The 113,611-nt window shown below is 59.5% G+C and carries 109 protein-coding genes, 4 tRNA genes and 1 pseudogene (1 of these 114 cut by a window edge); 47 read left to right on the top strand and 67 right to left on the bottom strand.

Going from position 1 to position 113,611, the window contains the following annotated elements; translation table 11 throughout:
* The 3 genes in view from AAE484_RS04080 to AAE484_RS04070 are tightly spaced (each overlapping or abutting the next) and all read right to left on the bottom strand, a layout consistent with a single transcriptional unit that may run on beyond the window.
* Positions 1-43, bottom strand: partial view of a lipoprotein-releasing ABC transporter permease subunit gene (locus AAE484_RS04080; RefSeq protein ID WP_341937059.1) — the 5' portion only. 1,193 nt of this gene lie to the left of the window's left edge; the window shows 43 of its 1,236 coding nt (coding positions 1-43); the start codon lies at positions 41-43; its stop codon lies off the left edge, out of view.
* Complete coding sequence (lolD, locus tag AAE484_RS04075) at positions 30-719, bottom strand: lipoprotein-releasing ABC transporter ATP-binding protein LolD (RefSeq protein WP_341937058.1); 690 nt, start codon at positions 717-719, stop codon at positions 30-32. The genes AAE484_RS04080 and lolD overlap by 14 nt, the downstream gene beginning before the upstream one ends.
* Positions 712-1,950, bottom strand: a complete 1,239-nt coding sequence (locus tag AAE484_RS04070) for a lipoprotein-releasing ABC transporter permease subunit (RefSeq protein WP_341937057.1) — start codon at positions 1,948-1,950, stop codon at positions 712-714. The genes lolD and AAE484_RS04070 overlap by 8 nt, the downstream gene beginning before the upstream one ends.
* A 119-nt stretch (positions 1,951-2,069) precedes the next feature.
* On the opposite strand from AAE484_RS04070, the gene AAE484_RS04065 reads away from it, so the two are divergent.
* On the top strand, positions 2,070-2,681 hold the full coding sequence (locus tag AAE484_RS04065; protein WP_341937056.1) for a PilZ domain-containing protein: 612 nt from the start codon (positions 2,070-2,072) through the stop codon (positions 2,679-2,681).
* Positions 2,678-3,028, top strand: a complete 351-nt coding sequence (locus AAE484_RS04060) for a hypothetical protein (RefSeq protein WP_341937055.1) — start codon at positions 2,678-2,680, stop codon at positions 3,026-3,028. Before AAE484_RS04065 ends, AAE484_RS04060 begins: the two co-directional genes overlap by 4 nt.
* On the opposite strand, the gene sthA is transcribed toward AAE484_RS04060, so the two are convergent.
* The 9 genes from sthA to AAE484_RS04015 form a co-directional block, all read right to left on the bottom strand.
* Positions 3,015-4,412 (bottom strand): Si-specific NAD(P)(+) transhydrogenase, encoded by a 1,398-nt coding sequence (gene sthA, locus AAE484_RS04055; protein ID WP_341937054.1) that lies wholly within the window; start codon positions 4,410-4,412, stop codon positions 3,015-3,017. The two genes, AAE484_RS04060 and sthA, sit on opposite strands and share 14 nt — an antisense overlap.
* Positions 4,412-4,714 carry a (Na+)-NQR maturation NqrM gene (gene nqrM / locus AAE484_RS04050; RefSeq protein ID WP_341937053.1) on the bottom strand — a complete coding sequence of 101 codons (303 nt, stop codon included), beginning with the start codon at positions 4,712-4,714 and terminating at the stop codon, positions 4,412-4,414. The genes sthA and nqrM overlap by 1 nt, the downstream gene beginning before the upstream one ends.
* A 67-nt stretch (positions 4,715-4,781) precedes the next feature.
* Positions 4,782-5,786: an FAD:protein FMN transferase gene (locus AAE484_RS04045; protein ID WP_341937052.1), complete on the bottom strand. Its 1,005-nt coding sequence runs from the start codon at positions 5,784-5,786 to the stop codon at positions 4,782-4,784.
* A gap of 56 nt (positions 5,787-5,842) precedes the next feature.
* Positions 5,843-7,066 carry an NADH:ubiquinone reductase (Na(+)-transporting) subunit F gene (gene nqrF / locus AAE484_RS04040; RefSeq protein WP_341937051.1) on the bottom strand — a complete coding sequence of 408 codons (1,224 nt, stop codon included), beginning with the start codon at positions 7,064-7,066 and terminating at the stop codon, positions 5,843-5,845.
* 17 nt (positions 7,067-7,083) lie between these two features.
* A complete protein-coding gene (gene nqrE, locus AAE484_RS04035; protein ID WP_341937050.1) occupies positions 7,084-7,692 on the bottom strand; it encodes an NADH:ubiquinone reductase (Na(+)-transporting) subunit E in 609 nt (202 codons plus the stop codon).
* Between the two features lie 2 nt (positions 7,693-7,694).
* Complete coding sequence (locus AAE484_RS04030; protein WP_341937049.1) at positions 7,695-8,354, bottom strand: NADH:ubiquinone reductase (Na(+)-transporting) subunit D; 660 nt, start codon at positions 8,352-8,354, stop codon at positions 7,695-7,697.
* 3 nt (positions 8,355-8,357) lie between these two features.
* Positions 8,358-9,137 (bottom strand): Na(+)-translocating NADH-quinone reductase subunit C, encoded by a 780-nt coding sequence (locus AAE484_RS04025; RefSeq protein ID WP_341937048.1) that lies wholly within the window; start codon positions 9,135-9,137, stop codon positions 8,358-8,360.
* Entirely contained in the window at positions 9,130-10,332 is a 1,203-nt protein-coding gene (locus AAE484_RS04020) for an NADH:ubiquinone reductase (Na(+)-transporting) subunit B (protein WP_341937047.1), read from the bottom strand. The genes AAE484_RS04025 and AAE484_RS04020 overlap by 8 nt, the downstream gene beginning before the upstream one ends.
* A gap of 3 nt (positions 10,333-10,335) precedes the next feature.
* Positions 10,336-11,679: a Na(+)-translocating NADH-quinone reductase subunit A gene (locus tag AAE484_RS04015; RefSeq protein ID WP_341937046.1), complete on the bottom strand. Its 1,344-nt coding sequence runs from the start codon at positions 11,677-11,679 to the stop codon at positions 10,336-10,338.
* Positions 11,680-12,134: 455 nt separating this feature from the next.
* Here AAE484_RS04015 and mfd point away from each other — a divergent pair, with 455 nt between their 5' ends.
* Together mfd and AAE484_RS04005 are read left to right on the top strand one after the other, a co-directional pair.
* On the top strand, positions 12,135-15,602 hold the full coding sequence (gene mfd, locus AAE484_RS04010; protein WP_341937045.1) for a transcription-repair coupling factor: 3,468 nt from the start codon (positions 12,135-12,137) through the stop codon (positions 15,600-15,602).
* Positions 15,599-16,540: a CsiV family protein gene (locus AAE484_RS04005; RefSeq protein ID WP_341937044.1), complete on the top strand. Its 942-nt coding sequence runs from the start codon at positions 15,599-15,601 to the stop codon at positions 16,538-16,540. Before mfd ends, AAE484_RS04005 begins: the two co-directional genes overlap by 4 nt.
* A gap of 67 nt (positions 16,541-16,607) precedes the next feature.
* On the opposite strand, the gene AAE484_RS04000 is transcribed toward AAE484_RS04005, so the two are convergent.
* The 3 genes from AAE484_RS04000 to AAE484_RS03990 form a co-directional block, all read right to left on the bottom strand.
* A complete protein-coding gene (locus AAE484_RS04000; RefSeq protein ID WP_341937043.1) occupies positions 16,608-16,823 on the bottom strand; it encodes a cold-shock protein in 216 nt (71 codons plus the stop codon).
* Between the two features lie 230 nt (positions 16,824-17,053).
* Positions 17,054-17,605, bottom strand: a complete 552-nt coding sequence (locus AAE484_RS03995; protein WP_341937042.1) for a hypoxanthine-guanine phosphoribosyltransferase — start codon at positions 17,603-17,605, stop codon at positions 17,054-17,056.
* Positions 17,595-18,845, bottom strand: coding sequence for a mechanosensitive ion channel family protein (locus tag AAE484_RS03990; RefSeq protein ID WP_341937041.1), 1,251 nt, complete (start codon positions 18,843-18,845; stop codon positions 17,595-17,597). Before AAE484_RS03990 ends, AAE484_RS03995 begins: the two co-directional genes overlap by 11 nt.
* A gap of 297 nt (positions 18,846-19,142) precedes the next feature.
* Here AAE484_RS03990 and AAE484_RS03985 point away from each other — a divergent pair, with 297 nt between their 5' ends.
* From AAE484_RS03985 to AAE484_RS03975, 3 genes are all read left to right on the top strand, one after another.
* The gene (locus AAE484_RS03985) at positions 19,143-19,457 is read left to right on the top strand and encodes a DUF6763 family protein (RefSeq protein WP_341937040.1); all 315 of its coding nucleotides are present in this window, start codon (positions 19,143-19,145) and stop codon (positions 19,455-19,457) included.
* A gap of 253 nt (positions 19,458-19,710) precedes the next feature.
* Positions 19,711-20,313: a transcriptional repressor LexA gene (gene lexA / locus AAE484_RS03980; RefSeq protein ID WP_341937039.1), complete on the top strand. Its 603-nt coding sequence runs from the start codon at positions 19,711-19,713 to the stop codon at positions 20,311-20,313.
* A complete protein-coding gene (locus tag AAE484_RS03975; protein ID WP_341937038.1) occupies positions 20,306-20,725 on the top strand; it encodes a cell division inhibitor SulA in 420 nt (139 codons plus the stop codon). The genes lexA and AAE484_RS03975 overlap by 8 nt, the downstream gene beginning before the upstream one ends.
* A 42-nt stretch (positions 20,726-20,767) precedes the next feature.
* On the opposite strand, the gene AAE484_RS03970 is transcribed toward AAE484_RS03975, so the two are convergent.
* The 3 genes from AAE484_RS03970 to topA form a co-directional block, all read right to left on the bottom strand.
* The gene (locus AAE484_RS03970) at positions 20,768-21,025 is read right to left on the bottom strand and encodes a hypothetical protein (RefSeq protein WP_341937037.1); all 258 of its coding nucleotides are present in this window, start codon (positions 21,023-21,025) and stop codon (positions 20,768-20,770) included.
* 100 nt (positions 21,026-21,125) lie between these two features.
* Entirely contained in the window at positions 21,126-21,638 is a 513-nt protein-coding gene (locus tag AAE484_RS03965) for a DUF6586 family protein (RefSeq protein WP_341937036.1), read from the bottom strand.
* A gap of 30 nt (positions 21,639-21,668) precedes the next feature.
* Positions 21,669-24,290, bottom strand: a complete 2,622-nt coding sequence (gene topA / locus AAE484_RS03960; protein ID WP_341937035.1) for a type I DNA topoisomerase — start codon at positions 24,288-24,290, stop codon at positions 21,669-21,671.
* Positions 24,291-24,628: 338 nt separating this feature from the next.
* Here topA and AAE484_RS03955 point away from each other — a divergent pair, with 338 nt between their 5' ends.
* Positions 24,629-25,333, top strand: coding sequence for a hypothetical protein (locus AAE484_RS03955; protein WP_341937034.1), 705 nt, complete (start codon positions 24,629-24,631; stop codon positions 25,331-25,333).
* Here AAE484_RS03955 and AAE484_RS03950 read toward each other — a convergent pair.
* Positions 25,293-25,805: a hypothetical protein gene (locus AAE484_RS03950; protein WP_341937033.1), complete on the bottom strand. Its 513-nt coding sequence runs from the start codon at positions 25,803-25,805 to the stop codon at positions 25,293-25,295. The two genes, AAE484_RS03955 and AAE484_RS03950, sit on opposite strands and share 41 nt — an antisense overlap.
* A gap of 150 nt (positions 25,806-25,955) precedes the next feature.
* Here AAE484_RS03950 and AAE484_RS03945 point away from each other — a divergent pair, with 150 nt between their 5' ends.
* A complete protein-coding gene (locus AAE484_RS03945) occupies positions 25,956-26,408 on the top strand; it encodes a universal stress protein (protein ID WP_341937032.1) in 453 nt (150 codons plus the stop codon).
* Positions 26,409-26,442: 34 nt separating this feature from the next.
* Here AAE484_RS03945 and AAE484_RS03940 read toward each other — a convergent pair whose 3' ends face one another.
* On the bottom strand, positions 26,443-28,368 hold the full coding sequence (locus tag AAE484_RS03940; protein WP_341937031.1) for an ATP-binding cassette domain-containing protein: 1,926 nt from the start codon (positions 28,366-28,368) through the stop codon (positions 26,443-26,445).
* Between the two features lie 274 nt (positions 28,369-28,642).
* Here AAE484_RS03940 and AAE484_RS03935 point away from each other — a divergent pair, with 274 nt between their 5' ends.
* Entirely contained in the window at positions 28,643-30,688 is a 2,046-nt protein-coding gene (locus AAE484_RS03935) for a transglycosylase SLT domain-containing protein (protein ID WP_341937030.1), read from the top strand.
* Positions 30,689-30,789: 101 nt separating this feature from the next.
* The gene (locus tag AAE484_RS03930; protein WP_341937029.1) at positions 30,790-32,022 is read left to right on the top strand and encodes an EAL and HDOD domain-containing protein; all 1,233 of its coding nucleotides are present in this window, start codon (positions 30,790-30,792) and stop codon (positions 32,020-32,022) included.
* A 90-nt stretch (positions 32,023-32,112) separates the two neighbouring features.
* Here the strand turns inward: AAE484_RS03930 and AAE484_RS03925 are convergent, their stop codons facing one another.
* From AAE484_RS03925 to AAE484_RS03905, 5 genes are all read right to left on the bottom strand, one after another.
* A complete protein-coding gene (locus tag AAE484_RS03925; protein ID WP_341937028.1) occupies positions 32,113-32,373 on the bottom strand; it encodes a glutaredoxin family protein in 261 nt (86 codons plus the stop codon).
* 4 nt (positions 32,374-32,377) lie between these two features.
* Entirely contained in the window at positions 32,378-33,604 is a 1,227-nt protein-coding gene (locus AAE484_RS03920; RefSeq protein WP_341937027.1) for a DUF5610 domain-containing protein, read from the bottom strand.
* Between the two features lie 102 nt (positions 33,605-33,706).
* Positions 33,707-34,546, bottom strand: coding sequence for an FHA domain-containing protein (locus AAE484_RS03915; protein ID WP_341937026.1), 840 nt, complete (start codon positions 34,544-34,546; stop codon positions 33,707-33,709).
* Positions 34,547-34,619: 73 nt separating this feature from the next.
* Complete coding sequence (locus AAE484_RS03910; protein WP_341937025.1) at positions 34,620-35,312, bottom strand: sensor histidine kinase; 693 nt, start codon at positions 35,310-35,312, stop codon at positions 34,620-34,622.
* Between the two features lie 42 nt (positions 35,313-35,354).
* Positions 35,355-36,992 (bottom strand): response regulator, encoded by a 1,638-nt coding sequence (locus AAE484_RS03905; RefSeq protein WP_341937024.1) that lies wholly within the window; start codon positions 36,990-36,992, stop codon positions 35,355-35,357.
* Positions 36,993-37,168: 176 nt separating this feature from the next.
* Between AAE484_RS03905 and cmoA the strand changes: the two genes are divergently transcribed.
* The gene (gene cmoA / locus AAE484_RS03900) at positions 37,169-37,903 is read left to right on the top strand and encodes a carboxy-S-adenosyl-L-methionine synthase CmoA (RefSeq protein WP_341937023.1); all 735 of its coding nucleotides are present in this window, start codon (positions 37,169-37,171) and stop codon (positions 37,901-37,903) included.
* Positions 37,900-38,877, top strand: a complete 978-nt coding sequence (gene cmoB / locus AAE484_RS03895) for a tRNA 5-methoxyuridine(34)/uridine 5-oxyacetic acid(34) synthase CmoB (RefSeq protein ID WP_341937022.1) — start codon at positions 37,900-37,902, stop codon at positions 38,875-38,877. Before cmoA ends, cmoB begins: the two co-directional genes overlap by 4 nt.
* 8 nt (positions 38,878-38,885) lie before the next feature.
* On the opposite strand, the gene AAE484_RS03890 is transcribed toward cmoB, so the two are convergent.
* Complete coding sequence (locus tag AAE484_RS03890; RefSeq protein WP_341937021.1) at positions 38,886-39,425, bottom strand: flavodoxin; 540 nt, start codon at positions 39,423-39,425, stop codon at positions 38,886-38,888.
* Positions 39,426-39,621: 196 nt separating this feature from the next.
* Between AAE484_RS03890 and AAE484_RS03885 the strand changes: the two genes are divergently transcribed.
* From AAE484_RS03885 to AAE484_RS03875, 3 genes are all read left to right on the top strand, one after another.
* Positions 39,622-40,341 carry a response regulator gene (locus tag AAE484_RS03885; protein WP_341937020.1) on the top strand — a complete coding sequence of 240 codons (720 nt, stop codon included), beginning with the start codon at positions 39,622-39,624 and terminating at the stop codon, positions 40,339-40,341.
* Positions 40,338-41,738, top strand: coding sequence for an ATP-binding protein (locus tag AAE484_RS03880; protein WP_341937019.1), 1,401 nt, complete (start codon positions 40,338-40,340; stop codon positions 41,736-41,738). The genes AAE484_RS03885 and AAE484_RS03880 overlap by 4 nt, the downstream gene beginning before the upstream one ends.
* Before the next feature lie 243 nt (positions 41,739-41,981).
* Positions 41,982-42,926 carry a GGDEF domain-containing protein gene (locus AAE484_RS03875; protein ID WP_341937018.1) on the top strand — a complete coding sequence of 315 codons (945 nt, stop codon included), beginning with the start codon at positions 41,982-41,984 and terminating at the stop codon, positions 42,924-42,926.
* A 13-nt stretch (positions 42,927-42,939) separates the two neighbouring features.
* On the opposite strand, the gene rluB is transcribed toward AAE484_RS03875, so the two are convergent.
* The 5 genes from rluB to AAE484_RS03850 all read right to left on the bottom strand — a co-directional run bounded on the left by rluB (position 42,940) and on the right by AAE484_RS03850 (position 47,405).
* Positions 42,940-43,893: a 23S rRNA pseudouridine(2605) synthase RluB gene (rluB, locus tag AAE484_RS03870; protein WP_341937017.1), complete on the bottom strand. Its 954-nt coding sequence runs from the start codon at positions 43,891-43,893 to the stop codon at positions 42,940-42,942.
* Positions 43,890-44,786: an SMC-Scp complex subunit ScpB gene (gene scpB, locus AAE484_RS03865; protein ID WP_341937016.1), complete on the bottom strand. Its 897-nt coding sequence runs from the start codon at positions 44,784-44,786 to the stop codon at positions 43,890-43,892. Before scpB ends, rluB begins: the two co-directional genes overlap by 4 nt.
* A 38-nt stretch (positions 44,787-44,824) precedes the next feature.
* Positions 44,825-45,694, bottom strand: coding sequence for a segregation and condensation protein A (locus AAE484_RS03860; protein ID WP_341937015.1), 870 nt, complete (start codon positions 45,692-45,694; stop codon positions 44,825-44,827).
* Between the two features lie 196 nt (positions 45,695-45,890).
* Complete coding sequence (locus tag AAE484_RS03855) at positions 45,891-46,517, bottom strand: L-threonylcarbamoyladenylate synthase (RefSeq protein ID WP_341937014.1); 627 nt, start codon at positions 46,515-46,517, stop codon at positions 45,891-45,893.
* Between the two features lie 57 nt (positions 46,518-46,574).
* Positions 46,575-47,405: a PHP domain-containing protein gene (locus AAE484_RS03850; RefSeq protein ID WP_445928829.1), complete on the bottom strand. Its 831-nt coding sequence runs from the start codon at positions 47,403-47,405 to the stop codon at positions 46,575-46,577.
* Between the two features lie 94 nt (positions 47,406-47,499).
* Here AAE484_RS03850 and AAE484_RS03845 point away from each other — a divergent pair, with 94 nt between their 5' ends.
* From AAE484_RS03845 to AAE484_RS03820, 6 genes are all read left to right on the top strand, one after another.
* Complete coding sequence (locus AAE484_RS03845) at positions 47,500-48,255, top strand: VC0807 family protein (protein WP_341937013.1); 756 nt, start codon at positions 47,500-47,502, stop codon at positions 48,253-48,255.
* Positions 48,256-48,341: 86 nt separating this feature from the next.
* Positions 48,342-48,641, top strand: a complete 300-nt coding sequence (locus AAE484_RS03840) for a YciI family protein (RefSeq protein WP_341937012.1) — start codon at positions 48,342-48,344, stop codon at positions 48,639-48,641.
* Between the two features lie 96 nt (positions 48,642-48,737).
* A complete protein-coding gene (locus tag AAE484_RS03835; RefSeq protein ID WP_341937011.1) occupies positions 48,738-49,427 on the top strand; it encodes a TIGR04211 family SH3 domain-containing protein in 690 nt (229 codons plus the stop codon).
* Positions 49,428-49,460: 33 nt separating this feature from the next.
* Entirely contained in the window at positions 49,461-50,075 is a 615-nt protein-coding gene (locus AAE484_RS03830) for a peptidylprolyl isomerase (protein ID WP_445928827.1), read from the top strand.
* Positions 50,072-50,851 (top strand): pyridoxine 5'-phosphate synthase, encoded by a 780-nt coding sequence (locus tag AAE484_RS03825; protein ID WP_341937009.1) that lies wholly within the window; start codon positions 50,072-50,074, stop codon positions 50,849-50,851. The genes AAE484_RS03830 and AAE484_RS03825 overlap by 4 nt, the downstream gene beginning before the upstream one ends.
* A gap of 113 nt (positions 50,852-50,964) precedes the next feature.
* Positions 50,965-51,378 (top strand): CBS domain-containing protein, encoded by a 414-nt coding sequence (locus tag AAE484_RS03820; RefSeq protein ID WP_341937008.1) that lies wholly within the window; start codon positions 50,965-50,967, stop codon positions 51,376-51,378.
* A 23-nt stretch (positions 51,379-51,401) separates the two neighbouring features.
* Here the strand turns inward: AAE484_RS03820 and AAE484_RS03815 are convergent, their stop codons facing one another.
* Positions 51,402-51,764: a TraR/DksA family transcriptional regulator gene (locus AAE484_RS03815; protein ID WP_341937007.1), complete on the bottom strand. Its 363-nt coding sequence runs from the start codon at positions 51,762-51,764 to the stop codon at positions 51,402-51,404.
* Between the two features lie 121 nt (positions 51,765-51,885).
* Between AAE484_RS03815 and AAE484_RS03810 the strand changes: the two genes are divergently transcribed.
* Positions 51,886-52,695, top strand: coding sequence for a TrmH family RNA methyltransferase (locus tag AAE484_RS03810; RefSeq protein ID WP_341937006.1), 810 nt, complete (start codon positions 51,886-51,888; stop codon positions 52,693-52,695).
* A gap of 370 nt (positions 52,696-53,065) precedes the next feature.
* Here the strand turns inward: AAE484_RS03810 and AAE484_RS03805 are convergent, their stop codons facing one another.
* From AAE484_RS03805 to leuC, 18 genes are all read right to left on the bottom strand, one after another.
* Positions 53,066-55,078 (bottom strand): transglutaminase TgpA family protein, encoded by a 2,013-nt coding sequence (locus tag AAE484_RS03805; protein WP_341937005.1) that lies wholly within the window; start codon positions 55,076-55,078, stop codon positions 53,066-53,068.
* Positions 55,071-56,066, bottom strand: coding sequence for a DUF58 domain-containing protein (locus AAE484_RS03800; protein ID WP_341937004.1), 996 nt, complete (start codon positions 56,064-56,066; stop codon positions 55,071-55,073). Before AAE484_RS03800 ends, AAE484_RS03805 begins: the two co-directional genes overlap by 8 nt.
* Positions 56,044-56,964: an AAA family ATPase gene (locus tag AAE484_RS03795; protein WP_341937003.1), complete on the bottom strand. Its 921-nt coding sequence runs from the start codon at positions 56,962-56,964 to the stop codon at positions 56,044-56,046. Before AAE484_RS03795 ends, AAE484_RS03800 begins: the two co-directional genes overlap by 23 nt.
* 54 nt (positions 56,965-57,018) lie before the next feature.
* Positions 57,019-58,212 carry an O-succinylhomoserine sulfhydrylase gene (locus AAE484_RS03790; RefSeq protein ID WP_341937002.1) on the bottom strand — a complete coding sequence of 398 codons (1,194 nt, stop codon included), beginning with the start codon at positions 58,210-58,212 and terminating at the stop codon, positions 57,019-57,021.
* Positions 58,213-58,320: 108 nt separating this feature from the next.
* Positions 58,321-59,853 carry an amidophosphoribosyltransferase gene (purF, locus tag AAE484_RS03785; protein ID WP_341937001.1) on the bottom strand — a complete coding sequence of 511 codons (1,533 nt, stop codon included), beginning with the start codon at positions 59,851-59,853 and terminating at the stop codon, positions 58,321-58,323.
* A gap of 53 nt (positions 59,854-59,906) precedes the next feature.
* Entirely contained in the window at positions 59,907-60,404 is a 498-nt protein-coding gene (locus AAE484_RS03780; RefSeq protein ID WP_341937000.1) for a CvpA family protein, read from the bottom strand.
* Positions 60,405-60,513: 109 nt separating this feature from the next.
* Positions 60,514-61,146 carry an SPOR domain-containing protein gene (locus AAE484_RS03775; protein ID WP_341936999.1) on the bottom strand — a complete coding sequence of 211 codons (633 nt, stop codon included), beginning with the start codon at positions 61,144-61,146 and terminating at the stop codon, positions 60,514-60,516.
* Positions 61,139-62,440 (bottom strand): bifunctional tetrahydrofolate synthase/dihydrofolate synthase, encoded by a 1,302-nt coding sequence (folC, locus tag AAE484_RS03770; protein ID WP_341936998.1) that lies wholly within the window; start codon positions 62,438-62,440, stop codon positions 61,139-61,141. Before folC ends, AAE484_RS03775 begins: the two co-directional genes overlap by 8 nt.
* A gap of 12 nt (positions 62,441-62,452) precedes the next feature.
* On the bottom strand, positions 62,453-63,325 hold the full coding sequence (gene accD / locus AAE484_RS03765) for an acetyl-CoA carboxylase, carboxyltransferase subunit beta (RefSeq protein ID WP_341936997.1): 873 nt from the start codon (positions 63,323-63,325) through the stop codon (positions 62,453-62,455).
* Between the two features lie 95 nt (positions 63,326-63,420).
* Positions 63,421-64,227 carry a tryptophan synthase subunit alpha gene (trpA, locus tag AAE484_RS03760; RefSeq protein WP_341936996.1) on the bottom strand — a complete coding sequence of 269 codons (807 nt, stop codon included), beginning with the start codon at positions 64,225-64,227 and terminating at the stop codon, positions 63,421-63,423.
* A gap of 24 nt (positions 64,228-64,251) precedes the next feature.
* Positions 64,252-65,496, bottom strand: coding sequence for a tryptophan synthase subunit beta (gene trpB, locus AAE484_RS03755; protein WP_341936995.1), 1,245 nt, complete (start codon positions 65,494-65,496; stop codon positions 64,252-64,254).
* The gene (locus AAE484_RS03750) at positions 65,486-66,124 is read right to left on the bottom strand and encodes a phosphoribosylanthranilate isomerase (RefSeq protein ID WP_341936994.1); all 639 of its coding nucleotides are present in this window, start codon (positions 66,122-66,124) and stop codon (positions 65,486-65,488) included. The genes trpB and AAE484_RS03750 overlap by 11 nt, the downstream gene beginning before the upstream one ends.
* Positions 66,125-66,248: 124 nt before the next feature.
* Entirely contained in the window at positions 66,249-67,142 is an 894-nt protein-coding gene (gene truA, locus AAE484_RS03745; RefSeq protein WP_445928826.1) for a tRNA pseudouridine(38-40) synthase TruA, read from the bottom strand.
* 141 nt (positions 67,143-67,283) lie between these two features.
* Positions 67,284-70,712, bottom strand: coding sequence for a FimV/HubP family polar landmark protein (locus AAE484_RS03740; protein ID WP_341936993.1), 3,429 nt, complete (start codon positions 70,710-70,712; stop codon positions 67,284-67,286).
* Between the two features lie 312 nt (positions 70,713-71,024).
* A complete protein-coding gene (gene asd, locus AAE484_RS03735) occupies positions 71,025-72,134 on the bottom strand; it encodes an aspartate-semialdehyde dehydrogenase (RefSeq protein ID WP_341936992.1) in 1,110 nt (369 codons plus the stop codon).
* A 69-nt stretch (positions 72,135-72,203) separates the two neighbouring features.
* Positions 72,204-73,286, bottom strand: coding sequence for a 3-isopropylmalate dehydrogenase (gene leuB / locus AAE484_RS03730; RefSeq protein ID WP_341936991.1), 1,083 nt, complete (start codon positions 73,284-73,286; stop codon positions 72,204-72,206).
* A 101-nt stretch (positions 73,287-73,387) separates the two neighbouring features.
* Positions 73,388-74,035, bottom strand: a complete 648-nt coding sequence (gene leuD / locus AAE484_RS03725; RefSeq protein ID WP_341936990.1) for a 3-isopropylmalate dehydratase small subunit — start codon at positions 74,033-74,035, stop codon at positions 73,388-73,390.
* Positions 74,032-75,483 carry a 3-isopropylmalate dehydratase large subunit gene (leuC, locus tag AAE484_RS03720; protein ID WP_341936989.1) on the bottom strand — a complete coding sequence of 484 codons (1,452 nt, stop codon included), beginning with the start codon at positions 75,481-75,483 and terminating at the stop codon, positions 74,032-74,034. The genes leuD and leuC overlap by 4 nt, the downstream gene beginning before the upstream one ends.
* A gap of 120 nt (positions 75,484-75,603) precedes the next feature.
* Here leuC and AAE484_RS03715 point away from each other — a divergent pair, with 120 nt between their 5' ends.
* Together AAE484_RS03715 and AAE484_RS03710 are read left to right on the top strand one after the other, a co-directional pair.
* Positions 75,604-76,470: a LysR family transcriptional regulator gene (locus AAE484_RS03715; protein ID WP_341936988.1), complete on the top strand. Its 867-nt coding sequence runs from the start codon at positions 75,604-75,606 to the stop codon at positions 76,468-76,470.
* Between the two features lie 85 nt (positions 76,471-76,555).
* The gene (locus AAE484_RS03710; protein ID WP_341936987.1) at positions 76,556-77,296 is read left to right on the top strand and encodes a TIGR04219 family outer membrane beta-barrel protein; all 741 of its coding nucleotides are present in this window, start codon (positions 76,556-76,558) and stop codon (positions 77,294-77,296) included.
* Here AAE484_RS03710 and AAE484_RS03705 read toward each other — a convergent pair.
* The 3 genes from AAE484_RS03705 to prmB all read right to left on the bottom strand — a co-directional run bounded on the left by AAE484_RS03705 (position 77,285) and on the right by prmB (position 80,297).
* Positions 77,285-78,076, bottom strand: a complete 792-nt coding sequence (locus tag AAE484_RS03705; protein WP_341936986.1) for an amidohydrolase — start codon at positions 78,074-78,076, stop codon at positions 77,285-77,287. The genes AAE484_RS03710 and AAE484_RS03705 overlap by 12 nt on opposite strands.
* A gap of 130 nt (positions 78,077-78,206) precedes the next feature.
* Positions 78,207-79,307 carry a chorismate synthase gene (gene aroC, locus AAE484_RS03700; RefSeq protein WP_341936985.1) on the bottom strand — a complete coding sequence of 367 codons (1,101 nt, stop codon included), beginning with the start codon at positions 79,305-79,307 and terminating at the stop codon, positions 78,207-78,209.
* Between the two features lie 54 nt (positions 79,308-79,361).
* Complete coding sequence (prmB, locus tag AAE484_RS03695; RefSeq protein ID WP_341936984.1) at positions 79,362-80,297, bottom strand: 50S ribosomal protein L3 N(5)-glutamine methyltransferase; 936 nt, start codon at positions 80,295-80,297, stop codon at positions 79,362-79,364.
* A 205-nt stretch (positions 80,298-80,502) separates the two neighbouring features.
* On the opposite strand from prmB, the gene folE reads away from it, so the two are divergent.
* Entirely contained in the window at positions 80,503-81,042 is a 540-nt protein-coding gene (gene folE, locus AAE484_RS03690) for a GTP cyclohydrolase I FolE (RefSeq protein WP_341936983.1), read from the top strand.
* Positions 81,043-81,072: 30 nt separating this feature from the next.
* Here the strand turns inward: folE and AAE484_RS03685 are convergent, their stop codons facing one another.
* From AAE484_RS03685 to AAE484_RS03655, 7 genes are all read right to left on the bottom strand, one after another.
* On the bottom strand, positions 81,073-81,978 hold the full coding sequence (locus AAE484_RS03685; RefSeq protein ID WP_341936982.1) for a DUF4892 domain-containing protein: 906 nt from the start codon (positions 81,976-81,978) through the stop codon (positions 81,073-81,075).
* 103 nt (positions 81,979-82,081) lie between these two features.
* Positions 82,082-82,960 carry an alpha/beta fold hydrolase gene (locus tag AAE484_RS03680; RefSeq protein WP_341936981.1) on the bottom strand — a complete coding sequence of 293 codons (879 nt, stop codon included), beginning with the start codon at positions 82,958-82,960 and terminating at the stop codon, positions 82,082-82,084.
* The gene (locus AAE484_RS03675) at positions 82,960-83,907 is read right to left on the bottom strand and encodes a diguanylate cyclase (RefSeq protein ID WP_341936980.1); all 948 of its coding nucleotides are present in this window, start codon (positions 83,905-83,907) and stop codon (positions 82,960-82,962) included. Before AAE484_RS03675 ends, AAE484_RS03680 begins: the two co-directional genes overlap by 1 nt.
* A 35-nt stretch (positions 83,908-83,942) precedes the next feature.
* Positions 83,943-84,407 (bottom strand): phosphohistidine phosphatase SixA, encoded by a 465-nt coding sequence (sixA, locus tag AAE484_RS03670; RefSeq protein ID WP_341936979.1) that lies wholly within the window; start codon positions 84,405-84,407, stop codon positions 83,943-83,945.
* A gap of 28 nt (positions 84,408-84,435) precedes the next feature.
* Entirely contained in the window at positions 84,436-84,900 is a 465-nt protein-coding gene (locus tag AAE484_RS03665; RefSeq protein WP_341936978.1) for a DUF4389 domain-containing protein, read from the bottom strand.
* Positions 84,900-85,919 carry an NAD(P)H-dependent glycerol-3-phosphate dehydrogenase gene (locus AAE484_RS03660; protein ID WP_341936977.1) on the bottom strand — a complete coding sequence of 340 codons (1,020 nt, stop codon included), beginning with the start codon at positions 85,917-85,919 and terminating at the stop codon, positions 84,900-84,902. Before AAE484_RS03660 ends, AAE484_RS03665 begins: the two co-directional genes overlap by 1 nt.
* Positions 85,920-86,440: 521 nt before the next feature.
* Entirely contained in the window at positions 86,441-86,959 is a 519-nt protein-coding gene (locus AAE484_RS03655; protein ID WP_341936976.1) for a flavin reductase family protein, read from the bottom strand.
* Between the two features lie 169 nt (positions 86,960-87,128).
* On the opposite strand from AAE484_RS03655, the gene AAE484_RS03650 reads away from it, so the two are divergent.
* The 4 genes from AAE484_RS03650 (at position 87,129) to AAE484_RS17445 (ending at position 88,046) form a co-directional block, all read left to right on the top strand.
* Positions 87,129-87,205 (top strand) — tRNA-Pro (locus tag AAE484_RS03650).
* A 29-nt stretch (positions 87,206-87,234) separates the two neighbouring features.
* Positions 87,235-87,311 (top strand) — tRNA-Arg (locus AAE484_RS03645).
* A gap of 76 nt (positions 87,312-87,387) precedes the next feature.
* Positions 87,388-87,463 (top strand) — tRNA-His (locus tag AAE484_RS03640).
* Between the two features lie 298 nt (positions 87,464-87,761).
* Positions 87,762-88,046, top strand: coding sequence for a substrate-binding domain-containing protein (locus tag AAE484_RS17445; protein ID WP_445928825.1), 285 nt, complete (start codon positions 87,762-87,764; stop codon positions 88,044-88,046).
* A 302-nt stretch (positions 88,047-88,348) separates the two neighbouring features.
* On the opposite strand, the gene AAE484_RS03635 is transcribed toward AAE484_RS17445, so the two are convergent.
* Entirely contained in the window at positions 88,349-90,028 is a 1,680-nt protein-coding gene (locus tag AAE484_RS03635; protein WP_341936975.1) for a glycerol-3-phosphate dehydrogenase/oxidase, read from the bottom strand.
* 93 nt (positions 90,029-90,121) lie between these two features.
* Positions 90,122-91,627, bottom strand: coding sequence for a glycerol kinase GlpK (gene glpK, locus AAE484_RS03630; RefSeq protein WP_341936974.1), 1,506 nt, complete (start codon positions 91,625-91,627; stop codon positions 90,122-90,124).
* A 405-nt stretch (positions 91,628-92,032) separates the two neighbouring features.
* Here glpK and AAE484_RS03625 point away from each other — a divergent pair, with 405 nt between their 5' ends.
* The 5 genes from AAE484_RS03625 (at position 92,033) to AAE484_RS03605 (ending at position 96,785) form a co-directional block, all read left to right on the top strand.
* Positions 92,033-92,746, top strand: coding sequence for a DeoR family transcriptional regulator (locus AAE484_RS03625; RefSeq protein WP_445928824.1), 714 nt, complete (start codon positions 92,033-92,035; stop codon positions 92,744-92,746).
* A 334-nt stretch (positions 92,747-93,080) separates the two neighbouring features.
* Positions 93,081-93,854, top strand: a complete 774-nt coding sequence (tpiA, locus tag AAE484_RS03620; protein WP_341936973.1) for a triose-phosphate isomerase — start codon at positions 93,081-93,083, stop codon at positions 93,852-93,854.
* A gap of 317 nt (positions 93,855-94,171) precedes the next feature.
* Positions 94,172-95,020, top strand: coding sequence for a bifunctional methylenetetrahydrofolate dehydrogenase/methenyltetrahydrofolate cyclohydrolase FolD (folD, locus tag AAE484_RS03615; protein WP_341936972.1), 849 nt, complete (start codon positions 94,172-94,174; stop codon positions 95,018-95,020).
* A gap of 36 nt (positions 95,021-95,056) precedes the next feature.
* Positions 95,057-95,746 carry a 16S rRNA pseudouridine(516) synthase RsuA gene (gene rsuA, locus AAE484_RS03610; protein ID WP_341936971.1) on the top strand — a complete coding sequence of 230 codons (690 nt, stop codon included), beginning with the start codon at positions 95,057-95,059 and terminating at the stop codon, positions 95,744-95,746.
* Positions 95,739-96,785, top strand: a complete 1,047-nt coding sequence (locus AAE484_RS03605; RefSeq protein WP_341936970.1) for a methyltransferase — start codon at positions 95,739-95,741, stop codon at positions 96,783-96,785. The genes rsuA and AAE484_RS03605 overlap by 8 nt, the downstream gene beginning before the upstream one ends.
* A 31-nt stretch (positions 96,786-96,816) precedes the next feature.
* Here the strand turns inward: AAE484_RS03605 and AAE484_RS03600 are convergent, their stop codons facing one another.
* Positions 96,817-97,563: a spermidine synthase gene (locus AAE484_RS03600; RefSeq protein ID WP_341936969.1), complete on the bottom strand. Its 747-nt coding sequence runs from the start codon at positions 97,561-97,563 to the stop codon at positions 96,817-96,819.
* The gene (locus tag AAE484_RS03595; RefSeq protein WP_341936968.1) at positions 97,563-98,177 is read right to left on the bottom strand and encodes a DNA-J related domain-containing protein; all 615 of its coding nucleotides are present in this window, start codon (positions 98,175-98,177) and stop codon (positions 97,563-97,565) included. Before AAE484_RS03595 ends, AAE484_RS03600 begins: the two co-directional genes overlap by 1 nt.
* Before the next feature lie 186 nt (positions 98,178-98,363).
* Here AAE484_RS03595 and AAE484_RS03590 point away from each other — a divergent pair.
* Positions 98,364-98,439 (top strand) — tRNA-Asn (locus tag AAE484_RS03590).
* Between the two features lie 139 nt (positions 98,440-98,578).
* Entirely contained in the window at positions 98,579-99,163 is a 585-nt protein-coding gene (locus tag AAE484_RS03585) for a hypothetical protein (protein WP_341936967.1), read from the top strand.
* On the opposite strand, the pseudogene AAE484_RS03580 reads toward AAE484_RS03585, so the two are convergent.
* Together AAE484_RS03580 and AAE484_RS03575 are read right to left on the bottom strand one after the other, a co-directional pair.
* Positions 99,143-99,771 (bottom strand): annotated as a pseudogene (locus AAE484_RS03580) (ATP-binding protein). The gene AAE484_RS03585 and the pseudogene AAE484_RS03580 sit on opposite strands and share 21 nt — an antisense overlap.
* A 15-nt stretch (positions 99,772-99,786) precedes the next feature.
* Positions 99,787-101,538 carry a sigma-54-dependent Fis family transcriptional regulator gene (locus tag AAE484_RS03575; protein ID WP_341936966.1) on the bottom strand — a complete coding sequence of 584 codons (1,752 nt, stop codon included), beginning with the start codon at positions 101,536-101,538 and terminating at the stop codon, positions 99,787-99,789.
* A 672-nt stretch (positions 101,539-102,210) separates the two neighbouring features.
* Between AAE484_RS03575 and AAE484_RS03570 the strand changes: the two genes are divergently transcribed.
* From AAE484_RS03570 to AAE484_RS03525, 10 genes are all read left to right on the top strand, one after another.
* On the top strand, positions 102,211-103,299 hold the full coding sequence (locus AAE484_RS03570; RefSeq protein ID WP_341936965.1) for an ABC transporter ATP-binding protein: 1,089 nt from the start codon (positions 102,211-102,213) through the stop codon (positions 103,297-103,299).
* Positions 103,300-103,301: 2 nt separating this feature from the next.
* Positions 103,302-104,399: an ABC transporter ATP-binding protein gene (locus AAE484_RS03565; protein ID WP_341936964.1), complete on the top strand. Its 1,098-nt coding sequence runs from the start codon at positions 103,302-103,304 to the stop codon at positions 104,397-104,399.
* The gene (locus AAE484_RS03560) at positions 104,396-105,262 is read left to right on the top strand and encodes a carbohydrate ABC transporter permease (RefSeq protein WP_341936963.1); all 867 of its coding nucleotides are present in this window, start codon (positions 104,396-104,398) and stop codon (positions 105,260-105,262) included. Before AAE484_RS03565 ends, AAE484_RS03560 begins: the two co-directional genes overlap by 4 nt.
* Positions 105,263-105,275: 13 nt before the next feature.
* Entirely contained in the window at positions 105,276-106,184 is a 909-nt protein-coding gene (locus tag AAE484_RS03555; RefSeq protein ID WP_445928823.1) for a carbohydrate ABC transporter permease, read from the top strand.
* Between the two features lie 11 nt (positions 106,185-106,195).
* A complete protein-coding gene (locus AAE484_RS03550; protein WP_341936962.1) occupies positions 106,196-106,468 on the top strand; it encodes a DUF2160 domain-containing protein in 273 nt (90 codons plus the stop codon).
* 72 nt (positions 106,469-106,540) lie between these two features.
* Positions 106,541-108,262: an ABC transporter substrate-binding protein gene (locus AAE484_RS03545; protein ID WP_341936961.1), complete on the top strand. Its 1,722-nt coding sequence runs from the start codon at positions 106,541-106,543 to the stop codon at positions 108,260-108,262.
* 181 nt (positions 108,263-108,443) lie between these two features.
* The gene (locus tag AAE484_RS03540) at positions 108,444-109,709 is read left to right on the top strand and encodes a hypothetical protein (protein ID WP_341936960.1); all 1,266 of its coding nucleotides are present in this window, start codon (positions 108,444-108,446) and stop codon (positions 109,707-109,709) included.
* 92 nt (positions 109,710-109,801) lie between these two features.
* Positions 109,802-110,728 carry a hypothetical protein gene (locus AAE484_RS03535; RefSeq protein ID WP_341936959.1) on the top strand — a complete coding sequence of 309 codons (927 nt, stop codon included), beginning with the start codon at positions 109,802-109,804 and terminating at the stop codon, positions 110,726-110,728.
* Positions 110,729-110,761: 33 nt separating this feature from the next.
* Entirely contained in the window at positions 110,762-112,045 is a 1,284-nt protein-coding gene (locus tag AAE484_RS03530) for a 6-phosphofructokinase (RefSeq protein ID WP_341936958.1), read from the top strand.
* 67 nt (positions 112,046-112,112) lie between these two features.
* The gene (locus AAE484_RS03525) at positions 112,113-113,165 is read left to right on the top strand and encodes a class I fructose-bisphosphate aldolase (RefSeq protein ID WP_341936957.1); all 1,053 of its coding nucleotides are present in this window, start codon (positions 112,113-112,115) and stop codon (positions 113,163-113,165) included.
* Positions 113,166-113,222: 57 nt separating this feature from the next.
* Here AAE484_RS03525 and AAE484_RS03520 read toward each other — a convergent pair whose 3' ends face one another.
* Entirely contained in the window at positions 113,223-113,507 is a 285-nt protein-coding gene (locus AAE484_RS03520) for a hypothetical protein (protein WP_341936956.1), read from the bottom strand.
* Positions 113,508-113,611: the final 104 nt, after the last annotated feature.

Genomic DNA, 113,611 nt, shown 5'->3' with positions numbered 1-113,611 from the left:
CATAGCGCCGACCGATCAGTAGCGTCAGGCTATTGAGTTTCATGCAGCTGACCTTCGTGCAGAGTCAGGACCCGGTCCATGCGTCGCGCCAGTGCCAGATCGTGGGTGACCACCACAAAGCTGGTCCCGATCTCCCGGTTGAGCGACAGCATCAGTGCCTGAATGGCCTCACCCGCCTGGCCGTCCAGATTGCCCGTGGGCTCGTCCATCAAGACACAAGCGGGGTCGGCCACCAGCGCCCGGGCAATCGCCACCCGCTGGCGCTCACCGCCGGACAGCTCCGAGGGCTTGTGGTGCAGGCGCTCGCCCAGACCCACCCGCTCCAGCATGTTCGAAGCCCGGCGGTGTGCCTCGCCCCCCTGAATCTTTCCGATCAGCAGGGGCATGGCCACGTTTTCCAGTGCCGTAAATTCGGGCAGTAAGTGATGAAACTGGTAAACAAAGCCCAGTGTGCGGTTGCGCAGGCGACCGCGTTGATCGGCGCTCAGAGCCGAGAGCGCCTCCCCGGCGACGGCCACCTCGCCCGAATCGGGCAGATCCAGGCCACCCAGGATATTCAGCAGGGTGGACTTGCCCGAGCCGGAGGCGCCAACGATGGCGAGCCGCTCGCCCGCCTCCACCGTCAGATCGATGGCGTCGAGCACTTTGATGGTCTGTGGCCCCTGATCGTAGGTCTTCTGGACCTGGCGACAACGCAATACCGCCGTCGATTCATTCATAGCGCAAGGCCTCCGCTGGTTCGATTTTGGCGGCGCGCCAGGCCGGATACAGCGTCGCCAGGAAGCTGAGCAGCAGCGCCACGCCGCAGATGGACGCGACGTCCTGCCACATCAACTCAGAGGGAAGATGACTGATGAAATACACGGCCGGATCAAAAATACGCAGCCCCAGCAATGACTCTATGGAAGCGACCAGGGCACCGATATTGAGCGCCAGCAGGCAGCCGAGCACCGCTCCGATGGCCGTACCGGCAATGCCCACGGCGCTGCCCTGCACGACGAAGACCGCCATGATCTGACGGGCACTCATGCCCAATGTGCGCAATACCGCAATGTCGCTGCGTTTGTCCGCCACCATCAACACCAGACTGGAGACAATGTTGAACGCAGCCACCGCGATGATGATGCCGAGCAACACGGCAATCACCAGTTTTTCCATCTTCACCGCCTGAAACAGACTGCCCTGGGTCTGGCTCCAGTCCCGGACCCGATAATCGGGCCCCAGCTGCGAGGCCAGTTCGCTCAACACCGGCGCCGCCCGATAGATATCCGATACCTGCAGCTGCAAGCCCTGCACGCCCTCGACCCGGAACAGGCGCCGGGCATCATCCAGATGGATCATGGCCAGGCTCTGGTCCATCTGGGCCCCGACTTCAAAAACCCCCACCAGGGTAAACCGCCGGACCCGGGGGAAAATACCCGCCGGGGTTACCCGGATATCCGGCAGGGTGACCCGGACCTTGTCGCCCAGCGCCAATCCGAGCTGGCGGGCGAGCAGCCGCCCCATGACGATGCGGAATTCACCCGCCACCAGTTCGTCAGTGGAGCCAAGGGTCATGCGCTCTTCGACCACCGAGACCCGTGCCTGGGCCTCGGGTTCCACACCCAGTATCTGCACCCCTTCCACACCGCGGGCATGGGTCACCAGGCCGAAGCCTTCGATATAGGGCGCCGAGGCCATCACCTCCGGGTGTTGATCCACTTGCGCCGCCAGTGCCTGCCAATCATCCAGCTCCGGTTCACGATCGATAAAGCCATGGGGGACCACACTCAGAATGCGCGCCTTCATTTCCCGGTCAAACCCGTTCATGACCGACAGTACGGCGATCAGCGCCATCACGCCCAGCGCCATGCCGACCAGGGAGAAGGCGCTGACAAAGGATATAAACTGGTTGCGGCGCTTGGCGCGGGTATAGCGCAGGCCGATATAGAGTGGGACGATTCTTGGCATGAGCGCATTTAACCCTATTGGCCTGTCGGTCACAAGCCCGGCAACGGGTTTTTGCCCGGCACGCAAAACAGGGTATGCTATAGGACAACACTACTGATACAGAACGAGACCGGTTGACCATGTCTGAACGCCGTCACTATTTTCGCATCGATGACTACATCGACCTGCAGTACCGGCCGGTCGAGCCACAGACGGCCCGGGATACCCCGGCCGAAAACCTGTTTCCGGACGCGGCGGGACTGAGGGTCTATTCAGAGCTGAAAAAAATTGACAGCGAGAGCGCGCAACTGCTCTATCAGATCAAGGACCGGGACCGGCAACTGGCCGATTACCTGCACCTGCTCAATCGCAAGATCGACCTGCTGAGCCAACAGTTGATCGCCGAGCCGCGACAGCGCCAACTGCCGGGCAAGCGGCGCGAGGTCAACCTCAGCGAGGGCGGGCTGTCTTTCACCACGGACGAAGCATTGGAAGAGGGGCAACGATTGGCCCTGAACCTGACCTTTCTGCCCACCTTTGTGGGCGTCGCTGTCTATGCCCAAGTGGCACGGTGTGAACCCTGTCGCACCCAACAGTGGGAAATTGCGGCAGAATTCACCGATGTGACCGACGCACAACAACAACTGATCAGCCAACAGATCATGCGCGCCCAGATGGCGGAGAAACGCCGTCATCAGGAAACGTATCAGGCCCGAGAGGGTGACCGCCGACCAACAGGAGCCTCATCATGAGCCGCAACGCTACATCCATTATCCATGCCCTGGGCTGGGCACTGCTGCTGGGCGCGAGTCTGCCCGCCCTGGCCGACCAGGTCAAAGTACCCGTGGGCCAGCAGGCCGGTTCCGGGGAGGCTGGCGATGTGCCACGCAACGGCATGAACAAAGAACGGGTGGAAGAGCGTTTTGGCGCGCCCCGGGCACGACGGGCCGCCGTGGGCGATCCACCGATTTCAAGCTGGGAGTACGAGCACTACGTGGTCTACTTCGAGGGAGATACCGTGCTGCGCAGCGTGGTGAAACACCGCCCCCGGGCGGGGGCGGCAACAGACGGGGCCCGGCCCACTACTAACGACGGTTGATACGGCTCATGCCATCCAGCGCGGCCAGACGGTAGGCTTCGGCCATGGTGGGATAGTTGAAAGTGGTATCCAGGAAAAACTGAATACTGTTTGCCGCCCCACTCTGGCTCATGATGGCCTGCCCGATATGGACAATCTCGGCCGCCTCCGCACCGAAACAATGGACACCCAGGATTTCCAGGCTATCGACGTGGAACAGGAGCTTGAGCATTCCCACATCCTCGCCACTGATCTGTCCTCGCGCGGTGTGTTTGAACAGCGCGCGGCCCACTTCGTAAGGGACTCTGGCCGCCGTCAACTCCGTTTCCGTTTTGCCAATGGAGCTGATTTCCGGGATGGTGTAAATGCCGGTCGGCACATTGGTCAATGGCTTGCAGGGCTCGCCGGTAATCACCGCCGCCACCGCGCGGCCCTGATCGAATGACGCACTGGCCAGACTGGGCCAACCAATCACGTCACCCACCGCAAAGATATTGTCCACCGAAGTCCGATAGTCCTGACTGACCTGCAGGTTCCCCCGATAGTCGACTTCCAGACCGGTGGCGTCAATGTTGAGTTTGTCGGTGTTGCCACTGCGACCGTTACACCAGAGAATGGCGTCGGCCTTGAGGCGTTTGCCCGACTTGAGATGCAGCGTCACGCTGTGCTCGCTGGGCTCGATCGACTCGTACTCCTCACTGTGCCGGACCGTCACCCCGCCATCGCGCAAATGGTAGCTGAGGGCGTCGGATATCTCATCGTCCAGAAACGACAGGAGCCGGTCCCGGTTATTGATCAGATCGACCGTCACCCCGAGACCGGCGAAAATTGACGCATACTCACAACCAATCACACCGGCACCATAAATGATCATATGCCGCGGGGTGTGCTGCATTTCCAGAATGGTATCGCTGTCGTAGACCCGGGGGTGCTCAAAGTCCACATCCACCGGTCGATAGGGACGGGAGCCGGTCGCGATGATGATCGACTTGGCGGTAATGGTTTCCTGGGCGCCGTCGCCCTGATCCACACTCACAGTGTTGGCATCGATAAAGGAGGCCAGCCCGGTGTGCAAGTTGACCCGGTTGCGAATGTAAAATTCCGTGTGCAGCTCCACCTGCTTGGGGATCACCTTGGAGGCCGCCGAGAGCACCCTCGGGTAAGACAACCAGCGGGTGTCCCCCATTTCACGGAACAGGCTGACGCTGTTGTAGCGAATCAGCTGTTTGACCGCATGACGCAGGGATTTGGAGGGGATGGTGCCCTTGTGGGCGCAGTTGCCGCCCACGTGCGAGCGACTCTCGATGACAGCAACCCGGAGCCCGGATTTTGCCGCCGACATGGCGGCACTTTCACCCGCTGGTCCGGAACCGATAACCAGCACATCGTAGGTGTGATCAGCCACTAGAAAGGGCCTCCTTTTTCGTTTGTCGGATGGGTGTTTCTCTCTCCTCCCTCCCCACTGCTTTGACGAGTGGCATCGTAGGCCAGGTCTTCAAAAGCCTCTCCGGCCTCCTGGCGCTCGTTGATTTCTTTACACTTGCTCTCATCGTTGCCGCAAAGGTCGCAGACGTAATCCTTCTGGCCCAAGGCCGCGCCCACACCACCGCAAGAGCCGCTCAATGGCTTGCGGCCAAACAGCACGCCTACAGACATGCCGACAACCACCAGCAACATGACCGTCAGGGTCACAAACAGCATAGCCATAACATCCACCTCTCAAGCGCCCGAGCCCGTGGCTCGCGCGCATTTGTATTTCGCTCGGTAAGAGAGCCTACCAGTAGGGTTCAAACGCCTCGGAATGGCGGTCCACCAGCCCCTCACCTTCTTTGACAATCATATACACCGCAAGTTTTTCCCGCTCAGCAATGCGCATACCCTCTTGGGCGCCCAGCACGTTGAGCGCCGTTGCCCAGGCATCGGCTTCGGCGGAGGTCTCCGCCAGCACCGTGACCGACACCAGCTTGTGTTGAATCGGCCGCCCAGTGCGAGGGTCAATCGTATGGGAGTAACGCTGGCCATCGCGCTCATAGTAATTGCGGTAGTCACCCGAGGTCGCCATGGCAATGTCCGTCAGCGCAACGGCCTTTCGGGCTCCCTCGCGCAATGCGGCGGGTTGCTCTATGCCGATGCGCCAGCGATCACCTCGGGGGCTCTCACCCGACAAGCGGACTTCGCCGCCGATCTCCACCAGGTAGTGCTGATAGCCCCGGCTTTCGAGAAACTCTGCCAACTGATCGACGCCAAAGCCTTTGGCGATACCCGACAGATCCAGGTGAATGGCCCGCATCCGGCGCGCCCGATCGCCTTCGATCTGCAGATGCTCATAGCCAACATCGACCATCGCGCGCCTGAGCTGGTCATCACCCGGCGTCTGTTCCGGCTCTCCCTCTGGACCAAAACCCCAGAGATTCACCAGCGGGGCCACGGTTATGTCAAAGGCGCCTTCGCTGCGCTTGCTGATGTTGTGACTCAACGACAGCACCTCGGCCAGTGGCGCGGATAGACGCTGCCATTGGCCGATTTCCGAGCGGTTGAAGCGCATCAACTCCGAATCATCGATATAGGTCGACATTTGCTGGTTCACTTCCGCCAGCCGTTCGTCCAGATTCCGCTGCATCGCGTCGCGATCGATATCCAGGGTCCGTCCCTCTTCCGCCACCAGAGTGACATTGTAGGACGTACCCATGGTTTCGCCGCGAAACAGCTGATGCTCCCGCTCACTCGAGCGCTCGCAGCCGCTTATTGCCAGCACAAAAAACAAAAACGAGGCCAGCACTGCCGACCTCGTTTTTATTCTTGTGAGGAAATTATCCAACGTAAACTGAGGCTGCATTAACCACCAAAGTCATCGAGCATAATATTTTCATCTTCCACACCCAGATCCTTCAGCAGCTTGATCGCCGAGGCGTTCATCATGGGTGGGCCACACATGTAGTATTCACAATCTTCGGGTGCCGGGTGATCCTTCAGGTACATGTCGTACAGCACATTGTGAATAAAGCCGGTGGGGCCCTCCCAGTTGTCTTCAGGCTGGGGGTCGGAGAGTGCCACGTGCCACTCAAAGTTCTCGTTCTCTTCCTGAAGCTGATCGTACTCGTCCTGATAGAAAAGTTCGCGCAGCGAGCGCGCCCCGTACCAGAAGGTAATCTTCCGGTCGGTTTTGATACGGCGCAACTGATCGAAGATATGCGAGCGCATCGGGGCCATACCCGCGCCGCCGCCGATGAAGACCATCTCGGCATCGGTGTCCTTGGCAAAAAACTCGCCGAAGGGCCCGTACACAGTAATGGTATCGCCCGGCTTCAGGCTGAAAGTATAGGATGACATGATGCCCGGAGGAATATCTTTGGCGCCCGGGGGAGGCGTGGCGATGCGGATATTGAATTTCACAATGCCCCGCTCTTCCGGGTAGTTCGCCATGGAGTATGCGCGAATGACCGGCTCGTCCACTTTCGATTCCAGGTCAAAGAAACCGAAGCGTTCCCAGTCCCCGCGGAATTCCTCTTCGATGTCAAAGTCCTTGAACTTGACGTGGTGCGGCGGACACTCGAGCTGGACGTAACCACCGGCGCGGAAGTCGACATTCTCGCCCTCGGGCAATTTCAGCGTCAGCTCCTTGATGAAAGTCGCCAGATTCGGGTTGGCCTCAACAGTGCATTCCCACTGCTTCACGCCGAACACGTCTTCCGGGACCTGGATCTTCATGTCTTCCTTTACCGGCGTCTGGCAGGACAGACGCCAGCCCTCGCGGGCCTCGCGCTTGGTGAAGTGGCCTTCCTCGGTGGGCAACATGGCACCACCGCCCTCTTTGACGATGCACTTGCACTGCGCACAGGTTCCACCGCCACCGCAGGCCGAGGGCAAAAACAGGCCGGAATTGTTCAGGCTCTGCAACAGCTTGCCACCGGCAGGCACTTTCAGCTGTTTTTCGCCATTGATATCAATTTCCACATCGCCACTGGTAACCAGTTTGGCGCGGGCACTCAAGATCACCATCACCAGTGCGAACACGATGACGGTGAACATGACAACACCCAATATAATTTCCAAATTCATCTAGCCTACCTCGCTGGTTACAGGTCAATGCCGCCGAAAGACATAAAGCCCAGGGACATCAAGCCCACAGTGATGAAGGTAATTCCCAGACCGCGCAACCCGGCCGGGACATCGCTGTATTTCATCTTCTCCCGAATACCGGCCAGAGCGGTAATGGCCAGCGCCCAACCAACGCCGGAACCGGCGCCAAAGGCGACACTTTCGGCGAAGTTGTAATCCCGCTCCACCATGAACAGAGAACTGCCCAGAATGGCGCAGTTGACGGTAATCAGCGGAAGAAACACGCCCAGAGCGTTGTAGAGTTTGGGAACAAACTTGTCCAGAAACATCTCCATGATCTGTACCAGAGCCGCAATCACGCCAATGTACGTGATCAGTCCCAGAAAGCTCAGGTCCACATCCGGCAGCCCGGCCCAGGCCAGGGCACCGTCAGCCAGCACGTAGGTATAGAGCAGGTTGTTCACGGGTACGGTCACAACCTGGACCACGATCACCGCAATACCCAGACCGAAGGCGGCGCTGATCTTTTTGGAAATCGCCAGAAATGTACACATCCCCAGGAAGAAGGCCAGCGCCATATTCTCGATGAAAATCGTACGAATAAAAATGCTCAGCAAGTTTTCCACGATCAGGCCTCCTGCGGTTTGGTGTTAGGTGACATTGGATACTCTTCCTCTTCCACTTGCTCCGGCTTCCAGGCGCGAATGGCCCAGATGAAGAAACCGATCAGGAAGAACGCACTGGGCGGCAGCAACAACAGGCCATTGGGCACATACCAACCACCTTCGGTCACCGGGGTGAGCAGGGTCACACCAAACAGGCTACCAGAGCCGAACAGCTCGCGAATGAAGGCCAGACCAATCAGGATCGCGCTGTAACCCAGGCCATTACCCACACCATCGACAAAACTCGGGATGGGAGGGTTTTTCATGGCAAAGGCTTCCGCCCGGCCCATGACGATACAGTTGGTGATGATCAGACCCACAAATACCGACAGCTGCTTGCTGATGTCATAGGCAACGGCCTTGAGAATCTGATCCACCAGGATCACCAATGAGGCAATGATCGTCATCTGCACAATGATCCGGATACTGCCCGGAATGTGGTTGCGAACCGCAGAGACAAAAAAGTTGGAAAACGCCGTGACCGAGGTAAGCGCGATGCACATGACCAGGGTTACACTCAGGCTGTTGGTAACCGCCAACGCCGAACAGATACCCAGGATCTGCAACGTGATCGGGTTGTTGTCGAAAATGGGTTCAATCAGAAGTTTTTTCAGCTTCTTCATGGCTTAAGCCTCCCCTTCACGCAAATTGTTCAAAAACGGCTTGAAGCCCATATCACCCAGCCAGAACTTCACCAGGTTATCGACACCCTTGCTGGTCAGTGTGGCGCCCGAAAGGCCATCAACCTTGTGCTCAGCATTGGGGTCGGAGGAGTCAACACCACCCTTGATGACAGATAGCTGGACATTGCCCTCCTCGCCATAGACTTTCTTGCCTTCCCACTGGGCCTTCCAGTTCGGGTTGTCCACTTCGCCCCCGAGACCCGGCGTTTCGGCGTGGTCATAAAAGCCCAGGCCGACGACGGTGTTGGCATCCGCTTCCAGGGCCATGAAGCCGTATAGCGTCGACCAGAGACCATAGCCGCGAACCGGCAAAATGACGGTCTGCAGATCACCCTGATCGTTCTGTACCAGAAACACCTCGGCATATTGTTCACGCCGGGAGATGCCCGCGATATCTTCATCGCCAGTCAGGTTCATTGAGCGACTCGGGTCCTTCGCCGCTTTCCATTGATCGTATCTTTCCGGATCAATCTCGTCAGTGAACTCTCCGGTTTTCAGGTCGACCACTTTCGTGGTGACTCGCTCGGCAAAGATTTCCTCAACACCTCGATCAGCGTCCAGGAGATTCGCAGCCGACAGAATGTTGCTTTTGAAATCCAGCGCCTGGTTTGCCTCCTGAGCGGGGCGCAACAGCACCGCCGCTGTGGACACCACTACCGAGCAGACAATACACAGCATCAGGGTGACAGTGATTGTCTTCTTGATCGAATCGTTACTAGCCACGTGCCAACCTCCGCTTGATATTCGCTTGAACTACAACATGGTCAATCAGGGGTGCAAACAGGTTGGCAAACAGAATTGCCAACATCATCCCTTCCGGGAAAGCGGGGTTCACCACGCGAATAATCACCACCATAAAGCCGATCAACGCTCCGAACCAGAGCTTGCCGGTATTGGTCATGGAGGCCGATACCGGGTCGGTCGCCATGAACATCATGCCAAACGCAAAACCGCCCACGACCATATGCCAATACCAGGGCATGGCGAACATCGGATTGGTGTCCGAGCCCACACCGTTGAGCAGCAGGGTTGTGGCGATCATGCCCGCCATCACACCGGCGACGATGCGCCAGGAAGCAATGCCCATGATCAACAGAATGCCGCCACCGATGAAAATCGCCAGGGTAGATACCTCGCCAATCGAGCCCTGGATTCGGCCAATAAACGCATCCATCCAGCTGATCTGCTGAGTAAGCCCCTGAACCCCTTCCTGATAGGCAATGGACAGGGCAGTGGCACCGCTGTAGCCATCCACGGCGGTCCAGACAGCGTCGCCCGACATTTCGGCCGGGTAGGCAAAGAACATGAAAGCCCGCCCGGTCAGTGCCGGGTTGAGGAAGTTTTTGCCGGTACCACCGAACACTTCCTTACCCACAACCACACCGAAGCTGATACCCAGAGCCGCCTGCCACAGAGGCACATCGGGCGGACAGATCAGGGCAAACAGCACGGAGGTGACAAAGAAGCCTTCGTTCACTTCGTGACCGCGAACGGTGGCGAACAGCACTTCCCAGAAGCCACCCACCACAAAGACCACAAAGTAAATGGGAATGAAGTAGGCCGCGCCATGCCAGAACGAATCCCAGATGCTGCTCGGGTCATAGCCTCCCATCAGTTCGATGAAACCGCCACGCAGCCCCTCTACCGAGCTCATGCCCATATCGGCCATGATGGTATTGGCCTGGAAGCCGACGTTGTACATGCCGTAGAACATGGCGGGGAAGGTACAGAGCCACACCGTGATCATGATCCGCTTCAGGTCGATGCCGTCGCGTACATGAGCGGTGGTTTTGGTCACGTTCGGGGGACGATAGAAAATGGTGTCGACAGCCTCGTAGAGGGAATACCACTTTTCGTACTTGCCACCCTTGTGAAAATGGGGTTCAACTTTGTCGAGAACATTTCGCAGAGCTCGCATACCTTAGCCCTCCTTCTCAATACGGGTGAGATTGTCACGCAGAATCGGCCCGTACTCGTATTTGCCGGGGCAAACAAAGGTACAGAGCGCCAGATCCTCTTCATCGAGCTCCAGGCATCCGAGCAGCTGTGCCGTTTCGCCATCGCCGACAATCAGGGCACGCAACAATTGTGTGGGGAGAATGTCGAGGGGCATGACCTTCTCGTAAGCACCGACCGGCACCATGGCGCGCTCGCTGCCGCCAGTAGTGGTGGTGAAATCAAACTGTTTGTTTTTGAACAGCTTGGAGATATAGATTCCCATGACCGAAAAGCCATTAAAGCCGGCCCGCAGGTAATGCAGCATGGGGCGGTCGTTGCCCTCGGCCAGCACTGACACCTGCTGGTGATAACGACCCAGATAGGACAGGGGCCCGCGCGCCGCACGGCCGCCAAACACCGAGCCGGAAATAAGGCGATTTTCTGCAGGTTTGAGCTCACCGGCGGTCAACTCTTCGAGGTTCGCCCCCAGACGTGTGCGTACCAGACGCGGCTTTTCCACTTGTGGGCCACCGAGCGCTACCACCCGGTCTGTGTGCAGCTCACCGGTGGTGAACAGCTTGCCGATGGCAATCACATCCTGATAATTCACGGTCCAGACCATTTTCGAACCGACAATCGGGTCCAGATAGTGGATGTGGGTGCCGGCATTACCGGCCGGATGCACACCGCCGAACTCTTCGGTCACAACGCCTTCGGCCGATCCGGTGGGAATATCGGCTCCGGCCGCCTTGCAGACAAAGACCTTGCCTTCGGTCATGCGCGTCAGCACGGTCAGCCCCTGGGCAAAGGCCTCAGCCTGCTCCCCGATGATGATTTCGGGGTTGGCGGCCAGCGGATTGGTGTCCATGGCGGTGACAAAAATGGAGTGGGGTTTGCTGTCGAGCGCCGGCACTTTGCTGTAGGGCCGGGTACGCAGGGCCGTCCAGAGCCCCGACTCGTTGAGCAGCTCACGCGCCTGCTCATCAGACACCTGGGCCGGGTCGGTGCCTTTATAGGCTTCGAAGCTCTCGGCTTCGTCGCCTTCGACATCGATCACCACCGACTGCAGTACCCGCCGCTCACCGCGATTGATCGCCGCGATGGTGCCCGCAGCGGGCGCGGTGTAGCGTATGCCTTCGGTTTTCTTATCGGTAAACAGTAACTGCCCGAGCTTGACCTTGTCCCCCACCTGGACCGCCATGGTTGGTTTCATACCGTGGTAATCGAAACCAATGACGGCCACAGAGCGGATTTTGGGTCCCTCACTGATGGCCTGCTCAGGCGCACCGGTTATAGGTAAATCCAATCCCCGACGGATCTTTATCATACGTCTCTGCCTAATCACTCGTTGGATAAACTGGCAGCTCGAGCTGGTACTCGAACGGCCCGTGTCGTCGACCGGGCTCCCGATCACACCTTAACTTCACGCCCACCACTCCGGCTGCCCGGCCAGCACCAAAGTGGCCTTACATGTTCTGTGCGGAAAGTTTTTAGAGTTGTGGATCAGGATGCCCCACGCGGGCGGTGCGCAATCCTCGCGAACGCGCAAAAACCATGAGATTTCTCCGCCACCAGACCTCGGACGGAGCCGGTTCAGTCCCGAAACCCGGGCCGAACCCACTGCAAATTTCGCCGCAATTATAAAGACCAGAGCGCCGAAAGGCCAGCGTAAACCCGGGTTTTTTGCAACTTCCGCGACTTTCTGCCCTATTCTCGGGCAAGCCGACACAACCGCATCAGGTCGGGTACAATGGCGGCTTTTTATCCCAGCTGCCTATACCCATGAAGAGCTACCACGCATTCGATCCACCCGTTTCCAACCGTCCCGGCAATCGCCAGCGCTGGGGCCAATTGCATGGCGCCTCCCAGGCCCTGGCACTGGTCAATGCGGCCCGCGCCTACCGGGGGCTGAGCCTGGTGATCACGCCGGATACCGCCAGCGCCCAGCGCCTGGAATCCGAGCTGCGCTTCTTCGCCGGCAGCTCCGGAGATTTGCCCGTTCTGCATCTGGCCGACTGGGAAACCCTGCCCTACGACAGCATTTCTCCGCATCAGGACATCATCTCCGAGCGACTGAGCACGCTTTACCGTCTGCCCCAGACCCGTCAGGGCATACTGGTGGTGCCCGTGACCAGCGTCCTCCAGCGGCTGATGCCGCAGAGCTATCTGCTCGGCAACAGCCTGATGCTCGAACCGGGGGAACAGCTGAACCTGGAAGCCATGCGCCAGAACCTGGAAAAAGCTGGCTACCACTGCGTGGACACCGTGTACGAGCACGGGGAGTTTGCCGTGCGCGGTGCTCTGGTCGACATTTTCCCCATGGGCAGCGACCGCCCCTATCGTATCGATCTGTTTGACGACGAAGTGGAAACCCTCCGCAGCTTCGACCCGGAAACCCAGATGACGGTGGACCAGGTTGACCAGATCCGCCTGCTCCCCGCCCGGGAATTCCCGCTCGACAAAACCGGAATCAGCCGTTTCCGGGACCAGTGGCACGAGTCATTCGACGTCGACCACCGGGCCTGCCCGGTCTATCAGGACGTGTGCAGCGGAATCGCCCCCCCCGGCATAGAGTACTATCTACCGCTGTTTTTCGATCAGTGTAGCCACCTGTTCGACTACCTCCCCGAGCAGACCCAGGTCTACATTGTCGGGGAGCTCGAAGCCTCCGCCCGGCGCTTCTGGAGCGAGCTGGAGAGCCGCTATGAAAACCGGCGCGTCGACCCGCAGCGTCCCATCCTCCCGCCCCAGGATATTTACCTGGGCGTTGACGAGCTTTTCGGCTTGATCAAGCCCCAGTGCCGGACATTCGTGCAGAGCGCACCACTGGAAGCGGGCGCGGGCCAGCTCAACTTCGCCACCGAACCGCCCCCTCAGTTGCCGATTCAACACCAGTCCGACAATCCTCTGGCGGCCGTTGAAAGCTTCCTGATGGACTTTGAGGGCCGGGTGCTGTTCTGCGCGGACTCCGCCGGCCGCCGGGAAACGCTGCTGGAGCTGCTGGGGCGCATCCGCGTCACCCCGAAAATTTTTGAGCACTGGGACGACTTTGCCGCGAGCAATGCCAGCCCCGCGCTCATGGTTGGCGCCCTCGACCAGGGGCTTCTGCTGGATGACCCGAAACTGGCGGTAATCGCCGAATCCCAGCTCTTTGGCGAACGGGTCCAGCAACAGCGCCGGCGTCGCCAGGCCCAGGACGCCAGCGACCTGGTGGTCAAAAACCTGACCGAGCTCAAACCCGGCGCCCCGGTGGTCCACATCGACCACGGCGTGGGCCGCTACCGGGGCCTGGAGTCGATTGAGGTGGACGATCAGGCCACCGAGTTTCTGACCCTCGAATACGCCGATGGCGCCAAGCTCTATGTGCCGGTGACCAACCTGCACCTGATCAGTCGCTTCAGCGGCGCCGACGAGGAGCTCGCCCCCCTGCACCGTCTCGGCAGCGAGCAGTGGCAGAAAGCCAAACGCAAAGCCGCCGAACAGGTACGCGACGCTGCCGCCGAGCTGCTGGACATCTACGCCCGACGGGCGGCCCGCAAAGGCTTCGCCTTCGAGGACCCCAAATCGGCCTACGAGAGCTTCTCCGCCGCCTTCCCGTTTGAAGAGACGCCGGACCAGCAGCGCGCCATCGAATCGGTGGTACAGGACATGCTCTCGGCCCAGCCCATGGACCGGCTGATTTGCGGCGATGTCGGTTTCGGCAAAACCGAGGTCGCCATGCGCGCCGCCTTCATCGCCAGCTACAGTGGCAAGCAGGTGGCGGTACTGGCGCCCACCACCCTGCTGGCGCAGCAGCACTTTGAGTCGCTCAAGGACCGCTTCGCCGACTGGCCCATCACCATCGAGGTGCTCTCACGCTTTCGCACCACCAAAGAAGTCACCGAGGTCCAGAAACGCCTCGAGGCGGGCCAGATCGATATCGTGATCGGCACCCACAAGCTTCTGTCGGGCGACATTCGCTATAAAAATCTCGGCCTGCTGGTCATCGACGAGGAGCACCGCTTTGGCGTGCGTCAAAAGGAAAAGCTCAAGGCCCTGCGCTCGGAAATCGACATCCTGACCCTGACCGCGACGCCCATCCCCCGGACGCTCAACCTGTCCATGTCGGGCATTCGCGACCTGTCGATCATCGCCACCCCGCCCGCCCGACGCCTGTCGGTCAAAACCTTTGTGCGTCAGCACGACGATGCCGTCATCAAGGAGGCGATTCTGCGGGAAATCCTGCGCGGCGGACAGGTCTACTACCTGTATAACGAGGTCAAGAACATCGACCGGATCGCCCGGGAGCTGGGCGAGATGATCCCGGAGGCACGCATCGGCATCGGCCACGGCCAGATGCGCGAGCGCGATCTGGAGCGGGTCATGTCGGATTTCTATCACAAGCGTTTCAATGTCATGGTATGCACCACCATTATTGAAACCGGCATCGACATCCCCAGCGCCAACACCATCATCATCCACCGGGCCGACAAATTCGGGCTGGCGCAGATGCATCAGTTGCGCGGCCGGGTCGGACGCTCGCACCACCAGGCCTACGCCTACCTCCTGACCCCCGAGCGGCGCGCCATGACCGGCGATGCCCAGAAGCGCCTGGAGGCGATTGCCGCCGCCGATGACCTGGGGGCCGGTTTCACGCTGGCCACCCACGACATGGAAATCCGCGGCGCGGGCGAGCTGTTGGGCGAGGAGCAGAGCGGTCAGATCCAGACGGTGGGCTTCTCCCTCTACATGGACATGCTCGACCGGGCGATCAAGGCCATCCGCTCGGGCAAGGCCATTGATGTGGAAAAACCGCTGGACTCCGGCATTGACGTCAATCTGCGCATATCAGCGCTCATTCCGGCCGACTACTTGCCCGACGTGCATACCCGTCTGGTACTCTACAAGCGCCTGGCCAACGCCGAGAACGATGAGGCACTGCGCGAGCTGCAGGTGGAGATGATCGACCGCTTTGGGCTTTTGCCTGACGCCACCAAGAATCTGTTCAAGGTCACGGCGCTGAAGTTGCGGGCGGAAAAGCTCGGCATTGCCAAGCTCGAAGCGGGCGAACAGGGTGGACGAGTGGAATTTTCCGAGCAGACAGAGGTCGACCCTTTGACGATTGTGACTCTGGTGCAAAGTGAACCACAGACTTACCAGCTCGCGGGCGCCAATCATTTAAAATTCAGCCAGACTATGGAAAATGGGGAGGCGCGCCTGGAGGCCGTCTCGACCCTGCTGGACAAACTAACCCCCGGAAAATCATCATGACGCTGACTCACCGCTCCCGTTCCTTCGCTCTGAGTGCCCTCGGTTTTGGCCTGCTCTGGAGTGCATCACAGCAGGCACTCGCGCAGGAAGAACCCACCTGGTACCAGGTAGAGGTGATCATCTTTGAGCGGACCGGTGGCGGCAGTGGCGCCGAGAGCTGGCCGCGCAATATCCAGCTGCGCTATCCTTTCAACTGGGAAGAGCTGAAGGACCCGGAGACACCCAGCACCCTGCTGCCTGACTTTGACTCCGGGCAAGCCGATTTCGCCGCCGATGAGAACGACCTCGCCCCCGAGGAAGGCCCCCTGGCTGTCGACCTGACCCGGCGGCCCTATTTTTACCTGCCCGAAGGCGAACGGACACTCAACCGCTACGCCAATGCCCTGTCCCGCCAGAGCGAGCATCAGGTGCTGTTTCACGAAGCCTGGCGCCAACCCACCGTTGAGCAACAGTTTGCGCCCGCGCTGCTGATTACCGGAGGTGAGCTGTTCGGCGACCACTACGAGCTGGAAGGCAGTATCACCCTCAGCGTGTCCCGCTACCTGCACCTGCACACCCGCCTATGGCTGACCGAGTTCGAACCCAATTTTGGTCAACCCCCCGGCGCCTGGCCGGAATTACCCCGACGCCCGAACCTGCAGACTGAAGAACAGCCGACGTCGACCTCGAACTGGGACGACCCCTGGGCCGAGAGCCAAACCGGTTTCACCTGGGACACGAGCCTGAACGAGACCTCGAGCCGGCCCAACTTTCTCGGGGAAGACTTTCTGCCCGGTCGCATTGCCACCATGACTCAGCAACGGCGGATGCGCAGTCGCGAGCTGCATTACCTGGATCACCCACTGTTCGGTCTGATCATTGAGGTCACACCCTACGAGCATCCGGACGAACAAGAAGAAGGTGGAGACCAGGAAGAGAATCAGGAGCGAGGAGAGTAGCCGCGAGGCGGCGAATCAGGAAAGGATTCAGCGCCCGCCCACATACCGGCGGCGGGCATTTGCCAGCTTACATCGAGGCGACCACGTCATCGGCCTGAAGCCCCTTGTCACCCTCCAGCAGCTCAAACTCCACACTCTGCCCTTCCGACAGAGAGCGATAGCCTTCGCCGCGGATGTTGCGATAGTGAACAAAAACGTCGTCGCTCTCGTCACCGCATGTGATGAACCCGTAGCCACGGGCGTTATTGAACCATTTTACGGTTCCTGATGCGCGCTCAGTCATAGTGTTACCTCATTATTCTTATGAAATCTTACTTACAACGTTGCCTTTTACTCAGTAATTGCAAACGTTACCAACAATCATTGACAAAACTTTGCACAATAAAGCTTGCAAAACTTCGCCAACGGCTCCTTCTTTCGGAACGCCCACTTTGTAAGCCAAAAAGCCCCGTTTGTCCAGCATGAATTCGCAGTTTTGCGACACTCTTAGCTTTTTTGGTTATATAAAGGGCGCTATTCGGAGGCAACAAAAACGCCAGGCGCGTTGCGCCAGTAACCCCGATAATCCATGCCAAAGCCGTAGACAAAACGATCCGGCACGGTCAGGCCGAGAAAGTCGGCGGCAACCGCCGGCGGCTCCGGCAGACGCTTCTGGATCAGCGCGGCGGTATGGACCGAAGCGGCACCCTTCTCACGGGCATAGTCAACCAGGGCCTGAAGCGTGATGCCGCGATCGAGGATATCGTCGAGAAACAGGACCCGACGCCCCTCCAGCGCCACATTGGGTTCGTGTTGCCACTGGAGCTTGCCGCCCTCGATTCTGTTACCGTAACGGCTGGCATGGACATAATCCACCTCCAGCAGAAAATCGAGACGGGGCAGCAGCTGCCCTGCCGTAACCAGCCCGCCATTCATCACCGTCAACACCAACACGGGGTCGGACCCGGCCATCTGCTGATTGATCTCGAGCGCCATGGTATCCAGCGCCGCATGCAGCTGCTCCAGGTTGTACAGACATTCGCAGTGCGCAGGCAGTGCCAAGATGGCACTGCCTTCATGACTCACCGGAGTTCCCGTTATTCCCGTTATTCCCGTTGTCCGGTCCGGACTGGATTGGGCGGCTTTCTTTGGCACTGTTGTCCTCTCTCTGCCGGGGAGTGTCCCGGCTTTGTTTGGGTTCTTCCCGGTTTTCGGATCGGGAACCTTGCGGGTCGGCCAGAGTGACCGGCTCCGGAATATGCAGCGTTGAGGTGGGGAAGGCACACTGGGCACCGTGGTTTTCGACAATCTCGATGACCTTGAGCATGACGTCCTGCTTGATTTCGTGGAATTCCACCCAATCCACTGTCTTCGTGAAGGTATAGACAAAGAAATCCAGCGAGCTGGCCGCGAAACCGTTGAAATTGACGATCAGGGTGCGGACTTCCGTTTCCAGGTCGGGATGATCGAGAACCATCTTCTTCACATCGGCGACAATTCCCGCCATTTTACCGGCATCATCGTAGCGGATACCGACCGTTTCAAAAATCCGCCGGTTCTCCATCCGCGAGGGGTTTTCCACGGAAATCTGGGTAAAGGTGGCATTGGGCACATACAGCGGTCGGCGATCAAAGGTGCGCAACCGGGTCAGGCGCCAACCGATATTCTCCACCGTCCCCTCGATATTCTGGTCCGGCGAGCGCACCCAGTCGCCCACGGCAAAGGGCCGGTCCATATAGATCATCAGGCCACCGAAAAAATTGGCCAGCAGGTCTTTGGCGGCAAAACCCACCGCCAGGCCACCGACCCCGCCAAAGGCCAATACGCCGGACATGCTGTAGCCCAGCGACTGCGCCAGTACCAGCACCGCCGTGATCAGCACCGCGACCCGCAGCAACTTGCCGATGGCCAACACCGTGGTGGGATCGCGCGGCTCACCTTCACGTGGGCTGAGAAACTCGAGCTCCGCCATCCGGATAAAGCGCACCAGAAACCAGGCCGCCATGATCACGATACCGACCTGTCGTACCGTCGTGACCACACCCATCAGCTCCACTTCAGTACCGCGATGGGTCACATAGCTGGCCCAACTGAGGCCAACAAGCCAGATCACCCCCCGAACAGGAGAGCGAGCGGCCCAGAACAGCGACTTGGCCCACATGGCATTGGCTCTATCCGCGCGACGCTCCGCGCGCCGCAACACGAACACGACCGCCATGGCCACGACCAGGGTCACCACCACCAGACCGAAGGCGTGCACGATCCAGAGTTGATCTTTATCGGCCAGGTCGGCCAGCCAACCCTTAATCTGGTTTATCAAATCCATACCTTTCCGCCGTGTTAGACAAAGTTCTTATGTAAAGTAGAACCGATAGAATCATTCAGACTCGCGAGAGTATACCGATGCCCCGGACAAAACGAAAACTGCGAGCAAAATGAAGCAATTACGACACTTCCGGAAGAGAGCGCCCGCCCCCGGGACCTTCCCGGGTGGGTGCCAGTGCCCTGTCCGGTCAATGAGGTTTCACCCGGGTCCGTGCTATGGTATCAATCAATCATAACGCCCCCTTTGGCTGGCGCGCTATTCCACTAACACAGGACCATCAATACAGGAGAAGTGCACATGGCTTTTCAAGCACCCAGCATTGGTGCCTGGTACTTCGACCGGGACAGCGAACAGGCCTTCGAAGTCGTCGCCCTGGACGAGGAACAGGGTACCGTTGAAGTCCAGTATCTGGATGGTGCGATTGGCGAGTTCGACCTGGAAACCTGGCTTCAGCTCCCCCTGACCCCGACGGCCCCACCCGAGGACTCCGACATTGCCTTCGAGATGAGCCAGGAAGACCGCTGGCGTGACGATACGCACAAACCCGACAGCTGGGACAACCCGATCAACCAGATCGAACCCGACCTCTTCTCCGGCTACGACGACTACTGAGTCAATGGCGGAGCCCACTGACGCCAGCCAGGGCGCGGCGCATCGTCACCGCGCCGGCCGCCCCTGACCTCGTCCCTGGCCTCCGTCTCCCGCCCTACCCGTCCCGATTTCCAGGTCATCCCGGCGAGTTTTCCGACAGGTATTGCATACAGGTCATAACTGTATATAATCACAATAGCTGTATAAAAACCCATAGATCGGATCTCAGCTTTGACCGGTCTTCAATTCGGGATCAACGCCACGGGAGCGCGCCATGCTCAACTTGACTCCACGGCAGGAAAAAGTCCTGCAACTGATCAAGAACTACGCCGAAGACACCGGCTACCCGCCCACCCGGGCGGAAATCGCCCGGATTCTGGGCTACAAGTCGGCCAACGCCGCCGAAGAGCACATCAAGGCCCTGGCCCGCAAGGGCGCCATTGAGGTGATCCCCGGCGCCTCGCGTGGCATCAAGCTGGTGGAGCCCCAACAGGGGATTCCACTCATCGGCCGGGTCGCCGCCGGTAGCCCCATCCTGGCCCAGGAGCACATCGAGGACTACTGCCAGTTCCCCCACAGCTTTTTTACTCCTCAGGCCGACTACCTGCTCAGGGTCCATGGCATGAGCATGAAGGATGCCGGCATCCTGGATGGCGACCTGCTTGCGGTACACCGCACTCAACAGGTACGCAATGGGCAGATTGTCGTGGCGCGCATTGGTGAAGAAGTGACCGTCAAACGGTTCCGCCGGGTCGGTAACCGCGCCCAGGTAGAGCTGCTGCCGGAGAACCCGGACTTTGAGGTGATCAAGGTCGATCTGCGCGACCAGGATCTGACCATCGAAGGCTTGAGCGTAGGAGTGATTCGCCGTGATTAATGCCGCCCTGAATAACGCCGTCCTGAATAAAGCCGCCGAGCCGGTTCAGGCTCCGAGTGGAGGCATCACCGAACTGGTGCTGACCCACAATGCGCCGGAACAGACACAGCTGTTGCTGCCAATGGTGGCGCACCTGAGCCAGAGCCGCTCCGAGCGGTGGCTGACCTGGATCAATCCGGGCCCGGTGGATCGTGCCCTGCTGGCGCGCTATGGCGTGGATACTCACGCCATCCGCATGATTCATGTCCCCGAAAACGAGGACAATCGCTGGATCCTATGGGAAGCGCTTGCCCGGGGCAACAGTCATACCGTGATTGCCAGCCCGGGAGCCATGAATGACCGTGAGCTCAAACACCTGGAGGCAGCGGCGCTGAAGGGACAGTGTCAGGGGCTCTTGCTGAGAATGCGCTGAATCTCTGACGAGCAAAGCAGAGTGGGTAGAGGGCGGGAAGGCTCAGTGATAAATGGGCGTTTCTTCTTCGTCGCCCAACTCTCCGAGAAAGTCTTCCACCCCCTCATCCGCCAGCTCACTGGCCGCTTCCATACCCGCTTCGATCATGGCTCGGGCCACATCGAATTTACCGTCGCGCATGAAAGACAGGGAGTCGGCGGAAAAACGGATGCAGACCAGGGGCTCTTTTTCCTCGTCGGAGCGCTGCAGCACCACATCGCCATTCGGCAGCTCAACAATTTCGTACATGGATGATGACATAGTGACTCCGCCCCCGAGGTTACAACCTTTTAGGGCACAAGTTTACCACAGAGTCACATTTTCCACAGCTACGACGTCGGTTTTCTAGTGTACCCCGTCGCTAATATTCGGCGCTGGTTTCCCGCTGGCGATCGACCAGGTGCTCAAAGGCCTCAAACCAGAACAGCAGACGCTCCCGGGAGACCTTTCGGGAGCGGCCCCGGGGCGTATCCAGATCCATCACCTGAATTCTCTGGCTCATCGCCACCGGGTCGCTGAGCTCCCAACAGGCCTCGTAAGCACTCTGCAGCTCGGCCAACCAACTATCGGGATCGTCGCGCAGGGCCTTCAGCTCCAGCGCCTCGGAGGGCACTTTGCCCATCCGTTGCAGCGCATCGGCCAGCTCCCCTTCATTTGAGATATTGGCCGAATCGGCAACCCCGTAGTTCTCCGCCACCTCGCGCAAGTAATGCCGGTAGGCGCACAGCAGATGGAACGCCGCCGCATCCAGCAGGCTCTGACACCGCACCCGGGCACTGACCTGGCGCGGCTCCGGCTCCTGCTGAATCAGCTTTACCAGGGCCCGACAGAATGCCAGTTTCTGGTTGACCAAAGACAGACTGGTCGCTGCCATTACGGCTCCCCCGCTCTATTCATTGGTGACCTATTTGTTGGGCACCCATTTGCCTTTCTCGTAAAACGCCTTCCAGCCGGTCGCTTTGCCTTCAACTTCGGACTGGACATACTGCTCCTTGGTTTTGCGGCTGTAACGGACCACCGTTTTGTTGCCGTCGGGATCTTCCGTGGGCGCTGAGAACAGAAACTTGTACTTGGGATCGATCTCGCTCTTGTGGGGCAACAGCTCCTCCACCAGGGGCGCGCGGGTCTCCCGGTTTTTGGGAAACTGGCTTGCCGCCAGGAACAGGCCGGAGGCACCATCGCGCAACACGTAGGTGTCGTCCACCTTGACGCAGGCCAGTTCCGGCATGGGAACCGGGTCCATCTTGGGCGGCGCGGGTTCACCACTTTTGAGCAGTTTGCGGGTGTTTTTACACTCGCTGTTGGTACAACCAAAGTACTTTCCGAAGCGGCCGGTTTTGAGCTGCATTTCACTGCCGCACTTATCGCACTCCAGGGTGGGACCCTCATAGCCCTTGAGCTTGAAACTGCCCTGCTCGACTTCATAGCCGGGGCAGTCGGGGTTGTTGCCACAGATGTGCAGCTTGCGTTTACTGTCGAGCAGATAACTGTCCATGGCGGTATTGCACAGCTTGCACCGGCGCTTGGTCCGCAACAGGCGCGACTCCGCCTCTTCGTCCGCATCGGCATCCAGGGCCTCGTCGCCAGAGACAAGATTCATGGTGTTTTTACAGCGCTCTTTGGGCGGCAGTGCGTAGCCGGAACACCCCAGGAACACCCCGGTACTGCCGGTGCGAATCTGCATGTGACGCCCGCACTGGTCGCACTCGATGTCCGTGTCGGTGGGCGCATTGGTGCGCATGCCGCCCTCTTTCTTCTGTGCCTCGGACAGCTTGCGGGTAAATTCGGCGTAAAACTCATCGAGCAGCTGCTGCCAGTTTTTCTCGCCCTGAGCCACATCGTCCAGAGAGTCTTCCATGCTGGCGGTAAAGCCGTAGTCCATCAGGTCATCAAAGCTTTCTACCAGGCGTTCGGTCACGATGTCGCCCATCTTTTCCGCGTAAAAACGGCGGTTTTCCAGCCGGGCGTAGCCGCGATCCTGAATGGTGGAAATGATCGAAGCGTAAGTGGACGGGCGCCCGATGGCCCGCTTTTCCAGCTCCTTCACCAGGCTCGCTTCGGTAAAGCGCGCGGGCGGCTTGGTAAAGTGCTGGGAGGGGTCGAGCTTGATCAGCGGCAGCTGCTGCCCCACTTTGATATCGGGCAGCACCACATCCTCTTCTTTTTTGGAAACCGGCGGCAGGACTTTCATGAAGCCGTCAAAGCGGATGACCCGACCCCGGGTGCGCAGTTCGAAGTTATTGGCGTGAACCACAATGGAGGTGCTGGTGAACTCGGCCTGGCTCATTTGACAGGCCACAAACTGTTGCCAGATCAAAGTGTAGAGCCGCTCGGCGTCGCGTTCCATACCGCTCACATGGTTGGGCTTGACCGTGACGTTGGAGGGGCGAATCGCCTCGTGCGCCTCCTGGGCGCCCTCTTTGCTGCTGTAGACCGCCGGGTTTTCGGGCAGATAGCGTTTGCCGTACTCCTCCTGGATGTAGTCCCGACAGTTGGCCACCGCCTCCTGACTCAGGTTGGTGGAGTCAGTCCGCATGTAGGTGATGTAGCCGGCTTCGTACAACCGCTGCGCCATCATCATGGTTTTCTTCACCCCAAAGCCCAGACGGGTACTGGCCGCCTGCTGCAGGGTGGAAGTAATAAACGGCGCCGGTGGCTTGGAGCGGGTGGGCTTGTCTTCCCGGTCGGTGACTTCGTACTGGGCCCCTTCGAGCGCCTTGACGGCGGCCATCGCCTGGGTCTCGTTGAGCGGTTTGAAGGCCTTGTCACCTTCCTTTTTGACTTCAAAGCGCACCTGTTCGCCGCCACTGGCCTTCAGCTGGGCGGCGAGGGTCCAGTACTCTTCCGGCACAAAGGCGCGAATCTCACGCTCGCGCTCCACCACCAGGCGCACGGCCACCGACTGTACCCGACCGGCGGAAAGCCCCCGGGCAATTTTTTCCCACAACAGGGGTGAGAGCATGTAGCCCACCACCCGATCGAGGAACCGGCGAGCCTGTTGCGCGTTGACCCGATCGCGATCGATCCGTCCCGGGTGCTTGAAGGCGTTCTGAATCGCACTCTTGGTGATCTCGTTGAACACCACCCGACGATACTGCTCGGGCTGGCCCCCGATCGCTTCCTGCAGGTGCCAGGCGATCGCCTCCCCTTCTCTGTCCAAGTCCGTCGCGAGGTAGATAGTATCGGCTTTGGCCGCCAGCTTACGCAGCTCATCCACCACTTTTTCCTTACCCGGCAGGATCTCGTAACGCGCCTCCCAGCCATGCTCCGGATCAATGCCCATGCGCTTGATCAGCTGATCCTTGTGTTTCTGCGCCTTGTATTTCTCCTTTTCCTTGGGGGAGAGCTTGCGGGTTTTGGCCGCCTGGCGGGCCCGCTCTTTGGGGTCCACCGGTTTGGAGTTACCACTGGTGGGAAGATCGCGGATGTGGCCGACACTGGATTTCACGACATAGTCGTTGCCCAGGTACTTGTTGATGGTCTTGGCCTTGGCCGGCGATTCGACAATAACTAACGATTTACCCATGCGACTCTTCTTTGTGGTTACCGAATGTGAGTGAATGGCCGACAGGCCTGGCGCGGCAAAATACCGGTCGAGGTGCGCATATATAAGACCTCAGCCGGGCCGGGTCAAGTCGAATGCTGGCTCGCGAGTGACAGAACCTCTCGCGAACCCCCTGGCTCCAGCGCTATGAATAGCGCCTGGCGGGCACCACACCCCTTGCCAGTAAAGTGGCTATCTCCTTGATTTGCAAGGATTTGCCACAAACAATCTGTAAAGCTTTCTCCTTCCCGGCCGACAGCCTCAGCAGAGCCCTTAAAAAGGCAGAGACTTTTTCAACCGGACGCACCCATCGGGGAGCCATGAACGCCCTACTGTCGCTCACTGCCACTTTGTTGTTCTCGCTGCTACTGGTGCATCTGGTGAACCGGCGGGAACAACGACGCCGGGAGATTCGCTGGCGTCAGCGGCGAGCCCGGGCCCAGATTGAAGGCCTGGAAGAGGTGCTCATCGGCCTGGAGGAAACCCTGAGCGACCGGCGCATTGCCGAACGTATCAACCGGGAGATTCAGCACCAACTCGAAGCCGCACTGGCGCTGGAGAACGGCCGGAACACTCATCTTGAAACCCGCCTCAACCATGTCAAAGAGCGCGCCGAAGAGCTGGAGAACAACCGCCGCCAGGCTCGCGCCAACCGCCTGCGCGAGAGTGATGCGCAACTGGCCCGCACACGCGAGTGCCTGGACCAGGCCGCCAGGGTCCTGCGCCGTCAGCACAACCAGGGCCGCCTGGAGCGCGAAACGCTGGATGAGTTTCTGCGTGAGCTGAGCTGGTCCCGTCTGATGGTGGAGGTCGTGACCTACGTGGCCGAGGGCCACAAATCCCTGCAGAGAGGCGATATCACCTCGGCGCTCGCCTATTACAAGAAAGCCCAGGGGTTACTCATTGCATCTGATCACCCCAACCCGCACCGAATGGAAATCATCCGGGAGCTGGGCGATATGATCCAGGGCAAGCGCAAGGCGCTCAGCCCCGAACTGATGCCGGAGACCGACTACAACCCCTGAGGTCGTGAAGGTACCGGGACAGCCTCTCGACGTCTGTCACCTCCCCCTTTTCCTCCCAGAACAGATACCAGCCACGCCGGTCGGCTCCGACGGCGCTCACCGAAGCGGGCAGCTCGGGCAGCCACTGCGCCAGGCAGCGCCGCTCACCCTCGCTGGGCCGACCGGGACCGTGCCAGCGCCATTCGCCCAGAAAGTGGGTGTCGTGTCGATAGGCGGCCCGGAGCAGCAACCAGGCCTCGCGGCTGCCCTCTCCGGCCGCGACCGGCAGCCGGTACACAGGCTGATGCCCCGGGGCTTCCATGTCGGTGGCCTGTTGCGGTGCGGCTTCGATCGTGACCCTCAGACCCAGCTCGGTGGCCCGCTGGCGAAACTGTTCCCGGCGCCTATCGCCCCGGCTCGGTTGCAGCATCAACAGGGGCCCCAGCGCCATGGCCACGGCAAGCAGCATGATGACCAGTGCCCAGAAATTCACAGCGTCCGGTTACTCCTGAAGGTTTGATGTGGGTCAAACGACCCGCTTTTATTGCGGGCGCAAAGTGTTAGTATTCCAACAGTACCGGGGCAAAATCGCTCTGTCTGAGCTCGCTTGCCCACATTCAATGTCACCAGAAGGACTGCTACTATGTCAGTGTACAAACACATCATCGCCGGTCTGGATCTGTCCGAGGAATCTCCCCAGGTACTGAAGAAAGCGGCACAGCTGGCACACACCTGTAACGCCACGTTAAGTGTGGCGCACGTGATCGAACCGCTGACTTTCGCCTATGGTGGCGACATGCCGGTCGATCTGTCCGAGGTTCAGGAACAGCTTCAGTTGAAGGCGGAGCAGGAGCTGCGCCGTCTCGCCGAGCAGGTGGACTTCCCCATTCGCCAGGAACACATCCTGGTGGGCCAGCCGGCCACTGAATTGCACCAGCTGGCGGGCCAGGAGTCGGCTGATCTGATCATTGTCGGCAGCCACGGTCGCAAGGGCTTTGCGCTTTTACTGGGCTCCACCTCCAACAGCGTCCTTCACGGAGCCAGCTGCGATGTCCTGGCGGTCCGGGTCAACGAAACCGACGAGCGCGAGACCTGATAGGCCACGCGACACACAACGGAGGGGTAAAAAATCACCCCTCCTGCATATCCTCCAATTCGGCCCAGCGCTCGAAGCAGCTTTCGAGCGCCTGCTCCTTCTCCGCCAACTGCTTGAGATGATCGTCCACCGCCTCGGCCGGGCCGGCGTAAAACTCGGGGTCGGCCGCCTTCTGCTGCAACGCCTCCAGCTCTGACTCCAACTGCTCTATTTTTTCCGGGAGCTGTTCAAACTCGCGCTGCAACTTGTAGCTGAGTTTTTTGGGCTTGCGACTCTTTTTGTCGCTGGTGCTGCCCGGAGTTGCTGTCGTGGCCGTCGCTTCGGCGGCACCGCCCGAGGACCAGGCGGCGCCCGGCGCTTCGCCCTCATCGGTCCAGCGTCCACCCTGACGCAGCCAGTCGTCATAGCCACCGACATACTCGCGCACCTGACCGCGCCCTTCAAAGGCGATCACACTGGTCACGATATTGTTGAGAAACGCCCGGTCGTGGCTGACCAACAACACGGTTCCGTCGTAATCCGTGAGCAGATCTTCAAGCAGCTCCAGCGTTTCCACATCCAGGTCGTTGGTCGGCTCATCCATCACCAACAGGTTGGCGGGTTTGCTGAACAGCTTGGCCAGCAACACCCGATTGCGCTCGCCCCCCGACAGGGCACGCAGCGGCGTGCGCGCCCGCTCCCCGGTAAACAGGAAGTCACTGAGGTAAGAAATGATGTGCCGGGACTTGCCATTGAGCTCGATGAATTCACGCCCCTCGGCAATGTTGTCCACCGCGCTCTGATTCAGGTTCAGCTGTTCGCGCAGCTGATCAAAATAGGCCACCTGCAGCTGGGTGCCGAGTCGCGCCCGGCCCTGCTGGGGCTCCAGTTCTCCCAGAATCAATTTCAGCAGGGTACTTTTGCCCGCACCATTGGCGCCAATCAGACCAATCCGGTCGCCGCGCATGATCACGCTGGTAAAGTCCTGCACAATCTGCTTGTCCGGGAAGCCGTAGCTGACCTTTTCCAGTTCCGCCACCAGCTTGCCCGAGCGCTCACCGCTGCTGACCGAAAAGCTCGCTTTGCCCTGCTGCTCGCGCCGTTGGCGTCGATCTTCGCGCATGGCCTTGAGTTCTCGCACGCGCCCTTCGTTGCGGGTGCGGCGGGCCTTGATGCCCTGGCGGATCCAGGTTTCTTCCTGGGCCAGCTTCTTGTCGAACAGAGCATTGTGTCGCGCCTCTTCTTCCAGCACCTGTTCCCGATACTCCAGAAAGCGGTCGTAGGTCCCGGACCAGGTGCGCAGAAACCCCCGGTCCAACTCCGCGATGTCAGTGGCGAGCTTCTGCAACAGCGAGCGGTCGTGGGTGATGAACACCAGCGCCCCCTGGAACTGCAGCAGTTGCTGCTCCAGCCATTCGATGGCCGCAATATCCAGATGGTTGGTGGGCTCATCCAGCAGGAGCACATCGGGCGAGGACACCAGCGCCTGGGCCAGGGCAACCCGGCGACGCCAGCCGCCGGAGAGGTTGTCCATGAACCAGTCGCCGTCCAGCCCCAGCCGGGTCAGAGTGGTGTCGACCTTCTGCTGAAATTGCCAGCCATCAACGGCCTCAATCCGCTGCTGCAGCTCCGACAGACGCTCCATATCGTCCGCCCCTCCTCCGTGGGAGAGAGTGTGAAACTCCTCCAGCAAGGCGCCCACCTCACCCAGACCGGCGGCGACCACATCAAACACCGAGCGGCCATTGGCCTCGGGCAGATCCTGCGCCAGACGCGCGATCTGCAGTTCCGGCGCGTGGCTCAGGGTGCCACCATCGAGATCGACATCGCCCGAGAGCACTTTCAACAGGCTGGATTTGCCCGCCCCATTGCGCCCGATCAGGCACAGGCGGCGGCCTTTTTCAATATTGAGGTCTACACCGTCCAACAGGACCTGCAAACCGTAGCTGAGCTGAGCATTTTCAAGACGAATCAAGGACATGGGGCCACTTTTTGATCAAACCGACAAAACAGAAAAATTCTCTCGGCCGCTATAGCGCGGCTTACCGGAGGCTGTTATCCTCAAACACGAGAGTTGCGCATTCGTTGCGCGAGTTCGTTCCAGGTGGGACCGGGCGGCGCGGTGGAAGCCGGCGCTTCCGCTCCCATAAAACAACGAGCTGCATCATACAGCCAATCCGCCATTCACAGAAGAATAATGCGCTGTACGGATTCAGCCGGGTTGGTTGGCCGATGTCATTCGAGGTTGTATTTTCATGCTGAACAAGACCCCCTGGCGCCCTGCCTCCTTCCAGAAGCGTACCGACCGACGCCAGCCACGAACGCCAGCGCTGACGTTCGTTCTGCTCATCGCATCCACCCTGACCACCCTGCAGGGTCAAGCCGCCGATACCGAGACGCCCGTTTCTGACCTCATGGACGCCTCACCGGTCCCGGCCAGTCTGCAACTGGAGGTCCAACGGGAGCGCTACCTCGACGCCCGGGATGCCCTCTCGCGCCGGCAGATGGATCGCTACGAGAGCCTTTCCAGTGAACTGGGCGACTATCCTTTGCGGCCCTACCTTGAATACCGCGAACTGACCCGGACCCTGAGTCAGGCCGAGCCGGACGAGATCGCCGATTTTCTCGAACGCGAACAGGCCAGCTACCTGGCGCACCAACTGCGCCGCCAATGGTTGCACGTGCTGGCAAAACAGGAGCGCTGGAGCACCTACCTGTCTTTCTATGACGCCGAGAGCGCCGACACTGAACTCCAATGCCACCAGCTCTGGGCCCGACTGCAGCGGGATGATCCGAGTGCCCTGGACGAGGTCGCCCCCCTGTGGAATGTGGGCAACTCCCAGCCCAATGTCTGCGATCCGCTGTTCGATCGCTGGCTGGCCAGCGACCGCCTGACCCCCGAACTGGCCTGGAGTCGCCACAAAAAAGCCGTGGAAGCCCGCAATCACCACCTGGCGGCCTACATCGCCCGCCAGATGTCCGAGTCCCAACAACCGCTGGCCGCGCTGCTGCGCGAAGTGGATCGCGACCCGGCGCGCCTGACCCGCCAGGAGCGCTTCCGCCAGCAATCCCAGGCCATGCAGGATGTGATCAACCACGGCCTGCGACGCCTGGCCCGCCGCGACGCACCACTGGCGTTGAGCCTCTGGCGCGGGTACGACGCTCAACAGCTGTTCTCCGATGCCGAGCGGCTCCAGACCCAACAGACCATCGCGCAACACCTGGTCTTCCAGGATCATCCACAGCTGGCCGACCGTCTGCTGGCCGAGGTGCCGGCGCTGACCAGTACCGACCTGATGGAGGCCATCATCCGCGACGCCCTGTCTCAGATGGATTGGGAGCGGGCTTACACCTGGGTCATGCAGCTGCCCGCCGAGGCCCAGGACAGCGAGCGCTGGCGCTACTGGCGCGCGCGCCTGATCGAGGAGCTCGAACTCCAGCAGGAGGGCACAGATCCGGCTGACCTCTACGCGGCGGTCGCCGCAACCCGCAGCTTTTACGGCTTTTTATCCGCGGACAAGCTCGGCTACGACTACCGGTTACTGGACCAGCCCGAGCAGGTCTCCCCCGAACAGCTGGAGCGCATAGCACAACACCCCGGCCTGCGCCGGGCCCGGGAATTGCTGCTGACCGGAGACGTCAACAACGCCAGCCGGGAGTGGTTTTACACCATTCCCCAACTCGATCATGAATCGGTCATCGCGGCCGGCAAGCTCGCCGAGCAGTGGGGCTGGCACCGTAAAGGGATTCAGGCGATGATCAGCGCGCGCTCCTGGAACGACCTGCAACTGCGCTTTCCGCTCGCCTATCAGGAGCAGATGCGCACAGCCGCCGAAGCAACGAAAATCAACCCGGACCTGTTGTTTGCCATTGCCCGCCAGGAAAGCGCCTTCATGCCCCACGCCCGCTCACCGGCCGGCGCCATGGGCCTGATGCAACTGATGCCCTCGACGGCCCAGCAGACAGCGCGCCGGGCCGGCGTCCCTTACCGTCGCAGCGACCTGCTGAGCCCGGAAAAGAACATCACGCTGGGCAGCCGCTATCTGCACGAACTGCTCAACGAGTTCAACGGCAACCGGATTCTGGCGGCCGCTGCATACAATGCCGGCCCCTACCGGGTCAAACAGTGGCTCAAGCGTAACGACCACAAACTGCCCTATGACGTCTGGATAGAAACCATCCCCTTCCGGGAAACACGGGGCTACGTGCAGAACATTCTTTCCTACTCCGTGATTTACAGTTATCGACTGGGAGAAAAGAGCCCTTTCATTACCCCCGAGGAGGCGGGCGCGACCTTCTGAGCGGAGCGGAGGATTCAAGCCCTACGCATCATTCATTGTGTCGACAACGTCTGTCGATATAAACTGTCCTGCCTATATGCCAGGATCTGAAACGTACCTTCATGTCAGAGTTATTGCCGCTACTCGCGCGCCAACCGATTTTCGACAGCAACATGCGAGTCGTCGCCTACGAACTTCTGTGCCGGACCGGTAATATCAACCGGGCCGATTTCAGCAGCGGTGATTCAGCCAGCTCCCAGGTGCTTTTGCACACCTTCGCCGAGCTTTCGCTGGAAATTGTGGTAGGCAAAAACAGGGCCTTCATCAATTTTACCCGTGCCCTGCTGGTCACCCCGCCACCGTTTGACAAGCGTCAGCTGGTAGTCGAAGTGCTCGAGGATGAACAGGTCGATGAAGCGCTACTGGAAAGCCTGAAGGAGCTCAAACGCCAGGGTTACACCATTGCTCTGGATGATTTTGTACTCAATGACCATACCCGCCCTCTGCTGGCGTATGCCGACATCATCAAGCTCGATGTGTTGGTTTTATCAGAGCCCGAGCTCAAGCAGTACATTGAGCAACTCAAGCCCGAAGGCTACACTCTGCTGGCCGAAAAGGTGGAAACCTATGAGATGCTGGAGCACTGTAAAGCCCTGGGCTTTGATCTGTTTCAGGGCTACTTTCTGGCTCGCCCCAAAATACTCAAGGGCCATCGAATCACCGAAAGCAAACAGGCCGTATTGCAGTTGCTTGCGGCGCTGCACGATCCCGATGTTTCCATTCCCCAGGTGGAACGCCTGCTCTCCCAGGACCCGATACTGAGCTACAAACTGTTGCGACTGGTCAATTCGGCCGCATTTTCACTGCCACGCAGCATCGAGTCATTGCGCCAGGCGATCACCCTGTTGGGGCTCGACATCATCAAGAACTGGGTCAACCTGCTGGCCATGGCCAATCTCGGCAACAAGCCGTTGGAGCTGAGTGTAGCCGCGCTGACCCGCGCCCGTATGTGTGAACGCCTCGCCCATCAAATGGACAACACCAAGCGTCAGGATGCTTTCTTTACCGTGGGACTGCTCTCCACGCTGGACGCGTTCATGGATGTTCCGCTGGATATTCTGCTGGCGAACCTGTCGCTCAATCAGGAGCTCAGCGAAGCCCTACTGACCCACTCGGGCGCTGAAGGTCGAGTCCTGGATGTGGTGGAACACTACGAGCGGGGCGAATGGGAGAAAATCGACTGGCGTTATCTTGAGGCGTACAAGATTACCCCGGACATGTTGTCACAGGCCTATATCGATGCACTTCAGTGGGTGTCGGAAACCATGTCCCAGGCTGGCATCGATCGACCATAACCCGACACTTCAACCCGACACTTTCCGTCAATGAATTCCCGGCGCCACAAACTCTCTGAAACGCAAAATTCAGGCACGGGAACGTAAATTTCAGGAGCGCAAAAACTGCGCAAACTGGTGCGAATCAAAGGGCCAACCCAGCTCTGCCACCACCTTCGAGGGATCGTCCTCGGCCATTTTGGCCACCACGGGAATGCGCACGCCGTAGCGCTCGATCAGCTCATCGGATTGCGCAATATCGACCAACTGCAACCGCCACTGCCCCGAGGCCAATTGCGGCCAGATCAGCGCTTCGGCCTGATCGCAAAGATGACAGCCCGCCGTCGTGTAAAGTGTCAGCGTATGAACCAAGGCGTTAATCCGTTGTATTCAGGCCGGCCAAGAGTGACTCCATGAAGTCCCGCAGCGACTGCCCCGCGTCGACATGGTCTGCCTTTTCACCCGACGCCAGCTGCTCCGCCACATCCAGAACCAGTCCGGGCGCGTCGGCACTGATTGGCTGCGCATCACGCAACGTCTGCTGCAGGTCGCGGGCGAACTGCCCCAGGGGTGCCAACTGCTGCTGCAAGTCACGGCCTTGAGGCAGTTCCTGAGACCGGCCGGCGTTTTGACCAACACCTTTGTATGTTTCACTCGCTCTCTGGATGCTCGACTGGCTGAGATTCAGTGAAAAGCCCAGAATCTGCTCCCGATCGTACCCGAGGGACTCGGCCGATCCCATGGCACCCGACAGATCGCCGGCAAAAAACTGCTCAGCCAGCTCATCCACCTCACCGATCAACTGCTCAATGGCCGAGCGTTCCGAATCGTTGAGCGAGCCGGACACCGACCAACTCCGAGACTGACTGGCGGAGGCCGACAGCGTCTGCCCTGTCGCCGACCCCTGCAGGGAAGCCGCCCGGCTGTCTTCGGCCCGGATCTCCACCCGATCACCCTCGGCGGTCACCATCGAGAAGCTGAATGAGGTGGCCCGTGCCTGGCCATAATCATAGGCCAGCAGGCGGCTGCCCGACGACTCGGAAGCTCTGCCGGAGCTGTCACCCCGGGCCGGCTCGAGTGCTCCGTCCAGCAGACGTTGGCGCAACTGGTCAATGCCATCCAGCACCAGCTCCCGGGTCTGACCGATATCCTCTTCGACCTCCGGGCTGAGCATGCTCAGCGCCTCCAGCTTCTCCTGCGCCTGGGCAAACCCTTTTTTGAAGCCCGCCAGGCCCTGTTCAAGGCGCTCTTCCAGGGCCTCCTGACTGGCGCCCGCGGCGGCGTCTTTCTGCAGCCGGGCTTCAATGAAGCCGAGAATGTTGCCCGCCACCTTCTCGGCGCTCAGCGGCTCAAAACGGGCGAACTCGCCAGCAGAAGACTTCTGCTTCGCCGCCAACTTCTCATAGCCCATGGCCAGTGTCTGATCGACCAGTTTCAGAGCGCTCTGGCGATTGTCGCTTGCGCTGCGCCTAGCGGCCGTTGGATTCTCGGGTTGCTCCGCCCCGCTGGCACGGGCGCCCGACTCACGAGCGGCCTGACTCCGGGTATTACTCACCGGAAGTTCGGGGGGCCGTGACTGGGGGTTGGAATGAATGCTTTGCATAATGACCTCTGATGGCCGGGGTCGGCGCTGGGGCCGATTAATGGGAACACCGCTCAGGGTATCGGCCAACAGAGCGAAAACTTTACAGGAATTGAGAACAACTCAACGGCCCAGAACCACGACCGCCGCCAGGGCGGCCAATAACGCCAGAATCAGCCAACCGACCCAGCGGCGGCGTGTCGAACCCGATACCGACACCGGTTCGGGCGCCGGTGGTGACACCCTGGCCCGATGTCGCGCCACAGGCGATGGGCGCGGCCGGAGCGGCGGCTCCGCGCTGCGGCCGGGCTTCTGGGCCACCGGGGCCGCCGCGACCCGGACACTGGTTTTGTCCAGCTCATCCGAGGGACCGAGCACGCCGAACGCCAGGGTATCGAAACGCAGCTCGTCTCCACGCCTGACTCTCGCCTCTGACACCGGCTTGCCATTGAGAAAGGTGCCATTGGCGGAGCCCAGATCCTTGACGTAGAGCAGCCCTTCGATCACTTGTAATTGAGCGTGACGCCGGGACAGGTGGGCAACAGCCAAATGAATGTCACACTCACTGGAGCGGCCGACCACCGTGGTCCCCTTCAGTGGAAACACCCGACTTGCCAGCGCCGCGCTATTGGCTTTGAGGCTCCAGTCGCTGGGCGGGGGCGGTGCTTCCGGATCTTTTTTGGGATCGATCACTTCGAGCTCGATTCCGCCCACACCGATGACATCGCGCTCCTTTACCAGGCAACGCTCCGGCGCTGTCCGGCCATTGAGGGTGATCGGGGTCTGCGGAGCCCGATTGTGCATGATCAGGCGGTCGGCTCTTACCCCGATCACAAACTGCAATCCGGCGATCGCACTGTGATCCAGTATCAGATCGTTGGAGGCCGACCGGCCGACTTTGACTCCCGGCTCGACGAGCCAGACCGCCTGATGTTTATTATCGCGGGCACGAAGTTTGAGCATAATGTTTAATCTGGACTCTTCTGATTTTTAACAGTGTCATCAACGATCAGGCCCCGGGGCTTCGGGCATCCACTCAGGGAAGATAGAGTGACAATACGCCACCCCCCAGGGGCCCCTGGTTGGCCAGCTGCAGGTAGCCTCGCTGGGACCCCGAACGATGCAATTGCAGCACCTGGTGTGCAAACAACAGGCCCAGATTGGTGCTGCCCTCGCTGAAAGAGACCCCGGCGTTTTTCTGATTCGGGGCATCCAGCATTGATTGCGGATAACCATTGCCATCGTCGGCGATCGCGATGCAGAGTGTACCCTGTTCACGACTGGCGCGCACCTGCATGCGAGAGCGGCAATACCGGGCGCAGTTGACCATCACATTGTTGACCACGCCCCCGATCAGCTCACTGTCGTAATACCAGTTCAGGTCCGGATCGCAGTCTACTTCAACCTCTATCTCACGCGCCTGAAACAGCACATCATTGCGGTCCAGTTGATCTTCGATGGTATCCAGAACGAAGTGCTCGGCCGTCTGAACCCGCAGGGCTTCGTGTTGCAGTCGATACAGGGACAACAGCTGCACCAGCTCACTGTTGATGCGCGAGGCCTCATAACCCAGGACCGAGAAGGTCTTGCGCTGCTGTTCATTTTCGGGCGGATTTTCCGATAGCATGGACTCCAGGGTATGCAGCAACATGCCCAGGGAGTTTTTCATGTCGTGGACACTGGAGGCCAGCACGAAGCTGAAATCCAGGTCGCCGTCTTGCTCATCCATCGAACGCCTCCATAGTGATACCGACGGTGCACCTACATTGCCTCATGGGAGCTTTGCCTTTCGTTCGCACTGTTGTTGCAGATCCTGCAGCTGCCGGAACCGACGAAACTGTTCGTGTTGCGGCGTAATGGTCTCGGCGACAAAGCTCAGGGTTTCGTTGAGTTTCAACAGGTCAGTTTCGTTGAGATCCTGCGCCTGCATTTTATCGAGCAGTGCCTGGGCCAGGTTCAGGCGCACACCAATGTGACGCGGGAACTTGCCCAGCGCCTGATCAAAACAGGCAATGGCTTTCTGATAGTCACCGGCCTCGTGATGGCTAATGCCGGCCTGATTGATCTCTGCCACGAGTTTCCGGTTTTTGAGACTGACCGGCTCCTCCAGAAGCCGGTCCAGCTTCTGCAATTGTTCATCATTGCCCGCATGAGCCTCAGCCAATTCCTGCAGCAGTTCACCGGCTCCCTCCGTCTGTCCCAGCGCACGAAAGGCTTTCGCCAGCTCCAGTGACCCATCCAGGCTCAGCACCAGCCCCTCCTCAAGCAACGCCTGGCTCTCCTGCAGGAGCTGCTCCGCCTTGCGCTTGTCACCCTGCCCGGCAAACAGTTGCGCTTCGATCAACAGCGACTGCGCCTTAAGTTCCGGATCCTTGCCAAAACGCGACTCGTAATCGCCCAGTGACTTGAGCGCATCGCGGGTGAGCTTTTTTGCCAGATCCGGTGCCTCCTGAAACAGGCTGGCCGTCGTCCGGGCGAGGTTCAGATGGGCCTCGGGTTTATCGTAAACCGAGTTCTCACCCAGCCGCACCGCCTTGCGGTATGCCTGGGCAGCGGTGGCCATATCGTTGTTCTCCAGGGCCGTATCCCCCAGCTGCTGCTGCCGGCGAATGGACAGAGGCGAGACCTGCACCGCTTCCTCCAGCACTTTCTGCAGCCGCTCGGGGGCGCTCTGCTCCCGACACAGCTGCGCCTGCAGGTCGTAGGCCTGCATATACCAGGGGTGTTCCTGCAGGGTCTGCTCGAGCCATTGTTCGGCACCGAGCCGGTCGTCCCGGGCGCGCTTGACCCGAGCCATTCCGAGCATGGCCCAGTCCAGTGGCCGATGCTCCAACACCTCGCGATAGTGGGCCTCGGCGGCGTCGAGATCCTCCTCGTTCAGGTACAGTTCGCCCAGCAGCTTCTGACACTGGGTCGCACAGCGGCCCTCTGCGGTGATTTCCTTGCGACACAGCGCGATGGCAATATCGATCTGCCCGGCCTTGATAGCGCGATGGATCGGGGTCATTTTCTGGCGGCGGATCATCAACCGGTCCAGCCGCCGCTGGAGGGAGCGGGTGGTGACCGGCTTGGCCAGATACTCATCCGGCTCATAGTCGTAGGCGGCCATCACCACACTGCGGCTGGATTCGGCCGAGATCAGAATAAACAGGGTGGAGGAATCGAGAATGTTGTGATGGCGCAGATCCTCCAGCACCTGCTCACCGGTCTTGCCCTTGCCCAGATTGTGATCGCACAGGATCAGGTCATAGGCATTCTGGCGGCAGAGACGCAACGCTTCAGAACCACTGGTGGCGGAGTGAATATCCCGAACCCCGAAATCCTGAAGCATCTTGCTGACAGTCATCCGGAAGCTGTCAAAATCGTCCACAATCAGGGCTTTCAGCTTGCTGTAACCAGCATAAGCCATAGGGTTCTCCACGAGATAAAACGGTATTCAATGGCGATCTGAGCCCTCAGAATAGCTCAAAAACAGGAAGCCGGGAAAGAAAAAGCACGACAATTCAATGGCCTACCCTGCCATTGGGGCGATGCAGAAGGTACACTGACGATCCTTGTAACAAGACCACCAACGTAACCGGAACCATGGCTGACCCCACCCCCGACAAACTCTACGCCGATCCGCTGGCCCAGGTCAGCCGTTTCGCTTTCGACCAGAAGGTGGTCGATGTCTTTCCCGATATGATCAAACGCTCGGTGCCCGGCTACGCCACCATCATCAACATGATTGGCGACCTGGCCGAGCGCTACGCCCGGGCCGACAGTCGCTGTTACGACCTGGGCTGCTCCCTGGGCGCGGCCACCCTTGCCATGCGCCATCGCATTCACGCGGCCAACTGCGACCTGGTGGCCGTGGACAACTCCCCCGCCATGATTGAGCGCTGCCGCCAGGTGCTCGCCGCGGACAGCGCCGAGCCCGAGGTCGAGCTCATCTGCGCCGATATTCAACAGGTCCGGCCCGAGCGCGCCTCGGTGGTGGTGCTCAATTTCACCCTGCAGTTTGTCGCCCCGGCCGAGCGCCAGGCGGTGCTGGAGTCGATCGCCGAGGGCCTGCTGCCTGGCGGCGTGCTGATCCTCTCGGAAAAAGTCGCGTTTGAAGACAAGCTGCATGACGATCTGATGATCGAATTACACCACAACTTCAAGCGGGCCAACGGCTACAGCGACCTGGAAATCGCCCAGAAGCGCTCGGCCCTGGAGCAGGTGCTGATCCCCGAAACCCTGGGTACCCACCGGGACCGCTTGCGACAGGCCGGATTTACCAGCGTCGACGTCTGGTTCCAATGTTTCAATTTTGCCTCGCTGATCGCCATCAAATGATAGTTTACGACGACCTGCTGGCCACCCTGCGCCAGAATCCCAAGCTGGCCCCCTGGGCCGAAGCCCTGCCCGAACAGATTGAGGCCGGTCTCAACCCCGCCCGCTACGGTGACCTGCCCGGCTGGCTTGAAGCCCTGGACCAATTACCGGAACTGAAGCCCTCCCGGGTCACACTGGATACCGAAGTCCGAGTGGGCGAGGAAACCGACGCCTCGGCCGAACAGCAGAGCCAGTTGCGGCAAGCGCTGGAACGGCTGATTCCCTGGCGCAAAGGCCCCTACTGGCTCTACGGTCTGCATCTGGATACCGAATGGCGCTCGGACTGGAAGTGGGACCGGGTGCACCCCTATCTCGCGCCGCTGCACAACCGGCTGGTACTGGATGTGGGCTGTGGCAACGGCTACCACTGCTGGCGCATGCTCGGGGAGGGCGCCGCACGGGTGATCGGGATCGACCCGTCGCCGCGCTTTGTGGTGCAGTTCGAGGCCATCAAACGCCTGATCGGCGGCCAACCGCCGGTGGATGTACTGCCGGTGGGGATTGAAGCGCTGCCCCCCAACCTGGGGGCCTTTGATACGGTGTTTTCCATGGGGGTTCTGTACCACCGACGCTCCCCCATGGACCACCTGCGCGAGCTCAAGGACGCCCTGCGCCCCGGCGGACAGCTGGTGCTGGAAACCCTGGTGATTGAAGGCGAACAGGGAGCGGTTCTGGTTCCCGAGGGGCGCTACGCCAAGATGAACAACGTCTGGTTTCTGCCCAGTGGGCCCAGCCTGGTGTCCTGGTTGCGCAAATGCGGTTTTCGCAACCCGAGAATGGTGGACTTCTGCCCCACCACAACGGAAGAGCAGCGTTCCACCCATTGGATGCGGTTTCACTCCCTGGCGGAATTTCTGGACCCTGACGACCCGACCAGAACCGCCGAGGGGCACCCCGCTCCGATTCGCGCCGTCTTTGTCGCTGAAGTGCCCTAGATAACTATTTATTCCAGTGTGTTGAGGGGTGTCTCCAGACCGAACTCGGCGTGTATCTGGGCGCACCAGCGATTGAGCCGTTCGGTGGTCTGATCCTCCTGCTGGTCCTCATCCAGAGCCAGCCCCACAAACCGGTCCTCACCCGGCACCTCGGCCTTGGAGGCATCGTAATCGTAGCCCTCGGTCGGCCAGTGCCCGACGATACTTGCGCCCCCGGCCACCACCACATCGTGCAGCATGCCCATGGCGTCCAGAAAATAGTCGCCGTAACCGAACTGATCGCCCAGCCCGAAGAGCGCAATGGTCTTGCCGGAGAAGTCCACCTCGGCCACATCGTCCCAGAATTCTTCCCAATCGGACTGGATCTGCCCGAAGTCCCAGGTCGGAATGCCCAATATGAGCTGGTCGTAATCGGCCAGGTCCAGCTGGGTGACATCGGCAATATCGTGGACACTGACCTGCTCTTGCCCCAGACACTGCTGAATCAGGTAAGCTACGCGCTCAGTGTTGCCTTCATCACTGCCAAAAAACAGTCCTATCTTTGCCACAGTCACCTCGATTCGCGGGCTCAACATTCGAGCCGGGATTCTCCCAATTCTCGCGCAATCAGGCAAGCGTAGCCCACTAGCGTCAATCTGTGTTAAAAAAGGTTAAATAGAGACGCCAGTCATGACAGGCGCTGGTGGCTGCTGCACACTAGGCTCAACGAATCATCACTTATCCGGGAGCTCCACTGAAAGCACCATGCCGAAATTGCTGCTAATCGACGATGACAGAGAACTCTGTCAGCTGCTCAACGAGTACCTCACCGCCGAAGGGTTTGAAGTGGACATGGCCCACGATGGCGACTGCGCCCTGGAGCTGGCCCACCGGAGAACCTATTCCGCCATCGTCCTGGATGTGATGCTCCCCAAGCGCAGTGGTTTCGACGTGCTCAAGGAGTTACGACAACACTACACGACGCCGGTCCTGATGCTGACCGCCAAGGGCGACACCATCGACCGGGTGGTGGGCCTGGAGATCGGCGCCGATGACTACCTCCCCAAGCCCTGTGACCCTCGTGAGCTGGTCGCCCGTATTCGCGCCGTGCTGCGCCGCGCTGCGCCCGGTGGCCAGCCCCAGGCCGGCACCGACAGCATCCAGGTCGAAGCGCTGCGTCTGCACCTGGGCAGCCGCAGTGTTCACTGGGACGACGCCGATATTCCCCTGACCGGGACCGAATTCAGTGTCCTGGAGCTGCTGGTCCGTCGCGCCGGCCAGGTCATCAGCAAGGATGAGCTGACCGAGCAGGCACTGAACCGCAAATTGACCCCCTACGATCGCAGCATTGACGTGCATGTGAGCAACATCCGCAAAAAGCTCACCACCGCCGGGGCGCGCCGGGAGTTGATCATCAACGTTCGCGGCGCCGGCTACATGCTGACCCTGCACGAAGAGTCCGATGACGAGACCGGCGCCGAATGACACGACTGTATCTCAAGATCTTTTTCACCTTCTGGATCATTACCGCCGCTATCATCGTGGCCACCAACGTCCTGGTGCACTGGTTTGACCTGGTGCCGGAGCCCAAGCTCCACAAACACCGCTATGACCAGAACTACGAACCCGCGCGCCGCCTGCTGTTTCAGATGGTGGGCTCGGCCATCAATCGCAACACCACGGAACTCATCCAGGACATGAAGTCCATGCCCAGCTGGTCCACCCGGTACTTCTATATCGTCGACGACAATGGTGAGGACCTGCTGGAGCGCCCGCTGCCCGAGGGGGTTTCCGAGTTGCTGCCCAAGTTGACGAGCATCAAACCCTACGGGCGACATATTGAGGGCACACAGAAGATATTCGGCCGCTACCTCTCGCTCAATGACGGCGAACGCATCAAGGTATTGACCGTGTCCTCCACCGAGGAAGACACCAGCGAAGCCGACATCATCTGGCAGCTGTTCATCAGCAACATCTGGCCCCTGCTGTCCGTGTCCATCCTGATCTGCGGCGCCGCCTGTTTCTTCCTGGCCCGTCATTTCGCCCGCGGCGTCAACACGCTGCAGAAAGCCACCCAGCAGATCGCCAACGGCGATCTGAGTGTCAGGGTCAGTCCCCAGTTCGAGGGACGACGGGATGAAATCGCCAAGCTGGGCCGCGATTTTGACCATATGACCGAGCGACTGGAAAAAGCCATGCTCGAACAGAAACGCCTGATCAAGGATGTGTCTCACGAGTTGCGCTCACCCCTGGCGCGCCTGCAGGTGGCGCTCGGGCTCGCGCAGCAACGCAGCGGCGGGCGCGTGGACAAGGAGCTGGACCGGATCAAGAAGGCGGCGGACTACCTGGGCGATGTCATTTCCGACATTCTGGCCCTCCCCGTTCACGACAACGGCGGCTGGGAGCTGGACGACACCCTGGATCTGCGTGCCCTGCTCGAAACCCTGATGGACAACTATCGCCAGGAGGCCGAGCGCAAAGGGATCCGCCTCCGGCTGGACACTGACCTGGAAGAAGCTCTGGTGCCCACTCACGGCAACATGCTGGTGGGTGTATTTGAAAACATTCTGCGCAATGCCCTGCACTACACGCACCCGGATACGCCGGTCACGCTCTATCTGAAGCAGGCGCCCAAAGACGACCAGTATACCGTCCAGGTGTGTGATTCCGGGCCGGGCGTTCCGGAGGAGAGCCTGAGCGATATCTTTCAGCCCTTCTATCGCACGGACGAGGACCGCAATCGCGACAGTGGCGGCTATGGTCTGGGACTGGCCATCGCCCAGCGTAGCGTAGCTCTGCACCAGGGGCAGATCAGGGCCCACAACCGGCCCGAAGGCGGCCTCTGTGTGCTGGTTGATCTGCCGGCTGCGAATGACAAATAATCGACACTTTTCGCGGGGGCGGCCAACATTTGCCGCCCAGCGGCAAAAAGTGTCGTAAAACCGACGGTGGCGCCAGATTCCACTCACGTCCGACCCGGCCAGGGTGATGGCGGCTTCGTTTAATCGTTATTTTTCAATCACTTGAGCGATGCAGCTTGAGGTTGGCACGGTATTCGCTTTATCCGTCAAATACGCCGGAACCTGACTTCCCGGCCCGACGAATAAAGACTTGAGCGACAACTCATGGCCGATGATGCCCACAACATTATCCCTGTTCCAGCCCGGCTGGCGGACAATGACTCCGCCAGCCAACGGTTGCAGTTGACGCACCGGCTGCTGACCAGTCAGGACCCCAGCGTCCAGCTACGCGTATTTTTCCAGCAGCTGGCGCCCATGCTGCCTTTCTCCGGGCTGCAATACCACCCACCCCAACGGTCTGGCCACGAGTCCCGCTCCCAGCGCCTGGGCAAAATCGGCCGGCATCAGTGCGACTATCAGTTAAGCTGTGGCGATCAGGCGTTGGGGCAATTGATATTCAGCCGTGAACAGCGTTTTTCCGAGGCGGAACAACAGTGGTTGGAGGAGTGGCTCAGTGTGCTGGTGCTACCCTTGAGCAACGCCCTGCGCTATCAGGAAGCGCTGCTTTTGGCCCATATCGATTCGCTCACCGGTATTGGCAATCGCGCCGCCTTCGACTCCGCCCTGCATCGCGAACTGCGCCTGGCCGAGCGTCACAAGCACGAACTCTCGCTGCTGGTGGTTGATGTGGACCTGTTCAAACGCGTCAATGACCGCTACGGTCACAGTTACGGGGATGACATCCTCAAACAGGTGGTCGCCCAACTGGAACGCTTGTGCCGCGACACGGATCTGTTGTTCCGCTACGGCGGTGAGGAGTTTGTCATTCTATTAAGCAAAACCGATCGCGCTGGCGCGCGCGTCATTGCCGAGCGCATAAGACGGGGGGTAGAGGACACGGTGTCCGCCGGTGAGGGCGACGATCAGAAAGCGATCACGGTCAGTGTCGGCATCGGTACGCGTTTGCCGGAAGGCGAAACATCGCTTCACAGCATATTCGATCGTGCCGACCGCGCCCTCTACCAGGCCAAAGAGGAGGGACGCAACCGGGTCATCGGTGAGTCGCCCGCAGCCCGCTCACCTTCCGCCCTTCAACGGGCATTACTCTGAATCTCTGAAAGCGCTACTTCTTCGGCCGGTTCAATTTCGGCGCCGGGCGTTTGCCCACACCGGACCGGAGGCGTTTCTCCTGCCGCTCCAGACGAAGCTTCTCGGCCGGCGACATGGTCGGCACTTTGGGCCTCTCAATCCCGGCGGTCAGCAGTAGATCCCGGATTTCCTTGTCGTTCAGCTCAATCCACTGCCCCACCCGCACGTGCGAGGGGATGAAAATATTGCCGTAACGGACCCGTTTGAGGCGACTGACCTTGACGCCCTGGGACTCCCAGAGGCGCCGGACTTCCCGGTTGCGCCCCTCCATCACCACACAGTAAAACCAGCGGTTGCGGCCTTCGCCCGCGCCCTCAACAATGTCGGTAAAACGTGCCACACCGTCTTCGAGCAACACGCCCTCAATCAACTGGCGCTTCATTTCATCATCGACGGCGCCCTGAATACGCACCAGATATTCCCGGTCAATCACCGACGAGGGGTGCATCAACTTGTTGGCCAGCTCCCCATCATTGGTAAAGAGCAGCAGGCCACTGGTATTGAAGTCCAGCCGCCCTACCGAAATCCAGCGCTCGCCCTGCAGCTTGGGCAGATTCTCGAAAACGGTGCGTCGCCCTTCCGGGTCCTGACGCGAACAGATTTCCCCCTCCGGCTTGTTGTACAGAATCACCCGCTGGCGGGACACCTGCGCCTTGACGTGCACCGCTTCGCCGCGGTACATGATGGCATCATCCGGCGTCACCCGATCCCCCAGATGGGCCTCCCGGTTGTTGACCCGGACGGCACCGGCCTCAATCGCCCGCTCCATCTCGCGGCGTGAACCGAGACCGGCACGCGCCAGTACCTTCTGCAGTTTTTCGTCCTGCAATTTTTCGTCCGCTTTATGTTCGGGAGCGGCCTTCGCCTTGGAGGCGCGGGGCTCGCTTTTGCCGGTACGCGGGGTGGTCGGTCGCTTGGCTTTACTCATAGATGGGTCTTATCCGATTCGGTATCGTGCAAACCCGGATTCCGGTCATCATCGACCTCGGGCTCAGGGCTGTGTTCTTGTGCGTCGTCTTGCAGATCAGAGAAGGCGTCGGTCTGCGGCGACTCGTCGTCGCTCTCAGGCTCAGTGTTTTCATTGTCCGGGCTACCATGTTCCGGGCTATCATGTTCCGGGTTATCACCTTCCGGGCTGCCCATTTCCGAGTGATCAGAATCGGCGCCTTCGGCCGCTTCGCTGTCTGATCCGGTGCCTTCTGCGTCACTGCTCTCTGAACTGTCCTGATCGGCCTCCGGGTCCCGGCCACCGACATCATCATTCAGGTCCAGCGCCTTGTTGATTTCGTTCAGATCCCGGATTTCACCCAGGCTGGGCAACTCCTCCAGGCTCTTGAGATTGAAGTAATCCAGAAAGTGGCGCGTTGTGGCATAGAGGGCCGGTCGGCCCGGAACATCCCTATGCCCCACCACCTTGACCCACTCGCGCTCGGTCAGGCTCTTGATGATGTGGGAGCTGACCGCCACGCCGCGAATCTCTTCGATGTCACCGCGCGTGATCGGCTGCCGGTAGGCCACCAGTGCCAGGGTCTCGAGCACGGCGCGGGAGTATTTCTGCGGCTTTTCCTCCCACAGCCGATTGATCCAGGGAGCAAAATCGGTGCGCACCTGAAAGCGCCAGCCCGAGCCCACCTCTTTGAGCTCGAACCCGCGCCCCTCACAATCGGCCGCGATGGCATTCAGAGCCGTCAACAGGTCGTCTTTTTCCGGCGCTTCGTCCTCCTCGAACAGGCTCTTGAGCTTGTTCAGGTTCAGGGGCTGACCTGCCGCCAGAAGCGCGCCCTCGATAATGTTGCGCAGTTGTGTCTGTTCGATGGTCATGCTTGAGTCACACTGTCTCTGTTCGATTGGCAGCCGGGTTACTGAACCCTGGCCTTGAGGTGAATGGGACCGAAGGGTTCGCTCTGGACGATCTCCACCAGGGCCTCCTTGATCAGTTCCATGACGGCGAGAAAGGTCACGACCACTCCGAGCCGCCCTTCCTCCACCCGGAACAGGCTGACGAAGGGCATGAACTGATTGTGGCTCAACCGGTCCAGCACCTGCGCCATGCGCTCCCGGGTGGAGAGTTTTTCTTTCTCGACGTGGTGGCTTTCAAACATATCGGCCCGGCGCAGTACCTCGGACAGGGCCAGCAGTATCTCCTTCAGCTCAACTTCCGGATCCGGGCGGGTCAGGCTGCGATCGGGCGCCTCGGCGCTGGCCTCGAAGACCTCCCGGCCGACACGCGGCAATTCATCGAGATCCTCGGCCGCCTCCTTGAAGCGCTCGTACTCCTGCAGCCGTCGAATCAGAGCCGCCCGAGGGTCTTCTTCGTCTTCCTCTTCCTCGTGGCTGCGCGGCAGCAGCATGCGCGATTTGATCTCCGCCAGCATGGCCGCCATCACCAGGTACTCGGCCGCCAACTCGAAGTGAGCCACGTCCATCAGCTCGACATAGGCCATGTACTGACGGGTGATCTCCGAGACGTCGATATCCAGAATATCCAGGTTCTGTCGGCGGATCAGGTAAAGCAACAGATCCAGCGGCCCCTCAAACGCCTCCAGAAAGACCTCCAGAGCATCCGGCGGAATGTACAGGTCCTTGGGAAGCTCGGTGTAGGCCTTACCCTGAACGATGGCGAAGGGCATTTCCTCCTGGCTGGGCCGGCGCGACAGTTCAGCCCCGGCAAGGGACGGCCCGGAGGTGTCCTGCGTGGCTTCGGCGCTGTTATCGGAGGCTGAACTCATCAATTTTCTCGTGTCACTCGTGTGGTTTGATCCATTGGCCGGGCATTATAACGACTAACGTCCGCCGGGCATACGGGCAGGCCGGGCACGGGATCGAGCGCCGGGCTCAAACCGGAGGCGCCGCAGCCCAATCAGGAACAGCGCTGCGGCTCAATCGGGAATACCGCCGGGACTTAATCCGGAATAGCGCCGCGGCTCAATCGGGCACAAAGGCGCTGGCATCGCCCTTGCCCTGCCGGGTCACAACCGGGACATCACCGGTCAGATCCACCACGGTGGTGGGCTCCAGACCGCAATTGCCGCCGTCGATCACCAGCTCAATCTGGTGTTCGAGCCGCTCACGGATGTCAATCGGGTCGCTGATCGGCAGAGTATCTCCAGGCAGTAGCAGGCTACTGGTCATCAGGGGCTCACGCAGCTCCTCCATCAGCGCCAGGGCAATGCGATTGTCGGGCACCCGCAGGCCGATGGTCTTGCGCTTGGGGTGCATGAGCCGCCGGGGAACTTCCGAGGTGCCCGGCAGAATGAAGGTGAAGGGGCCGGGTGTATGATTTTTCAGCAGCCGGAACACCTGGTTGTCCACCCGCGCAAAGGTGGCCAGCTCCGACAGATCCCGGCACATCAGGGTAAAGTTGTGGTGCTTGTCCAGCCGTCGCATCAACCGGATGCGATCCAGCGCCATTTTATCTCCGATATGACAGCCCAGGGCATAGGCCGAATCCGTCGGGTAGGCAATGATGCCGCCCTTGCGGACAATGTCCACGGCCTGCCGGATCAGCCGATCCTGGGGGTTATCGGGGTGAATCTGAAAAAACTGCGCCATACTTCGCTCCTCATGTGCAGGGTATCTGTCGCTATCGGTACGCTTGTTCATCAATGGTCAGGGGCGCTCGGCAAAGCCTGGCAACTCCCACACAGGCTGACAACCCGGCGGCAGCCGGCCGAAATTGCCCAGCTCCTGCCAGGGCGCGTCCGGGCGGTGAAAGTCGCTGCCGCAGGAGGCCGCCAGCTCATGGCGTGACGCCAGACGCGCGAGATCCTCTGCCATGCCGGAGGGTTGCTGCCCGCTGATCACCTCCAGCGCATCGCCGCCGAGCTCGGCAAAATCACCAATCAGGGCACTCATTTTGGTGCGTGTCAGGGGGTATTTGCGGGGGTGGGCCAGGACCGCCAGGCCTCCGGCCGCCTGAATCCAGCCCACCACCTGTTCGATCGAGGGCCACTGGAATTTGACATCGGCCGGTTTGCCGGCCCCGAGGTACTTTTTGAAGGCGGCTCCGGCGTCTTTGACCAGGCCGCGCTCCACCAGATAACCGGCAAAATGGGGCCGCCCCAACTGCCCTTCTCCGGCCAGGCGCCGGGCACCGTCCAGGGCCCCGGGAATGCCCAGTTTTGCCAGGCGCTGGTCAATCGCCCGGGCCCGCTCCTCGCGTGCCGTCTGCTGCTGGGCAATGGCCCGGTGCAGGTCGGGAGAGTCCAGATCGAAGTTCAACCCCACGATGTGAACCCCTCCACGCCCCCACTGACTGGAGAACTCTATGCCCGGAACCAGTGTCAAACCCAGAGCAGTGGCGGCGGTTTGCGCACGCCCCAGGCCCGCGACGGTATCGTGGTCTGTCAGAGCCAGCGAGGTGACACCACGCTCTTTGGCCCTCGACATTAGCGCCTCAGGGCTTAGAATACCGTCAGAACACACGCTGTGGCTGTGCAAATCGAACAAAAGCAGGCTCCCGCCGCAAAAGCGCCATTATGGCACGTCTGCGCGCCCGGTAGCCATTGACTCACGCGAGACCCTTGAGGCAAGAATGACCGACAGTATGACCGACAAGCCGGATACCCGGAGTCCCGGCACCGACACCAATCCGCCCCCCAACAAGCCCAAGCGGGAGAGCCTGCTGGCCAACCTGTTGCTGAACATTGTCATCCCCACCGTGATCCTGACCCGATTCAGCGGCGAGGAACACCTGGGCATCAAACTCGGGATTGTCATCGCCCTGGCGTTTCCGTTGATCTACGGACTTCACGACTTTCTGACCAGCCGCAAGCTCAACGTCTTTTCAGCCCTGGGCTTTATCAGCATCATGCTCACGGGCGGAATCAGCCTGCTCGAGCTCGACCCCCAGTACATTGCCATCAAGGAGGCGGCCATCCCCGGTATCATCGGCCTGGCGACACTCTTTTCCCTGAAAACCCGCTACCCACTGGTCAAGACTTTTCTGTACAACGACAAGGTCCTCAAGGTGGAGAAAGTCGCCCGCGCGCTACGACATTACGGCACCGAGACGGCCTTTGAGAAAACCTTGCAGAACGCCACCTATCTGATTGCCGGCTCTTTCTTTCTGTCTTCGGTGCTCAACTTCATTCTGGCAAAATTGATACTGGAAAGTCCGCCCGGCACGCTGGCATTCAATGAGGAGTTGGGCAAGATGACGGCCTTGAGTTTTCCGGTCATTGCCCTTCCGGCCATGCTGGTAATGGCGGTGGCTCTGTTCTATCTGTTTCGCCAGATCCGGAAGCTCACTCACCTCGATCTGGAAGAAGTGATCAACGACGGCCAGTAACAGTGCCTGCAAACACAACCGAAGGAGGTCTTGTCAGCAAGGCCCCGGTTCACACAGCATTAACGAAAACCCGGTAAGGAGTCATTATGTTTTACGCGATCATGAGCGAGGACGTTCCCAACAGTCTGGACAAACGCAAAGGCGCCCGCACCGACCACCTGGCCAGGCTGAACCAGCTCAAAGATGCCGGTCGCCTGTTGCTGGCCGGCCCTCACCCGGCCACTGACAGTGAAGATCCCGGCACCGCCGGTTTCACCGGCAGTCTGATCGTCGCCGAGTTCGACTCTCTGGACGACGCCCGCTCCTGGGCGGATGCCGACCCCTACGTCGCCGCCGGCGTTTATGCCAAAGTGGAAGTCAAACCCTTCAAACGGGTTTTGCCCTGAACCACAGCAAAAAAATGCGGACTGTGCCACTTGGTTTACACTGTATTTGGCGTACAATTCCGACGAATGATCGTTCATACAAAGATGGGAACCCGCGTGAAAATATTTATTGCCAGCCTTTGCCTGTTTGTACTCTCAGCGCCACTGCTTAGCGTTACTGTTCACGCCCAGGACCGGTATGTGTCCGATACGCTCTATGTCCCACTGCGAAGCGGCATGGGCAACCAGTACCGGATCGTCCACAGTGGTCTGTCCAGCGGCACCCAGCTGGAGCTGATCCGGGAGGATGAAGCCGACGATGGCGAGTCCTGGAGCCTGGTCCGCACCACGGGTGGGGAAGAGGGCTGGGTACGCAGTCAGTTTCTGCTCGACGAGCCGACCGCGGCACTCCAGCTGGCTGAAGCCGAGCGCCGGGCCGAAACGATTGCCGAGGAAAACCGCTCCCTCGAACAGAACCTGGCGGAAGCCCGTAGCGAAACAGAGCAGCTGAGCGAAGAACTCGAACAACTCCAGAACGATTACGCGTCTCTGCAGGAAGAGCATGAAGAGCTCAGAGAACTCTCATCCGATGCGGTCGGGCTGCATGAGCAACACCAGGAGCTCAGCGAAAACTACCAGATGCTGCAGACCCGGCAGGACGTGATCCAGGCAGACAACGAGCGTTTGAAAAAAGAAAAGCGCTATCAGGACTGGTTGTTCGGCGGTGGTATCCTGCTGGCCGGCGTTTTGCTCTCCCTGATTCTGCAGGCCATCGGTAAGCGTCGCCGGCAGTCGGAATGGCGCTAGTGGGCCACGCGGCCCACTAACGAGGAGATGACCATGCTTTTACGCTTTTGTTTAACTGCACTCCTGTCACTGACGTCACTGACCGCCCTGCCGCTGCAGGCGCAGGACGAGGGCAACCCCAGAGTCAAACTCGACACCGATGAGGGTGAGATCGTTCTGGAGTTATTCGCCGAGAAGGCCCCCAAAACCGTGGAAAACTTTCTGCGCTACGTCGATGACCGCTTTTACGATGGCACCATCTTTCACCGGGTGATCCCCGGGTTTGTGGTCCAGGGCGGCGGCATGACCTACGATTTCAGCAAAAAGGACACCCGGGATCCGGTGGCCAACGAGTCAGACAATGGTCTGAGCAACAAACCGATGACCGTCGCCATGGCCCGCAAGAGCGACCCCGACAGCGCCAACTCCCAGTTTTTCATCAACCTCAACAATAACAGCAGCCTGGATGCCAGCGACGACAAGCCGGGCTACACCGTCTTCGGTCGCGTGGTGTCCGGACAGGAAACCATTGTGGCCATTGTGGAAGAACCCACCGGTAACTACGACGATTACCCCAACGCGCCCAATACTCCGGTCCGCATACTCAGTGCCCGCCGGGTGACCGATACCGGCGACAATGGCTCGAGCCACGGAGACCAGAGCGAATGAGCACGCCCACCACCAAACTCAGCGTCAACCTGAACAAGATTGCCCTGATTCGCAATTCGCGCGAGGGCAGCTACCCAGACCTGGTGCATCACGGTGAGATTTGCCTGGAGGCGGGCGCCGATGGCTTGACCGTTCACCCGCGGCCCGACCAACGCCACATCCGCCCCGGTGACGTCTTTGACCTTGGCGCTCTGGTTGCCGAACGACCGGGCATTGAGTTCAATATCGAAGGCAATCCTCACGCCGCGCCCCTGGGCAACTATCCGGGCTTCATGGAGCTGGTCCGCCAGGCCCGCCCGCACCAGTGCACCCTGGTGCCCGACAGCAACGATCAGCTGACCTCCGACCACGGCTTCGACCTGCGTCAGAGTGCCGACGCCCTGCGCCCCCTGGTCGAAGAGCTGCATGATCTGGGCATTCGGGTCAGTCTGTTTATGGATCCGGACCTGGAGCAGATCGAGCGCGCCCAGGCGCTTGGCGCCGACCGGATCGAGCTCTACACCGGCCCCTACGCCGCCGCTCACAAGGCCCACAGTTCCGAACTTGAGACCTTGCTGGACGACTACCGCGCCGCCACCCAACATGCCCGGAAGATCGGCCTGGGCGTCAATGCCGGGCACGACCTGAACCTCGACAACCTGGGAGAATTCCTGCGGATTCCGGGCATTGATGAGGTGTCGATCGGTCACGCCCTGACAGTGGATGCCCTCAGTCTGGGGCTGGCGCCGGCGGTCAAGGCCTATCTGGATCTGTGCCGCCACAAAACCCGTCGGTAATGCGCTATGCTTATCGGTAGGAATTGTGACTTCTACCTTTTCCTGTTGTTATCAAGTTGTGATACGACTCGTGATTACGAGTCGTCATAAGTCGTCATAAAGAGGACCGCGCTATGCACTCAATCCTGGTTAAAGACTATATGCAGGCGGAGAGTCACGCCATTTCGGTCAATGCCAACACTTCGGATGTGGTCGAGCGTCTGCTCAAAAGTGGCTTGACCGGGATTCCGGTCATCGATGAAAAGGAAGCGGTGGTCGGTTTTGTTTCCGAGCAGGATTGCATCAAGGAGTTGCTGAACGGCGCCTTTTTCTGCGACGAACCGCCGGGCGTGCGCACTGTCATGGCCACCGACGTATTGACGGTGACACCAACCACCAGCATTGTCGAACTGGCCCAGACCATGATGTCCCAGAAGCCCAAAAACTACCCGGTGGTCAGCGACGGCAAGCTGGTGGGACTCATAACGCGGCGCCACATTCTGAAAGCCCTCATTGAAAACGACGAGGACTGCTACCTTCATTTTTGAGGTCTGAGCCCCGGATCCCGGGGCTACTGGCGATCCGCCCGGTCCTGACAGTTCAGGCAGTATTCGGCCTCGGGGCGCACCTGCAGGCGGGCGAGCGGAATGGGCTGGTCACAGACTTTACAGAAGCCGTAGTCATCATCCTCGATCCGCTGTAGCGCCGCCACCACCGACCTCAACCGCCGTTTATAGGTATCGAGTTTGGCCACCGCCATGGCCTGCTGCTGCATCGCGTCCATGCGCGACAGTCGCCCCACCCGGCTCTGATCGAGTTCGACGGCACCTCCGCTGTCATCGGATGACAGCAGCTCCTGCAGTTCGACCTTCAGCGCTTCCAGCATCTGGCGCTGCTGATCCAGCTGGGCTTCTGACAATTCCCCGGTGCTCATGGGACCCACCTCCCGTACCCGTAGAAGTCCCTACTCTACCCAAGCAGCGGGAGCGCCGACAAGTTATAATCCCGCCCGCACTCGATTACCGCCCTCAATGGCTCCAGACAGGTCGTATTTTATGGTTTCATCCGACAATTCATCCCAGGACAGCCTTGAGCGTAAGGACAGCCCGGAATACCGGGCCAAAAAACAGTTTTTCGATGCCCTGCTGACGGTCTATGGTCGAAAACCCGTCCTGGAGGCCTTGCGCGATCCGGCGGTGAAGCTGTTTCGCCTGCACCTGGCCGAGAGCAATAAGCCGGCCGGTATTCTCGATGAGATCATCGCCATCGCCCGCACACAGGGCGCCGAGATTCGCTACCACGATCGCAAAGCGCTCTCGCGTATCTCCAAAAACAGCAAGCAGGATCAGGGGGTCGCGGCGGATCTGGAGTGCGCGGGCTATCAATCCTTCCAGCAGTTTCTGGAGCAGCCCCCGGCGGGCGCTTACCGGATTCTGGCACTGGACCGGATCACCAACCCCCAGAATCTGGGCATGATCATCCGCTCGGCCTGCGCCGGACAGATCGATGGCATTCTGCTACCCGAAAAAGGCGGCGCGCAGATTGATTCTCTGGTGATCAAGGCCAGCGCCGGCACCCTGTTCAAGGCACCGATTCTGCGCTGCCCACAGTTGAACCAGGCCCTGGAGGCGTTCCGCGCGGCCGGAGCCGATGTCTGCGCTCTCTCCTCCCACGCCCCGCAGACGCTCGGGGATTTTCGACCCGGTAAGCCCTGCGTCTATGTGCTGGGCAATGAGACCGAGGGGGTGTCAAAAGAGACCGCGCAGCAGTGCAACCGACAGCTGCGCATCCCCATGAACAATGGCGTGGAGTCCCTCAACGTCGCCGTCACCGCCGCCCTCATCGCGTTTCAGCCGCAGCTTTAACGAGAGTTCTCCAGACCAGTTTTGCAGGAGCACCCCGAAGCGGGCCTACGAGCCTTGTAGAACCGGGCTCTCCAGAGATATTGTTGGAAATATATGCTCTTTGTGGCGGATGCGCTTGACGCTTATCCGCCCTACAGGAACGCTCGGTGGGTTCTACAACGTGCGGAGGACCGATCTGGGGTAAGGTCTTCCCGGACCGTCACCGACAGGATGTCGGTGGAGAGGCCCCAGGGGCCACTCTATGGCATCCATGCCATCGCGGCATTAGTGAATCCCTTCACGTCATGGGTTCACGCCGTGTCCGGGAAGACCTTACCCCTGAGCGGGCCGGACGTAACACCACAACCAAAGGCCTTTATAACGTTCAAATTCATTCAGTTTGTGCAGGTTTTGAACGTACAGACAACGCCGACACAGCCTTACGCAAATCTCCCAGCGCCGACGTATTACCACCGAAATGCACCAGCTCGTACAGATGGCCAATGCGGTTCAGGGCCGATTGCGACTCCGGCAGGTGCTCGGATAAACGCGCCACGTAGGAGCGGGCCGACTCCCCTCTTCGGCGTGCCAGCCCGACGCGCGCCATCTTACGGCTGAGGCGGGCGAGCTGGCGATCCGCCGGATACCGGTAGCGGGGTCGCTGTTGCCAGAAAATCCAGGCCACCAGCAAGCCCAAAACCAGCGCCGCGCCCAGCGTGATCGCCAACGCCAGGCGCCAGAGGTCCGCACCGCCCAGCCAGTCCCCCAGCAGGCGATCGCGCAGCTCATCGTCATAGTTCAGCACCCAACGGTGCCACTGGTAATTGAACACATCCCAGCGCAACTGCAGATCCTGAAACAGCGGTAAATCCGACCCGAATCGGCGCTCGAGCGACGCCGAGTCCTCCTCCGAGAGAGAGAAGTCCAGACCGCGCTCGACGCGCTCCGGCGCCACTGCGGCGGTGGGGTCAAATCGCGTCCAACCCCGCCCCTCGAGCCAGACCTCGGCCCAGGCGTGGGCGTCCCGCTGGCGCACCGTCCAGTAGTCTTCGAGCGGATTGGGCGTGGCGCCCAGATAGCCAACCACCACTCGGGCCGGAATCCCCGCCGCGCGCAGAAAGAACACAAAACTGCCGGCAAAGTGCTCGCAGAACCCCGCCTGGGTCTCCCACAGAAACTCATCCACCGTTTCCTGCCCCAGCGCCGGCGGCTGCAGGGTATAGCGGAAACGCTCCCGGTAGTGGGCCAGCAACCGGTCGATGAGCGCCTCGGCCGAATCGACCTCTGAGGCCCACTGCCGGGCCCGCTCTCGGGTGCGGGGGTTGCTCCCGGACGGTATCGCCAGATCCTGGCGGCGCTCCCAGTCAGCCAATCCGCCAGCTTGATACCGATAATCGAGCTCGGTGGTGACTCGGTAGGCCATTCTCTGCTGCACGGGCTCGGGTTTCGCCAGGCGCAGCTCCTGACCCAACCCCAGCTCCTGATCCCAGGAACGGGGCGCAGGCAGGGTGTAAAGCCAGGGCTGGCGCGTGGGTTCGAGGATCACCTCATAGGTGGTCGACCGGCCCCGATAGTCGATCTCGTCGCGCCACTGGGCACGGGGCTCACTCCCCCAATTGATCAGATGGGAGGCCTTCTGGCGCTGACTCTGTTGCCAGGTCCGGCCATCAAAGTCCGACAATACCAGACCGCGCCAGTACCGATCCGCCGGTGGCGGTGCCTCGCCCTCAAAGGTGACCCGGAATGCCAGGGCATCAGATTGGGCCAGCTCGCTGATATCCCCCGGCGACATGGTGTCACTGACACCGGTGGTGGCCTGGCGCTCATCCGAGGGGACGGACCAGAGTGCGCCGGTTCGGGGCACCAGCAGGAAGAGCACCAGCATCAGGGGAGCGGCCTGCAGTATCAGTACCCCCGCCCGCCTCAGACTGGGCCAGAACCGGAATTGCCCCAGCGACTGGTGGGCCGCTACCAGTGTGGCCGTCAGGGCGACCAGGGACAGCAGGCCATAGAGTCCCGCCAGGGGGCCGGAGTGAAACAGAAACTGGGTGGTCGCCACGAAGTAGCCCAGGTACACCGTCAGCAGCAGATCCCGCCGTCGTCGCAGCTCCAACAGCTTGAGGATAAAACCGGCCAACAGCAGGCCCACCATGGAAGTCATATCCAGGCGGGCGCCATAGCTGAGTATCAGCCCACCGGCAAAGAGCGTCATCAGGGCAATGCGCACCGGCAGGGTGGGAAAACTCCAGGCGCCGCGAAATATCTGCCAGCGCCAGGTCACCACCCACAGCCAGCCGGCCCAGAGCCAGAGCGGTGCATGGACCGAATGCGGCACCAGAATAATTGCCTGGGCCACCAGCAGCCAGGCCAGGCTTGCTCGGGGCAATTGCTGCGGTTCAGCCATGGGGGCCTCCCTGTCCGCCGGTCTCATCCGGCATTCCGTACAACGCCAGGGCACGCAACACCCGGCCTTGGTGAATCGGGCCACGGCCCAACCCCAAGGTGCTGTCCGGTAGACGCAGACCGTATTCGGCGGAGGTCTTGCCGTACTCGAGCGCCCAGTAGCAGAGCCGACTGAGGCGACTCTCGGTATCCAGACCCGGCAGCGCCTGCCAGTCCAGCCACACCTGCTCACTCTGGTAGCCGCGATAGTCTTTGAGATGCAGCCCCTGCTCGCGGGCATACAGCTTCCAGGCGACATGAGCCAGGGGTGCCCCCGGGCGGTAGGTCTCGAAACCCTGAAACTCCTCGCGGTTTTCCTGCGAGAGCTCCTCGCCCCGGTGGGCACTGGCATGGACCAGGGGTGGCTTGTCAGTGGGCCGGGGCGCGGGGTAGATCAGGGCCCGGGTCTCCAGCTGCACCCAGGACCAGGCGCGAATGAAGCCCAGCGGGTACACACTCTGGAGCTTGAGGCGTCGGGGCTGCAACCAGCCACGGCGCCAGGCGCGATGCGACAGCGTCACTACTGTCTCGCCACCTGGCGGAACATCCGCCGTCACGGTCAGGGACGGGTCCCAGGCGAGCGAGAGGCTCTCATGGGGCGAGCCCGGTGCCGCCGCCAGCAGCAGATCAAATTCAACATACTCCCCGGCGAAGGCCGGGTGACTCTTCACCGCCGACAGGGTCAATCCGGACAGATTGCGAAAGGCATGAATCACCGACACAATCATCAGGCTCAGCAACAGGAAAGCCGAACCCAGGACCAGATTGTTTTCATAATTGGTCCCCAGCAGCCACAGCAGCGCCACCACCAACAGAAATCCCCAGCCCTGCGCCGTGGGCAGAACATAGATGGACTTGTGGCGCAGGGTCACCGACTCCGAGCGGGGCGCGCGACGCTCCACCCAACGCCAGAACCAGTCGCGCAACTCAGGCCACCACATCCACTTCATTCAACAGTTTGGTGACCAGGGTCATCTCGTGACCTTCGGCGCCGCTGGCAGCGGGAGCGATGCGATGGGCCACGACCGGGGGAATCAGCGTCTGCAGATCTTCGGCGATGACGTAATTCCGACCGTGCATGAAGGCCCAGGTTTTCGCCACGCGCAATAACGCCAGAGCGCCCCGGGGGGAGAGTCCGCAGGCAAATTCGGGAGAGTGCCGGGTGTGATGAACCAGCCGCTGTAGATAATCCAGCAGACTGTCCGAAGTCTTGACCTGTTCGGCGGCCTGTTTGATTTTGGGCAGTTGAGCGGGGGTGACACAGGTTTTCAGATCGGCCAACTGGCGCCGGGGGTCGCCCCCCAGGAACAGCTGCATTTCCGCCTCCGGGGCCGGGTAGCCGAGACTGATACGCATCAGAAAACGGTCCAATTGGGACTCGGGCAGCGGAAAAGTGCCCATCTGAGACAGGGGATTCTGCGTGGCGATGACAAAAAACGGATCATCCAGCTTGCGGGTTTCCCCCTCGACGGTAACCTGTCGTTCCTCCATCGCCTCCAGCAGTGCGCTCTGGGTTTTGGGTGTGGTCCGGTTGATTTCGTCGGCCAGTAACAACTGGGTAAACACCGGCCCCGGGTGAAACTCGAACTGACTCTGGTGGCGATCGAAAATCGAAACCCCGATGATATCGGCCGGCAGCATATCGCTGGTGAACTGCACCCGCTGATAGGAGAGCCCCAACACCCTGGCCAGGGCGTGGGCCAGAGTCGTTTTTCCCATGCCGGGCAGGTCTTCAATCAGCAGGTGGCCATCGGACAGCAGGCACGCCAGTGCCAGCTTGATTTTGTCTTCCTTGCCCAGCAATACACGGCCAATCTCGTTGACGGTGGCTTGAATAAAATCCCGCATTGCAACACTGCCCCACTGCCCTTGAGCTTGAGCTTACGTTTGAGTTCGGATCGATCAGAGCTGCTTCAGGCCGCGCTCCAGGTCTTTTTTGATGTCTTCCACGTCCTCGAGCCCCACGGCGATACGAATCAGATTGTCGCTGATCCCGGCCTGTTCACGCTGCTCCGGCGTCAGACGGCCGTGGGTCGTGGTCGCCGGATGCACGATGGTGCTCTTGGCATCCCCCAGGTTGGCCGTGAGCGAGAGTATGCGGGTGCTGTCGATGACTCTCCAGGCTTCCTCCTGCCCGCCTTTGACCCTGAACGACAATACGCCGCCGAAGGCCGACTGCTGCTTCTGGGCCATATCGTGCCCGGGGTGATCGGGCAGACCGGCATAAAAGACCTTTTCCACTTGCGGCTGCTTCACTAACCACTGGGCCAGTGTGAGGGCATTGCGCGAATGGGCGTCCATACGCAGGCTCAGTGTTTCCAGGCCCTTGAGAAACACCCAGGCGTTAAAGGCGCTCAGCGTGGGGCCAGCGCTGCGCACAAAGGCCAGCACCTCATCGATGGTCTCTTTCGGGCCGGCCACGACACCGCCAAGACAGCGGCCCTGACCATCGATGTACTTGGTGGCGGAGTGGATGATCAGATCCGCCCCGAACTCGATGGGCCGTTGCAGTGCCGGCGTACAGAAACAATTGTCGACAATCAGCTGTGCACCGTGAGCATGGGTAATATCCGCCAGCCGACGGATGTCCACCAGGTCACACAAAGGATTGGAGGGCGTTTCAACAAACACCAGTTTGGTGTTGTGTTGAAAGCCGGCTTCCCATTGGTCGTAGTCAGTGGGGTCGACAAACGTTGTCGCGACACCGAATTTCTGCAGATACTTGGTGAACAGTACCGTGGTGGTACCAAAGACACTGCGTGAGCAGAGAATATGATCCCCCACCTCAAGCAACGCCATGCAGGTGCTCAGAATGGCTGACATGCCGGACGCCGTTGCCACAGCGGTTTCGGCTCCCTCCATGGCCGCAATACGCTCTTCAAACGCGCGCACCGTGGGGTTGGTATAGCGCGAGTAGACGTTGCCCGGCTCCTCGCCGGAAAAACGCTCCGCCGCTTCCCGGGCACTGGCAAACACGTAGCTGGAGGTGAGGAACAGGGCTTCGCTGTGCTCCCCCTCGGGGCTCCGATGACAGCCGGCACGCACGGCCAGGGTATCCAGGCCGGCGCCGGTTAAGGGGTTGTCCGAATCATTCATGGTCACACTCTGCTTTTCAAAACACGGCTTTTTCAAAACACGGTTTCTTCAGAACACATTTCTGCATCAATCGACAGCGGCAGCGACTTCAAAGCGGATTGGCGACGCTCAGTTCTCGGCGGCATCATTGTGCAAACCGATCAGCGTGGTTTCGGCTTTGGGGGCCTGCTGGCTTCTCTGGCTCTTGGCGCCGTCATTGCGATCGGCTTCCAGCTTGTCCAGATAGGCCCGGTCCACATCGCCTGTCACATATTCGCCATTGAACACGGCGCAGTCAAATTCGGTGACTTTGCCCGTCCCCTCGGCCGAGGCGGCGATCAGATCCTCCAGCTCCTGGTAGATCAACCAGTCGGCACCGATTTCCCGGCAGATTTCCTCGTGTGAGCGCCCGTGGGCGATCAGTTCCTTCACCGTGGGCATGTCGATGCCGTACACATTGGGATAGGTCACGGGGGGCGCAGCGGAGGCAAAATAGACCTTGGCGGCACCGGCATCCCGGGCCATCTCGATGATCTTCTGGCAGGTAGTCCCGCGGACAATGGAATCATCCACCAGCAGCACGTTCTTGCCCCTGAATTCCAGCTCAATGGTATTGAGCTTCTGGCGGACGGACTTTTTGCGTTGCTGCTGCCCGGGCATGATGAAAGTGCGCCCGATGTAACGGTTCTTGACCAGGCCTTCCCGGAATTTCACCCCGAGGTTGTACGCCAGTGCCTGCCCCGCGACCCGGCTGCTGTCGGGAATGGGAATGACCACATCAATATCGTGATCCGGGCGCTCACGCAGAATCTTGTCGGCAAGCTTTTCGCCCTGGCGCAGGCGCGCCTTGTACACCGATATGCCATCCATGATGGAGTCCGGTCGGGCAAAATACACATGTTCGAAAATACAGGGGGTCAAGCGGGTGGTTTCAGCACACTGACGACGGTGCAGCTCGCCCTCGGCGGTAACGTAGATGGCTTCGCCCGGCGCCACATCGGCAATCAACTGAAAGCCGAGCACATCCAGCGCGACGCTCTCGGAGGCCACCATGTATTCGGTCCCCGCTTCGGTCTCGCGCTTGCCGTACACCAGCGGGCGAATACCGTTGGGGTCACGGAAGGCAATCAGACCGTAGCGGGCGATCATGGAAACCACGGCGTAGCCGCCACTGACCCGGCGGTAAACCCCGGAGATGGCCTCGAAAATATCGTCTTCGGTGGGCTGCAGCTTGCCCTGGGACTGCAGCTCATGGGCAAACACGTTCAGCAGTACTTCCGAATCCGAGTCGGTGTTCACATGCCGCAGATCGGTCTTGAACAGCTCTTCGCTCAACTGGTCGGCATTGGTGAGGTTGCCATTGTGCGCCAGGGCGATGCCATAGGGCGAGTTGACATAGAACGGCTGGGCCAACGCCGGGCCGGAGCTGCCCGCCGTGGGATAGCGCACATGCCCGATACCGATGTTACCCACCAGGCGTTGCATGTGGCGGGTGCGGAACACGTCCTTTACCAGCCCGTTGGCCTTTTGCTGGGCCAGCTTTCCCCCGTCACACGTCATAATACCGGCTGCGTCCTGGCCGCGATGCTGCAGTATGGTAAGCGCATCATACAACTGCAGATTGACATCGCTTTTACCCACAAGACCAACAATGCCGCACATAGATTTACACCTTTATCAAACCAAAAAAGGCCGGCCGGGCGAACGGCAGGCCACTATTCAAACCATTGCAAAAAAAAGCGGGTGGTTTCCGCTGCCAACGCCCTGGCCCAGTGTTCAAAGGCCAGAAAGTGGGGTATCAATGCCGACTCGTGCCACCACTGGTCCTGCTCGAGGGGCACCAGAGACGGCAACAGAATCAGGGCGGCCATGACCACAATCAGACCGCGCGCCAACCCGAAGATCATCCCGAACAGTCGATCGGTCCCGGACAGACCGGTCATGCGCACCAGCTCGCCAATCAGATAGTTGACCATGGCCCCCACAATCAGCGTAGCGGCAAACAAACTGACAAACGCGGTCATTTCACGAATAGAGGGTGTGGGGATCAGGTCGGTCAGCACGACCGCCAGCCGATCGCCAAACAGCATGGCAATCACAAAGGCGATCACCCAGGTGGCCAGAGACAGGGCTTCTTTGACAAAGCCGCGTTTGACGCTGATCAGACTGGACACCACCAGGATGCCCAGAATGCCCCAATCTGCCCAATTCATTGCCTGGCCCACGTCATGCTCATGGAAGAGGAAGATTCCCCGGTTGAATGCGAGCGCATTTTAGCAGAGCAGCCAGACGCCAGATACCCCACCGGTCGCATTGGCGGCATCAGGGTTCAAATCGCAATATCAGCGACTCGACCTTGAGCGACTCATCCACGGCCGCTTTGATCGCCTCGGCCTGCGCCCGCTCGATTTTGGGCCCGATATAGACGCGGCTCACCTGCCCGGACGAGGTGGAGGCCTCGCGTACGTAGGCGCGATGACCTTCATCCTGCAGCCGGTCGCGCAGCTTTCGGGCGCTATCGGCCGAGCTCAGGCTGGCCACCTGCACCACCCAGGCCCCCTCTTCGGAGGCCGCTTCGGGCAAGCCAGAATCCGATTCGCCCTCGTCATCACCGGCGTTGTCACGGGTCCCGCCACTGGTCGTTTCGTCGGTATCGGCACCGGAAGCCGATTCCGACGCCTCCTGCGCTCGTGCCTGCTCCAGCGAGTCCGCAACCGGCTGCTCCCGGGCGTCGTCAGGCATGAACATGGTTTCCGGTGCGGGCGCGGGCTCCACATCATCCGGTGGCGTAGGCGACTCAAACGTCATGGTTTCGCGCTCGGGCGGGTCCGGAATCAGGGTCTCGGTATTGACCGGCTCCACCTGCTTTTCACGTAAGAAGCTGGGGACAAAAATCACCGCCAGGGCCACCAGCACAATGGCGCCCACCAGACGCTGTTTCAGGGCGCTATTCATTGTGCTCCCCACTAATGCCGCGCTCAAGCGACGCCCCTAGCCGCTCGAGCTGCTCGAGGGCGGCCGCCACCGTATAGAAAGAGCCCAAAATCACGATCCGATCACCCTCCTGGGTGTGCTGCAAAAGCCAGTTGATACCGTCCTGTACTGTACCACAGCCGGCCGGTTGGCCCCCCAGTGAAGCCAGGTCTTCGCTCAGTGTTCGGGTGTCGGCGGCTCTGGGGAGCTCCGGCAGGCTGGCCAGGTACCAGGTGTCCACCTGATCGATCAATGCGGACAGCGTGCCCCGGCGATCCTTGTCCGCCATCATGGCCACCAGAGCGACCACCCGGCCCGGTCGCTCCTGTTCGAGTCGGCCCGCCAGAAACCGGGCCGCCGCGGGATTGTGGGCCACATCCAGAATCCAGTCCCGACCTCGCCACGACAGTTGTTGGTAGCGGCCGGTGAGCACCAGCTCTGACAGGCTCCGATCCGCGCTTTTGGGCCGGGGGTCAAACCCAAGGGCGGCTGTCGCCTGCAGTGCGGCCGCCAGGCTCGGCAGCGGTAACGACGGCCGGGGCCCCGTCCCACGCCAGACTTCACCCTCGACGGAGGTCAGCCACCAGGACCAGTGGCCATCCTTGACCTCGTAGCCAAATTCCCGTCCCAGGCACTGCAGCCGCACGCCTGCCTCCTGCGCCGCCTCCAGAAGGCCGGCCGGAGGCTCAGGATCCGCACACAGCGCGGGCCGTCCCGGGCGATAGATTCCGGCTTTTTCACGCCCGATACTGTCCCGATTGTCGCCCAGCCAGTCCTGATGGTCCAGATCGATACTGGTGACCACAGCGACATCGGCATCGAGCAGGTTGACCGCGTCCAGTCGACCACCGAGGCCCACCTCCAAGACCATGATATCCACCCGGCGCTGCGCGAAAATATGGAAAGCGGCCAGCGTGCCAAATTCAAAATAGGTCAGACTGATATCGTCGCTCGCCTCGTCAATGGCGGCAAACGCGGCGCACACCTCCGATTCCTCGACCGGGGTGCCGTCGACCTGGATGCGCTCGCAGTAATGATGGAGGTGGGGAGAGGTATAGCTGCCGACCCGCTGCCCGGCCCGCCGCAGCAGCTCGGTACAGGCGAGGACACAGGAGCCCTTGCCGTTGGTACCGGCCACACTGATCACACGCGCCTGGGGCGATAGCAGGTCGAGCCGGCGGGCCACCGTGCCAATACGGTCCAGCCCCAGCTCTATGTCCTGCGGATGATGCCCTTCAAGCCATCTCAGCCAGTCGTCCAGGCGCTGAAAACGCATGGATGGGCCCAATCACACCGCCTCTTGGCGGGTGAATTTTGAAAGCAGGCGGGCCAGCGTATCGCGCATGTCGCGCCGGTGGATGATCATGTCGATCGCGCCGTGATCCAGCAGAAATTCGCTGCGCTGAAAGCCCTTGGGCAACTTCTGGCGGATGGTCTGCTCGATGATATTGGGGCCGGCAAAACCGGCACGGGCGAAAGGTTCCGCCACGTTGATATCACCCAGCAATGCCAGACTGGCGGACACACCGCCGTAAACCGGGTCGGTCATCACCGATACATAGGGGGTACCCTGCATTTTCAGGCGTTCGATCACCGCGCTGGTCTTGGCCATCTGCATCAGTGAAATCAGCGCCTCCTGCATGCGGGCGCCGCCGGTGGCCGAGAAGCACACCAGCGGGATGCCCTCTTCCAGAGCGACCTTGGCCGCGCGGGCAAAGCGCTCGCCCACCACATAGCCCATGGAACCGCCGTGGAAAGCAAATTCAAACGCCACAGCCACCACCGGCATCCCTTTGAGCTGGCCTTTCATGGCCACCAGGGCGTCTTTCTCGCCTGTGGTTTTCTGGGCGGCACTGAGCCGGTCCTTGTACTTTTTGACGTCGCGAAACTTCAACCGATCGATCGGCTCCACATCGGCCGCCAGTTCCTGCCGATGCTCCTCGTCGAGAAACAGGTTCAGCCGACTGCGGGCGCCAATGCGCATGTGATGATCGCACTTGGGGCAGACATCCAGGTTGCGCTCCAGCTCGGGCCGGTAGAGCACCGACTGACACTTGAGGCACTTCTTCCAGAGGCCTTCGGGCACCTTGCTCTTGCTGCTGGTGCCGCGCTTGCCTTCGGAGCGCACAACATTGGGAACGATTTTTTCTAGCCAACTCATGTAAAGGTCTCTCTAAAAAGAACTGTCCGCAACGACGGATCCGTGGCGCGGCGTTTTAACATTATAGACGTTTGAGGTCCAGACGGGCCCCTGGATCAGGCATCCAGCCCGGCGCGTATGCCACCGACGATCTCGCCGATGGCGCCGGCGATTCCGGCGCTGTCACTGGTTTCCATCTGCCCCATCCTGTCGACCAGAACGCTGCCCACAACCACGCCATCGGCCAGTACCGAGAGTTTGCGCGCGGTGTCCGGATCCTTGATACCGAAGCCGATACACAACGGCAGATCTGTCAGCTTACCAAACTCATCGAGCTTCGTCTTGACCGCATCCACATCCAGGTGACCGGCACCGGTCACGCCCTTGAGGGAAACATAGTACAGAAAGCCACTGGCCAGGGCCGCCACCTTGCGCGCCCGCTCGACACTGGTGGTGGGCGCGAGCAGCAGAATGTTGTCCACATCCACCACTTCGAGCTCCTTTTTCAGCTCCACGGCTTCTTCATGGGGCAGATCCACCGTCAAAAGGCCGTCCACGCCGGACTCGGAGGCGAGCCTGGCGATGGTATTGTACCCCATGCGCTCAATCGGGTTGACGTAGCCCATCAGGACCACCGGTGTCTCCTTGTCAGTCTCGCGGAAGGCGCGCACGACCTCCATGGTGCCCCTGAGGCTGATGTGATGGGCGAGCGCCCGCTCGTGGCCGCGCTGAATGACGGGCCCCTCCGCCATCGGGTCGGAGAAAGGCACACCCAGCTCAATGATATCGGCGCCCTGCTCCACCATGGCGTGCATGGTCGGCAGGGTGGCCTCGGGATAGGGATCGCCATTGACGATGTAGGTAACCAGGGCCTTGCGGCCCTGCTCTTTCAGGGTCTGTAAACGTTGGGCAATACGGCTCATTCGATCAATTCCTGGTGACGAGGCTTACACTTCGATACCGTCGAGTTTCGCGACGGTCAGAATATCTTTATCCCCTCGACCGGAGAGGTTGATGATGATGCTCTGGTCCGGACGCATGGTCGGGGCCAGCTTTTCCACATAGGCCAGCGCATGGCTGGACTCGAGTGCCGGCATGATGCCCTCGGTCAGCGTCGTTTTGCGGAAGGCGGCCAGGGCCTCCTCATCGTTGACCGCGACGTAATTCACCCGCCCCAGGTCTTTCAACCAGGAGTGTTCGGGGCCCACGCCCGGATAGTCCAGACCGGCCGACACCGAGTGGGTCTCGATGATCTGACCGTTTTCATCTTCCATCAGGTAGGTCCGGTTGCCGTGCAGTACGCCGGGAATGCCGGCACTGAGCGGTGCCGCATGGCGACCGGTCTCAACGCCGTCGCCACCGGCCTCCACGCCGTACATTTCCACACCGTCATCGCCCAGGAAGGGGTGAAAAAGCCCAATTGCATTGGATCCACCGCCGACACAGGCCACCAGGGCATCGGGCAGACGGCCGGTCTTTTCCAGGCACTGCGCACGCGCTTCCCGGCCGATCACGGACTGGAAGTCCCGCACCAGCTGGGGATAGGGATGCGGGCCGGCCACAGTACCGATGATGTAGAAGGTGTCATCCACATTGGTAGCCCAGTCGCGCATGGCTTCGTTCATGGCGTCTTTCAGGGTCTTCGACCCGGAGGTGACCGGTATGACCTCGGCCCCCAGCAGCTTCATCCGGTAGACGTTGAGCGACTGACGCTGAACATCTTCGGCGCCCATGTAGACGCAGCACTTGAGGCCCAGACGCGCGGCCACGGTGGCGGTGGCCACACCGTGCTGGCCAGCCCCGGTCTCGGCAATCACCCGTTGCTTACCGGTAAACTTGGCGAGCAATGCCTGGCCGATGGTGTTATTCACCTTATGCGCGCCGGTATGGTTCAGATCCTCACGCTTGAGGTAAATCTGGGCACCGCCCAGCTCTTTGCTCCAGCGCTCGGCGTGATACAGCGGTGATGGCCGCCCCACATAGTCCGCCAGGTCCTTGTCAAACTGGGCCTGGAAATCCGGATCGGCCTTGAGCTGACTGTAGATCCGCTGCAGCTCGTCCAGCGCATAGATCAGCGTTTCCGAGACAAAGCGTCCGCCATAGGGGCCGAAATGACCCTCGGCATTGGGGAAACTGCCGTAGTCGGTTTCCGAGTAGCGCTTGGCTCCAAACTCTTGAGTCTTACTGTTCACCTTGGTCACCATTGTTGGCATTGCGAATAAAGTGTTGGATTTTCTGCGGGTCTTTGCGTCCCGGTGCCCGCTCGACCCCGCCACTGACGTCCACCGCATAGGGGCGGGTCTGACTGACGGCTCGCGCGACGTTGTCGGGCGTCAGGCCGCCGGCAAGAATGATCGGGCGCGAGGCACTTTTCGGGACTCTGTCCCACTCAAACGTCTCGCCGGTCCCGCCCGGCACGCCCTTGCGATAGGCGTCCAGCAAAAATCCGGAGGCGCCGGGATAGCGGGCCATCTCGGCGTCGAGATCGAGCTCCGGACGCATCCGGATTGCCTTGATATAGGGGCGCCCGTAAAGCTCACACTGCTCGGCGCTCTCGTCACCGTGAAACTGTAACAACTGCAGTGGAACCTGCCGTAACGCCTCCCGAACGTCCGCCTCTTCGGCGTTGACAAAAAGCCCCACAAGCGTGGTGAACGGGCCGACCGCCTGTGCCACAACCCGGGCCCCGGCCGGGGTTACGGCGCGCGAACTGGGCGGATAGAACACCAGGCCCAGCGCATCGGCGCCGGCTGCCGCAGCCACCCGGGCATCGTCCGGATCGGTGATGCCACATATTTTAACGCGCGTCTGCCGTGTCATCGCCCGGACTCTATGCCTCTCAATTGCCTGAAACTTTGGGGGGCAATATTACCAGAAATGCCCCGCGATTGCTGCCGTAGCCGGCTCTTATCTCCGCTGAGACCGAAGAGCCGGCTCGGCTCTATTAATGCTCTTCGGGGCTCAGCTCGCCCAGGCCCTCGGGCACAAACAGTGGTCCCGGTGCCGTCTCGGGCAGCCCGAACCGATCGGGATACCCTACATTGACCAGATACAGGCCATTGGGGCGCGCCGTGACACCACCGGCGCTTCGGTTGCGGGCGGCCAGCACCTCGGTCATCCATTGAACCGGCGCCTCTCCGGCCCCGATGGCGATGAGCACGCCCACAATGTTGCGCACCATATGGTGCAGAAACGCGTTGGCTTTCACCTCAATGGCGATCAACTCGCCCCGCCTGGCCACGTGCAGATATTCCAGTTGCCGCACGGGACTGCGGGCCTGACACTGACTGGCGCGAAACGAGGTGAAGTCATGTTCCCCCACTAGGCAGGCGGCGGCCCGACGCATCGCCGCCTCGTCCAGCTTTTTTCTCGACCAGGTGATATGTCGGTGAGTGAGCCCCGAATAAGAACCCCGGTCTGAAATCAGGTAACGATAAGTGCGCGAATGGGCACTGAAGCGTGCGTGAAATGACGGCTCTACCGGCTTCGCCCACCGCACACTGATATCAAAGGGCAAGTGAGCCCGAGTGCCTTTGACCCAGGCTTTTTCTGGCCGTTGCGCCAGAGTATCAAAATGCACAACCTGCGCCGTGGCGTGCACACCGGCATCGGTGCGACCGGCACACACCAGAGTGATCGGTTCATTGGCAACCGCACTCAATGCGGACTCCAGCGTTTGCTGTACGGTTCTGACACCACTGCTCTGGGTCTGAAAACCGTGATAGTCCGAGCCCTGATATTCCACCGCCAGCGCCACCCTCGTCATCCCCTCGGGCCAGGGGGTGTCCGCGTGTATTTCAGTGTTGCGACTGTAGGGTTTCGCCGGAGCCTGAGTCATGTCATCACGTTGCTGTATGGTTGGGGAATACGACGTTATGGCGCAGGACGATCAATGGCTCTGCTCCAAATCGGCGGGGGCTGAAACGACAAAGCCTTGCACTGACTGTGCAAGGCTTTGATTCGGCTGTTGCGGTCCGTTTTAGGCTTCGATACGGCTCAACAGCTCGGCCGCTTCCTGCTTCTGCTCATCGTTGCCTTCCTGACTGACCTCTTCGAGTATATCCCGGGCGCCGTCGGCGTCGCCCATATCGATATAAGCGCGAGCCAGGTCCAGCTTGGTGGCCGCCTCATCGGTGTCAGCAAGAAAATCCAACTCCGAGTCCATATCCTCTTCGGAGCGCTCATCGTGAGTCTCACCCGTTTCGGCCGGTTCTGACTCGGCGGTCTCTTCGGAGAAGCCAGACAGCGCTTCCTCGAACATATCGTCTTCGTCGCTGTTGCTCCCGGATAGATCATCCGCCTCGCCCTCTTCAGTACCGGCCGAGGGTTGCTGCTCTTCGGCCGACGCCGACTCAATGGCGGGCTCTTCGAGATCGGCGTCCAGCTCGCTCATGTCCTGATCGAGACGGGACAGATCCATATCGTCCATGTCCATATCATCGAGGTCGAAGTCGGATTCGGCATCGCTGTCAGCGGTGGATTTTTCGGCCGCAGAAGGTTCTTCATCAGCTGAGGGCTGCTCCTCTGCTGAAGGCTCTTCATACGCTGAAGGCTCTTCACCCGCTGAGGACTCTTCACCCGCTGAGGGCTCTCTATCCGCTGAGGGCTCTTCATCATCGAAGTCCAGCGAGAAGTCTTCGTCGAGCTCGGGGGCGAAATCCTGTTTGTCGGTTTCGCTCCCGGACTCTGCGGGTGCCGTTTCGCCCAGGGAGTCTTCCAGGTCGAAGGAAAAGTCATCATCCTGGTCGCTGGTGGTAGTCTCGCTGCGTGACTCTTTTGTCACCGCTGAAGGCTCTTCATCCACCGCTGAGGGCTCTTGTTCCGTTGAGGGCTCTTGTTCCGCTGAGGGCTTTTGATCCGCTGAGGGCTCTTCATCCAGAGCGGACAGTTCCTCGTCCAGCTTATCCAGATCGGCCGTTTCCGAGTCTGAGGTTTCGAAGTCAAAGCTCCAGTCATCATCGGCCTTGTCATCGCTGGCTGCGCCGCTGAGCTCGTCGTCACCGGCCAGGTTCAGGTCCAGTTCCGGGAACTCTTCATCTGATTCCTTGGCCTGCGGTTCAGAGGCGTCGGCGGACGAGTCTTCTTCCTCGAGATCGAAATCCAGTGTGAACTCATCGTCGCTCTCACCGGTTTTGTCTTCGTCCCCGAAAGTCAGGTCGTAGCGGCTTGTGGAACTCCCCTCCAGATCGTCATCGTCGACCAGCGGCTTTTCATCCGCTTCCAGCTCACTGTCATCTTCCAGATCGAAACTGAAGTCATCATCGAGGCTCAACTCTTCCTCTGACGAGTCGCTCTGCGACGCCCGCTTATCAGATTCACCTTCTGCGGCGAATTCGTCGGACTCTTCCAGGTCGTCATCAAGATCCAGACTGAAGTCGAGATCCTCGGAAGCGCTGTCATCCAGGTCGGAGAAATCCATGGAAGGCTCAGCGCGGTCGTCTCGCGTCTCGCCCTCGTCGGCTCCACTGAAGGCGCCGGCACCCAGAGCACTGACATCGAACTCGCCAGCACCCGGGATGGTGTCACGCAGCTCGCCGGCCCGCTGGATGGCCGCCCGATCATCGGTGGCCAACAGGCTCGCATAGTGCTTGTCGAACGCTTCGACATCGCGATTCTCGGCGTTGACTTCCAGCAGCTTGGAGAGAATCTGTGGGGATCCGGGCTCTTTCTCCAGACCATTCAGCAACAGTTCTTCGGCCTGATCCAACTTGCCGTAGGCAATATAAATGTCAGCCTCGCCCACTACATCGCCCGTTTCGGCTTCCAGGCCCGGCTCTTCATTTTCCGCCCAGTCAGCGGAGTCATATTCTTCGTCCGGCTCCTGCGCGAGGTCGAACCCTTCGGCGTCATCATCAACCGCCTGGAAGTCTTCCTGACTGTCGGCAAAATTCTCAGCCTCAAAGTCCGAATCAAAGGTGTTTTCTTCGGCCTGTGTCTCATCGGTCTGACCGCGACGACGCAGCGCGTAGTAAACACCGGCCAGAATGACCAGTGCCGCCAGGGCAATCCAGAGGATGTTCTCCAAAAGGTGATCGACCAGAGTTTTGGACTGCGGGATGGAACGAACAACACGACGGCTGCGATCCTCTTCTGCGCTGGCCTGTTCGGTTGCCTCAGCTGCCTCAGCTGGCGTTTCCTCAGCGGCCGCTTGAGTTTCGGCCGGCTCGTCCTGTACAGCGGCCTGCTCTGTCGCTTCGGGCTCAGTCTCTCCAGTCGATTCCGGTTGTGCTGCGTCCTCTGACGGCTGATCCTGTGACTGTCGGGCCGCCGTCTGCAGGGCACTCAACTGCTCGTTGCTGGCCTCGATCAGGCTTTCCATGGTCTCTATCTGTTCCTCGAGCTCTTCAACCCGAGACGACAGTTCGGTGTTTTCACGCTGCGTGCGCTCCAGCTCTTCCTGGGCGCTGGCCAGGTCGGACTCCAACTCGGCGCCCCGGTCAGTGCTGTCGCCACCGCCTTGACCGGCGTCGTCGCTGCCGGACTGGTTCGGGGTGGCAAGCCGTACCTGGCCACTGACTTCTTCGGCATCACTCGGTGCGCTCGCACCACGACGGCCGGCGTCGAGCTGGGCACCCATCGCCCGATCCGAGTTCTGCTCGCTCCACTGGCGGTTGTGATCGGCCACTTCCCGCAACGCCTGCTGCTGTGATTGGCCCTGGATCTCGTCGCGGCTGGGCAAACGCAACACCTGCCCTTCACGCAGCAGGTTGATGTTGCCATTGATGAAGGCTTCCGGGTTTTTGCGCTGAATCGCCAGCATTGTCTGCTGTACGGAAACGTCTCGACCGGGGCGCACCTGCAGGGCAATTTCCCACAGGGTGTCGCTGTCTCCTACCGGACCATAGGTATTGGAACCCTCGCCCGCCGTCCCGCGGCGCGCTTCGGGTTCGGGCGCCCGATCGCGGCGGGCGCCCTGCTGTGGGGATTCGCGCCGCGAGCCGCTTGCCGTGTCGCGTCCCGAGTCGGCACGAGCCGCTTCCACCGGTTGGGTGCGGCGGTCGTCATCATAGGTCGGGAGATCTAACAGAAAAGTATATTCGCGCAGCAGACGGCCGCTGGCCCAGCGGGCCTCGACAAGGATGTTCAGATAGGGTTCACGCACCGGTTCGCGGGTGGTCACCCGGACAATCGGCCCGGACTCATGATCGAGCATCACTTCGAACCGCAACTGGCTGTAGTACTCCAGACGCTCAAGCCCCGCGCGCTCAAAATCCTCGTTGGAGGCGAGACGGACAATAATCTCATTCTCATCGAGCCCGCGAAGGTTGGTCAACTCAATGTCGGCCTGCAGAGGCTGGTTGAGCGCCGACTTCAACTCGGACTCGCCCAGACCCATGGCGTACCCCGGCTGCGAGACCAGTAAGGCGGCCAAACCCGCGATATAAATCAGCTTTCGAAGCAGATACATAGGATGATCCTTTATTATCTCCCTGGCCCCCTTGTGCCCGACTGAAGTCACCGACTCTCCCGTCGATTTAGAAGGCACTGCGAACCCGAATGGTTATGCAGGTGAGTACAACCTAGAATAATTCTTCACTAATGGCTGTAAGTATTCATTATAAATAGCTTTTTATCAACACTTTAGCCAGAACCCACCCGGACTTTTTGGCATGTTTTTATACATTCTTTGCACCGCTGCACAAAAACGGGGGATTTTTTTGGCAAAAACCCCACCAGACCGGGTCTGGTGGGGTTTCATCAAACCCGCCAAGACGCCAAATCAGGCCTCCTTGAGGATACGCAGCACCCGACGCAGAGGCTCGGCCGCACCCCAGAGCAACTGGTCCCCGACGGTAAAGGCCGAGAGGTATTGCGGGCCCATGTTCATCTTGCGCAGGCGCCCCACAGGCACATCCAGCTTGCCGGTCACAGCCGTGGGGGTCAGGTCACGCAAAGTGGCATCGCGCTCATTGGGAACCACCTTGGCCCACTGGTTGGCTTCGGCCAACATGCTTTCAATCTCATCCAGCGGCACATCCTTGTTCATTTTGATGGTCAGTGCCTGACTGTGGCAGCGCATGGAACCAACCCGGACGCAGATACCGTCGATGGGGACGGGGTTGTCACTGCGACCCAGAATCTTGTTGGTTTCCACGTGCCCTTTCCACTCTTCCTTGCTCTGACGGTTATCCAGTTGCTTGTCGATGAACGGCAGCAGGCTGCCGGCCAAAGGGAACTCAAAGTGATCCACCGGGAAATCGCTGCTGCGCATGCTGGCGGCCACTTTGCGATCGATGTCCAGAATGGCCGAGGACGGATTGGCCAGCTCATCGGAGACTGAATCGCGCAGCGTGCCCATCTGATTGAGCAGCTCACGCATGTTCTGGGCGCCGGAACCGCTGGCTGCCTGGTAGGTCATGGCCGAAACCCACTCCACCAGACCATTGCGGAACAGACCGCCCAGGCCCATCAACATCAGGCTGACAGTGCAGTTGCCCCCGACATAGTTCTTGACGCCCTTGGCGATGCTGTCCTGGATCACATCCAGGTTCACCGGGTCCAATACCAGCGCCGCGTCATCTTTCATCCGCAGGGTTGAGGCCGCATCGATCCAGTAACCTTTCCAGCCGGCCTCGCGCAGCTTGGGAAAAACGTCGCTGGTGTAGTCGCCGCCCTGACAGGTCACAATCGCATCCAACGCCTTGAGCGCGTCCAGATCAAAGGCGTCTTTCAGCGGCGGAATGCCATCGGCCACAGCCGGGGCCTGACCACCGGCATTGGAAGTGGAGAAGAAGACCGGCTCGATGTCCGCGAAATCGTTTTCGGCCTGCATGCGCTCCATCAGTACCGAACCGACCATGCCGCGCCATCCAATAAAACCTACTTTCATAATCTGTCTCTCTCTTTGCAAGTGTGTGAATTCTTTTTCCGCCCGCCTGAATCGACGGGCCTACTTTGGCTATCCGTCTTTCAGAGCCTCAACCACCGCATCGCCCATCTGCGAGGTGGACACCTGGCGGCTGCCCTCAGTCACGATATCGGCGGTGCGCAACCCCTGGTCGAGCACCCGCCCCACCGCTGCTTCAATGGCATCGGCCGCCTCGGTCATGGACAGAGAATAGCGCAACATCATGGCCACCGACAGAATGGTGGCGAGCGGGTTGGCAATGCCCTGTCCGGCAATATCCGGCGCCGACCCGTGACAGGGCTCGTACATGCCCCGACCGTTCTTGTCGAGTGATGCCGAGGGCAACATGCCGATGGAGCCGGTGAGCATGGCGGCGGCGTCGGACAGAATATCGCCGAACATGTTGCCGGTGACCACCACATCAAACTGTTTGGGAGCCCGGACCAACTGCATCGCGGCGTTATCCACATACATATGGGACAGCTCAACGTCGGGATATTCCGGGGCCAGACGCTCCATGACTTCGCGCCAGAGCATGGTCGCCTCCAGCACATTGGCCTTGTCGACCGAGCATAGCTTTTTGTTGCGCTTACGTGCCATCTCAAAGGCGGTGCGGCCGATGCGCTCAATCTCGCTCTCGCAGTACTTATAGGTGTTATACCCTTCCCGCTCGCCATTTTCCAGAGTGCGGATACCGCGCGGCTCACCAAAATAGATACCGCCGGTGAGTTCGCGCACGATCAGGATGTCCAGGCCGGAAACCACCTCGGGCTTCAGGCTTGAAGCCTCCACCAGCTGTGGGTAGAGCATGGCCGGGCGCAGGTTGGCATAGAGTTCCAGTGAGGAACGGATTGTCAGCAGGCCTTTTTCGGGACGGATGGCCCGATCGAGCTTGTCCCACTTCGGCCCGCCCACGGCGCCCAGCAGAATGGCGTCGGACTGGCGCGCCTTGTTCAGCGCCGCTTCGGTCAGCGGGACGCCGTGGGCGTCAATGGAGCAGCCGCCCATCAGGTCCTCGTCAAAAGCCAGGTCGAGGCCGAACTGCACGGTCACCCGATCCAGAACCTTTTTGGCTTCCGCCACAATCTCCGGGCCGATGCCATCGCCGGGGAGCAGTAGAATCTGTTTTCCCACAATGAAACTCCTTCAATATTGTCTGAGTATTTTCAGTTCGTTTGGCTTCTTGACACCACGAGCGGCTTCACGCCCGGCAGCCGCCTCTGTGCCAACAACCACTATCTCAACCCGTCGAACAGCCAGGGCGCCTCTTTGCGCCGCTGCGCTTCATAGGCCTTGATCGCCTCGGCGTGCTCCAGAGTCAGACCGATATCGTCCAGACCATTGAGCAGGCAGTGTTTGCGGAACTCGTCAATCTCGAATTCAAACACCTCTCCCGTGGGCGTGGTCACCGTCTGTGCTTCCAGATCCACGGTCAGCTGATAGCCTTCTTCCGCGTACATCTGCTGGAACAACCGCTCGACGATGTCCGCGTCCAGCACAATGGGCAGCAGGCCGTTCTTGAAACAGTTGTTGTAGAAAATCTCGGCAAAGCTGGGCGCGATGATGCAACGGAAACCATAATCATCCAGCGCCCAGGGCGCGTGCTCGCGACTGGAACCACAGCCAAAATTTTCCCGGGTCAGCAGGATGGTCGCACCCTGATAACGCGACTGGTTGAGCGGAAAATCCGGGTTTAGGGGACGCCCCTCACAACTCTGGTCCGGCTGCCCTTCATCCAGATAGCGCAGCTCGTCAAACAGGTTCTTGCCAAAGCCGGTGCGTTTGATCGACTTGAGAAACTGCTTGGGAATGATCATGTCGGTATCGACATTGGCCCGATCCATCGGGGCAACCAACCCGGTCATCTGTGTAAAGCTCTTCATGCCTGTGCTCCTTTGGCCTGGGCCTGTCCGGTGAATTCGCGCACATCGACAAAGTGTCCGGCAATGGCCGCTGCTGCTGCCATGGCCGGGCTGACCAGATGCGTGCGACCGCCGTAACCCTGGCGTCCTTCGAAGTTGCGGTTGGAGGTGGAGGCGCAGTGCTCCCCCGCCCCGAGCTTGTCGGCGTTCATCGCCAGGCACATGGAGCAGCCCGGCTCGCGCCATTCAATGCCCGCATCGGTAAAGATCTTGTCCAGCCCCTCGGCTTCGGCCTGGGCTTTCACACTGCCTGAGCCGGGCACCACCATGGCCTCTTTCACATTGGCCGCCTTGTACCGGCCTTTGACGACCGCCGCCGCAGCGCGGATATCCTCAATGCGCGAGTTGGTACAGGAACCGATAAACACCCGATCCAGATGGATGGACTGCATCGGCTGCCCGGCTTTGAGGCCCATATAAAAGAGCGCCCGCTGCATGCTCTCGCGCTTGACCGGATCGGACTCGGCCTGCGGGTCCGGCACACTGTCGTGTACCGAGACCACCATTTCCGGCGAAGTGCCCCAGCTGACCTGCGGCTCGATCTCTTCTCCGCGCATTTCGATCACTTTGTCAAAATGCGCGCCTTCGTCACTTTTAAGGTCGCGCCAGGACGCCACGGCCATTTCCCAATGGTCGCCTTTGGGCGCATAGGGGCGGCCTTTGACGTAGTCGATGGTGGTCTGATCCACGGCCACCATGCCCGCCCGGGCACCGGCCTCAATGGCCATATTGCACACGGTCATGCGTCCTTCCATGCTCATCGCGCGGAAAACCTCACCGCCAAATTCAATGGCGTAGCCCGTGCCGCCAGCGGTGCCGATTTTGGCAATGATCGCCAGGACAACGTCTTTGGGGGTCACGCCGAGACCCAGCTCGCCATCCACCTTAATCAACATGTTCTTCATTTTCTTGGCCACCAGGCACTGGGTGGCCATCACATGCTCCACCTCGCTGGTGCCGATACCGTGAGCCAGGGCACCCAGAGCACCGTTGGTGGCGGTGTGAGAATCGCCACAGACAATGGTCATGCCCGGCAGACTGGCGCCGGACTCCGGGCCGATCACATGCACAATGCCCTGACGCTTGTCATTGATCTTGTACTCGGTGATGCCGTACTCGTCGCAGTTGTCGTCCAGGGTCTGCACCTGGATGAGAGACACCGGATCCTGAATACCGGAGTTGCCCGAGGAGCGCTCCTTGAGGGTGGTGGGCACGTTGTGATCGGGCGTGGCCAGAATGGAGTCCGCCCGCCAGGGCTTGCGCCCGGCCAGACGCAGGCCCTCGAAGGCCTGGGGCGAGGTCACTTCGTGAATGATGTGCCGGTCGATATAGATCAACGCGGAGCCATCGTCGCGTTTTTGCACGAGATGGGCGTCCCAGAGTTTGTCGTACAATGTTCGTGCGCTCATAGCAATTCTAGTCCAGTGGATCAATCAATGTAGGGCTATTTTAAGGGCGGGACACCAATAAAACAAATTTATAATTTTTATCTATTGCATTCCACATTGGAATGATTAAAACTGACTCACATGGATACCCAACACCTGCAGGCCTTTGTCGCCGTGGCCGAAACCGGTTCATTTTCCAGCGCCGGGCAGCGTCTGCACCTGACCCAGCCGGCCATCAGCAAACGCATCGCCACGCTTGAGCAACAGCTGGACAGCCCGCTGTTCGACCGGATCGGGCGCCAGATTTCCCTGACCCAGGCCGGCCGTTCACTGCTCCCCAACGCCAAACGGATTTTGCAGGAGGTGGCCGATGCCCAGCGCGCGGTGGCCGATCTGCGCGGCGAAGTGCGCGGCCAATTGAGCATCGCCACCAGCCACCATATCGGCCTGCACCGTTTGCCGCCGATCCTGCGGCACTTCACCGAGCGCTATCCGGAGGTAAAGCTGGATCTGCACTTTCTGGACTCGGAGCAGGCGTACGAGGAAGTCCTTCAGGGGCGTTTCGACCTGGGCATCATCACACTGGCACCGGAATCGGACCAGCGGATCGCTGAAGACGTGATCTGGCGCGATCAATTGCATTTTGTCACGGCCCACAATCACCCACTGGCTCAGCGTGCGCCACTGACCCTGGCCGATTTGAGCCCCTGGCAGGCGATTCTGCCGGACACCAATACCTACACCACGCAACTGGTGCAGGCTCTGTTCAGCGAGCGGCAGCTGGCACTGGAGGTCGGTATGGTGACCAACCACCTGGACACGCTGAAGATGATGGTCTCGATTGGTCTGGGCTGGGGCGTACTGCCCCAGACATTGCTCAGTGACGGCCAGGTGCACCCGCTGACACTGGATCACCCCCCGATCACCCGCAGTCTGGGGGCGATTCACCACAAGCAGCGCAGTCTGAACAACGCTGCCCGGGTGTTTTTGCAGCTGCTCAAAGGCTGACGGCGACTCCGTCACACTTTTTGTGGTCACGTCTGCTAAGATAACGGCCATTCCACTCACCCATTCAAAGACGGGAACAGATGTTATGAAAAAAGTGATGCTCGCAAGTGGTTTACTGCTGGCTGCACCTCTCGCCTCGGCCGATTTTCTCGGCGTGTACGCCGGCGCCGGCCAGTGGCAAAGCGACTACTCCGGCCAGTTGGGCGATCCCGACTTCGACGTCGACGTGTCCGACCTGGGAATGAACGAAAGCGACAACAATTATTTCTATGTGGCGTTTGAGCACCCCATTCCGCTAATCCCCAATGCACGCATTCAGCACACCAGCATCAGCAGCCAGCAGACTGGCCGGGTGGAAGAGACCTTCCGTATCGACGGTGAGACCTTTACCGCCGGCGACGAGATTGACTCGGATGTGGACCTGACCCATACCGACTTCACCCTCTACTACGAGCTGCTGGACAACTGGGTCAGCCTGGATTTGGGCGTGACCGTCCGCCAGTTTGACGGTTACGTCACCGCCGAGGGCAGCTTCACCGAGCAGTCTGTCGATCTCGATGAGGCTCTTCCCATGGCCTACGGCAAAGCCCAGTTTGACCTGCCTTTTACCGGGTTATCGGCGGGAGCACAGGGTAACTTCGTCAGCTACGACGACAATAACCTGACAGACCTGAGCGTCAATGTCGCGTACAGCTTTGTCGAAACCCTGGCTCTCGATCTCGGGGTAGAGGTCGGTTATCGCCAGATGAACCTGGAAATCAATGAAGACGTGACCGCCGACATCGACCTGAAAGGTCCCTATGCCGCGGTGACCCTACACTTTTAGGTCAAATTCGTCCGCATCCAGATACGCGGGAAAGGACTCCCGGTAGTGCGTCAGGCGCTCCGCGCTCAACACCCCGCTAAAACACCCAGCCCGATCTTCAGCATCGAGAATGGCTTCCCCGGCCGGTCCGAAAATCGCGCTGTCACCGGTATAGTGCTGGTCCTTCTCGTCGAGACCGATGCGATTCACCCCGGCGACAAAACTCAGATTCTCAATGGCTCGAGCCTGCAGCAACCGCCGCCAATGCAGCGAGCGTGCACCCGGCCAATTGGCGACATAGAGAGCCAGATCGTAGTCGTTGCGGTTGCGGCTCCAGACCGGAAAGCGCAGGTCATAGCAGACCATTGGCAGAATCCGCCAGCCCTTGAGCTCCACCAGTAACCGCTTCTGTCCGGCCTTATAGCGCTTGTGCTCTCCCGCCATACGGAACAGGTGGCGTTTGTCGTACTGCTGGTAGTGCCCGTCCGGCGACATCCAGACCAGCCGATTCACATGACCATCGCCCTCGGCAACCACCAGCGAGCCGGTGACCACCGCATCCAGGCTTTTCGCCCAGTGCGCCAGCCACTCATAAGCGCGCCCGCCCTCGCGCTCGGCGTGATCGCGAGCGGTGGCGCTGAACCCGGTGGTGAACACCTCGGGAAGAATCACCAGATCGCTGCCTCTGCCCTGGCCCGCCTGTCGCGCCTGCTCAAGCAACGGCTCGTAGCGATCGAGGTTGGCCTCGGGGTTATCGGGAATGATGTCAGTCTGAATCAGCGACAGGGTCAGGTCTTGCATGAAGGCGCCTCCTGATGAAACCGTGTAGGCAGAAAAACCCGTAGAGCGAAGGGCGAACCGGCGCGTCTGCCATCATTTGATCCGGGTCCGGCGACGGGCCTCCAGCCGGAGGCCCGACAATGCCAAACGATTATCCGGGTTCGGCGGGAATTACCGGTGTATCAGTGTGAACATCCGCGTTCTGCGCGCGGTGTCGCAGGCTGTGGTCCATCAGGACGAGGGCCAGCATGGCCTCGGCAATGGGAGTGGCCCGAATGCCCACGCAGGGGTCGTGACGGCCGGTGGTCACCACTTCGACGGGGTTGCCGTGTACATCGATGCTGCGTCCCGGCACTCTCAGGCTCGAGGTCGGCTTGAGCGCCAGGTGGGCGACGATGTCCTGTCCGGAGGAGATGCCCCCCAGAATGCCGCCAGCATTGTTGGACAGAAAACCCTCGGGCGTCAACTCATCCCGGTGCTCGGTCCCCTTCTGTGAGACCGACTCGAAACCGGCCCCAATTTCCACGCCCTTGACGGCGTTGATGCTCATAAGACCGTGGGCGATATCGGCATCCAGACGGTCGAAAACCGGCTCGCCCAGGCCCGGTCCGACACCGCTGGCGACCACGGTAATTTTGGCACCGACCGAATTGCCCTCTTTGGCCAGGGCCTGCATGTAGATTTCCATCTCCGACACTTTGTCGACGTCGGGGCAGAAAAAGGGGTTCTGACGCACCTGATCCCAGTCGACTTTCTCGATGGCGATCGGGCCCAGCTGTGACAGATAACCGCGTACCTCGATACCGAAGCGCTCGCGCAAGTATTTCTTGGCAATGGCCCCGGCGGCCACTCTCATGGCGGTTTCCCGCGCCGAAGAACGCCCACCGCCCCGGTAGTCACGCAGGCCGTATTTGTGGTGGTAGGTATAGTCCGCGTGCGCCGGACGGAACTGTTCCTTGATTTTGGAGTAATCCTTGGAGCGCTGATCGGTATTTTCGATCAGCAGGCCAATGGGCGTGCCCGTGGTCTTGCCTTCAAACACGCCCGAGAGAATCCGTACCTGATCGGCCTCCCGGCGCTGAGTGGTATAGCGCGACTGGCCCGGCTTGCGCCGATCCAGGTCGAGCTGCAGATCTTCCTCGGATAGCGCCAGCCCGGGTGGGCAGCCATCAACCGTCGCGCCCAGAGCCGCACCGTGGCTCTCGCCGAAGGTAGTCAAAGTAAAAAGCTTGCCAAAACTGTTGCCGGACATATAAACGGTTCCAAAACCTTTGGATGAATGAAGGGCGATAAAGAATGACTGAAATTATACCCCAGAATAAGCCCGCAGCGCGCTGGCCGGCAACACGAACACGCCGTGCCCGCCCCGCTCGAACTCGACCCACACCATCGGCAATGAAGGAAAGGCCTGTTCCAGCGCGCGCTGGGAGTTGCCCACCTCGACCACCAGAAGGCCGTCCTCGGACAGGTGGTCGGCGGCCTGGGCCAGCAGACGGCGGGTAAAATCCAGACCATCGTCACCGGAGGCCAGGCCCAGGGCTGGCTCAGCGTGATACTCGGCCGGCATCTCGGCCAGATCCCGGGCGTCCACATAAGGGGGATTGCTGACGATGAGGTCATACTCGCAACCGGCCAGGCCGGAAAACAGATCCGATTCCACGGCGGCCACCCGATCAGCCAGCTGATGCAGTGCAATGTTCTCACGTGCCACCGCCAACGCCTCGGGCGAGATATCACTCAGTTCCACCTGCGCCTGCTCGAACGCATAGGCGCAGGCAATGCCGATGCAGCCGCTGCCGGTACAAAGGTCCAGAATACGCTCGGGCTCTCGCTCCAGCCAGGGCTCAAACCCCGCTTCGATCAGTTCGGCAATGGGCGAGCGCGGCACCAGCACCCGTGAATCCACGTGAAATTTCAACCCGGCGAACCAGGCCTCCCCGGTGAGATAGGCCGCCGGCACTCGCTCATCAATGCGTCGGTCAAACATCCGCGCGACCGCCTGCTGCTCGCTGAGAGTGAGGCGCGCGTCCAGCCATTCCGGTCGGCTGTCCTGCACGCTCAAGTGCAGCGTGTGCAGCACCAGCTGGACCGACTCATCCCAGGCGTTATCGGTTCCGTGGCCAAAATAGAGCCCAGCCGCGCTGAACCGGCTTGCCCCCCAACGAATAAAATCGCGGATTGTCGTCAGCGGCGCCCATTCAGAGCTAGCCTGAGGATCCGTCACAGAGCCAGGTTCAGTCACAAAAAGGGTACTCCCATTGATTGTCAGTGGTCTTGTCGATGCTGAAAAACGCAGCGCATTGTACCGTTTTTTCTTGCTCCGGGCCTGATCCGCCCCAGCCCGACCGGCGTAAAAAACACTTTACCAAATCAGAGCCTTGGCGTAGGGTAACCGCCCTTCCGAGAAGACTGAGGCTCATACCCTACCGGGACTGAGGAACAAGACCATGAAAGAACATTTTGCCCGCATTATTGAAGGTATTGGCGAAGACCTGGATCGTCCGGGGCTCGCCGACACGCCCGAGCGGGCGGCCAAAGCCTTCCAGTTCCTGACCAAGGGCTATGAGCAGAGCCTTGAAGAGGTGGTCAACGGCGCCCTCTTTCCGTCCGATTCCAGCGAAATGATCATGGTGCAGGACATTGAACTCTACTCGCTCTGCGAGCACCACCTGCTACCGTTTATCGGCAAGGCGCATGTGGCCTATATTCCCACCGGGCACGTGCTGGGCCTGTCCAAGGTGGCCCGCATTGTCGACATGTTCGCCCGCCGGTTGCAGATTCAGGAACAGTTGACCGTGCAGATCGCCGAGTCGGTGCAGGAAATTACCGGCGCCTCCGGCGTCGGAGTCATCATCGAAGCCCGGCACATGTGCATGATGATGCGCGGCGTGGAAAAACAGAACTCTGTGATGAAGACGTCCGCCATGCTGGGCAGCTTCCGCAGCAACCAGGCGACGCGCAGCGAGTTTTTATCGCTGCTGCGCTAGTGGGCCGCACGGCCCGATAGCTTCCTCCGGCTAGTCCTCGGGTAGAAGCACCACTTCTATGCGTGCGCTTCGATCGCCCCGGCCAGCCGGGGCAAGCCCTCCCAGACCGTGGACATACAGACGATCTTCGTCAATTCCCGCCTCGACCAGCGTCGCACGCAATTGTTTTGCGTAGGCGAGCGAATCGGCGCGCTGCTGATCGAGATCACCGGCACCATAATCGTGGCCCACCAGCGCCACACTCCAGTCCCCCTCCCGCTCAAGCAGTGCTACCAGCGCCTCAACGTGTGCCTCGGGCAGCGACAGCGTCCAGTCCTGTGCCGACCCGGTCAATTCGACCCCCGGAAAGACGAAATACCCCTCGTCGCGCAGCAGGCTCCCCAGCGTCTCGGGGTTGGCCGCCATTGCGGACGCTTCATTGCCCGCCGCCTTCACCAGGTCAAGCTGCACATAGACCCGCCGGTTGCCGCGCCTGACAGCATAGAGGCTGGCATAGTAGACCGCCTCATCCCGGGCGATTTCGTACACGCCATAATACTGGTGCTGATCCAGACCATAGAGCTGAATCACCCCAAAGTGGTTGTTGGCCCAATTGATACTGCCGCCACACTCGCGCTCGCGACAGACAAATAATTCGCGCAACGGGTATTGCTCGAGCTGCTCCAGATAGAAGTCATAGGCCTCGCGCGCCGAAAAATCATCCGGCAACTCCAGCGTCCGACGCTGGACATCGCCCCTAACCCGGCGCTCGCGATCGGGGGTCCAGGTGCCCCCGGTTTTTTTGAAGGTCCCCAGCACCAGGTTATAGCGGGTGTCTTTTTTCACTTCCCGGACCATCTCCCGGGCATTGGGGAAATTGTCGATACCGAGAAAACCGGGAGACTGACTCTGAGCGCGAGCCGTCAGCGCCCCCAGCATCAGAATCAGCACACTCACCAAACGAAACCATACCCTCAACAGAACCACCTCACGCAAAGATCAAAAGAATCGCCATTACTATACGAACATTCCGCGAACAAAGACTCAACCAGGTGTGCCTTCAATCGGGCTCATGAAAAAACGACTGCAGAATCGTCGCGACACTCGACGCCTGGGCCTCCATGTGCAGATGATGGCCGCCGGGCAGCAGCTCCAGTTGCAGACGCTCAGGGAACAGGGCCAGGGCGTCGCGATAGTGCTCGAACAGTTTGGGCACCCCCTCCCGGCCCAGCAACATACAAAACGACGCCGTGGAGCGATCCAGAAACGCCCGGAAGTGCGCCTCGGTCAGCTTCAGGGCCGAGGGGGCCAACAGACGCTGATCACTGCTCCAGCGATAACCACCGGCAACGGGCTCCAGTCCGCGCTCGGTCAACGCCCGCGCCGCTCCATGGCTGAGGGGAAAGAGACCACGTTCCCGCGCCTTGATTGCACGTTCGATATCCGGATACAGGGTCATCGGTTTTTCCGTCAGGGCCTGGATCTCGCGAATTGAGCGCGCCAGCTGGCGGGGCGCATCTTCGCATTGATGCTTCTCCGGCCATAATGCTTCAATGGCGGCGAGCTGACCAATGCGTTCGGGAAAGGTCCCCGCCGCCAGCATGCCGATGATGCCGCCGCGCGAGTGACCCAGCAACGAAAAGCGCTCCCACCCCAACTGATCGGCGACGGCAAAGACATCGGCTACATCCTCCCAGATATTGTAGGGTCCGGTGCCGGGTCGGTGCCCGCTGCGACCGTGACCGGCAAGATCCAGCGCGACGATGTGCTTGTCCGGCAACTGGGGCGCGAGCCTGGCAAAACTGGCACTATTGTCCAGCCAGCCGTGCAGAGCCATGACCGGCCGCTGCCCCGGATGGCCCCACTGCTGGGCAGCCAACTCCATACCATTGGCATTGAACCGACGCTCCGTCGGGGTTACCAGAGGCTCCTCCGCCATCAGTGATCGCTCTTTCGACGCTTGGCCTGGCTGATACCTGGATGCCACCAGAGGTCGGGGTTATCGAGCGGCGTCGCATCCGGCAACAGGGGGTTCTCCAGCGAGAGTATGCGCCGGGACAGGAGGTCACTGGCGGAGAAGGCTCTGGCATTTTCCGGGTGTTTGTAAAACAGCCGATCGAAGCTACCGTCAGCCTGGGCCGCTTTCAGCCCGAATGCCAGACGTTCCGCCAGGGCCGCATTATCCTTGTGCACAAAAAAATAGATGGCCGTCGGGTAGTGCAGCAGTAAATGTTCTTCCACAATCAGGTCCAGCTCTGAATGCTGTTCGATTTCGCTCCAGGGCTCATTGATGGCCCGCGGAAAGTAGTCAAACCGCTCGTGCTGAAGCATGGTAAACAGTTTCTCGTAAGCGGCAGTGGTCACGGGCAGATCGTTCGCGCGCAGAATCCTGGTATCCGGCCAGTCACTTTCCTGCCCGGCCACTTTTTCTGCGAGCTGCTCTTTGTGTCGTATCGCCGCAAACTCCTCCCGGTCCTCAGCGCGCACTATCAGGACCCGATAGCCCATCAAGCCTTTTAACAACGGAATCCGCACCGGCCGCAGATATGTCTCCCGCTCCCGGGTGGTCATACTCCACATGACGTCGAGCGACTCCCCGGTTGATATCAGACGCAGAAGACGCTCTTGGGGTGCGTCCATGGTATTGGGCCTCAGTCGGTAACCGCCATACCGCTGTTCACTTTTCTCCAATGCCAGCTTCAAAGCCGCCACATAGTAGTCATTCCGACGGTCTGATCCACCGCCCAGCTCCGGATAGCGTATGTTGACCGGTGCCGCTGATGCGGAGCCATCGGCTTGAGCCCACACGAATCCCGGCACGACAGCGACAACAGACACCACGACCCGCAAAAGACGAGCGAACGCCACCGACCGACGTTTAATCACCAGGAACACTCCTATCCTCCCGCACCCGCCGGTTATCAGCCGTCGCTATGGCGAAGCCATTGCACCTCGGCCAGGCCCGAGGCGGCCCACTCGACGTCCAGGCAGGCCAGAGAGGCGGTGCCCATGGCATAACGCCCGGGCTCTGCGCCACTCAAGTGCTCAATCAGCGCGCCCACCAGAGGTTGATGGCCGATCAGGAGCAGACACTCGTAGTCGGACTCACGCAATTGTTCACGCAAAGCCTCGACATCCGAGCCCGGCTCCAGCAAGGCGGTTGTTATGGGCTCAGAGCCCCAATCCAGCGCCTCCATGGCAACGGCGGCCGTCTCCTGGGCCCGGCGCAACGGGCTGACCCAGATCTGCTCCAGCTCGAGCAATTCGGAGGCCGAGCCGTCAGCTATCTTTTTTACATCCCGTCGCCCGCGCGCCGTCAGGGCGCGCTCGGCATCGCTGGCCGCACGGGCTTCGGCCTGGCCATGGCGCATTACAAACAGTTTCATTGGGCTCGCCTCTCAGCTGCCAGCTGCCTTAAACCGGCTTATCATTGTCAATGTCGTCACCGGGCGATCGATCGCCAGCGGCGGTGTCCGAGTCAGGCGCTTTTGTCGCCTTTGCCGTTTTGGGTGCGGTTTTCGCTTTGGCGGTTCGCTTCTTTCGGCGCGGTGCTGATCGGGTGGTTTTCGCAGTGCCCGACTCCACAGGCGCAAGTTCGTCGTCACTGGCGGGCCAGTCGCTGAACGGAAACGGCTTCTCCTCGCGACTGTAGGTCAAAAATTGCAGCGCCTGAAATATGTAACGGGAGAGCGATTCGCCAAATTGGCGCAGATTATTGTTGGGGTGACCACTGAGCAGCGCAAACAGGAACTGCAGCACTACCACGACCACCATGACCACACCGGCAAAATAAAGCAGGACTGCAAACAGCACCATATACAGCAACCGCAACCAGTGATCCCCGGAGGTAATATTCGTTTTCAGCGTTTCAGCGTCCATCAGTCAGCTCCCATGTATTCAACATCGTGATTCTGTTCGCCCAGCATCAGCTTGCGGGCGACGTCGGCTATCGCTTCGCCTTCAAACAACACCGCATACAATCCGGTCACCAGCGGCATATAGACATTCAATTCATCGGCCTTCTGCTTGACCTGACGCAGTGTATTGACGCCTTCGGCCACCTGACCCAGACCACTGATGATATCCTCCAGCGGTTCGCCCTGGCCTAGCGCATACCCCACCCGATAGTTGCGACTGAGATCGGAGGTACAGGTGAGAATGAGATCCCCCACCCCGGACAGTCCGAGAAAAGTCATCGGGTTGGCGCCCATGGCACTGGCAAAGCGCCCCATTTCCGCAAGACTGCGGGTCAACAGCATCGCCTGGGTATTGTGCCCGGCCCCGAGCGCCGCTGCCATCCCACAGATGATAGCGTATATGTTTTTGAGCGCACCGCCCAGCTCCACGCCATAGCGATCGTGATTGGCGTACACGCGAAAGGTTTCCGAGCGCAGGCAGGACTGTACCCGTGCGACCAGGGCGGCATCACTGCTGGCAATCACCGTGCCCGTCTGCTGCCGGGAGACGATTTCCTTGGCAAAATTGGGGCCACTGAGCACCCCGATCGGGTGCTGGGGCAGTTCCTGCTCGAGGATCTGACTCATCAGGGTAAAGCCCTCGGGCTCGATCCCCTTGGCGGTGCTGACCACCATGGCGCCCGGGCGCAACAAGGGGGCTATCTGCCGGGTCACGGCGCGGAAGGAGTGGCTGGGGATGGAGACAAAGACCAGATCACTCCGGCTGACGGCCCGCTCCAGGTCCGACGTGACCTCCAGGTTATCCACCAGGCGATGGCCGGGCAGGTACTGTTGGTTCTCCCGCTGCGCCTGAGCCTCGGCCGCCCGCTCCGGGTTGCGCATCCACAAATAGGTGGAATAACCATTGCCGGCGATAATGTTGGCAATGGCGGTGCCAAAACTGCCACCCCCCAGAACGGTCAGGGTCAAAGCGTCTGTCATAGCGTTATATCCATCCTGCATTAGTACGTCAAAAGCGCGCTCCGCTGGAGCTAACGACCTATAGTGTAGCCGTAACCATGAGTCCGGACCGTGACCGGCGGACAAACCGCTTCGACCCGCCCGGACTGTCCCGAAAAATTCATAATTCCATTGTCCACATTTTCTGTGGATAACTTAGTGGATACATTTTGGGAAACTGTCTCTAAGCCGCATTATCTCTGACAGGTGCTCAGATTGTCCAAAAAATAACCTAGCCAGATTTTCCCTTATTTATCAATATGTTACATAAGTCAACAGGCATCGGGATGCTTTTTCTGTAAGGTGTCGATGGGGTTGACAGACCTCGCACCGACAGTGTGCATAAAACAGTTAGTGGACCTTAACCGCACAACTCCCGTAGCCACAAAAGATTCACAAAGCAAGCGTAAGATGAAACGTTTTTGAGGCAAAAACCGGCGTCACAACGCCCGCTTTTAGTCATTTTTGGCGACAGCACCCCGTCGCCGTGAGTCCGTTTTGGCTCAATCTTTTCCCAGAGAGGCATAGCCGCCATCTATATATAACAGAGGATCGATAGACAAAGGGCCCAACTTCACATCCACAATACGCGCCACCACAATATGGTGGGTCCCATATGTCATGACCTGATCGCACTGGCAGAAAAAAGTTGCCTGGGCGTCTTCGAGGTACGGGACCTCTCGCGGGCCGTCCCGCCACTGCCCAATATCAAAGCGCGGCTTCTCGCCCTCAAAGCCGGCGCATCGGTTGGAGATGGCTTTGTGCTCCGTGGAGAGGACATTGACCGCAAACAGGGTCCCGGGAGTCGACAGGTGCCCTTCGAGCGCCACCTGGGTATTCACGCACACCAGCAGCGACGCCGGATTATCGGAGACCGACGTCATGGAGGACACGGTCATGGCGTGCCGCTCCCCGGACTCATCCCGGGTGGACAGCACCGACACACCGGAGGCCCAGCGACGCATGCCCAGTTTCATGGAGGTACCCAGATCTTCCGCCGGCTTCAACTCGTTCTCTTGCATGATTTCTCCTCGAACAGTAATCGCACTATTCTGACGAGCCCGCCCCCGGGACACAAGAGCCAGCCGATGGCGAAACCAACTGGAGACACTCCCCGCCATTTTTCCGTTGACGGGGTCAGCATCCATGGGTATTATGCGCACCTCGCGAATGACGGCGTCCGGTCAACAGCGGAGTGTAGCGCAGCCTGGTAGCGCGTCTGCTTTGGGAGCAGAATGTCGGGGGTTCGAATCCCTCCACTCCGACCATTTTCGCCTGCGAGATCTTTCCCAGCCATGCGCCCGTAGCTCAGCTGGATAGAGCACCCGCCTTCTAAGCGGGTGGCCGCAGGTTCAAGTCCTGCCGGGCGCGCCACTGGATCTTACTGACCGATTTCGGTACAGTACGCGCCCTCGGCACAAGTGCCGCGAATGACAACTTGCAGACAATGGTGGCTGTAGCTCAGCTGGTAGAGCCCTGGATTGTGATTCCAGTGGTCGCGGGTTCGAACCCCGTCAGCCACCCCACTCTTATTAGGCTTTGGGGTTAGCCTTCACTTACAAAACCCATTTTCCGAATGCTTTTCCGAATATACAGTGCTGGGCTATTCGTACGGATACATCGTCGCCTGGCGGGCATCCGGCCAGCGACTGTAAACTTTTCGCATCTTCTCCGAACTTGGCAGGAGTATTTTTGGTGATCCGCCAAGTCAGCCCCTTGGTTTCTAGGTAGTGGGCTTGAAAGCGGCTCTCCAGCTTGACCAGATCCCCAACGATTCCCACGTCCCGCTCCATCACAACTTTTATTACCTGAGACCAAACCGTCTTGAAGGTATCCAGATATATTAGACCACTTCACCAGCGCCCAGTACGGTTTGCGCCTGCTGCAATACCTGCTGGCCGATGTGACCTACAAGCATACTTGCTCTTATCCAGTGCCGACGACGACCAAGAAGTCGCCCAGCATTTGAATCCGGGCCTCACCACAGTGCTGCTCCCTCACCGGGAAATGGGCCAGTGGGCAGTTGAATTTTTGTTGTCTCCCGGCGATACCAACACCAACCGCACAGTTAAATTGGAGTGCCCACTGGTCATGCGCGACTCCATCTGAGGCCACTTCAGTACAACTGGGTTCTACGGCTTAATGATTAAGACGCGCGCCGGAACGTGATGGATGCAATCGACAGGTTCTACTGAGCGAATCCACAGGTGCTGAGCACTCGCCGTACCCCGATATAGTCGCGCGAGGTGAACTCGTGCTATCCCCCCCCCCAGTAAGGAGGTCAACGTGAAAAAGAATCTGCGGCACTTGAATGAAGTGCTGAACTCTACCGAGTAGAGGCGAGCTGCGAGGCCGGTGCACACCCCGTCCCGTCGTTTCGACGGGTTTTCAGTATGCCTCAGCCCCGTGCCCTACCAGTTCAGTGACTCAGAGTGAGCAGGATTGTCGGCCTCGGCCTCGAGACTGAGCCTTTCGGTGGTCCACTCGAGGGGCTCGGCGAAGTACTCATCGAAGCGTTCCTGAGCCCAATCGCCGAAGAGAATCTCGCAAGCCTCCATCAGCCCCGGGGACTGACGGATCCTTTCGTTACTGACCATCAAGGAGATCTTCGAACGACGACGCAGAAAGTCCTCAAGCCGGGTGATCATCTCGCGACGCTGTGCCTGACCGAGTTCGCAGCGCAGATACTCGGTACCCTCGATTAGCAGCTCGCCCTGACGCGGGTCCTCACGGATCTCCTCGAGCATGTCGAGAGCGTGAGTGCCGTAACGTCGCCACAAGCGGGCGGTCAGGGGCTCGGAGGCCTCCGGCGAGGCCATGTCGTCAAGACCCATCAGTTCAGCCTGATGAAGAAACTCCATCCTGACCGATTCCGAGGGTTCGCCGTACCAGCGATAGCCCGGATAGGGCACCGAGACCCCGAGCCGCGCCACTTCCCTGACGATCTCTTCCCCGACATTCAGGCAGTCGGTGAGCTTGCCGCCGAAGATGCTGATATGGGCCTTGGCGTCGTCGGTATCGATAGCGTGCTTGCGCGAGAGTTGCAGAAAGTCACGCCCCCCACCCACGCGGGCCTTGACCGCGAGTGGACGCACTCCGCAGCGGGTGGCAATGATATCCTCCCTGCCCAGCGGCTTCTCCAGCTGCAGACGCTTGTTGATGTTGTCCAGCACGAACTGGGTATCCTCTTCGGTGACATGCACCTCGGGGTTCTCCACTCGGGTATCGGTGGTACCGATGCAGGTGCGCTGCCCCATGGGTATGACGAAGAACAGACGTCCATCGTCGGCGAAGAACGCCAGCACGCGTTTGTTCTCGGTCAGGCGTGGCACGATCAGATGGATACCCTTGGAGTAGACGTGCTGGTGCCCCGCCTTCTGCCCGGTCAATTCATTGTGCTGGTCGACCCAGGGGCCCGCAGCGTTGATCAACACCCTGGAGCGGATCTCAAAGTTGTCGTCATTCATGACGTTGCGAGCACGCGTGACCCAGACACCCTTTTCACGCCGTGCTCCCAACGACTCGACATAGTTGGCCGCCATGGCCCCGTAGTTTAGCGCGGTGCGCACGAAGTTGAAGACGAAACGGGCGTCATTGTCGTGCAGATAGGCGTCGGAGTACTCGAAGCCTCCTATGGAATCCCGGGTATCGATGATCACCTCCCGGTCCGTGATGGCAGAAGGAGTCAGGAAGCGAGGAATCCGCGTGAAGCCGTTGCCCATCAGCCAGTAAAGCCAGCTGCCCGCCCAGAGATAGCGTGGATGATAGCGAAATCCCTTGGCGATGGTGGTCAGGAAACGGATCTCCTGGACCGTGGAAGGGAAGCTCTTGATTAGGTGATTGCGGCTTTTGCACAGCTTGCGCACCAGGGCGAAGTCGTAGCTCTCCATGTACTTGATGCCACCCCATACCAGATTGGAGGAGTGCATGCTGGTCTCGCCGGCGAAGTCGCCGCGGTCGATCAAACCCACCTTGACGCCTTGGCCGGCCAAAGCGGCGGCCGCTGAAGCGCCGTTGATGCCTCCGCCGATAACCAGGACATCAAAGATCTCACTTGAAAGTTTCTCGATATTGCTATCGCGCAATTGCATGAAGACCCCCTTCATGGGTGGATAAGGTTCTGTCCGGAGGACACCGACACAATCCTGGCGGGCGCTCCGGGGAAATAAATGCTAACGAAAGGATCACTCCTCCTCGTCCCGCTCCCAGTCCATGGTGCGCCGGACGGCCTTCTTCCAGCGCTTGTAGAGGCGCTCGCGGCTGACGACGTCCATCTGGGGCCCGAAGGTGCGCTCGAGAACACCCTTGCCGACCACCTCTTCCTGGGACCATAGACTCACGGCAATGCCGGCCAGATAGGCCGCGCCCAAGGCGGTGGTTTCCGTGACCTGCGGGCGGTCGACGTTGACCCCAAGCATGTCCGCCTGGAACTGCATCATGACATTGTTGGCCACGGCACCCCCGTCCACGCGCAGGGACTTCATCGTGATCTCGGAATCGGCCTGCATCGCATCGATGACATCCCTGGTTTGGTAGGCAAGCGAATCCAGCGTGGCCCGGATGATGTGTTCCTTGCGGGTGCCGCGGGTGATCCCGAAGATCGCACCACGCGCATACATGTCCCAGTAGGGCGCGCCCAGCCCGGCGAAGGCCGGCACCACGTAGACCCCGTCAGCGTCCTCCACCTTGCTGGCGTAGTACTCCGAGTCCTCGGCCGAATCGATGAGCTTGATCTCGTCGCGCAGCCACTGCAAGGCCGCCCCGGCGATGAAGATGGAGCCCTCCAGAGCGTAGTAAACCTTGCCGTCCACGCCCCAGGCGATGGTGGTCAGCAGGCCGGACTTCGATGTTACAGGGGTCTCGCCGGTATTCATCAGCAAGAAGCAACCGGTGCCATAGGTGTTCTTGACCATCCCCTTCTCGAAGCAAGCCTGCCCGAACAGGGCAGATTGCTGATCGCCGGCCATGCCAGCGATGGGGACACGGGCACCGCCGAACATCTCGGCCCCCGTGGTTCCGTAGACCTCGCTGGAGGGGCGGACCTCAGGAAGCATGGATTCCGGAACATTTAGCTCCTCAAGCATGCGCTTGTCCCACTCCAGGGTGCGGATATTGTAGAGAAGCGTCCGCGAGGCGTTGCTGTAGTCGGTCACATGACGCTCGCCGCGAGTCAGGTTCCATACCAGCCAGGTATCCATAGTGCCAAACAGCAGGTCGCCGCGCTCAGCCTTCTCCCGGGCGCCCTCGACGTTGTCGAGAAGCCAGCGGATCTTGGTGCCGGAAAAATAGGCATCCGCCACCAGGCCGGTAGCCTCACGGATGTAATACTCCAGGCCTCGCGCCTTGAGCTCGTCACACAGCGGAGCGGTACGCCGATCCTGCCAGACGATGGCGTTGTGGATGGGCTTGCCGGTGTGACGATCCCACACCACCGTAGTCTCGCGCTGGTTGGTGATGCCGATGGCCGCCACTTCGGAGGGCTTGATACCGTGGGTCTCCAGCACCTCGCGGGCCACCCCCATCTGGCTGCCCCAGATCTCCATGGCGTCATGCTCCACCCAGCCAGGGGTTGGGTAATATTGAGTGAACTCTTTCTGGGCGACCCCGACGATCTGCGCCTCGCGGTCGAAGAGGATGGCGCGGCAGCTGGTAGTGCCCTGGTCGAACGACAGGATGTACTGTTTTTCCATGGGGTGTTACCTCGTTTGGGTCAGACAAGGGTTGTTAGTTGTGGCTACCTGTTACGGGTCGTTCTGCTGCGCTCTTCATTTTTGCTCGGGTGCCGGATGCCGACGCCGCCACCAAAAATGATGGGGATCATCGTGCCGAAGAGTTCCTCCAGAAAAGGCACCGTGGTGTTTTCTCCTAAGTGAAACTGCTCACGGCATACGCGAACTCTATGTTCGTTTCTGTTCGTTTTAGCACATTTTAAAAAATTTGCCAATATTTTTTCTATTTCTTCAAATTTGGAGCTCGATGATCAGTCAACTCCCCCAACCCGCATGGCATTGATATACTATTGTGGTACTAAAACGCCGGGCAAGAATACGGTATGCCTTTAACCAGAGCACTTTCAACGAGGGCGACCAGGGCCAATGACACAACACCAGCGACAAGATCTTATTCTTGAGAAAATACACCGGAATGGCTTCGTCACCATTGACGAGCTGGTAGATCACTTCCAGGTCACACCACAGACCATCCGTCGCGACCTGAACCACCTTGCGAAAGCGCAGAAAATACGCCGGCACCACGGTGGTGCAGACCTGGAGACCAGCACGGTCAATACCGCTTACCAGACTCGAAAAATCATGCACCCGGAAACCAAGGAAAAGATTGCCGCCGAACTGGTGCGCATGATCCCTGATGGCGCCTCGCTGTTCATCAACATCGGCACCACCACCGAAACCATCGCGCAGGCTCTGCTGGGCCATAAAGGCCTACAGGTGGTTACCAACAACCTGCATGTCGCTATGATTCTCGGCGCCAAAGAGGATTTTTCCGTCGTTATTGCCGGAGGCGAAGTCAGGCACAGGGATAGCGGAGTCATCGGGGAAGCCACCGAGGATTTTATCAAACAGTTCCGTATGGATTTTGGCATAATCGGCATCAGCAGCATTGATCTAGAAAGTTCACTTTTGGATTTTGACTACCGAGTAGTGCGTGTGGCGCAGGCGATCATCGAAAACTCGCGCCAGGTACTACTGGCGGCTGCTCACTCCAAGTTCGAACGCAATGCCATGGTTCGCTTCGGCAACATCAGCCAGACGGACCATTTTTTACAGACGCCGCGCCCCCGGTGGGGATAGAAACCATTCTTGCCCAACACCATGTAAACCTCCATCTCTTCTAACCTCCACCTCGTTCAGCCCGCCTCCCGGCCACTCTCAACCACCGCCGACCGCACTCCCGAACCGGTGCATCCAGCCGGCCTCCTCTATCCGCTTACTGGCATTAACCTGCCAAAAACAACAACTTAGGGAGAACCACAAAATATATTTCGTTCATGGTTGTTTTTGTTCGTTTTATGGTGACATGGTGCCGGAAACGAACATAACCCAACCCTCAACTACTACCAGATACTTTCCGGCCTTAAGTCGCTCGAAGACATGGGGCATAACGATTCAACGACGGAGATCCACTATGCCCGCACCTCTGGTAATAGCAAACTGGAAAATGAATGGCAGTCTGGAAAAAAATGCCAGGCTTCTCAATCAGCTGCTCACAAAACTCGACACCCTTGAGTACCTGGAAGTGGGCATTTGTCCACCTTTCCCTTATCTGCCACAAGTGAGCGACCACCTCTCACAGAGCCGGATTAACCTGGGTGCTCAAAACGTCAGTGCCTTCGAGGCCGGCGCCTACACGGGCGAAGTCTCTGCAGCAATGCTGCGGGAATTCGGATGTCGCTATATTCTGCTGGGCCATTCCGAACGCCGTCTTCTTTGCCAGGAAAGCAATGACCAGGTAACCGCCAAGTTTGAGGCAGTTCTGAAAGCAGAGCTCACGCCTGTGCTCTGCGTCGGCGAAACGCTCGAACATCGTCAACGCGGCGAAAGCGAGTCAGTGGTTTCGACACAGGTACAGACAGTGCTGGACCGCGTCGGCATACAGGGTTTTGCCAATGCTGTGATCGCCTATGAACCCGTATGGGCAATCGGGACTGGCGAAACCGCCACACCGGAACAGGCTCAGGCGGTTCATGCACAGATTCGTCGGATTCTAGCCGGGCACGATGCCGCAATAGCCAATCAACTTCACATACTCTATGGCGGCAGCGTCAACGCAGCCAATGCCCAAACCCTTTTCTCTCAAAAGGACGTTGACGGAGGTCTGGTTGGCGGAGCTTCGCTGGAGGCCAATGCCTTCCTGGAAATCTGTAAAGCCGCTCACCCGGGCACGCATTTCGACCTCTAACGCGTACCGTGAGCTATTGAAGGCCGGAGGTTTCCGCCGCCAGGGAAACCTTCATTCACAGTCCTGTGGATGAAAGGGGGCCGGCCAGCTCATGGATCCTTGCGTGATCTGCCGGAACGCACTCCCCTTCGATGGGTTCCGTTTCGCGGGTTCGATCCCCGTCAGCCCCCCCTTGCCCAAACTCCCAACCCCTTTCTGTCCAGTCTTTGTAAAAGGCAAGCACGAGAGTGTGATTCGCGCCCTTGCGGCTTGGCGCCCTCGCCGCCCTGTGGGACAATGGCACCTCTTTCTGACAGCAAGCACGAGGAATTCGGTCCATGCCCGCACAGCTACTCGACGGTAAAGCACTCGCCAAGAAAACCGAGCAGGAACTCGCCCAACGGGTGACCGACCTGAAAGCTCGCAGCGGCGGCCAGGCCCCCATCCTGGCCACCATTCTGGTGGGCGACGATCCCGCTTCGGCCACCTACGTCCGAATGAAAGGCAATGCCTGTGAACGCATCGGCATGGAGTCCATGCGGGTCGAGCTGCCCTCCAGCACCACCACTGAGGAGCTGCTGGCCAAGATTGACGAACTCAACAACGACCCGAATGTACACGGCATCCTGCTGCAACATCCGGTGCCCGAGCAGGTAGACGAGCGCCTCTGCTTCGATGCCATCAGCCTGGAGAAGGATGTAGACGGGGTGACCTGCCTGGGCTTCGGCCGCATGAGCATGGGCGAGGCTGCCTACGGCTGCGCGACCCCCAAGGGCATCATGCGCCTGCTGGAAGCCTACGAGATTCCGCTGGAAGGAAAACACGCCGTGGTGGTGGGCCGCAGCCCGATTCTGGGCAAGCCCATGGCCATGATGCTGCTCAACGCCAACGCCACCGTCACCATCTGCCATTCGCGCACCAAAAACTTGCCCGAGCTGATCGGTCAGGCGGACATTGTCATCGGTGCGGTGGGCAAACCCGAATTCATCAAGGCTGACTGGATCAAGGACAATGCGGTTGTGGTCGACGCCGGTTTCCACCCGGAAAAAGTCGGCGATATCGAGCTGGGACCTCTGACCGAGCGGGTTGCGGCCTACACCCCTGTTCCCGGCGGCGTGGGCCCCATGACCATCAACACCCTGATTTATCAGACCGTGGATTCCGGCGAGAAAAGCATTGGGCATTGATCCCAGCCCCGCCGTTTCCACCGGCTCCCGTTAGCCATGCGCCTGGATAAGTACGTCAGCCAGTGTTCATCCCTGTCACGCCGGGAGGTGGGCTACGCCCTGCGCGAGAAGCGCATCAGCGTCAACGACGACATCGCGCGTAGCGCTTCCATTAAGATTGGGGATGACGACCGGGTCAGCCTGGATGGGCAACCCCTGGCGCCGGCCGGGCCCCGCTACTGGATGCTGCACAAGCCGGCCGAGTACGTCTGTGCCCGCACCGACGCCAGCCAGCCCTGCGTGACCGATCTGCTGCCACCCGAGGCGGTGGCGGATTTGCAGTTGGTGGGCCGCCTGGATAAAGACACCACCGGGCTGCTGCTGATCACCGACGACGGCCAATGGAACCACCGGATCACCTCGCCCAGACGCCAGTGCCCCAAAGTCTATCGCGTGACCACCGCCGACCCGATTGCGGCCGATACCGCCGCCCGCTTTGCCGAGGGCGTGGTCCTGCGGGACGATCCCGCCCCCACTCTCCCGGCCACACTGGAAGTGATCGACTCCCACAGCGCGCGACTGACACTGCACGAAGGCCGCTATCATCAGGTCAAACGCATGTTCGCCGCCCTGGGCAATCGCGTTGTCGCCCTGCACCGGGAGTCGGTGGCCGGGATTGAACTCGACCCCGACCTGGCCTCCGGCGACTACCGGGCTTTGACACCGGAGGAAATCACCCGTGTCTGATCCCGCCCTCGGCTGGCTGCTGAACCAGATTCACACCCGGGCAGGCGAGCGCAGCCTCTGGTGCCTGGATGAAAACGACCCGGCGGCACTCAAGTCGGCCGGCTCCTTCCATGCCCCGGAAGATTTCCAGATCATCAGCAATCGTGTGGACCTGGCCCAGAGTGCCCAGGCTTCGAACCTGAAAAGCGCATTCAGCGATTTCGATTTTAGCGCCTACCCGGACCAGAGTCTGAGTCAGGTGTTCTATCGGGTCTCCAAGGAAAAGCCGGTCGTCCACCACATCATCAATGAGGCGGCGCGAATCCTCACCCCCGGCGGCCAGCTGTTTCTGTGTGGACAGAAAAACGAAGGAGCGAAAACCTACATTGAAAAGGCCGCCCAACGGATGGGAATCCGGCAGAAATCGCAGAAGGAAGGCAGCGTCTACACCGCCATCCTTGAGCGAGCCCGGGACCTGGGTCCCGCTCTGGACGACAGCGATTACACCACTCCCCGGCGGATCGTCGGAACCGAAGGGCTGACGTTTTACAGCAAACCGGGACTGTTCGGCTGGCAGAAAGTGGACAAGGGCAGCGAGTTTTTATGGGACCAGGCCCGGGCCTTAATGGCCGAGCGCAAACCGCAATCCCTGCTGGATCTTGGCTGCGGGTACGGTTACCTGGGCCTGATGACCCGCGAGAAATCGCTCAAGCGCCGAGTGATGACCGACAACAACGCCGCCGCCGTTGCCATGGCCCGATACAACGCCGAGTTCAATGGCATAGATGCGACGGTCATCGCCGATGATTGCGCCCGGAGCATCGATGAAACCTTTGATGTGGTCCTGTGTAACCCACCCTTCCATCAAGGCTTCAGCGTCAGCGGTGAGCTGACCCATCAGTTTTTGCAGCAGGCCCGCGCCCACCTGGCACCGGGCGGCATCGTCCTCTTTGTGGTGAACTCGTTTATTCCACTGGGCAAAGTCGCCGCGAACTACTTTGGTCAGGTCGAGCTTCTGAAGGATAACGGTTCATTCAGTGTCTTTGCCCTGCGCCCCTGACAGTTCCCGATAACGCCTGAATTGCCCCTCATTAAAACCGTTGACGACGATACGTCAACCGACACCCCGAACGTCGCTGGTCCAGCTCAGGATGTGACTGCAGCCGCTCTTCAAAAGCGGCCCAGTCAGGGCGGCCGAAATAAAAGACCGCGATCTGGTTGGCATAGCGCGGGGTGCTGAATCGCTGCCGGTCCGTCCACTGGCGCCGCAACACCGGGTCCGACCAGAGCGCCGATTGTTTCAGTCCCGCGTCGCTGTCAAAATTCATCACCAGCATGCCTCCGGGGGCCAACAAGCGGCGCAGCGCCCGGCTCCAATTCCGGTCGGCCGACACCGCCCGTTCGGGTTCGCCCTGCGAGTCACCGAACAGATCATCGATGACCAGATCGAACGCCGGCCCCCGATAGGCGTCGACCCATGCAAGGGCATCCGCCTCCAGCAGGCAGACGTTCTTTTCTTCCACATCGAAAAAACGCCGGGCCAGGATCAAATGCACCGGGTTCAATTCAATGCCGACAATCAGGTCGGGCGAGAAAAAGTGGTTGAGCTGGCGAATCACCGCCCCGCCGCCCACACCCAGGACCAGCACCCGGCGGGGTCGGCCGGGAGCCAGGGCGAAGGCCGGCAGCGACAACAGATCCCAGATGGTCCCCGCCACCGGTTGGGCCGGGTTGTACTGACTGTGAAAGACGCCGTTGGTATAGAGCCGCAGGCTCTGGCCCGCGCGCCGCACCTCATAGCGCTGGCCGTCTTGCTGTTTGTACCAGAGGATCGACACTAGCGACGATGCTCCAGCAACGCCATGGCCGCATTGATGCGTTGCAACCGGACCTCGGAGCCGCCGCGATCGGGGTGATGGTCCATGGCCAGGCGCCGGTAGCGCCGCTTGATCAACTCCGGGCTCACCGGATCCTCCAGCCCCAGCTCCGCCAGAGCCTCCTGGCGCTCGTCGCCGCCCGGCTCGCCCCGGCGCCCCATCAACCGCCAGAAATCGGACAGCAGCGCCTCCACACTGTCGCCCGTGGCCCGCTCATACTCCCCCCAATCCAGATAAAAATCGCGCAGCGCCGCATCGCCCGCCTCGGCCAGAGCCCCTTCTCCCTCCGCCAGCGGGCGCAGATAGATCGCCAGGGGCGAGATCACCAACGCCTGCCCCTGCTCGGCAAAGACCGGCTGCAGGCGATGGAGGGCATTGAACACCTGAAAGTGCACCCGAAACAGCGTCAGGGGCGCGAGGCTGTAATCCGGCGCCACCAGGCCTTCGGCCTTCAGGGTCTGGATCAGACTGAACTCGGTCTGCGCGGCGTCCTGGGAGGCACGCAGAACCGTCTCGATCGGCCTGAGCAGGGGGTTGGGATCGGTCTCGGTTGGGGCGCTTCTGGATTCTTGCATGCCCCCGATTATAGGGGATAAGCCCTTGAAAATCCCGGCGATTTCCCAAAAACTGAACACAGAACAACCAAAATGGACAGCAGACCACCAGCGCGCCGGGAGGCGACAAAAATTTTGCCAAAAAGGGTTGACCGATATAAACCGGGACTATAGGATACGCACCACTTCCACACAGGAAGTCGCCACTCCGCCTTAGCTCAGTTGGTAGAGCAAATGACTGTTAATCATTGGGTCGCTGGTTCGAGCCCAGCAGGCGGAGCCAAATTTAGCGTTGTAAGTCATTGATTTGCAACGCGATTTTTCTCCTCACGTCAGTTTGATAGTTGGTTGACACTGTTATCAATCACTGACGAGCACACTCTGAGCACACTGCTGTTCAGGGTATGCCAGGAGAAGCCAGCATGGCCACCATTCGCAAGCTCCCGAGCGGCAAGTTTCAAGCTATTGTCCGCCGCACCAATCTTAAAAACCTGTACGCCACCTTCCCCACCAAGACCAAAGCCAAGCAATGGGCCCAGACCGTCGAGTCCGATACCGCACTCGCCCGAAAACTTTCCTATGGCGACGACTTAAGCCTGAGACAGGCCGTCCAAATTGAAACCAGTAAAGGCACGATCCGCTGTCTCATTCCCCTATTCTCGGAATGGGTCGAAGAGTACCTGGCCACTACACTCATCAAAGACAAATCCGCCCACGGGCGAATCCGGTTTTGGCAAAAGCAGTTTAAAGACAAGCTGGTAACCGACGTCACCCCAGAAGACATCGACGACATCCTGCTTGAGATGGCCCAAAAGCGCACCGGCTCTACCGTCAACCGCCACAAGAGCAACCTCTCCAGCGTCTTTCTCGCCTTCAACCGCCATCCCAAGTACAAGCGACTGCAATTCCCCAACCCGGTCAGAAGCGAATTCGTCTCCAGCTTCCCGGAGAACCTGTTTAACGTCAACTACTTTGTCCGGTCCGCGTCAATTATCTTGGCCGGTTGAGCGGCCGCCAGTTTGGCTGGCGGTGATTTGCTGCAGTTGCTGCTGCTTGCGGTAATTGTCTCCCTCCAGTTCCAGTATGTGGGCGTGGTGGATCAGCCGGTCGATGGCCGCCACCGTCATCATGCTGTCCGGGAAGATCTGGTCCCAAGCGCTGAACGGCTGGTTGGCGGTGATGATCAGGCTGCCATGAGCTCGAACAGCACAGAGGTTTCCGCTTCGGTCTTTTTCACGTAGCCGATGTCCTCAATGATCAGCACCCGGTACTTGTCCAACCGCGTTATGGCAGTCTGAAGCTCGAGCTGCTGTTTGGCCTGCTGCAGCAGTTGCACCAGGACGATGGCCGAGAAGAGCTTCACGCGGATACCGGCATCAATCAGGTTGGCGCCCAGGGCGGCGGCGATGCGGGTTTTGCCGGTGCCGCTCGGGCCCGGCAACAAGACGTTGTCCGCCCGGTGCGCCCAGTCGTTGTCCTGCTGCAGCTTTGCCAGCAGTGGCTTGTTGCCCAACTGCAGACGCTGGTGATCCAGCGTGGCAAAGCTCTTGCCCGCCGGCAACGCGGCTTCGCGCGCCCACTTGGCAGTGCGGCGCTGGTAGCGGTCGGCCAACATCACCCAGTTGCAAGTTCATAAGCTGTCGTCCCTGGGGGCGTATTTGTATACCGTATTGCGACTGACGCCCGCAGCCTGGGCGGTCTGGGAAACATTGCCCTGGTATTGCTTGAACAGTCGGGGAATCAACTCTTTCAAAGGTTCGCCATCCGCCTCTTTTTTCAAGCCGACGGGCCGCTTGTCTGCCAACTCGTCATAGAAGTCGTCCGGCAAGTGCGAGTCCTCTAGTGGATCCCCATCAGCCATGGCCATGCCCACTTTGAGTACGAACACCAACTGACGGACATTGCCCGGCCAGGGATGTTGATCCAAGAGCTCCAACATTTGGTTGCTCAATGGGGGGCCCGGCTCCTCGCGCCTCAGACGCTCGTGCACATACAGAATCAATTTGCGCCGATCGGCCCGCTCGCGCAGCGGCGGCAACTCCACGTTAAGACCGGAAATCCGATAATAGAGATCCTGCCGAAACTCACCTCGGGTCACATCCTCTTTCAAGGCACGGTTGGTGGCCGAGATCAGTTTGGTATCCACCGGGTAGGTGTCCGATGACCCCAGAGGCGTAACCACCCGCTCCTGCAGGACACGCAACAGCCGGGACTGAACCGTCAAGGGCATCTCGCCAATCTCGTCCAGAAACAGCGTGCCTCTATGCGCACGCCGGATCAAGCCAATGGAGCCTTGGGATTGGGCTCCGGTAAAGGCCCCCTTGGCATAGCCGAAAAGCTCCGACTCAACCAACTCGGAAGGTATGGCTGCGCAGTTGACCGCCACCAGCATTTCCCGGGCTCTACTGGAGTGGTAATGCAGACTGCGCACCAATATCTCCTTGCCCACACCCGTCTCCCCGTGAATCAAAATGGGAATGTCTTTCTCCATGATCTTGTGCGCCTGGCGCACCAGGCGCTCTACTCGTTTGTCACCGTGCTCCAGGTCCGCCAGGGGGATTACACTTTCGGGGATATCGGGTATGGATTTGGGCGTATCACTCACATTGGAACCCTGGGACTCGGAAGCGGGAGTCTCAGGCGCCTCAACCGACAAGGCTCTATATTGAAGCTCTCTGTCTTTTCGACTCACCTGATCTGGCGCTACATAATCCGGGTGGGAGCGGAAGTCAGGCACCCGCATAATGGGGGCAAGCGGCGGAATCACCTTGACATACATCTGGTAACGACCCATAGCCTCAAGCTCCATGGGAAGGCTGGGTGGCTGCTGTTTAATATCGCGCATTTCGCAATTAAACACCTGGTTAATGTGCAACAGCGCTAGATTGTGGGCGAGAACGATTTCTGCACGACGGTTGGCCGAAACGATGACACCATTTTCATCCACACCCAGCAACCCGGACCAATGGCTATCCAAGCTGCCCAAATTGGTGTTGAACATCAACAGAAAGTGTTCTTTTTGGAAAGCTGAAAAAATCAACCGATTTTCCACGCTCAGCGTCATGAGCTTCACCATACCCAGGGTGTGATCCTGTGGGAGATAGGCATCGGAGGAGATATCCAGCACCCCGACCAGATCATTGCTGGAGTCGTAGATGGGTGAGGCTGAGCCTACCATGAAGCGGTTCGCCCGCAAAAAGTGCTCGTCTCGCCCCACTTGAATTGCGTGCCCCGAGGCCAGGGCTGTTCCTATGGCATTGGTACCCGCGCCCAGCTCGCCCCACTGATTGCCATCCACCAAGCCGTGCCGGGAGGCACTATCAAACCGGGACTGTCCCCAGGTATTGAGTACATGCCCCTGGCGATCAGCAAGAACGATCATACAGGCCGAGTTACTTAAAATATTTTCATAATAAGGAAGAACCTCATTCTCGGTGGTATCCAAAAGCCCCTTGTGCTCCTCTCTGAGCTCTCTAAGGTCGCCCTTGGACAGGCTGCCAAAATTCGGTTGACTGGCATGATCCAAGCCAAACTGTTCACAACGGTACCAGGACTCACGAATGATGCTCGCGTGCCCTTTAGTAGGCGTCTCAACAATTTGCTCATGCGGCTTCTTGGAGCCTAATTTGACATTTTCATGTTCTGTCTGGCTACCGGACATGGTTTCCGCCTCAGACCTTTTATCATCTTTCATTATCACTCCACATACTCTTTATATATTTATGGTCTAGCAAACAGCTAGGGAGCGGCGAACCACCTTCGATTATGCTCTAATTTTACAATCAGTCAATTGCTGTACCTTCAACAGAGCCTTTGAACAGTCAAAGCGCTCGCACTGAACACCTAAAACCTGAAAATGAACAGTCGTGAACACCCCCGGAAAGGTCCACCGGCAAGATGTTTGTGAACTGCTTACCCGAGCTTGAAGACCGTCATAGAGTACTTTGCGCCATTTTCCAATGATTCAAACCGGGATAAAAGCAAAACTGGCACGAGTGTTGAATATTGCTTGGAGGAACAACCAATACCAACATAAAGACAAAAGGTATCGACAATGTCTTTAACGCTTAAAAACGTCACACGGGTAGTCGAGGGGGAGACCTGGATTTCAGATCTCAACCTGACTTTTGAACCTGGTTCCTTCAACGTGCTACTCGGCCGAACTCGCGCCGGTAAAACCAGCTTGATGCGGCTCATGGCAGGTTTGGACAGACCTACCAAAGGGCAAATCATGATGAATAATGTGGATGTTACAGGTGTGCCGGTGCGCAACCGCAACATTTCCATGGTCTACCAGCAGTTCATCAACTACCCTAACCTGACGGTTTACGAGAATATCGCCTCGCCCCTGAGGCTGAGCAAGACCGACCCCAATATTCTCGATCGACGGGTCAGGGAAACCGCCGAAATGCTGGGCATAGAAAAATTACTAAATCGCTTACCTCTTGAGCTGTCCGGTGGTCAACAGCAGCGTACTGCCATGGCCCGCGCCCTGGTTAAGGATGCCGAGTTAGTTCTTTTCGACGAGCCGCTGGTCAATCTTGACTACAAGCTACGGGAGCAGTTTCGTGCCGAACTGCGCACTCTGTTTAAGGAGCGCAACTGCATCGCCGTCTATGCGACCACCGAGCCCAACGAAGCACTTGCCCTGGGTGGCAACACCGCTGTTTTGCACGAAGGACGGCTGCTCCAGGTGGGCCCCACCGCCGAGGTCTACCACAAGCCCAAGGATATTGTGACCGCAGAGATGTTCTCAGAGCCACCCATCAATATCATTTCCGCCACTGTGACCGACAACGAAGTAACCTTCGATAAGACCATTCACTTTCAGCTCAACGCCGACCTAAGAAACCTGTCAGCCGGAGACTATCAGTTTGGTGTGCGCGCCTCCCATATCGGCCTGGTGCCCCAGGCAGACGACGACCTGGAGCTTCCCGTCAAGGTGGAGCTGGCGGAGATCAGCGGCTCCGAAACCTTCTTGCATGTCCATAATCCGCACTTTGATTTGGTGCTCCACCTTTCGGGTGTGCACGAATACAAAGTGGACCAGGAAATAAAAATCTACTTCCCGACCCACAAAGTCTTTGCTTTTGACTGTGAAGGCCAGCTGGTGCATGCACCGATTCACTTGGGGGAGCAATAACCATGGTACAAATAACACTCAACGCCCTGGCCCACACCTACGAACAGGACCCCTCCGGCCCAGACGACTATGCCATCAAGGAGATGAATCACGTCTGGGAGCAAGGCGGCGCCTACGCGCTGCTGGGCCCCTCCGGCTGCGGCAAGTCAACTTTGCTGAATATCATTTCCGGGCTACTGAGCCCTACCGACGGCGAAGTTTTGTTCGATGGCAGGCGGGTCAACGAGTTGCGCCCGGAGGAGCGCAACATCGCCCAAGTGTTCCAGTTCCCGGTGATCTACGACACCATGACCGTGTCCCAAAACCTGGCCTTTCCGCTCAAAAACACCGGCGTGGCCAAACATAAAATACAATCCAAGGTGAATGAAGTGGCCGATCTTCTGGATCTCACTTCGGAACTGAGTAAAAAAGCCAAAGGCCTCTCCGCTGATCAAAAACAAAAGGTGTCCATGGGCCGAGGTCTGGTTCGAGACGATGTGTCCGCCATTTTGTTTGACGAGCCTCTGACGGTGATCGACCCCCAACTGAAGTGGAAACTGCGCCGGAAACTCAAGCAGATTCACGAGCGCTTCAATATCACCATGGTGTACGTCACCCACGACCAGCTTGAAGCCTCTACCTTCGCCGATAAGATTGCGGTGATGTATGAGGGAAAGATCGTCCAGTTCGACACCCCCCGAAAGCTATTTGAAAACCCGAAACACACCTTTGTCGGATACTTTATTGGCAGCCCCGGCATGAATTTTTTGGATGTCACCATAGACGACGGAGGCATACATTTTAAGTCTCAAACCATGCCGGTTAGCGACGACCTCCATAAAAAATTGCTGGGTAAAGGCATCAGTCAGGCAAAACTGGGCATCAGGCCCGAGTTCATTCACGTCTGGGACGACAAGACCGACGATGCCTACGAGGTGGACGTGGAATTTGTCGAAGACCTGGGCACCTACAAGATCATGTCCTTTCGGTTCAACGGACACTCCATGAAGGCCCGGCTCAACGAGGATAGAAAGGCGCCCAGCAACAAAAGCTGGGTCAGCTTTCCCGAGCAGTGGACCAAACTCTATGTCAATGATTACCTGGTGGAGCTCTCGCTATGAACAAGATTGAAGACAACAAAGCCTGGTTTTTGGTTCTTCCGGTGTTCGCCATTGTGGCCTTCTCCGCCATAGTACCCCTAATGACCGTAGTCAACTATTCAGTCCAGGACATTTTCGGCCCAGAGAGCCGCTACTTTGTCGGGCTCGAATGGTTTGAAATGGTCGTCACCGACCAGAATCTTCGAGAAGCGCTGGTGCGCCAGTTTATTTTCTCTTTCACCATACTGGCGATTGAGATACCCCTGGGCATTGCCATAGCCTTGATTATGCCCACAAAAGGCAGGATGGCTTCTGTCTCCCTAATTCTTATTGCTCTACCCTTGCTAATTCCCTGGAACGTGGTGGGCACCATCTGGCAAGTGTTCGGTCGCACTGACATAGGCCTGTTAGGCGCGTCCTTGAGCAGCCTGGGCATCGACTACAACTACACATCCAACGCCCGGGATGCCTGGCTTACAGTGGTGCTGATGGACGTCTGGCACTGGACTCCGCTGGTCGCCCTACTGTGCTACAGCGGCCTGAGGTCCATTCCCGATGCCTATTACCAGGCCGCGCGCATCGACCGGGCCTCGCGCTGGGCGGTGTTCCGCCACATACAGTTGCCCAAGCTGACCAACGTCCTGGTTATAGGGGTGCTATTGAGGTTCATGGACTCGTTCATGATTTATGCCGAGCCCTTTGTGCTGACTGGCGGCGGTCCCGGATCTTCAACCACTTTTCTCAGCCAGACTCTGGTAAGTCGCGCGATTGGCCAATTTGATCTGGGGCCGGCGGCAGCGTTCTCTCTGGTCTACTTCCTGATCATTCTTCTAGTGAGCTGGGTGTTCTACACCACTATCATGCACATGCAAAAAGACCAATAAAAGGAGTCAAATCATGGTGGACGAACAAACGAACAGACCGAGTGATAAGGCTATGAAAAGCACCTCAAAAAACCCGGAACAGAGCGCCGTTTTCAGCCGTTCGGCAAGAAAGGAGCAATCGGCCAAATGGCGCGGTCGAGTATGTCTGGGGCTATACCTGTTCCTTTTACTGCTACCCATTTATTGGCTGTTGAATATGTCGTTTAAAAACAATAACGAGATACTCAGCGGATTGTCGCTTTTTCCCAAAGATTTTACCTGGGGTAACTACGTCAAGATATTCAGTGATCCCAGTTGGTATATGGGCTACGTCAACAGCATTACCTATGTATCCATGAACATGGTAATCAGTTTATTAGTGGCATTGCCCGCAGCCTACGCTTTCAGCCGCTACAAATTTATAGGCGACAAGCACATGTTCTTCTGGCTTCTAACCAATCGCATGGCGCCTCCGGCGGTGTTTTTGCTGCCCTTTTTTCAACTTTATTCCACCGTTGGTCTGTTCGACACTCATATAGCCGTTGCTTTGGCTCACTGCCTTTTCAGTGTGCCATTGGCAGTATGGATTCTGGAAGGCTTTATGAGTGGCGTTCCCAAGGAAATTGATGAAACCGCCTATATTGACGGTTACAGTTTTCCCAGTTTTTTTGTGAAGATTTTTATTCCGCTGATCCGTTCCGGAATAGGGGTAACTGCCTTTTTCTCATTTATGTTCTCATGGGTGGAATTGCTACTGGCACGCACTCTGACCAGTGTTGATGCCAAGCCCATAGCTGCCATCATGACCCGCACCGTCTCGGCTTCAGGTATCGATTGGGGGCTCTTGGCCGCCGCCGGCATACTCACCATAGTACCCGGTGCCGTCATGATCTATTTTGTTCGCAACCATGTTGCCAAGGGCTTCGCCCTGGGCCGAGTGTAGGAGGATCTACCATGTCTTGGATGTCTTGGACTTTACCCACGGCCATATTCTTTATCGCCATTGCATTCATGCTGGCAGGAATGACGGTGTGGCAGCTGGTTCTGCCTACCAAAGAACGAAAAGGTTTTTTACCCATTTCCACAACTCGAGGCGACCGTCTCTTTATCGGACTTTTGACCAGCGCGTTTATTCATCTCGGGTTTCTGGGAGCTACCGATATGGACATACTGGTCGCCTCGGGTGTCTCAATACTATGGATGTTAATCTTAATGCGCTGGGGGTAAAACCCGAAGTACTGGCGCGATTCCATAAGGATGTGTGTGATCCACATTTACCAACCAACATAGAGGTTTCACATGTACAACAAACATAAAACCCTAGCAACCTTGGCACTGCCGGTGCTCGCTCTGCTGTATGGCAGCCCGGCATTTTCCGACAACTACTCAGAGGCCGCCGAACGATGGCTCGAAGAGGAGTTTGATGTATCCACTCTGAGCAAAGCTGAGCAGAAACGTGAGCTGGCATGGTTTACCCAAGCGGCCGAAGATCTACGTGACATGGAGATCAACGTCGCCTCGGAAACCCTGACCACTCACCAATACGAGTCAGAAGTGCTTGCCAAAGCCTTTGAGCAAATCACCGGAATCAAGGTCAACCACAGCTTGATTCAGGAGGGTGATGTCATTGAGAAGCTGCAAACGCAAATGCAGTCGGGCCGAAACATTTATGACGCCTACGTCAATGACTCGGATTTGATCGGCACCCACTTCCGCTACGGCGATGTGGTGCCCATTTCCGATATGATCAAGGGCGACGCCGAGGACTATACCCTGCCCACTCTGGATCTGGAAGACTTTATCGGACTGTCTTTCACCACGGCGCCCGACGGAAAGGTCTACCAACTGCCCGACCAACAGTTCGCCAACCTTTACTGGTTTCGCTACGATTGGTTCCAGCGCGAAGACTTGCAGAATCAATTTCGTAAACGTTACGGCTATGAGCTGGGCGTTCCTGTAAATTGGTCGGCCTACGAAGATATTGCCGAATTTTTTACCAAGTACGTCAAGGAAATTGACGGTCAGCGCGTCTACGGTCACATGGACTACGGGAAGAAGGACCCGTCATTGGGCTGGCGTTTCACCGATGCCTGGTTCTCTATGGCCGGGGCTGGCGATAAGGGCCTACCGAACGGCCTGCCTGTGGACGAATGGGGCATTCGCGTTGAAAACTGCCACCCAGTGGGCTCCAGCGTTACCCGAGGTGGTGCCGTTAACGGCCCGGCAGCGGTCTACGCCACTTCCAAATACGTGGAGTGGCTGGATCAGTATGCGCCGCCAGCAGCGTCGGGCATGACCTTTTCCGAGTCCGGTCCGGTACCTGCCCAGGGCAACATAGCTCAGCAGATTTTCTGGTATACAGCCTTTACCGCCGACATGACCGCTGAAGGCTTGCCGGTTGTCAACGAAGACGGCACGCCCAAGTGGCGCATGGCGCCCTCTCCCCGAGGTCCCTACTGGGAGGAGGACATGAAACTGGGTTATCAGGACGTGGGCGCCTGGACCTTCATGAAGTCCACACCCGAAAAACGGCGTTTGGCCGCTTGGCTCTATGCCCAATTCACCGTCTCCAAGACTGTCTCTTTAAAGAAAACGCTGGTGGGCCTGACACCAATTCGCGAGTCCGATATCAACTCGCCCGAGATGCAGGAGGCGGCTCCCATGCTGGGTGGCCTGGTGGAATTCTACAAAAGCCCGGCGCGCATCCAATGGACCCCCACCGGCACCAACGTACCCGACTACCCGAAGCTGGCCCAACTCTGGTGGCGCTATGTTTCGGAAGCGGCCAGCGGTGAATCCACGCCCCAAAAGGCTCTGGACGGCTTAGCCCAGGCTCAGGATCGTGTCATGGAACGGCTGGAGCGCGCCAAGGCGCAAGATACCTGTGGTCCCAAGCTCAACAAGAAGCGCGATCCCGACTACTGGCTCAGTCAGCCCGGCGCTCCCAAGCCCAAGCTGGACAACGAAAAACCTCAAGGGGTAACAGTTGATTACGATGAGCTGATCAAATCCTGGCAGTAATAGGACACAGCTATCGTTAAAACCATAAGTCCCATTTAAACCGAGCAGCGTCTAACGCGATTTTTAAAACTCCTGGTTCGGAGCGTTTCGCAAAAAAGCGAAACCTCCGATCGCGCTAGCCCTTTGTCTCAAAGAAGTAAAAAAAACAACAAAAAACACTAACCAACAGAGGATATTGATCATGCGCATCAATCAAAAACACAACAACCAGAACAGCCACTCAACCACCCAAAAACCACTCGCCAAGGCTGTGGCTGGCCTGATCGCCAGCGCCAGCCTTCTGGTGGCGCCCGCAGCCACACAGGCTCTTGAGCTTACCGAGGGTTTGGATGTAAATCTTTACCTGGCGCAACACGCCCAATCGGTGGAAGCCGACAGCGGTGCCGGTGCCGCCAGTGACACCACCGCCGGCTTCAGCCGAACCCGGTTCAACCTGCAGTTCAATGTGCGCTTTAACGAATGGTTAACTGGCTTTGTGGACCTGGCGGAAGAACCCAATGACTTTGGCAACGATTTCGGCATCCAGAACGATTTAACCTTTCTGGATGTCGCCCTGCTCAAAGCGTTTGGCAGCTCCGCGGCGGAGAACAACTCGTTGACCTTTCGTCTGGGCCAGCCGGTAATGACCACCTTCAACTTTCGTGGTTATTCTGACGGGGCTCAGGTTCAAGGCAACCCACTGATTGGCAACTCACCCTTGGACATAGTCGCAGCCCAGGTGGGCGGACAGGTTTTGGGGCAACACAAATTTGATGGCCCGATTGAGTCCATTGGCTGGGACGTGATGGTCAGCAGCGGTAACTTCGGCGAGCGCTTTGACGGCAACCAAGGCCAAAACCTCGGTTTGCGGGCCCGCCTTGCTGTTACCGGCGGTCTGAAGGTCGGTGTGGGCTATATGACCGGCGATAACGACAATGGTGTCACCTCATCGGGATTCCTTGGCGATGGTGATAACATCAACCTGCAGTTACCCAACGGCGCCCAAGACACACGAAATCTACACGCAGCCATCATTCCCGGTGTCGACTTTGATTTCGCTATGGCCGATTTTGAGTACGCCCACGACCGCTTCACAGTACGCGGCTGGTACGGCGCAGGCGAGGACTCCTACAGCTTTGCCAGTACCGAGGGCCGGGTCGACCGAAGCGCCGGTGTGGTCAACACCGGCACCGATGCCGAAATGAGTGGCTTTGGCTTTACCGGTGAAGTTTACGTGATCCCCAAGGTGCTGTATCTGGCCGGCCGCTACACCGAAGTAACCAATGACAGTGATAACGTCAGCAGCGACGACACCCTGGATCGCACTCAGCTAGGTGCGGGCCTGTGGTTGTCCGACAACAGCCTGCTCAAGATTGAGTACGTCGCCCAGGGCGAGGAGGACAACTCGGGCGGTCAAATTGGTGAAGACTGGGACGGCGTTTTGGTGGAGCTGTCCACCAAGTTCTAAGCCTCCAAAGAGCGCATGCCGGGCGGCCGCTAGTCGCTCGGTGTGTTTTATTCAAAGGCGTAACAGCCTTTATTCGAACGGGAGAGGGCACCATGTTTGTCAGATTCAACCAGCGACTGGCCCTGGGCTGGATTCTCTTGGGCGGATTGAGCTTGTTACCCGGGTTCGGCCTGACAGCGAGCGCCGAGACGGTGTTTCAGGAGGGGCCCAACTGGCTGCAACTGGCCCCCATTGAGCCGGGCGCCCAGCCTAACAGCGACGCCGCCGGCTTGAGTCAGACGCAGGTGACTGACGCTCTGGGCAATATCTCGGTACGTCTGGACGCCTCGCGTTTTCGCGGCCTGTTCAGTCGTCGCAAGCAAGATCCCATCCCCCTTTTCTCGGAAGCGACTCTGGAGCAACTGGCCCAACCTCTGACAGATGCGATCAACCGGGCCGGTCCCCAGCGGGACCTGCTTTTGCAAGTCAGTCAAAGTCGGCGCCAAGGCGCGGGTTTGTCGGGCTTGCTCCAAGACAACCGCCTAACCAGCGCTCGAATCTTTCATCGCAATGAACAATTGCACGTGATTTTGGGCGCTGTGGAACAGGATCCCAAGGCGTCCGAGTCAAAGACCTTGAACAACAACCCCAAAGCCAGCAGTTACTCGCAGTTCACTGATCAAGCCGAAATACCCATGGGCTCGCGCACTGCAAAGGCCGAACTGGCCGCCCATCTGAGTTCGAATCTGGCCCTCGACTCGCCCCCCCGGGGCCGGTCCGACTGGCTGGTATTGGATCTTAGCGGCTTAGCGACTGAGGCCTCCTCAGTGGCGCCACAAAGCCAACAAACGCCACCGCCCCCCGCCCGCTCACAGACCAAGCCGGTCGCTCAGACCGCCCCCCAGGCGCTGGAGGCCATGGACCCCAAAACCCTTGAGCAGCTACGCGAGTTACGCGAACTCAAACGCCGGGATCTGATCACTGATGAGCTCTACGAAACCCTGGTGCGAGAGTTGCTCGATGGAGCCCAAACCGACTGAGCGGTTGCACCACTGATTGTTTAGGAGGCACTCATGCCCCACAACGCTTTTTACGCCCAATCCGGCGGTGTCACCGCCGTGATCAACGCCTCGGCCGCCGGGGTGATCAACGAGGTGATGGAAAACCCCGAGCAGATTGGCAAGCTCTACGCAGGCAAGGACGGCATTCTCGGCGCCCTGCACGAGGAGCTGATCGATGTCAGCGCTCTGACCGACGCCGATCTGTCGGCCCTGGCCCATACCCCCGCCGGGGCCTTTGGCTCCTGTCGCTACAAGCTCAAGTCCCTGGAGGAGCACGGCGAGGAATATCGCCGGATTCTGGCGGTGTTCGAGGCCCACGACATCCGTTATTTCTTCTACAACGGCGGGGGCGATTCTCAGGACACAGCTCACAAGATGGCGCAGAAGGCCGAACAGATGAACTACCTGCTCACCTGCATCGGCATTCCCAAAACCATCGACAACGACCTGCCAATCACCGATTGCAGCCCCGGCTTTGGCTCGGCCGCCAAGTACGCCGCCGTCTCCTGCCTGGAGGCCTCTTTTGATATAGCCTCCATGCACAGCACCTCCACCAAGGTGTTTGTCATGGAGGTGATGGGCCGCCATGCTGGCTGGATCGCAGCCGCCACAGGACTGGCCCGGGACGAGCGGGGCCTGGGTCCGGATTTAATCCTCTTACCCGAAGTGGCCTTTGACGAGGCGGCGTTTTTTGAGCAGGTGCAGGCCTGTGTGGCGCGTCAGGGTTTTTGCGTGGTCACTGTCTCGGAGGGGCTCAAAGACACCCGGGGCGAGTTTCTTTCAGCCCGCGGCTCCACCGATGCCTTCGGGCACAGCCAATTGGGCGGCGTGGCTCCGATCATTGCCGATTTAGTGACTCAAAAACTTTCGCTCAAGTGCCACTCGGCGGTGTGCGATTACCTGCAAAGGGCCGCCCGCCACATCGCCTCCCAAACCGATCTGGATCAGGCTTTGGCCCTGGGCCGGGCGGCGGTGCGCTATGCCCTGGCCGGGGAAAACGCCATTATGCCCATCCTAGTGCGCACCCAGGATGAGCCCTACCAGTGGCGCATCGACAAGGTGCCTTTAAGCGAAGTGGCCAATCGGGAGAAAACCCTGCCCGCCGAGTTTATCAGTGCCGACGGTTTTCATATCACCGAGCTGGCACGGCGCTATCTCTCGCCCTTGGTCGAGGGCGAGGCCTATCCGCCCTACAAGCGCGGGTTGCCAAGCTACCGGCGCCTGGCCATCAACGGCAACAACACCCTGGCCAAGAAACTGCCCCCTTACCAGGACACCAGTTCACAGAAGCCATAACAACACAAAACTGACAAAGCCCCATCAGAGTGGCAAAAAACACCAACCAACATGAGAGCAAAACACCATGAACGAGTTCATCGATCTGCTAGGTGGGGAGGCCGAAAGCCTCTTGCAGCACCAGTGCACCACCATCCCCAAAGAGGACCTGACTACCCCAGACCCGGACTATGTGCGGCGCATCTTGAGCCACACCGACCGCCCCATTCCGGTGCTGCGCCACTACCAGGCGTTGTTGGATCACGGCCGGCTGGGAGGTACGGGTTATCTTTCGATACTGCCCGTGGATCAGGGCATAGAACACTCGGCCGGCGCCTCCTTTGCCATCAACCCCTGCTACTTTGACCCGGAAAATGTGGTCAAACTGGCCATTGAGGGCGGCTGCAACGCCGTGGCCTCCACCTTCGGCATGCTGGGCACGGTGGCGCGCAAGTACGCTCACAAGATTCCCTTTATCGTCAAACTGAACCACAACGACGCGCTTATTTATCCGCGCAGCTACGACCAGACTCTGTTCGGGCAGGTCAAGCAGGCCCGGGACATGGGCGCCATTGCGGTGGGCGCGACCATTTATTTCGGCTCGGAGCAATCCCGGCATCAGTTGGTGGAAATCAGTCAGGCGTTTGAAGAGGCGCACGAGCTGGGCCTGGTGACCGTGCTCTGGACCTACCTGCGCAACGACGCTTTCAAACAGAAGGACACCGACTACCACCTCGCCGCCGATCTGACCGGTCAGGCCAACCACCTGGGCGTTACCATAAGAGCCGACATCATCAAACAAAAAGTGGCCGAAACCAACGGAGGCTTTAAAGCCATCGATGTAGGCAAAACCAACCCCAAAGTCTACAGCGAGCTGACCAGTGACCACCCCATCGACCTGGTCCGCTATCAGGTAGCCAACTGCTACATGGGGCGCATAGGGCTGGTGAACTCGGGGGGCGCCTCCACCGGCGCTGGTGATCTGTCCCAGTCGGTGCGCACCGCCGTAATCAACAAACGCGCCGGAGGCATGGGTCTGATCTCCGGGCGGAAGGCGTTTCAAAGGCCCATGGCCGAGGGCATCAAGTTGCTCAATACAGTTCAGGATGTGTATTTGTCGGATGAAGTGACTATTGCCTGAGGTGTGTTGCTTGAGAAGCAACCGGAGGCGTTTTATCGCCTCCGGTATGCCTTGCTATCAGGCCACCTCAATAGCGTCCTGCTCTGTCTGAGTTACTTTCGGCAGCGTCGGATACTTAACCCCCGCCATCTCGTTGACCACCCGCATCACCTGGGTGCTGTAACCAAGCTCATTGTCGTACCAGAGGTAGAGGACGCAACGCTCACCGTCGACGATGGTGGCCTGAGAGTCAATAATGCTCGCACAGCGCGCCCCGACCATGTCGCTCGACACCACCTCGGTGGAGCTGGCGTAATCGATCTGGTCCTGCAACTCGGAGAACAGGGCTGGTAATCCTCCCATAAATTAAGGGTACTCATAAGTAGAATTTTCTCGTAATCTATCCCCAGAGGAGATTCTGCATGAAGAAGTCACGTTTTACCGACAGTCAGATCCTGGCCATCCTG

This window comes from Marinimicrobium sp. C2-29, from assembly GCF_038419845.1.
In the GTDB taxonomy this organism is placed as follows: Bacteria; Pseudomonadota; Gammaproteobacteria; order Pseudomonadales; family Cellvibrionaceae; genus Marinimicrobium.
The sequence above is the reverse complement of the archived record's forward strand: the minus strand, read 5'-3'. Positions and strand labels throughout refer to the sequence as shown.

Excerpts from the sequence above, each read along its gene's own strand:
- AAE484_RS03965 (WP_341937036.1), bottom strand. The coding sequence starts at position 21,638 with ATGGCAGCGACCAGTCTGTCTTTGGTCAACCAGAAACTGGCATTCTGT.
- AAE484_RS03930 (WP_341937029.1), top strand. The coding sequence starts at position 30,790 with ATGTCAGAGTTATTGCCGCTACTCGCGCGCCAACCGATTTTCGACAGC.
- AAE484_RS03750 (WP_341936994.1), bottom strand. The coding sequence starts at position 66,124 with ATGACACGGCAGACGCGCGTTAAAATATGTGGCATCACCGATCCGGAC.
- topA (WP_341937035.1), bottom strand. The coding sequence starts at position 24,290 with ATGGGTAAATCGTTAGTTATTGTCGAATCGCCGGCCAAGGCCAAGACC.
- AAE484_RS03565 (WP_341936964.1), top strand. The coding sequence starts at position 103,302 with ATGGTACAAATAACACTCAACGCCCTGGCCCACACCTACGAACAGGAC.
- AAE484_RS03880 (WP_341937019.1), top strand. The coding sequence starts at position 40,338 with ATGACACGACTGTATCTCAAGATCTTTTTCACCTTCTGGATCATTACC.
- AAE484_RS03915 (WP_341937026.1), bottom strand. The coding sequence starts at position 34,546 with ATGCTCAAACTTCGTGCCCGCGATAATAAACATCAGGCGGTCTGGCTC.
- AAE484_RS03625 (WP_445928824.1), top strand. The coding sequence starts at position 92,033 with ATGACACAACACCAGCGACAAGATCTTATTCTTGAGAAAATACACCGG.
- cmoA (WP_341937023.1), top strand. The coding sequence starts at position 37,169 with ATGGCTGACCCCACCCCCGACAAACTCTACGCCGATCCGCTGGCCCAG.
- aroC (WP_341936985.1), bottom strand. The coding sequence starts at position 79,307 with ATGTCCGGCAACAGTTTTGGCAAGCTTTTTACTTTGACTACCTTCGGC.
- nqrF (WP_341937051.1), bottom strand. The coding sequence starts at position 7,066 with ATGAATTTGGAAATTATATTGGGTGTTGTCATGTTCACCGTCATCGTG.
- AAE484_RS03800 (WP_341937004.1), bottom strand. The coding sequence starts at position 56,066 with ATGAAGTGGATGTGGTGGCCTGAGTTGCGCGACTGGTTCTGGCGTTGG.
- AAE484_RS03705 (WP_341936986.1), bottom strand. The coding sequence starts at position 78,076 with ATGCAAGACCTGACCCTGTCGCTGATTCAGACTGACATCATTCCCGAT.
- sixA (WP_341936979.1), bottom strand. The coding sequence starts at position 84,407 with ATGAAACTGTTTGTAATGCGCCATGGCCAGGCCGAAGCCCGTGCGGCC.
- folC (WP_341936998.1), bottom strand. The coding sequence starts at position 62,440 with ATGCGTTTTCAGCGCCTGGACGACTGGCTGAGATGGCTTGAAGGGCAT.
- scpB (WP_341937016.1), bottom strand. The coding sequence starts at position 44,786 with ATGACCATCGAACAGACACAACTGCGCAACATTATCGAGGGCGCGCTT.
- AAE484_RS03585 (WP_341936967.1), top strand. The coding sequence starts at position 98,579 with ATGGCCACCATTCGCAAGCTCCCGAGCGGCAAGTTTCAAGCTATTGTC.
- AAE484_RS03555 (WP_445928823.1), top strand. The coding sequence starts at position 105,276 with ATGGTGGACGAACAAACGAACAGACCGAGTGATAAGGCTATGAAAAGC.
- AAE484_RS03945 (WP_341937032.1), top strand. The coding sequence starts at position 25,956 with ATGTCAGTGTACAAACACATCATCGCCGGTCTGGATCTGTCCGAGGAA.
- nqrM (WP_341937053.1), bottom strand. The coding sequence starts at position 4,714 with ATGGCTATGCTGTTTGTGACCCTGACGGTCATGTTGCTGGTGGTTGTC.
- AAE484_RS03855 (WP_341937014.1), bottom strand. The coding sequence starts at position 46,517 with ATGGCGCAGTTTTTTCAGATTCACCCCGATAACCCCCAGGATCGGCTG.
- AAE484_RS03990 (WP_341937041.1), bottom strand. The coding sequence starts at position 18,845 with ATGGATTTGATAAACCAGATTAAGGGTTGGCTGGCCGACCTGGCCGAT.
- AAE484_RS03780 (WP_341937000.1), bottom strand. The coding sequence starts at position 60,404 with ATGAATTGGGCAGATTGGGGCATTCTGGGCATCCTGGTGGTGTCCAGT.
- AAE484_RS03910 (WP_341937025.1), bottom strand. The coding sequence starts at position 35,312 with ATGGATGAGCAAGACGGCGACCTGGATTTCAGCTTCGTGCTGGCCTCC.
- AAE484_RS03810 (WP_341937006.1), top strand. The coding sequence starts at position 51,886 with ATGGTTTCATCCGACAATTCATCCCAGGACAGCCTTGAGCGTAAGGAC.
- AAE484_RS03560 (WP_341936963.1), top strand. The coding sequence starts at position 104,396 with ATGAACAAGATTGAAGACAACAAAGCCTGGTTTTTGGTTCTTCCGGTG.
- rsuA (WP_341936971.1), top strand. The coding sequence starts at position 95,057 with ATGCGCCTGGATAAGTACGTCAGCCAGTGTTCATCCCTGTCACGCCGG.
- AAE484_RS03680 (WP_341936981.1), bottom strand. The coding sequence starts at position 82,960 with ATGGCGGAGGAGCCTCTGGTAACCCCGACGGAGCGTCGGTTCAATGCC.
- asd (WP_341936992.1), bottom strand. The coding sequence starts at position 72,134 with ATGAAAGTAGGTTTTATTGGATGGCGCGGCATGGTCGGTTCGGTACTG.
- tpiA (WP_341936973.1), top strand. The coding sequence starts at position 93,081 with ATGCCCGCACCTCTGGTAATAGCAAACTGGAAAATGAATGGCAGTCTG.
- AAE484_RS03525 (WP_341936957.1), top strand. The coding sequence starts at position 112,113 with ATGAACGAGTTCATCGATCTGCTAGGTGGGGAGGCCGAAAGCCTCTTG.
- AAE484_RS03540 (WP_341936960.1), top strand. The coding sequence starts at position 108,444 with ATGCGCATCAATCAAAAACACAACAACCAGAACAGCCACTCAACCACC.
- folE (WP_341936983.1), top strand. The coding sequence starts at position 80,503 with ATGAAAGAACATTTTGCCCGCATTATTGAAGGTATTGGCGAAGACCTG.
- AAE484_RS03660 (WP_341936977.1), bottom strand. The coding sequence starts at position 85,919 with ATGACAGACGCTTTGACCCTGACCGTTCTGGGGGGTGGCAGTTTTGGC.
- leuC (WP_341936989.1), bottom strand. The coding sequence starts at position 75,483 with ATGAGCGCACGAACATTGTACGACAAACTCTGGGACGCCCATCTCGTG.
- lexA (WP_341937039.1), top strand. The coding sequence starts at position 19,711 with ATGCTCAACTTGACTCCACGGCAGGAAAAAGTCCTGCAACTGATCAAG.
- AAE484_RS03815 (WP_341937007.1), bottom strand. The coding sequence starts at position 51,764 with ATGAGCACCGGGGAATTGTCAGAAGCCCAGCTGGATCAGCAGCGCCAG.
- purF (WP_341937001.1), bottom strand. The coding sequence starts at position 59,853 with ATGTGCGGCATTGTTGGTCTTGTGGGTAAAAGCGATGTCAATCTGCAG.
- AAE484_RS03570 (WP_341936965.1), top strand. The coding sequence starts at position 102,211 with ATGTCTTTAACGCTTAAAAACGTCACACGGGTAGTCGAGGGGGAGACC.
- AAE484_RS03775 (WP_341936999.1), bottom strand. The coding sequence starts at position 61,146 with ATGAATAGCGCCCTGAAACAGCGTCTGGTGGGCGCCATTGTGCTGGTG.
- AAE484_RS03825 (WP_341937009.1), top strand. The coding sequence starts at position 50,072 with ATGAGCACGCCCACCACCAAACTCAGCGTCAACCTGAACAAGATTGCC.
- AAE484_RS03845 (WP_341937013.1), top strand. The coding sequence starts at position 47,500 with ATGACCGACAGTATGACCGACAAGCCGGATACCCGGAGTCCCGGCACC.
- AAE484_RS03940 (WP_341937031.1), bottom strand. The coding sequence starts at position 28,368 with ATGTCCTTGATTCGTCTTGAAAATGCTCAGCTCAGCTACGGTTTGCAG.
- AAE484_RS04005 (WP_341937044.1), top strand. The coding sequence starts at position 15,599 with ATGACGCTGACTCACCGCTCCCGTTCCTTCGCTCTGAGTGCCCTCGGT.
- AAE484_RS03520 (WP_341936956.1), bottom strand. The coding sequence starts at position 113,507 with ATGGGAGGATTACCAGCCCTGTTCTCCGAGTTGCAGGACCAGATCGAT.
- trpA (WP_341936996.1), bottom strand. The coding sequence starts at position 64,227 with ATGAGCCGTATTGCCCAACGTTTACAGACCCTGAAAGAGCAGGGCCGC.
- AAE484_RS03955 (WP_341937034.1), top strand. The coding sequence starts at position 24,629 with ATGAACGCCCTACTGTCGCTCACTGCCACTTTGTTGTTCTCGCTGCTA.
- AAE484_RS03595 (WP_341936968.1), bottom strand. The coding sequence starts at position 98,177 with ATGCAAGAATCCAGAAGCGCCCCAACCGAGACCGATCCCAACCCCCTG.
- AAE484_RS03905 (WP_341937024.1), bottom strand. The coding sequence starts at position 36,992 with ATGGCTTATGCTGGTTACAGCAAGCTGAAAGCCCTGATTGTGGACGAT.
- AAE484_RS03860 (WP_341937015.1), bottom strand. The coding sequence starts at position 45,694 with ATGAGTTCAGCCTCCGATAACAGCGCCGAAGCCACGCAGGACACCTCC.
- AAE484_RS03530 (WP_341936958.1), top strand. The coding sequence starts at position 110,762 with ATGCCCCACAACGCTTTTTACGCCCAATCCGGCGGTGTCACCGCCGTG.
- AAE484_RS03935 (WP_341937030.1), top strand. The coding sequence starts at position 28,643 with ATGCTGAACAAGACCCCCTGGCGCCCTGCCTCCTTCCAGAAGCGTACC.
- AAE484_RS04060 (WP_341937055.1), top strand. The coding sequence starts at position 2,678 with ATGAGCCGCAACGCTACATCCATTATCCATGCCCTGGGCTGGGCACTG.
- AAE484_RS04000 (WP_341937043.1), bottom strand. The coding sequence starts at position 16,823 with ATGACTGAGCGCGCATCAGGAACCGTAAAATGGTTCAATAACGCCCGT.
- AAE484_RS03575 (WP_341936966.1), bottom strand. The coding sequence starts at position 101,538 with ATGATCGTTCTTGCTGATCGCCAGGGGCATGTACTCAATACCTGGGGA.
- AAE484_RS03635 (WP_341936975.1), bottom strand. The coding sequence starts at position 90,028 with ATGCAATTGCGCGATAGCAATATCGAGAAACTTTCAAGTGAGATCTTT.
- AAE484_RS03985 (WP_341937040.1), top strand. The coding sequence starts at position 19,143 with ATGGCTTTTCAAGCACCCAGCATTGGTGCCTGGTACTTCGACCGGGAC.
- accD (WP_341936997.1), bottom strand. The coding sequence starts at position 63,325 with ATGAGTTGGCTAGAAAAAATCGTTCCCAATGTTGTGCGCTCCGAAGGC.
- AAE484_RS04015 (WP_341937046.1), bottom strand. The coding sequence starts at position 11,679 with ATGATAAAGATCCGTCGGGGATTGGATTTACCTATAACCGGTGCGCCT.
- truA (WP_445928826.1), bottom strand. The coding sequence starts at position 67,142 with ATGACTCAGGCTCCGGCGAAACCCTACAGTCGCAACACTGAAATACAC.
- cmoB (WP_341937022.1), top strand. The coding sequence starts at position 37,900 with ATGATAGTTTACGACGACCTGCTGGCCACCCTGCGCCAGAATCCCAAG.
- AAE484_RS03535 (WP_341936959.1), top strand. The coding sequence starts at position 109,802 with ATGTTTGTCAGATTCAACCAGCGACTGGCCCTGGGCTGGATTCTCTTG.
- lolD (WP_341937058.1), bottom strand. The coding sequence starts at position 719 with ATGAATGAATCGACGGCGGTATTGCGTTGTCGCCAGGTCCAGAAGACC.
- AAE484_RS03550 (WP_341936962.1), top strand. The coding sequence starts at position 106,196 with ATGTCTTGGATGTCTTGGACTTTACCCACGGCCATATTCTTTATCGCC.
- AAE484_RS03715 (WP_341936988.1), top strand. The coding sequence starts at position 75,604 with ATGGATACCCAACACCTGCAGGCCTTTGTCGCCGTGGCCGAAACCGGT.
- AAE484_RS03740 (WP_341936993.1), bottom strand. The coding sequence starts at position 70,712 with ATGTATCTGCTTCGAAAGCTGATTTATATCGCGGGTTTGGCCGCCTTA.
- AAE484_RS03655 (WP_341936976.1), bottom strand. The coding sequence starts at position 86,959 with ATGCAAGAGAACGAGTTGAAGCCGGCGGAAGATCTGGGTACCTCCATG.
- AAE484_RS03790 (WP_341937002.1), bottom strand. The coding sequence starts at position 58,212 with ATGAATGATTCGGACAACCCCTTAACCGGCGCCGGCCTGGATACCCTG.
- AAE484_RS03970 (WP_341937037.1), bottom strand. The coding sequence starts at position 21,025 with ATGTCATCATCCATGTACGAAATTGTTGAGCTGCCGAATGGCGATGTG.
- AAE484_RS03920 (WP_341937027.1), bottom strand. The coding sequence starts at position 33,604 with ATGCAAAGCATTCATTCCAACCCCCAGTCACGGCCCCCCGAACTTCCG.
- AAE484_RS03820 (WP_341937008.1), top strand. The coding sequence starts at position 50,965 with ATGCACTCAATCCTGGTTAAAGACTATATGCAGGCGGAGAGTCACGCC.
- AAE484_RS04030 (WP_341937049.1), bottom strand. The coding sequence starts at position 8,354 with ATGAAGAAGCTGAAAAAACTTCTGATTGAACCCATTTTCGACAACAAC.
- rluB (WP_341937017.1), bottom strand. The coding sequence starts at position 43,893 with ATGAGTAAAGCCAAGCGACCGACCACCCCGCGTACCGGCAAAAGCGAG.
- glpK (WP_341936974.1), bottom strand. The coding sequence starts at position 91,627 with ATGGAAAAACAGTACATCCTGTCGTTCGACCAGGGCACTACCAGCTGC.
- AAE484_RS04070 (WP_341937057.1), bottom strand. The coding sequence starts at position 1,950 with ATGCCAAGAATCGTCCCACTCTATATCGGCCTGCGCTATACCCGCGCC.
- folD (WP_341936972.1), top strand. The coding sequence starts at position 94,172 with ATGCCCGCACAGCTACTCGACGGTAAAGCACTCGCCAAGAAAACCGAG.
- mfd (WP_341937045.1), top strand. The coding sequence starts at position 12,135 with ATGAAGAGCTACCACGCATTCGATCCACCCGTTTCCAACCGTCCCGGC.
- AAE484_RS03710 (WP_341936987.1), top strand. The coding sequence starts at position 76,556 with ATGAAAAAAGTGATGCTCGCAAGTGGTTTACTGCTGGCTGCACCTCTC.
- AAE484_RS03665 (WP_341936978.1), bottom strand. The coding sequence starts at position 84,900 with ATGGACGCTGAAACGCTGAAAACGAATATTACCTCCGGGGATCACTGG.
- AAE484_RS04065 (WP_341937056.1), top strand. The coding sequence starts at position 2,070 with ATGTCTGAACGCCGTCACTATTTTCGCATCGATGACTACATCGACCTG.
- AAE484_RS03885 (WP_341937020.1), top strand. The coding sequence starts at position 39,622 with ATGCCGAAATTGCTGCTAATCGACGATGACAGAGAACTCTGTCAGCTG.
- AAE484_RS03830 (WP_445928827.1), top strand. The coding sequence starts at position 49,461 with ATGCTTTTACGCTTTTGTTTAACTGCACTCCTGTCACTGACGTCACTG.
- leuD (WP_341936990.1), bottom strand. The coding sequence starts at position 74,035 with ATGAAGAGCTTTACACAGATGACCGGGTTGGTTGCCCCGATGGATCGG.
- AAE484_RS04020 (WP_341937047.1), bottom strand. The coding sequence starts at position 10,332 with ATGCGAGCTCTGCGAAATGTTCTCGACAAAGTTGAACCCCATTTTCAC.
- AAE484_RS03795 (WP_341937003.1), bottom strand. The coding sequence starts at position 56,964 with ATGCGGGATTTTATTCAAGCCACCGTCAACGAGATTGGCCGTGTATTG.
- AAE484_RS03875 (WP_341937018.1), top strand. The coding sequence starts at position 41,982 with ATGGCCGATGATGCCCACAACATTATCCCTGTTCCAGCCCGGCTGGCG.
- AAE484_RS03805 (WP_341937005.1), bottom strand. The coding sequence starts at position 55,078 with ATGGCTGAACCGCAGCAATTGCCCCGAGCAAGCCTGGCCTGGCTGCTG.
- AAE484_RS03545 (WP_341936961.1), top strand. The coding sequence starts at position 106,541 with ATGTACAACAAACATAAAACCCTAGCAACCTTGGCACTGCCGGTGCTC.
- AAE484_RS03840 (WP_341937012.1), top strand. The coding sequence starts at position 48,342 with ATGTTTTACGCGATCATGAGCGAGGACGTTCCCAACAGTCTGGACAAA.